The sequence below is a fragment of the Marinobacter sp. E2 genome, assembly GCF_055755345.1.
Genome location: NZ_CM146911.1, coordinates 3,436,255 through 3,548,908, shown reverse-complemented (window position 1 = coordinate 3,548,908; position 112,654 = coordinate 3,436,255). Strand labels below are relative to the sequence as shown.

103 protein-coding genes and 1 pseudogene (2 of these 104 running past the window's edge) are annotated in these 112,654 nt (G+C 61.6%); 57 read left to right on the top strand and 47 right to left on the bottom strand.

Annotated elements, in window-relative coordinates:
* Positions 1–52, top strand: partial view of a tRNA-queuosine alpha-mannosyltransferase domain-containing protein gene (locus tag AC0J1C_RS16235; protein ID WP_473044813.1) — the end only. Its footprint begins 1,076 nt before the window's first position; only the last 52 of its 1,128 coding nucleotides appear in the window; its start codon lies off the left edge, out of view; its stop codon occupies positions 50–52.
* Between the two features lie 4 nt (positions 53–56).
* Here the strand turns inward: AC0J1C_RS16235 and AC0J1C_RS16230 are convergent, their stop codons facing one another.
* A complete protein-coding gene (locus AC0J1C_RS16230; RefSeq protein WP_375183020.1) occupies positions 57–461 on the bottom strand; it encodes an acyl-CoA thioesterase in 405 nt (134 codons plus the stop codon).
* Positions 462–654: 193 nt separating this feature from the next.
* Here AC0J1C_RS16230 and AC0J1C_RS16225 point away from each other — a divergent pair, with 193 nt between their 5' ends.
* From AC0J1C_RS16225 to phoU, 5 genes are all read left to right on the top strand, one after another.
* Positions 655–1,707: a substrate-binding domain-containing protein gene (locus tag AC0J1C_RS16225; RefSeq protein WP_473044811.1), complete on the top strand. Its 1,053-nt coding sequence runs from the start codon at positions 655–657 to the stop codon at positions 1,705–1,707.
* A 138-nt stretch (positions 1,708–1,845) separates the two neighbouring features.
* Positions 1,846–3,234 (top strand): phosphate ABC transporter permease subunit PstC, encoded by a 1,389-nt coding sequence (gene pstC, locus AC0J1C_RS16220; protein WP_473044810.1) that lies wholly within the window; start codon positions 1,846–1,848, stop codon positions 3,232–3,234.
* Positions 3,227–4,501, top strand: a complete 1,275-nt coding sequence (pstA, locus tag AC0J1C_RS16215) for a phosphate ABC transporter permease PstA (RefSeq protein WP_473044809.1) — start codon at positions 3,227–3,229, stop codon at positions 4,499–4,501. The genes pstC and pstA overlap by 8 nt, the downstream gene beginning before the upstream one ends.
* An 11-nt stretch (positions 4,502–4,512) precedes the next feature.
* Entirely contained in the window at positions 4,513–5,400 is an 888-nt protein-coding gene (pstB, locus tag AC0J1C_RS16210) for a phosphate ABC transporter ATP-binding protein PstB (RefSeq protein ID WP_473044808.1), read from the top strand.
* 33 nt (positions 5,401–5,433) lie between these two features.
* The gene (phoU, locus tag AC0J1C_RS16205; RefSeq protein WP_473044807.1) at positions 5,434–6,156 is read left to right on the top strand and encodes a phosphate signaling complex protein PhoU; all 723 of its coding nucleotides are present in this window, start codon (positions 5,434–5,436) and stop codon (positions 6,154–6,156) included.
* Between the two features lie 338 nt (positions 6,157–6,494).
* On the opposite strand, the gene AC0J1C_RS16200 is transcribed toward phoU, so the two are convergent.
* The 5 genes from AC0J1C_RS16200 to mnmH all read right to left on the bottom strand — a co-directional run bounded on the left by AC0J1C_RS16200 (position 6,495) and on the right by mnmH (position 11,069).
* Positions 6,495–6,860 carry a histidine triad nucleotide-binding protein gene (locus AC0J1C_RS16200; RefSeq protein ID WP_091988532.1) on the bottom strand — a complete coding sequence of 122 codons (366 nt, stop codon included), beginning with the start codon at positions 6,858–6,860 and terminating at the stop codon, positions 6,495–6,497.
* 33 nt (positions 6,861–6,893) lie between these two features.
* On the bottom strand, positions 6,894–8,189 hold the full coding sequence (locus tag AC0J1C_RS16195) for an FAD-dependent monooxygenase (protein ID WP_473044805.1): 1,296 nt from the start codon (positions 8,187–8,189) through the stop codon (positions 6,894–6,896).
* An 82-nt stretch (positions 8,190–8,271) separates the two neighbouring features.
* Positions 8,272–8,829, bottom strand: coding sequence for an aminoacyl-tRNA deacylase (locus AC0J1C_RS16190; RefSeq protein WP_375193869.1), 558 nt, complete (start codon positions 8,827–8,829; stop codon positions 8,272–8,274).
* Positions 8,830–8,990: 161 nt separating this feature from the next.
* Positions 8,991–9,824, bottom strand: coding sequence for a mechanosensitive ion channel family protein (locus tag AC0J1C_RS16185; protein WP_375193870.1), 834 nt, complete (start codon positions 9,822–9,824; stop codon positions 8,991–8,993).
* A 141-nt stretch (positions 9,825–9,965) separates the two neighbouring features.
* A complete protein-coding gene (gene mnmH, locus AC0J1C_RS16180) occupies positions 9,966–11,069 on the bottom strand; it encodes a tRNA 2-selenouridine(34) synthase MnmH (protein ID WP_473044804.1) in 1,104 nt (367 codons plus the stop codon).
* Positions 11,070–11,188: 119 nt separating this feature from the next.
* Between mnmH and AC0J1C_RS16175 the strand changes: the two genes are divergently transcribed.
* On the top strand, positions 11,189–11,842 hold the full coding sequence (locus AC0J1C_RS16175; RefSeq protein WP_473044803.1) for a class I SAM-dependent methyltransferase: 654 nt from the start codon (positions 11,189–11,191) through the stop codon (positions 11,840–11,842).
* Between the two features lie 426 nt (positions 11,843–12,268).
* On the opposite strand, the gene AC0J1C_RS16170 is transcribed toward AC0J1C_RS16175, so the two are convergent.
* Positions 12,269–12,700, bottom strand: a complete 432-nt coding sequence (locus AC0J1C_RS16170; RefSeq protein ID WP_473044802.1) for a VanZ family protein — start codon at positions 12,698–12,700, stop codon at positions 12,269–12,271.
* A gap of 98 nt (positions 12,701–12,798) precedes the next feature.
* On the opposite strand from AC0J1C_RS16170, the gene cysZ reads away from it, so the two are divergent.
* The 7 genes from cysZ to AC0J1C_RS16135 all read left to right on the top strand — a co-directional run bounded on the left by cysZ (position 12,799) and on the right by AC0J1C_RS16135 (position 22,019).
* Entirely contained in the window at positions 12,799–13,548 is a 750-nt protein-coding gene (gene cysZ, locus AC0J1C_RS16165; protein WP_375193877.1) for a sulfate transporter CysZ, read from the top strand.
* A gap of 22 nt (positions 13,549–13,570) precedes the next feature.
* The gene (gene rapA / locus AC0J1C_RS16160; protein ID WP_473044801.1) at positions 13,571–16,432 is read left to right on the top strand and encodes an RNA polymerase-associated protein RapA; all 2,862 of its coding nucleotides are present in this window, start codon (positions 13,571–13,573) and stop codon (positions 16,430–16,432) included.
* A 128-nt stretch (positions 16,433–16,560) separates the two neighbouring features.
* Entirely contained in the window at positions 16,561–19,011 is a 2,451-nt protein-coding gene (locus AC0J1C_RS16155; protein WP_473044800.1) for an acyl-CoA dehydrogenase, read from the top strand.
* A gap of 16 nt (positions 19,012–19,027) precedes the next feature.
* Positions 19,028–19,408, top strand: coding sequence for a fluoride efflux transporter CrcB (crcB, locus tag AC0J1C_RS16150; protein WP_375193876.1), 381 nt, complete (start codon positions 19,028–19,030; stop codon positions 19,406–19,408).
* A gap of 240 nt (positions 19,409–19,648) precedes the next feature.
* A complete protein-coding gene (locus tag AC0J1C_RS16145; RefSeq protein WP_008172950.1) occupies positions 19,649–19,855 on the top strand; it encodes a cold-shock protein in 207 nt (68 codons plus the stop codon).
* Positions 19,856–19,956: 101 nt separating this feature from the next.
* Positions 19,957–21,206, top strand: a protein-coding gene (locus AC0J1C_RS16140; protein WP_473044084.1) for an IS3 family transposase whose coding sequence is annotated in 2 segments (ribosomal slippage) — positions 19,957–20,311 and positions 20,311–21,206 — 1,251 coding nt in all. Because the reading frame shifts where the segments join, the coding sequence is not laid out codon by codon here.
* Positions 21,207–21,323: 117 nt separating this feature from the next.
* On the top strand, positions 21,324–22,019 hold the full coding sequence (locus AC0J1C_RS16135) for a lysophospholipid acyltransferase family protein (protein ID WP_375194092.1): 696 nt from the start codon (positions 21,324–21,326) through the stop codon (positions 22,017–22,019).
* An 11-nt stretch (positions 22,020–22,030) separates the two neighbouring features.
* On the opposite strand, the gene AC0J1C_RS16130 is transcribed toward AC0J1C_RS16135, so the two are convergent.
* On the bottom strand, positions 22,031–22,834 hold the full coding sequence (locus tag AC0J1C_RS16130; RefSeq protein WP_473044799.1) for a dienelactone hydrolase family protein: 804 nt from the start codon (positions 22,832–22,834) through the stop codon (positions 22,031–22,033).
* A gap of 168 nt (positions 22,835–23,002) precedes the next feature.
* Here AC0J1C_RS16130 and ald point away from each other — a divergent pair, with 168 nt between their 5' ends.
* From ald to AC0J1C_RS16110, 4 genes and pseudogenes are all read left to right on the top strand, one after another.
* Positions 23,003–24,121, top strand: a complete 1,119-nt coding sequence (gene ald, locus AC0J1C_RS16125) for an alanine dehydrogenase (protein WP_473044798.1) — start codon at positions 23,003–23,005, stop codon at positions 24,119–24,121.
* Between the two features lie 22 nt (positions 24,122–24,143).
* Positions 24,144–24,716, top strand: a complete 573-nt coding sequence (locus AC0J1C_RS16120; protein WP_473044797.1) for a glutathione S-transferase family protein — start codon at positions 24,144–24,146, stop codon at positions 24,714–24,716.
* A gap of 175 nt (positions 24,717–24,891) precedes the next feature.
* Entirely contained in the window at positions 24,892–25,503 is a 612-nt protein-coding gene (locus AC0J1C_RS16115) for a Yip1 family protein (RefSeq protein ID WP_473044796.1), read from the top strand.
* Positions 25,504–25,672: 169 nt separating this feature from the next.
* A pseudogene (locus AC0J1C_RS16110) lies at positions 25,673–28,397 on the top strand (cation-translocating P-type ATPase).
* On the opposite strand, the gene AC0J1C_RS16105 reads toward AC0J1C_RS16110, so the two are convergent.
* On the bottom strand, positions 28,378–30,795 hold the full coding sequence (locus AC0J1C_RS16105; protein WP_473044795.1) for a phosphoketolase family protein: 2,418 nt from the start codon (positions 30,793–30,795) through the stop codon (positions 28,378–28,380). The pseudogene AC0J1C_RS16110 and the gene AC0J1C_RS16105 overlap by 20 nt on opposite strands.
* 183 nt (positions 30,796–30,978) lie before the next feature.
* Between AC0J1C_RS16105 and ilvD the strand changes: the two genes are divergently transcribed.
* The 3 genes from ilvD (at position 30,979) to AC0J1C_RS16090 (ending at position 34,216) form a co-directional block, all read left to right on the top strand.
* Positions 30,979–32,667, top strand: a complete 1,689-nt coding sequence (gene ilvD, locus AC0J1C_RS16100; RefSeq protein ID WP_375193306.1) for a dihydroxy-acid dehydratase — start codon at positions 30,979–30,981, stop codon at positions 32,665–32,667.
* Between the two features lie 97 nt (positions 32,668–32,764).
* The gene (gene pbpG / locus AC0J1C_RS16095; protein ID WP_473044794.1) at positions 32,765–33,718 is read left to right on the top strand and encodes a D-alanyl-D-alanine endopeptidase; all 954 of its coding nucleotides are present in this window, start codon (positions 32,765–32,767) and stop codon (positions 33,716–33,718) included.
* An 18-nt stretch (positions 33,719–33,736) separates the two neighbouring features.
* The gene (locus tag AC0J1C_RS16090; RefSeq protein ID WP_473044793.1) at positions 33,737–34,216 is read left to right on the top strand and encodes an asparaginase domain-containing protein; all 480 of its coding nucleotides are present in this window, start codon (positions 33,737–33,739) and stop codon (positions 34,214–34,216) included.
* A 2-nt stretch (positions 34,217–34,218) separates the two neighbouring features.
* Here the strand turns inward: AC0J1C_RS16090 and AC0J1C_RS16085 are convergent, their stop codons facing one another.
* From AC0J1C_RS16085 to AC0J1C_RS16075, 3 genes are all read right to left on the bottom strand, one after another.
* A complete protein-coding gene (locus AC0J1C_RS16085; protein WP_473046573.1) occupies positions 34,219–34,911 on the bottom strand; it encodes a pseudouridine synthase in 693 nt (230 codons plus the stop codon).
* 5 nt (positions 34,912–34,916) lie between these two features.
* A complete protein-coding gene (locus AC0J1C_RS16080) occupies positions 34,917–35,945 on the bottom strand; it encodes a metal-dependent hydrolase (RefSeq protein ID WP_473044792.1) in 1,029 nt (342 codons plus the stop codon).
* A 63-nt stretch (positions 35,946–36,008) separates the two neighbouring features.
* Positions 36,009–37,259: a lytic murein transglycosylase gene (locus AC0J1C_RS16075; RefSeq protein ID WP_473044791.1), complete on the bottom strand. Its 1,251-nt coding sequence runs from the start codon at positions 37,257–37,259 to the stop codon at positions 36,009–36,011.
* Between the two features lie 226 nt (positions 37,260–37,485).
* On the opposite strand from AC0J1C_RS16075, the gene AC0J1C_RS16070 reads away from it, so the two are divergent.
* Positions 37,486–38,361, top strand: a complete 876-nt coding sequence (locus AC0J1C_RS16070; protein WP_473044790.1) for a response regulator — start codon at positions 37,486–37,488, stop codon at positions 38,359–38,361.
* Here AC0J1C_RS16070 and phoR read toward each other — a convergent pair.
* The 5 genes from phoR to AC0J1C_RS16045 all read right to left on the bottom strand — a co-directional run bounded on the left by phoR (position 38,358) and on the right by AC0J1C_RS16045 (position 42,563).
* Positions 38,358–39,677: a phosphate regulon sensor histidine kinase PhoR gene (gene phoR / locus AC0J1C_RS16065; protein WP_473044789.1), complete on the bottom strand. Its 1,320-nt coding sequence runs from the start codon at positions 39,675–39,677 to the stop codon at positions 38,358–38,360. The genes AC0J1C_RS16070 and phoR overlap by 4 nt on opposite strands.
* Positions 39,678–39,734: 57 nt before the next feature.
* Complete coding sequence (gene phoB, locus AC0J1C_RS16060) at positions 39,735–40,427, bottom strand: phosphate regulon transcriptional regulator PhoB (protein WP_091988446.1); 693 nt, start codon at positions 40,425–40,427, stop codon at positions 39,735–39,737.
* Positions 40,428–40,503: 76 nt separating this feature from the next.
* Positions 40,504–41,391 carry a 4-hydroxybenzoate octaprenyltransferase gene (gene ubiA / locus AC0J1C_RS16055; protein ID WP_473044788.1) on the bottom strand — a complete coding sequence of 296 codons (888 nt, stop codon included), beginning with the start codon at positions 41,389–41,391 and terminating at the stop codon, positions 40,504–40,506.
* 70 nt (positions 41,392–41,461) lie between these two features.
* A complete protein-coding gene (locus AC0J1C_RS16050; RefSeq protein ID WP_473044787.1) occupies positions 41,462–42,025 on the bottom strand; it encodes a chorismate--pyruvate lyase family protein in 564 nt (187 codons plus the stop codon).
* Entirely contained in the window at positions 42,006–42,563 is a 558-nt protein-coding gene (locus AC0J1C_RS16045) for a hypoxanthine-guanine phosphoribosyltransferase (protein ID WP_091988438.1), read from the bottom strand. Before AC0J1C_RS16045 ends, AC0J1C_RS16050 begins: the two co-directional genes overlap by 20 nt.
* Before the next feature lie 264 nt (positions 42,564–42,827).
* Here AC0J1C_RS16045 and AC0J1C_RS16040 point away from each other — a divergent pair, with 264 nt between their 5' ends.
* The 3 genes from AC0J1C_RS16040 (at position 42,828) to tesB (ending at position 45,176) form a co-directional block, all read left to right on the top strand.
* Positions 42,828–42,995: a rubredoxin gene (locus AC0J1C_RS16040; RefSeq protein WP_008173532.1), complete on the top strand. Its 168-nt coding sequence runs from the start codon at positions 42,828–42,830 to the stop codon at positions 42,993–42,995.
* A gap of 32 nt (positions 42,996–43,027) precedes the next feature.
* On the top strand, positions 43,028–44,182 hold the full coding sequence (locus AC0J1C_RS16035) for an NAD(P)/FAD-dependent oxidoreductase (RefSeq protein WP_473044786.1): 1,155 nt from the start codon (positions 43,028–43,030) through the stop codon (positions 44,180–44,182).
* Positions 44,183–44,309: 127 nt separating this feature from the next.
* A complete protein-coding gene (tesB, locus tag AC0J1C_RS16030) occupies positions 44,310–45,176 on the top strand; it encodes an acyl-CoA thioesterase II (protein WP_473044785.1) in 867 nt (288 codons plus the stop codon).
* 16 nt (positions 45,177–45,192) lie between these two features.
* Here tesB and AC0J1C_RS16025 read toward each other — a convergent pair whose 3' ends face one another.
* The 3 genes from AC0J1C_RS16025 to AC0J1C_RS16015 all read right to left on the bottom strand — a co-directional run bounded on the left by AC0J1C_RS16025 (position 45,193) and on the right by AC0J1C_RS16015 (position 49,492).
* On the bottom strand, positions 45,193–47,748 hold the full coding sequence (locus AC0J1C_RS16025; protein ID WP_473044784.1) for an EAL domain-containing protein: 2,556 nt from the start codon (positions 47,746–47,748) through the stop codon (positions 45,193–45,195).
* A gap of 114 nt (positions 47,749–47,862) precedes the next feature.
* On the bottom strand, positions 47,863–48,309 hold the full coding sequence (locus tag AC0J1C_RS16020; protein ID WP_375193293.1) for a flavodoxin: 447 nt from the start codon (positions 48,307–48,309) through the stop codon (positions 47,863–47,865).
* Positions 48,310–48,391: 82 nt separating this feature from the next.
* A complete protein-coding gene (locus AC0J1C_RS16015) occupies positions 48,392–49,492 on the bottom strand; it encodes a GGDEF domain-containing protein (RefSeq protein ID WP_473044783.1) in 1,101 nt (366 codons plus the stop codon).
* A gap of 222 nt (positions 49,493–49,714) precedes the next feature.
* Between AC0J1C_RS16015 and AC0J1C_RS16010 the strand changes: the two genes are divergently transcribed.
* Both AC0J1C_RS16010 and AC0J1C_RS16005 read left to right on the top strand, forming a co-directional pair.
* Entirely contained in the window at positions 49,715–51,274 is a 1,560-nt protein-coding gene (locus tag AC0J1C_RS16010) for an inorganic phosphate transporter (protein ID WP_473044782.1), read from the top strand.
* An 87-nt stretch (positions 51,275–51,361) separates the two neighbouring features.
* Positions 51,362–51,628: a hypothetical protein gene (locus tag AC0J1C_RS16005; protein ID WP_091988419.1), complete on the top strand. Its 267-nt coding sequence runs from the start codon at positions 51,362–51,364 to the stop codon at positions 51,626–51,628.
* A 249-nt stretch (positions 51,629–51,877) separates the two neighbouring features.
* On the opposite strand, the gene panP is transcribed toward AC0J1C_RS16005, so the two are convergent.
* The 4 genes from panP to AC0J1C_RS15985 form a co-directional block, all read right to left on the bottom strand.
* Entirely contained in the window at positions 51,878–53,554 is a 1,677-nt protein-coding gene (panP, locus tag AC0J1C_RS16000) for a pyridoxal-dependent aspartate 1-decarboxylase PanP (protein ID WP_473044780.1), read from the bottom strand.
* Positions 53,555–53,752: 198 nt separating this feature from the next.
* Positions 53,753–54,097 carry a DUF503 domain-containing protein gene (locus AC0J1C_RS15995; protein WP_091988413.1) on the bottom strand — a complete coding sequence of 115 codons (345 nt, stop codon included), beginning with the start codon at positions 54,095–54,097 and terminating at the stop codon, positions 53,753–53,755.
* Positions 54,098–54,249: 152 nt separating this feature from the next.
* Positions 54,250–55,950 (bottom strand): isovaleryl-CoA dehydrogenase, encoded by a 1,701-nt coding sequence (locus AC0J1C_RS15990; RefSeq protein WP_473044778.1) that lies wholly within the window; start codon positions 55,948–55,950, stop codon positions 54,250–54,252.
* 2 nt (positions 55,951–55,952) lie between these two features.
* A complete protein-coding gene (locus AC0J1C_RS15985; RefSeq protein WP_473044777.1) occupies positions 55,953–56,585 on the bottom strand; it encodes a TetR/AcrR family transcriptional regulator in 633 nt (210 codons plus the stop codon).
* Between the two features lie 271 nt (positions 56,586–56,856).
* Here AC0J1C_RS15985 and AC0J1C_RS15980 point away from each other — a divergent pair, with 271 nt between their 5' ends.
* From AC0J1C_RS15980 to AC0J1C_RS15960, 5 genes are all read left to right on the top strand, one after another.
* Positions 56,857–57,078, top strand: a complete 222-nt coding sequence (locus AC0J1C_RS15980; RefSeq protein ID WP_091988402.1) for a hypothetical protein — start codon at positions 56,857–56,859, stop codon at positions 57,076–57,078.
* A gap of 161 nt (positions 57,079–57,239) precedes the next feature.
* Positions 57,240–58,271, top strand: coding sequence for a lipase secretion chaperone (locus tag AC0J1C_RS15975; protein ID WP_473046572.1), 1,032 nt, complete (start codon positions 57,240–57,242; stop codon positions 58,269–58,271).
* A gap of 141 nt (positions 58,272–58,412) precedes the next feature.
* The gene (gene hemB, locus AC0J1C_RS15970) at positions 58,413–59,432 is read left to right on the top strand and encodes a porphobilinogen synthase (RefSeq protein ID WP_473044776.1); all 1,020 of its coding nucleotides are present in this window, start codon (positions 58,413–58,415) and stop codon (positions 59,430–59,432) included.
* Between the two features lie 50 nt (positions 59,433–59,482).
* Entirely contained in the window at positions 59,483–61,624 is a 2,142-nt protein-coding gene (gene ppk1 / locus AC0J1C_RS15965) for a polyphosphate kinase 1 (protein WP_473044775.1), read from the top strand.
* Positions 61,625–61,650: 26 nt separating this feature from the next.
* Positions 61,651–62,940, top strand: coding sequence for a DUF945 family protein (locus AC0J1C_RS15960; protein WP_473044774.1), 1,290 nt, complete (start codon positions 61,651–61,653; stop codon positions 62,938–62,940).
* A gap of 52 nt (positions 62,941–62,992) precedes the next feature.
* Here the strand turns inward: AC0J1C_RS15960 and coaD are convergent, their stop codons facing one another.
* The 4 genes from coaD to AC0J1C_RS15940 all read right to left on the bottom strand — a co-directional run bounded on the left by coaD (position 62,993) and on the right by AC0J1C_RS15940 (position 67,475).
* Complete coding sequence (gene coaD, locus AC0J1C_RS15955) at positions 62,993–63,475, bottom strand: pantetheine-phosphate adenylyltransferase (protein WP_473044773.1); 483 nt, start codon at positions 63,473–63,475, stop codon at positions 62,993–62,995.
* Between the two features lie 250 nt (positions 63,476–63,725).
* A complete protein-coding gene (locus AC0J1C_RS15950) occupies positions 63,726–65,321 on the bottom strand; it encodes a GMC family oxidoreductase N-terminal domain-containing protein (protein ID WP_473044772.1) in 1,596 nt (531 codons plus the stop codon).
* Between the two features lie 27 nt (positions 65,322–65,348).
* Positions 65,349–65,987, bottom strand: a complete 639-nt coding sequence (locus AC0J1C_RS15945; RefSeq protein WP_473044770.1) for a hypothetical protein — start codon at positions 65,985–65,987, stop codon at positions 65,349–65,351.
* 42 nt (positions 65,988–66,029) lie between these two features.
* A complete protein-coding gene (locus AC0J1C_RS15940; RefSeq protein ID WP_473044769.1) occupies positions 66,030–67,475 on the bottom strand; it encodes a coniferyl aldehyde dehydrogenase in 1,446 nt (481 codons plus the stop codon).
* Between the two features lie 200 nt (positions 67,476–67,675).
* Between AC0J1C_RS15940 and AC0J1C_RS15935 the strand changes: the two genes are divergently transcribed.
* From AC0J1C_RS15935 to gntR, 6 genes are all read left to right on the top strand, one after another.
* A complete protein-coding gene (locus tag AC0J1C_RS15935) occupies positions 67,676–68,347 on the top strand; it encodes a TetR/AcrR family transcriptional regulator (RefSeq protein WP_473044768.1) in 672 nt (223 codons plus the stop codon).
* A gap of 302 nt (positions 68,348–68,649) precedes the next feature.
* The gene (locus AC0J1C_RS15930) at positions 68,650–69,660 is read left to right on the top strand and encodes a TRAP transporter substrate-binding protein (RefSeq protein ID WP_473044767.1); all 1,011 of its coding nucleotides are present in this window, start codon (positions 68,650–68,652) and stop codon (positions 69,658–69,660) included.
* A gap of 61 nt (positions 69,661–69,721) precedes the next feature.
* Positions 69,722–70,324 (top strand): TRAP transporter small permease subunit, encoded by a 603-nt coding sequence (locus AC0J1C_RS15925; protein ID WP_473044766.1) that lies wholly within the window; start codon positions 69,722–69,724, stop codon positions 70,322–70,324.
* Entirely contained in the window at positions 70,317–71,633 is a 1,317-nt protein-coding gene (locus AC0J1C_RS15920; RefSeq protein WP_473044764.1) for a TRAP transporter large permease, read from the top strand. Before AC0J1C_RS15925 ends, AC0J1C_RS15920 begins: the two co-directional genes overlap by 8 nt.
* Position 71,634: 1 nt before the next feature.
* Entirely contained in the window at positions 71,635–72,165 is a 531-nt protein-coding gene (locus AC0J1C_RS15915) for a gluconokinase (RefSeq protein ID WP_473044763.1), read from the top strand.
* Between the two features lie 43 nt (positions 72,166–72,208).
* The gene (gene gntR / locus AC0J1C_RS15910; RefSeq protein WP_473044761.1) at positions 72,209–73,207 is read left to right on the top strand and encodes a gluconate operon transcriptional repressor GntR; all 999 of its coding nucleotides are present in this window, start codon (positions 72,209–72,211) and stop codon (positions 73,205–73,207) included.
* Positions 73,208–73,211: 4 nt separating this feature from the next.
* Here the strand turns inward: gntR and yihA are convergent, their stop codons facing one another.
* The gene (yihA, locus tag AC0J1C_RS15905) at positions 73,212–73,835 is read right to left on the bottom strand and encodes a ribosome biogenesis GTP-binding protein YihA/YsxC (protein ID WP_473044760.1); all 624 of its coding nucleotides are present in this window, start codon (positions 73,833–73,835) and stop codon (positions 73,212–73,214) included.
* Positions 73,836–74,013: 178 nt separating this feature from the next.
* Here yihA and AC0J1C_RS15900 point away from each other — a divergent pair, with 178 nt between their 5' ends.
* From AC0J1C_RS15900 to AC0J1C_RS15885, 4 genes are all read left to right on the top strand, one after another.
* Complete coding sequence (locus tag AC0J1C_RS15900; RefSeq protein WP_473044759.1) at positions 74,014–74,622, top strand: c-type cytochrome; 609 nt, start codon at positions 74,014–74,016, stop codon at positions 74,620–74,622.
* Between the two features lie 143 nt (positions 74,623–74,765).
* Positions 74,766–75,401, top strand: a complete 636-nt coding sequence (locus tag AC0J1C_RS15895) for a thiol:disulfide interchange protein DsbA/DsbL (RefSeq protein WP_473044758.1) — start codon at positions 74,766–74,768, stop codon at positions 75,399–75,401.
* Between the two features lie 57 nt (positions 75,402–75,458).
* Positions 75,459–76,319, top strand: coding sequence for an endonuclease/exonuclease/phosphatase family protein (locus AC0J1C_RS15890; protein WP_473044757.1), 861 nt, complete (start codon positions 75,459–75,461; stop codon positions 76,317–76,319).
* A gap of 314 nt (positions 76,320–76,633) precedes the next feature.
* Positions 76,634–77,719, top strand: a complete 1,086-nt coding sequence (locus AC0J1C_RS15885) for a porin (protein ID WP_473044756.1) — start codon at positions 76,634–76,636, stop codon at positions 77,717–77,719.
* A 153-nt stretch (positions 77,720–77,872) separates the two neighbouring features.
* Here the strand turns inward: AC0J1C_RS15885 and rpmG are convergent, their stop codons facing one another.
* The 3 genes from rpmG to radC form a co-directional block, all read right to left on the bottom strand.
* Complete coding sequence (rpmG, locus tag AC0J1C_RS15880; protein ID WP_008173465.1) at positions 77,873–78,028, bottom strand: 50S ribosomal protein L33; 156 nt, start codon at positions 78,026–78,028, stop codon at positions 77,873–77,875.
* Positions 78,029–78,039: 11 nt separating this feature from the next.
* A complete protein-coding gene (gene rpmB, locus AC0J1C_RS15875) occupies positions 78,040–78,276 on the bottom strand; it encodes a 50S ribosomal protein L28 (RefSeq protein ID WP_091988362.1) in 237 nt (78 codons plus the stop codon).
* A 238-nt stretch (positions 78,277–78,514) separates the two neighbouring features.
* On the bottom strand, positions 78,515–79,189 hold the full coding sequence (gene radC / locus AC0J1C_RS15870; protein WP_473044755.1) for a RadC family protein: 675 nt from the start codon (positions 79,187–79,189) through the stop codon (positions 78,515–78,517).
* Positions 79,190–79,359: 170 nt separating this feature from the next.
* Between radC and coaBC the strand changes: the two genes are divergently transcribed.
* From coaBC to argA, 7 genes are all read left to right on the top strand, one after another.
* Positions 79,360–80,556 (top strand): bifunctional phosphopantothenoylcysteine decarboxylase/phosphopantothenate--cysteine ligase CoaBC, encoded by a 1,197-nt coding sequence (gene coaBC / locus AC0J1C_RS15865; RefSeq protein ID WP_473044754.1) that lies wholly within the window; start codon positions 79,360–79,362, stop codon positions 80,554–80,556.
* A 35-nt stretch (positions 80,557–80,591) separates the two neighbouring features.
* Complete coding sequence (gene dut / locus AC0J1C_RS15860) at positions 80,592–81,053, top strand: dUTP diphosphatase (protein ID WP_473044753.1); 462 nt, start codon at positions 80,592–80,594, stop codon at positions 81,051–81,053.
* Between the two features lie 95 nt (positions 81,054–81,148).
* Positions 81,149–83,788: a phosphomannomutase/phosphoglucomutase gene (locus AC0J1C_RS15855; RefSeq protein ID WP_473044751.1), complete on the top strand. Its 2,640-nt coding sequence runs from the start codon at positions 81,149–81,151 to the stop codon at positions 83,786–83,788.
* 55 nt (positions 83,789–83,843) lie between these two features.
* Positions 83,844–84,740: an acetylglutamate kinase gene (argB, locus tag AC0J1C_RS15850; RefSeq protein WP_091988346.1), complete on the top strand. Its 897-nt coding sequence runs from the start codon at positions 83,844–83,846 to the stop codon at positions 84,738–84,740.
* Positions 84,741–84,762: 22 nt separating this feature from the next.
* Positions 84,763–86,013, top strand: coding sequence for an acetylornithine deacetylase (locus AC0J1C_RS15845; RefSeq protein ID WP_473044750.1), 1,251 nt, complete (start codon positions 84,763–84,765; stop codon positions 86,011–86,013).
* Between the two features lie 26 nt (positions 86,014–86,039).
* Complete coding sequence (argE, locus tag AC0J1C_RS15840) at positions 86,040–87,209, top strand: acetylornithine deacetylase (protein WP_473044749.1); 1,170 nt, start codon at positions 86,040–86,042, stop codon at positions 87,207–87,209.
* Positions 87,210–87,412: 203 nt separating this feature from the next.
* Entirely contained in the window at positions 87,413–88,720 is a 1,308-nt protein-coding gene (argA, locus tag AC0J1C_RS15835) for an amino-acid N-acetyltransferase (RefSeq protein WP_091988338.1), read from the top strand.
* On the opposite strand, the gene AC0J1C_RS15830 is transcribed toward argA, so the two are convergent.
* Positions 88,694–89,764: an aminopeptidase gene (locus tag AC0J1C_RS15830; RefSeq protein WP_473044747.1), complete on the bottom strand. Its 1,071-nt coding sequence runs from the start codon at positions 89,762–89,764 to the stop codon at positions 88,694–88,696. The genes argA and AC0J1C_RS15830 overlap by 27 nt on opposite strands.
* A gap of 187 nt (positions 89,765–89,951) precedes the next feature.
* Between AC0J1C_RS15830 and AC0J1C_RS15825 the strand changes: the two genes are divergently transcribed.
* Both AC0J1C_RS15825 and AC0J1C_RS15820 read left to right on the top strand, forming a co-directional pair.
* Positions 89,952–93,710, top strand: a complete 3,759-nt coding sequence (locus AC0J1C_RS15825) for a DUF1631 family protein (RefSeq protein ID WP_473044745.1) — start codon at positions 89,952–89,954, stop codon at positions 93,708–93,710.
* An 18-nt stretch (positions 93,711–93,728) separates the two neighbouring features.
* Positions 93,729–94,595, top strand: coding sequence for a phosphoribulokinase (locus tag AC0J1C_RS15820; RefSeq protein WP_374964529.1), 867 nt, complete (start codon positions 93,729–93,731; stop codon positions 94,593–94,595).
* Between the two features lie 14 nt (positions 94,596–94,609).
* Here the strand turns inward: AC0J1C_RS15820 and AC0J1C_RS15815 are convergent, their stop codons facing one another.
* The 3 genes from AC0J1C_RS15815 to AC0J1C_RS15805 form a co-directional block, all read right to left on the bottom strand.
* Positions 94,610–95,455 (bottom strand): pirin family protein, encoded by an 846-nt coding sequence (locus tag AC0J1C_RS15815; protein WP_473044743.1) that lies wholly within the window; start codon positions 95,453–95,455, stop codon positions 94,610–94,612.
* Between the two features lie 137 nt (positions 95,456–95,592).
* Positions 95,593–96,387: an adenosylmethionine decarboxylase gene (gene speD, locus AC0J1C_RS15810; protein WP_091988321.1), complete on the bottom strand. Its 795-nt coding sequence runs from the start codon at positions 96,385–96,387 to the stop codon at positions 95,593–95,595.
* Between the two features lie 240 nt (positions 96,388–96,627).
* Complete coding sequence (locus AC0J1C_RS15805; RefSeq protein WP_374964531.1) at positions 96,628–97,071, bottom strand: OsmC family protein; 444 nt, start codon at positions 97,069–97,071, stop codon at positions 96,628–96,630.
* Positions 97,072–97,343: 272 nt separating this feature from the next.
* On the opposite strand from AC0J1C_RS15805, the gene crp reads away from it, so the two are divergent.
* Positions 97,344–97,985, top strand: coding sequence for a cAMP-activated global transcriptional regulator CRP (gene crp, locus AC0J1C_RS15800; RefSeq protein ID WP_007153756.1), 642 nt, complete (start codon positions 97,344–97,346; stop codon positions 97,983–97,985).
* A 68-nt stretch (positions 97,986–98,053) separates the two neighbouring features.
* On the opposite strand, the gene AC0J1C_RS15795 is transcribed toward crp, so the two are convergent.
* From AC0J1C_RS15795 to AC0J1C_RS15765, 7 genes are all read right to left on the bottom strand, one after another.
* Positions 98,054–98,935 carry an alpha/beta fold hydrolase gene (locus AC0J1C_RS15795; RefSeq protein WP_473044741.1) on the bottom strand — a complete coding sequence of 294 codons (882 nt, stop codon included), beginning with the start codon at positions 98,933–98,935 and terminating at the stop codon, positions 98,054–98,056.
* Positions 98,936–99,031: 96 nt separating this feature from the next.
* Positions 99,032–100,114 carry a molybdenum ABC transporter ATP-binding protein gene (gene modC, locus AC0J1C_RS15790; protein WP_473044739.1) on the bottom strand — a complete coding sequence of 361 codons (1,083 nt, stop codon included), beginning with the start codon at positions 100,112–100,114 and terminating at the stop codon, positions 99,032–99,034.
* Complete coding sequence (modB, locus tag AC0J1C_RS15785) at positions 100,111–100,791, bottom strand: molybdate ABC transporter permease subunit (RefSeq protein ID WP_473044737.1); 681 nt, start codon at positions 100,789–100,791, stop codon at positions 100,111–100,113. The genes modC and modB overlap by 4 nt, the downstream gene beginning before the upstream one ends.
* A complete protein-coding gene (modA, locus tag AC0J1C_RS15780; protein ID WP_473044736.1) occupies positions 100,791–101,609 on the bottom strand; it encodes a molybdate ABC transporter substrate-binding protein in 819 nt (272 codons plus the stop codon). Before modA ends, modB begins: the two co-directional genes overlap by 1 nt.
* A 16-nt stretch (positions 101,610–101,625) precedes the next feature.
* The gene (locus AC0J1C_RS15775) at positions 101,626–102,558 is read right to left on the bottom strand and encodes a lysophospholipase (RefSeq protein ID WP_473044734.1); all 933 of its coding nucleotides are present in this window, start codon (positions 102,556–102,558) and stop codon (positions 101,626–101,628) included.
* A complete protein-coding gene (locus tag AC0J1C_RS15770; RefSeq protein ID WP_473044732.1) occupies positions 102,521–103,507 on the bottom strand; it encodes a sterol desaturase family protein in 987 nt (328 codons plus the stop codon). The genes AC0J1C_RS15775 and AC0J1C_RS15770 overlap by 38 nt, the downstream gene beginning before the upstream one ends.
* A gap of 106 nt (positions 103,508–103,613) precedes the next feature.
* A complete protein-coding gene (locus AC0J1C_RS15765; RefSeq protein WP_473044731.1) occupies positions 103,614–104,369 on the bottom strand; it encodes a glutathione S-transferase family protein in 756 nt (251 codons plus the stop codon).
* Between the two features lie 136 nt (positions 104,370–104,505).
* Here AC0J1C_RS15765 and AC0J1C_RS15760 point away from each other — a divergent pair, with 136 nt between their 5' ends.
* Positions 104,506–105,495, top strand: coding sequence for an META domain-containing protein (locus AC0J1C_RS15760; protein ID WP_473044730.1), 990 nt, complete (start codon positions 104,506–104,508; stop codon positions 105,493–105,495).
* Here the strand turns inward: AC0J1C_RS15760 and AC0J1C_RS15755 are convergent.
* The 4 genes from AC0J1C_RS15755 to AC0J1C_RS15740 all read right to left on the bottom strand — a co-directional run bounded on the left by AC0J1C_RS15755 (position 105,471) and on the right by AC0J1C_RS15740 (position 109,602).
* Entirely contained in the window at positions 105,471–106,352 is an 882-nt protein-coding gene (locus tag AC0J1C_RS15755) for a substrate-binding periplasmic protein (RefSeq protein WP_473044728.1), read from the bottom strand. The genes AC0J1C_RS15760 and AC0J1C_RS15755 overlap by 25 nt on opposite strands.
* Positions 106,353–106,431: 79 nt before the next feature.
* Positions 106,432–107,493 (bottom strand): quaternary amine ABC transporter ATP-binding protein, encoded by a 1,062-nt coding sequence (locus AC0J1C_RS15750; protein ID WP_473044727.1) that lies wholly within the window; start codon positions 107,491–107,493, stop codon positions 106,432–106,434.
* 11 nt (positions 107,494–107,504) lie between these two features.
* Complete coding sequence (locus AC0J1C_RS15745) at positions 107,505–108,539, bottom strand: ABC transporter permease (protein WP_473044726.1); 1,035 nt, start codon at positions 108,537–108,539, stop codon at positions 107,505–107,507.
* Positions 108,540–108,633: 94 nt separating this feature from the next.
* Positions 108,634–109,602: an ABC transporter substrate-binding protein gene (locus AC0J1C_RS15740; protein WP_473044725.1), complete on the bottom strand. Its 969-nt coding sequence runs from the start codon at positions 109,600–109,602 to the stop codon at positions 108,634–108,636.
* Between the two features lie 344 nt (positions 109,603–109,946).
* Here AC0J1C_RS15740 and AC0J1C_RS15735 point away from each other — a divergent pair, with 344 nt between their 5' ends.
* The 4 genes from AC0J1C_RS15735 to AC0J1C_RS15720 all read left to right on the top strand — a co-directional run.
* Positions 109,947–111,047, top strand: coding sequence for a M14 family zinc carboxypeptidase (locus tag AC0J1C_RS15735; RefSeq protein ID WP_473044723.1), 1,101 nt, complete (start codon positions 109,947–109,949; stop codon positions 111,045–111,047).
* A 36-nt stretch (positions 111,048–111,083) separates the two neighbouring features.
* Positions 111,084–111,818, top strand: a complete 735-nt coding sequence (locus AC0J1C_RS15730; protein WP_473044722.1) for an alpha/beta fold hydrolase — start codon at positions 111,084–111,086, stop codon at positions 111,816–111,818.
* 90 nt (positions 111,819–111,908) lie between these two features.
* Positions 111,909–112,526: a glutathione S-transferase family protein gene (locus AC0J1C_RS15725; RefSeq protein WP_473044721.1), complete on the top strand. Its 618-nt coding sequence runs from the start codon at positions 111,909–111,911 to the stop codon at positions 112,524–112,526.
* Between the two features lie 35 nt (positions 112,527–112,561).
* A protein-coding gene (locus AC0J1C_RS15720; protein ID WP_473044720.1) for a DUF4202 domain-containing protein crosses the window boundary here: on the top strand, positions 112,562–112,654 show its 5' portion. It continues 525 nt past the right edge of the window; 93 of the gene's 618 nt are visible here — the first part of the coding sequence; it begins with the start codon at positions 112,562–112,564; its stop codon lies beyond the right edge, outside the window.

Sequence of the window (112,654 nt, the reverse complement as noted above, 5' to 3'; positions counted from 1 at the left end):
GGATTACCGGTCGTTATTCGATCAGATGATCGCCGGGCAGACGCCCGGCTGACGGATCAGAGTCCCTGGTCTGGCACTTCCCGGATACGACCGTGCTCATCAATGGCGACGTAGACAAACAGGCCCTCGGTGACCTTCCGGGGAGTCCTGGCGGTGCGGTCCAGGGTCCAGACCTCCACGTTGATTTTCATGGAGCTGCGGCCGATGTCTACCAGCTCGCAATAGCAGCCCACCTGGGAGCCGACCCGCAGCGGCGACAGGAACTCCATCCTGTCCATAGCCACGGTGGCGTTGCGGCCCTGGGAGATACGACCGGCCACGGTATTGGCGGCCAGATCCATCTGCTTGACCAGCCAGCCTGCGAACACATCGCCATTGGCGTTGGTATCTGCGGGAAGGGGAATGACCTGGAGCGTCAATTCGCCCCTGGGAGTGGGTTTGTCATCGTCGAATGCTGTCATCGTACTGCCTCAGCGCATGCCTGGAATTGTTGTTCCCCGCATGGTAACTGCCTTGCGCGCCGCTGCAAGCAAATTTCAGTATTCCCAACTATATTTCAGAAGCTGTAACAGAGTTGTCACAGAGTGCCATTAGTCTGCACCTATCGGTAAAAGACATCCGACACAACGTCCAAACCAATAATGGAGACTCGACGTGATGAAACTGAACAAAGCACTCGCGACCGTTGCGCTGGCCGGCTCGGTGGCCGTCCTGTCCGCACCGGCCATAGCCCGTGACACCATCAGCATCGTGGGTTCTTCCACGGTTTATCCGTTCGCCACAGTGGTTGCCGAGCGTTTTGGCGCCAACTCGGATTTCCCGACTCCCAAGCTCGAATCCACCGGTTCCGGCGGCGGTCTGAAACTGTTCTGCCAGGGCGTGGGGCTTCAGCACCCGGACATCACCAACGCCTCCCGTCGCATGAAGCCCTCCGAGTTTGATCTGTGCCAGGGCAACGGCGTGAAGAACATCACCGAGTTCCGCATCGGTTCCGACGGTATCGTGATCGCCAGTTCCAAGGAGGCCAAAAACCTCGAAATCACCCTGGAACAGCTGTTCCTGGCCCTGGGCAAGGAAGTGCCCAACCCCAAGAACGAGAATGAGTTGGTTGCCAACCCGTACAAGAAGTGGAGTGACATTGACTCCAGTCTGCCGAACAAGCCGATTCGTGTGATGGGTCCGCCCCCGACATCCGGTACCCGTGACTCCTTCAACGAGCTGGCCCTGCAGGGTGGCTGCGAGGATCTGCCGGCGGTTGCCAACATGAGCGAAGACGACATGGAAGCGGTCTGCCAGAGCATCCGTGAAGACGGCGCCTTTATCGAAGCCGGCGAGAACGACAACCTGATCGTGCAGAAGCTGATCGGCGACACCGACATGTACGGTGTGTTCGGCTACAGCTTCCTGGAAGAGAACGCCGACCGTCTTCAGGCCGCCACCCTGAACGGAGTGGTTCCGACCGCCGAGGCCATTGCTGCCGACGAGTACCCGGTGGCCCGTTCCCTGTTCTTCTATGTAAAGAAGGCGCACGTTGGTGTTGTTCCGGGCATTGCCGAGTATGTGGCTGAATTTACCAGCCCCGGCGCCATGGGCCCCAACGGCTACCTGAAGAGCGTGGGCCTGATTGTGCCCCCGCGCGATGCCCTGATGCAGCTTCAGGACAAGGCTGAAAACATGCCGAACCTGGCGAAAGACGAGCTGATGTAAGCCCGGCTTTCACGCCAGACGAGCAAAAGGGTGCGGCTCTTCGGGGCCGCACCCTTTCGCACGTCAGGGTTCCGGGTGCGAACCGGTACCCGACCCTTTACACTTGAGACCTGCTAAACGTGCCAAACAGGAACTTTCATGCAACCGGCTAACCTCATGCTATTGGTCATCGTCTGTATCGCGGTGGCCTATGGTCTTGGATATGCCCGCTCCCGCTCCCTGGCCATGCCCATGGGCGGTATCCGGCATCTCAAATCGCTGCCGTTCTACTACGGTGCCCGCGCCGCGCTCTGGTGCGGTATTCCCGCGCTGATTGTGCTGGCCCTCTGGGCCGCGTTTCAGGGCAAAGTTATCCAGCTGCTGGTGATTGGTTCATTGCCGCCGGAGGTGGTGCCGGAGGGCGAAGGGCAGGCCAGTCTTCTACTCAGCCAGATCAGCAACGTGGCCAGCGGCGCGCTGCCGCCGGGGTTTGTCGAGGCGCCGGTGGCGGAGGCGGCAGAACGACTGAAATCACTGCGCGCCCAGAGCCGGCTTTACATGACGGTGCTGGTGGTTGCGGTGGCGGTACTGGCGGGTTTCCTGGGCTGGTTGCGTATTCGTCCGACGCTGAACGCCCGCAGCCAGGTGGAAACGACGTTGAAGTGGATCTTCTTCGCCTGTGCGGCGTTGGCCATTCTCACCACCGTCGGCATTGTCTTCTCGGTAGCCTTTGAAACTATCCGGTTCTTCCAGAAGATCTCGTTCTTCGAGTTTTTCTTCGGCACCCAATGGAGCCCCCAGACCGCGCTACGGGCCGACCAGGTGGCGGCCGAGGGCGCCTTTGGCATGGTGCCCCTGTTCACCGGCACCCTGTTGATCTCCGCCATTGCCATGGTGGTGGCGGTTCCTGTGGGTCTGCTCTCGGCCATTTACCTTTCGGAATACGCGAACAAGCGGGTCCGGGGAATTTTCAAGCCGCTGCTGGAAATGCTCGCGGGCATTCCGACCGTGGTCTACGGCTTTTTCGCCGCGCTCACCGTGGCGCCCTTCATCAGTGATTTTGCCGCATCCCTGGGGATTGACGCCTCGTCCCAGAGCGCCCTGGCGGCCGGCGGTGTGATGGGCATCATGATCATTCCCTTTGTTTCGTCACTGTCGGATGACGTGATCAACGCCGTGCCACAGAACCTCCGGGACGGCTCACTCGCGCTGGGCGCCACCCAGTCCGAAACTATGAAAAAGGTGATCTTCCCGGCGGCATTGCCCGGCATTATGGGGGGAGTTCTGCTGGCGGTTTCCCGCGCCATTGGCGAAACCATGATCGTGGTCATGGCCGCGGGCCTTGCCGCCAACCTGACGGCCAACCCGCTGGAGTCAGTCACCACGGTGACCGTGCAGATCGTCACCCTGCTCACCGGTGACCAGGAATTCGACAGCGCCAAAACCCTGGCGGCCTTCGCCCTGGGCGCCATGCTGTTTGTGGCGACGCTGCTGCTCAACGTCATTGCTCTGAAAATTGTCCGCAAATATCGGGAACAGTATGACTGATCAACGTACCCAGGCGGAGATCGTCCGCCAGTCGCTCAAGCGTCGCTACCGCAAGGAGCGCCGTTTTCGCGCCTACGGCATGGCAGCCATCGCCATTGCCCTGGGCGCCCTCGTGATCCTGTTTGCTGACATCATCGGCAAGGGTCACAGTGCCTTCGTGAAAACCACCATTACCCTGGACGTGAACATCGACGGCGAGGCCATGTACCTGGACGATGCCTCGGATGCGCGTCAGATGAAAATGGCGGATTTCGTGGAGCCCCTGGTGCGGGCCTTGATGCAGGAGATCCCCGACGCCGGCCCGTCTGATCGGGACGAAGTGCGCGATCTGATCAACCCCTATGCGGGCAATCAGTTGCGGGAGGCACTCAAGAACAACCCGGATCTGCTCAACACCACGCAGACCATGACGTTTCTCGCCCATACCGACGTGGATGTCTACGTCAAACACGCCGGCGACGAGGCCTACTCCATCAAACTCAATGAACAGCAGGAGGCCTGGGTGGACAGGTTGTACGAGCGGGGCGTCATTGATACCTCGTTCAACGACGTGTTTTTTAAAGGTGGCGACTCCCGTGACCCTTCAAGGGCGGGCATTCTCGGGGCCATTGTCGGCTCTCTGCTGACCATGGTTGTGACGTTGGCGCTGTCGTTCCCCATCGGCGTGGCTGCGGCGATCTACCTGGAGGAGTTTGCCCCCCAGAACAAGCTGACTGACTTTATCGAGGTCAACATCAACAACCTGGCAGCGGTACCGTCGATCATTTTCGGCCTTCTGGGTCTGGCGGTGTTCATCAACCTGTTCGGCATGCCGCGCTCGGTTCCCGTTGTTGGCGGCCTGGTGCTCACCCTGATGACACTGCCCACCATCATCATCTCGAGCCGCGCCGCCATCAAGAGCGTGCCGCCCTCCATCCGGGAAGCGGCCGAGGGCATTGGTGCCTCAAAGATGCAGGTGGTGCTGCACCACGTACTGCCTCTGGCCATGCCGGGCATGCTGACCGGCTCCATCATCGGCATGGCCCAGGCCCTGGGCGAGACCGCGCCGCTGCTGCTGATCGGCATGGTGGCCTTCATTGTGGATGTGCCCGAGGGCTTCTTCGATTCGGCTACCGTGCTGCCGGTGCAGGTGTTCCTGTGGGCGGGCAGCCCGGAACTGGCCTTTATTGAACGTGCGTCAGCGGCCATCATGGTGCTGCTGACCTTCCTGATTGGTATGAATGCATTGGCCATCTGGCTGCGCAAGCGACTCGAGCGCCGGTGGTAAGGAGGAATTTGATGAATACGCTGAATACAACCGTGACCAGCGAGGCGGAACAGCCAGAAGAGGCTAACATTCCGGTTCAGGAAGAGCGGCCCGCGGAGACCACGATCGCGGAAGGCAAAACCGTAGGCCACCCGTTCTCCGACGATCCCAAGTTCAAGCTCCGCAATGTCGAGGTGTTCTATGGCCAGGATCGCGCCATCAAGAACATCAGCCTGGACATCGGTCGGAACGAAGTGATTGCCTTCATCGGACCCTCCGGCTGCGGCAAGTCCACCTTCCTGCGTTGTCTGAACCGCATGAACGACAGTATCGATATCTGCCGGGTCAAAGGTTCCCTGCAACTGGACGACCACGACATCTACGACCCCAAGCGTGATGTGGTGGAGCTCCGTGCCCGGGTGGGTATGGTGTTCCAGAAGCCGAACCCGTTCCCGAAATCGATCTACGACAACGTCGCCTACGGCCCCCGTATTCACGGCCTGGCGAACCGCAAGTCGGATCTGGACGACATCGTCGAGAACAGCCTGCGCAAAGCCGGCTTGTGGGACGAGGTCAAGGACCGCCTGGATGCCACGGCTACCGGCATGTCTGGCGGCCAGCAGCAGCGCCTGTGCATTGCCCGCGCCATTGCGGTGAGCCCGGAAGTGGTGCTGATGGACGAGCCATGCTCTGCCCTCGACCCGATTGCCACGGCGAAGATTGAAGAGCTGATTGCGGAGCTGTCCGAGAGCTACACCATTGTGATCGTGACCCACTCCATGCAGCAGGCGGCCCGGGTTTCCCACCGCACAGCCTATTTCCATCTGGGCCATCTGGTGGAAGTGAACGAGACCAACAAGGTGTTCACCTCGCCGGAACATCAACTGACAGAGTCCTACATTACCGGCCGTTTCGGCTGATTCCGGACCCGAGGAATTTTGGAGAAGAACAGTATGCCAACGAAGAAGGACGACGTTTACGGAGATCACATCTCCCACAAGTTCAATGATGAACTCATGGCGCTCAAGACCGAGTTCCTGAAAATGGGCGGCATGGTGGAAGCTCAGGTTGAGAACGCGATTCAGGCCCTGGTTGACGGTGATGGCCACATGGCCGATGAAATCCGCGCCAACGACAAGAAAGTCGACCGGATGGAGATCGAGATCGATGAGGAGGCCACGCTGATCATCGCCCGCCGCCAGCCGACTGCGCGGGATCTGCGGTTGGTCATTTCGGTGATCAAGATGGTGGCCGACCTGGAGCGGGTCGGTGACGAGGCCAAGAAAATCGCCAAGCTGGCCATTAAACTGCAGGAAGAAGGCCAGGCCCCCCGAGGCTACGTGGAGGTTCGCCACATTGGCACCCACGTGCTCAGCATGCTCCACGATGCCCTCGATTCCTTCGCCCGCCTGGATTCCGAGCAGGCGTTGCGGATCATGAAGGAAGACAAGCGCGTTGACGAGGAGTATCAGGCAGCGGCTCGTACGCTGCTGACGTTCATGATGGAAGACACCCGCAACATTTCACGGTGCATGTCGGTGATGTGGGTACTGCGCGCCCTGGAGCGCGTGGGCGATCACGCCTGCAACATCGCTGAGAACGTGATCTTCATGGTCAAAGGCGAGGACGTTCGGCACACGCCGGTGGAGGAAGCCGAGAAAGTCGTCGGCCGCTGATTTTTTGCTTCGGCGGAAGCAAGCGGGCCGGTAGTGCTGTTTGGGACACGCTCAAGGCATCCATGCGCGCTTAGCTTTCGCCATCCATGGCGAAAGATAGTCCCAAACAGCACTACCGGCCCACTCGCCCAGAGCTGGGTGCTGCTTCTCAGTCAGTCTTGGTTGTTCATAGCAGTTAATGAGCTCGCCTAACTCCTACGTTCGCCTGGCCGGCGTGTGGTGGGGCTTTCCGGGACTGTCTTTCGCCATGGATGGCGAAAGTCAAGCGACCAGGGACGGCTCGAGCGGGTCCCGGAAAGCCCCACCACATGGCGGTCCTCCTCCCAGGCCAAAAACAGTCAGGCCTGCTTCATCTTATCGGTATAAGGCGGCCATCCCAGCGGCTTGCCGGCCAGTACATGCAGGTGGATGTGGAAGACCGTCTGGCCCGAATTTTCGCCGCAGTTCATCACCACTCGATAGCCGTCGTCGGCAAATCCCTGCTCTTTGGCAATTTTTGCCGCCACCACATACAGGTGCCCGACCAGTTCGCGGTCATCTTCGGTGATGTCGTTGATGGTGGCGATGGGCTTCTTGGGGATGACCAGGAAATGCACCGGCGCCTGAGGGTTGATGTCGCTGAACGCCAGGCTGAGGTCGTCCTCGTAGAGGATGTCGGCGGGGATTTCCCGGTTGATGATCTTGGTGAAAATCGTCTCTGACATACGGGCTCCTTGGTGTTTGTTCGGGTTGTCGGGTTACAACTGGCCCAGGCCGGGTAACCGGGCGGCGAGCTGTCGCACAACGGCTGGCAGTTCGTCGTCGATGCCCATGGCGTACCGTGCTACCCGGTTGCGGGCGAAGGGCAGGGCGCGGGCAGCGCCCAGGCCCAGGTTTCTCAGCAGGTGCACGGGCGGTATCCGGTTACTGAACAGATGGTAAAACAGGTCCATGGTCATCATCATCCGGCGGTTGGCAGGTCGGCGCTGCTGTTCGTAGCGGGCCAGCCAGCGTTCGGAGGAAAGGTCGTCGCCGGCCCGTTTGGCTTCACGCAGTAGCATCTGCAGGCACTGGGCGTCCTGGAAGCCCAGGTTGACCCCCTGGCCGGCCAGGGGGTTGATGGTGTGCGCGGCATCGCCGGCCAGAACCACGCGGCCCGCGAAATAGTGTTTGGCATGCTGGCGGGCAATGGGGAAGGAGGCTTTCCGGTCGATATGCGTGAGCGGTGGCAAGTCAGCCGGGAAACCGGACTGGATCTCCGCCATCAGCTCGGCGTCGTCCAGTGATTTCAGGCGGGCCAGTTCATCCGGTGCGTCGTACCAGACCAGCGAGGCCCAGCTTTCGCCCGGGTGGTTGTCGCCGGCGGTGTGCAGGGGCAGGAAGGCTCTGGGCCCGCTGGGGAGGAAGCCCTGCCAGGTGATGTCTTCCACCGGCCCCTGATAGCGCACCGAAATCACCATGGCCTGCTGGCTGTACTGGTTGCGGGTGGTGCCGATGCCCGCCAGTTCCCGGACCCTGGAACGGGCGCCGTCGGCACCGATAATCAGGGCGGCAGTCAGCGTCTGGCCGTCGTCCAGGGTGACCGTCGCCGAGTGCTCGTCCTGCTGCAGCGACGCCACGCCCTGGCCATGGATGAGCGTAACCGAGGGCTGCGCCTCGGCACTCTGCCACAGCGCCTGCTGGGTAATGGCGTTTTCGACAATGTGGCCCAGATGCGGCGCGCCAAGCTCGCTGGCATCGAACGCCACTTCAGCCAGGCGACCGGGAATCAGGGTCTGCAGGGGATGACGGGTTTCGTCCCAGACCGCCAGCCGTCGATAGGGGGTGGCGCGCATCTGTCGAATGGCTTGCCAGGCGCCGAGGCTATCCAGGTAACGCTCACTGCCAGCACTCAGGGCCGAGACCCGAATGTCCGGGCGTTCGTCTGGATTGAACAAGGGGGGCGGTGCGCGGTCCACCACGGCCACACTGAATCCGGCCTGGCCAAGACCGGTGGCCAGGGCAGCGCCTACCATACCGGCGCCGACCACCACGATATCAAAGGCTTGAGTCATATCGGTTTCCTGTCTGATGCGCCCAGTTTACGCGATGACGGCGGCCAGACAAGAGACCGGTTTCAAGCCGGTACAGCCAGGCTCAGTAACCGGCTGCGCCGGACACCCGCTCCTTGGCCACCTGTTCCGGCTGCCGGCGCCCCTTGGCCAGCCAGGCGGGCTTCTGGGCTCCGGGTTTGGTGAAACCCTGGTTAAGTACCATGGGCTGCACAAGCGACAGGAAGTCGCTGGTTTTCATATGCACGGATTCGGTGTGACTGCCGGCGGCAAAGGCCAGCTCCGGTTGTTCCGTCAGGACTTCGGCGCAGTAGACCGTCATGCCGAAGAGATTGCCGAACGGGGGCATGGCCCCGACTTCGCAGTCCGGGAAACGATCCTGGAATTCCTGTTCATCGGCCAGATCAACGAAATCGGTGTCGAGTATCCGCGATAGTCTGTCCCAGCGGATGCGCCAGGTGGCGGGCATCACCAGCATGGCCATCTTGCCATCCAGCTCTATGATCACGGTTTTCACCACGCGGTCGCCGGCGATCTTCACATGGTGAGCCAGTTCCTGGGCAGTGAACGCGGGGGGATGGGACAGGCACATATACTCCACGCCTGCTTCGTCGAGGAATTCCTTCAACTGCTGTACCGGCATAGTGACAACCTCCTACCAGCAATGACAGCGTTCCGGAGCCTGTGATGGTTCAGGTGCCTGGCCCCGATGGGCTGGTGGGGCGCGATGGCCCCACCATTACTGCTCAGCTTAGTTGAGGTTACGCAGTTTGCGAGTAACCGGATGTATCAATGAGAAACCGATCACTCGTGCTTGTAGAGATGCACGTCCCGCTGCGGGAACGGAATGGTGATGTCTTCCTTGTCGAAGGCTTTCTTCACGCGCTCGTGCATGTCCCAGTAGACCGGCCAGAGATCGTCGGTCTTGGTCCACGGGCGCACGATGATGTTCACCGAGTTGTCACCCAGTGAGCCCACCGAAATTCTCGGCGCCGGCTCCGGCAGAACCCGCTCGTCTTCATCCAGCAGCTGTTTGATCACGGCCCGTGCCTTGTCGATGTCGTCGCTGTAGGAAATGCCGAAGGTCATGTCGCAACGACGGGTGTCGTAGAAGCTGACATTCACCAGCGTGGCATTGGACAGGCTGCCGTTGGGGATGACGATACGGCGGTTGTCGAAGGTGTCGACGATGGTATACAGAATGCTGATTTCGCGAACAGCGCCCAGGTAGCCCTGGGCTTCAATGGTGTCGCCCACCTTGAACGGCTTGAAGATCAGGATGAGCACCCCGCCTGCGAAATTACCCAGGCTGCCCTGCAGCGCCAGGCCAACGGCCAGGCCGGCGGCACCGATGATGGCCACGAACGAGGTGGTGGCAATGCCAACCATGGAGGCCACGGAAATCAACAGCAGGATCTTGAGAATGGCGCCGATCAGGCCGCACAGGAACTTGTTAAGCGTCGGATCCTTCTTGCCGAGCTTGTTGTCCAGCACGCCCACGAAGCGGTTGATCAGCCACAGACCAACGACCAGCGTGACAACCGCCAACACCACCTTCGGGGCGTAGGTCATCACCAGGGCCATGGCCTGGTTCATGAGTTCCGAGGCACTGCCATCAGCGCCGAAAAGGTTTTCCATGGAGGACTCCTTGTTCATTGGTGTTTTTCATAAGTGTTCGAGAAACCGACAAAATCCTGCAGCCAGCTGATTTGCCATCCACTTGTTATAGCAGACGAGTATGTACTTTGTCTGGCGCAGGCCCTTTTTATGCCCGGGAGTCTACGTGCCCGAGTGAGCGTTGGCCCAGTCGGTAAGGGCCCGGGGGCCTCCGCGGACAAGAATCCGGCCTTCCTTCTGGCTCAGCTGGTAGTCGTACATGGGGTCGTAATAATCCCGCAGAAGGGCCTCAATCCAGGCGTTGTGACCCTGCACCTGGCCATCCAGCTGCTGTTGCTCGAGGGCCTGTTCCATCAGCGCCCGGAGCTCCCGGTGACGTTCCCCACCCAGACGTTTGCGAATCCGGTCCAGGGCACTGAGCAGGTAATCCCGGAAATTGAGCCAGCCGGCCTCCGGGCCGTCGCGTTCGGTGTAATCCGCGAGCATGCCTTCCACATAGTCTTCACGGATGATAGCCACGCGCTCGTCCATGGGTTGTTCCAGGATCATCAGGGGGGAGGCGGCCATACGCGCCCTCAGCGATTCGGGCAGGGCACAGCGGCCTACCAGGCGGCTTTCGTCTTCCAGGTAGATGGGGCCGCCCACGAGGTGGTGGGCCTTGAGCATCGCGACTGCCAACCGGTTCTCGAAGTCGATCTGCGAGGGCTGTGGCGTCACCTGCCGTCCGAAACTGGATCCGCGGTGATTGGCCAGGCCTTCCAGGTCCACCGGGTTGGGGAGTTGTCTGAGAACCCGGGTCTTGCCGGTGCCGGTGCGGCCGCTGACGATCCGGAAATTGCCGGATTCGATCCGGGCCTCAAGGCTGTCAATCAGGAAGCGGCGCAGGGCCTTGTAGCCGCCCTTGACCAGCGGGTAATTGATGCCGGCGTCCCGGATCCATTGCTGGGTCAGCCGCGACCTCAAGCCGCCGCGGAAACAGAACAGGTAACCGTCGGGGTGCTGAGCGACAAACCGTTTCCAGGCTTCGATGCGCTGGGCCTTGATGTCACCGGAAACCAGCTGGTGCCCCAGCTCGATGGCTTTGTCCTGGCCCTTTTCCTTGTAGCAGATGCCGACCCGATGGCGTTCTTCGTCGTTCATCAGCGGCGCGTTGGTGGCGCTGGGAAAGCTGCCGCGGGAATACTCCACCGGTGCCCGAACGTCCAGCAGGGGGGTGTCGTTCAGGAACAGGGCGAGGTAGTCGTCGGTGTCGGGTCTGCTTGCCATGTCAGGGTCTGGATGGTTATCAATTGAAGGCGGGCAGTATAGCGAAAACCGGCCAATTCTGCTCACACCCGGCGGGGTGGGCTACAATACCCGGCTTTCCGGAACCGGGAGTGGAAAACATGTGGACACAGCGCCTGAATCACCATCTGCGTCAGACCCTCACGCGTGGTCGTGTGGCGGTCTCCCACCCGGCCGGCTGCCCGCAGATTGCCCTGTACCTGTTTGACCCCGGAGTGCTCGAGGGACCGCTATCCCACGAGGAAGCCCAGGCGGTGGTGGCGGAGCCCGCGTACTGGTCCTTTTGCTGGGCCAGTGGCCAGGTATTGGCGCAGTGGATCCTGGATAACCCGCACTGGGTGGCGGGCAAGCGGGTACTGGATTTCGGCTCGGGGTCCGGTGTTGGGGCTGTTGCCTCGGCCCTGGCCGGGGCCCGTCAGGCGATTGCCTGCGACACCGACCCGGCTGCCCTGGACGCCGCCCGGGCGAACGCGGAACTCAATGGTGTTGAGATCGGCCTGTGTGACGATTGGGATAACCGACCCGCCGGGCTGGATGTCGTGACCGCTGCCGATGTGTTGTACGATCCGGAGAACCGGCCCCTGCTGGGTGTGTTTCGTGAATCGGCGGGACGGGTTCTTCTGGCGGATTCCCGAATGAAGGTGCTTGGTGACGACGGCTACCACAAGCAGGCAACCATCGAGGCCCGGACCTGGCCGGACTTGCATGAATTCGAGGAGTTTAATCGGGTGCGGATCTACCTGGCCGGCGAGTGAACCCGGGGGTATTGAAAAAAATAAAGGGCAACGTGTAGTTGCCCTTTCGGAACAGGTCGGCGCCTCCTTGCGCATTGGGCAACAGCCGTGTTGCCAGATCCCTATGCCACTCCCTGGTGCCAGCCTCCGAGCCGGCAATCCGAATAGTTATCCCTTAAGCGAGGCGTCCCTGTGTCCTTGCCTCTCCCTGCACTCCGTGCCGGGGAGCATCCAATGCGGCGTCCTTTTCCCTGTCATCCCTGACGTAAACACTATAACAATCGGCTTTTGACAATCGTGTGAACTGTGCACCCTTGCTCGCACCTTGCTCAGCCCTGAAATCCAATAAAATATGGTTATCAACAGGTTAGGTTTTCTTTTAGGGGCATCGGTTCTGCGCGCGTACGCGATAACACTGTGGGATCGCACACGCTTGTAGGAAATGTCTCACAAAGATTCGGGCGATCGTCTCAAGTCCGAGGCTTTGGTGCTGCGAACGCCGGGCCAGGGCAGCAGGCCGATGACGATACCCGCGCCGTCTGCTGCCAGATCGGCCAGGGAGAAATCCCGGTACGGCAGGGTCGCCTGGACCAGTTCGATGGCCAGGCCAAAGAACAGAAGACCCGGCACGAACCAGCGGGCACCCAGTTCGGGCCAGGCCAGGCGCGTCAGAATGGTGAGCTCGGCAAACGCGATCAGGTGGTTGATTTTGTCGCTGGGTGCCGACGGCACCGGGTACGGGTTGGCGGTGGTGGCGAGGAACGCAATGGCGACCAGCGAGAGTACCAGGGCGCCACGCCAGAGTGGCCGGCAGTTCAGTACCCGGTTCAGCGTGGATCGAAGTCGGTGTCGGTCTGCTTGCGGACGGTTTACTGCCATGTCTGGGAAGTCCTGGGTGCGCGCGGGCTGTGGGAACGGTATCAACATGATATGCTTTGCGGCCCGTCAATGTCATGGAAGCGGAGGTCCTGCCGGCGATGCTCAAGGGTAACTTTTTTCGTGGATTGGGCTACCTGGGTGAAGGTTTCCGACTGATCCGGCAGCCGGGTCTTCGGTTGTTCGTGATCATACCGCTGGTCATCAACATTCTGCTCTTCGGTCTTCTGTTCGTGTTCCTTGGTGAGCTTTTCGCTGGCCTGATTGCCGCTGCCATGGCCTGGCTGCCGGACTGGGCCTGGTTGCAGTCGCTGGACTGGCTGTTCTGGATTCTGTACGGGGCGGTGATCGTGCTGATGCTGGCCTACGGCTTCGTGATTGTTGCCAATCTGATTGGCTCACCCTTTTACGGGTATCTCGCCGAGCTGACCGAGAAACATCTGACCGGCCAGGAAGTCAGTACCGATGAAAGCTGGGCGGCTATTATCAAGGACATCCCCCGGGCCCTCTGGCGGGAAGTACAGAAGATTCTTTATTACCTGCCCCGCGCCATCGGATTGCTGATCATCGGCCTGATTCCTGTGGTCAACCTGGTGGCCGCCGTGCTGTGGTTCCTGTTTAACAGCTGGATGATGGCGTTGCAGTACGTGGATTACCCGGCGGACAACCACAAGGTCAGCTTCCCGGCCCTGCGCCGTCTGCTGGGTGATACCCGGTTGTCAGCCTTCGGCTTCGGCCTGCCAGTGGCGCTGGCCGCCATGGTCCCGGTACTGAACCTGTTTGTGGTGCCGGCCGCTGTGTGCGGCGCTACGGCTTACTGGGTGCGTGAGAACGGCGCTACACGAACTTGATTGCTGTCTTTCTGGAGGTTTCTTGGATACATCGGAATTTGTGATCGGCCAGCGCTGGGTCAGTCACAGCGATACCGCACTTGGCCTGGGCATTGTGACCGACATCTCCGGTCGTCGCGTCACCCTCGGCTTTCCTGCCGCCGATGAAGAGCGCACCTACGCCATTGATAATGCGCCTCTGTCCCGCATCATCTACCAGATAGGTGAGCAGATCGAAACCTTTGACGGCACCCGGTATATCGTGCGAGCGGTGGAAGATCGCGGCGGGGTGCTGATCTATCACGGCGACAACGGAGGCGACCTGCAGGAGATCTCCGAGGTGAAGCTGGCCGGATCGGTCAACTTCTCGGCGCCGCACCAGCGCCTGTTTGCCGGCCAGTTCGATCGCAATGGCGCTTTTCGCCTACGATACGCCACCCTTCAGCACATGGACCGCCTGCGGGCGTCGCCTGCCCAGGGACTCATTGGCGCGCGAACCCAGCATCTGGCCCACCAGATCTACATCGCCCACGAAGTGGCCCGCCGGCATGCCCCTCGGGTGCTGCTTGCCGACGAAGTGGGCCTGGGCAAGACCATCGAGGCCGGCCTGATCCTGCACTATCAGTTGCAGACCGGACTGGCCAAGCGGGCCCTGATCGTGGTGCCGGACTCGCTGACGCACCAGTGGCTGGTGGAAATGCTTCGGCGTTTCAACCTGCGCTTTTCCATTGTCGATCAGAGTCGTTACGACGCCCTCAAGGAGGACGAAGACGATGTCGATGCCCTGGTGAACCATGTGTTCGGCGATTCGCTCTCGGTCAACCCGTTCGAAAGTGAGCAACTGGTGTTGTGCAGCCTGGATTTCCTGGTGAACAGTGAGCAGGCCCGTGACGATGTTCTGCAGGCGGACTGGGATCTGAGCATTGTTGACGAGGCCCACCATCTGGTCTGGAGCCCGGAACAGCCGAGTCTGGAATATCAGGTGGTCGAGCAGTTGTCTGCGAGGAGTCGCGGTCTGCTGTTGCTGACCGCGACGCCTGAACAGGTGGGCGTGGCCAGCCACTTTGCCCGGCTGCGTCTTCTGGATCCCGCACGGTTCCACGATCTGGAGGCTTTCCGGGAGCAGGAGCAGCACTACGAACTGATCAATCAGGTGGTCCGCCGTCTCCAGGATCCAGGCAGTGACATTGGCGAGGACGACCGTGAACGCTTGCGCCAGTGGCTGGGTGATGAGCTGGATCAGCTGCTGGCGGGCAACAATCCGCGCCAGTCGGTGATCGATGCGTTGCTGGATCGTCACGGTACAGGCCGTGTGCTGTTCCGCAATACCCGGGCGGCGGTCCAGGGCTTCCCAGAGCGTGTCCCTGAGCCTGTTTCCCTGCCATGCCCGTCCATGTACGAGTCTCGGGCCTGGGGTGTGGCCGGGCTGGCGCCGGAGCAACAGGTGCCGGAGGAACAGTGGCTGGCGGAGGATCCCCGGGTGGCCTGGCTGGAGAAAACCCTGGTAAGCCTGCGGCCTGCGAAAGTGGTTGTGATCTGCGCCCGGGCAGAGACGGCCATGGCCCTCGAACACTACCTGCAGCTGCGCGCCGGTATTCGCAGTGCCGCGTTCCATGAACACCTGAGCCTACTGGAGCGGGACCGGGCTGCCGCGTATTTTGCCGACAGTGAACAGGGCGCCCAGGCGCTGATCTGCTCCGAGATTGGCAGCGAGGGCCGCAACTTCCAGTTTGCCCATCATCTGGTGCTGTTCGACCTTCCCGCCAACCCGGACCTGCTGGAGCAGCGCATCGGTCGACTGGACCGCATAGGCCAGACCGAACGCATCCGCATTCATATACCTTATCTGGCGGGAACCAGCCAGGAAGTCCAGTTCCGCTGGTTCCACGAGGGGCTCAGTGCCTTCGCCGAAAGCTGCGCGGTGGGCGTGACTGTTCAGGAAACGGTGCAGGATCTGTGGCAGCAGGCAATTGACGGCGACCAGGAAGCCGTTGCCGGGCTGGTGGAGGCATCGGCCTCGGAAACCGCCCGGCTCAAAACCCTGTTGCAGAACGGCCGCGACGCCCTGATCGAGCTCAATTCCTGTCGACCAGAGGTGGCCGGAACGCTGATTGAGGCTATTGAAGCCGAAGAGGCCGAGGCCCCGGTGAGGGATTATATGATGCAGGCTTTTGACATTCTCGGAGTGGATGTGGAAGACCATGCCGAACACTCCGACATTCTGCGCCCGGGTGAGCAGTACCAGGCCGGCCATGTGGCCGAGCTGCCCGAGGATGGCATCACCGTTACCTGGAGCCGACAGAATGCGCTTGAGCGCGAGGATCTGGCCTTCATGAGCTGGGAGCATCCGATGGTGACCGGGGTGATGGACTCGGTCACCAGCTCGGGTCTGGGCAAGGCGGCGCTCGCCAGCCTGTCGGTCAAGGCGCTGCCACCGGGCACCCTGCTGATGGAAGCGCTGTTCACCGTACACTGCCCGGCACCCGAGGCGCTCCAGCTGACCCGTTACCTGCCGGTATCGCCCCTCCGGCTACTGGTGGATGTCAACGGCAAGGAGCTCTCGGCGGCGCTGCCTCACGAGCGACTCAACGAACTCTGTGCCAATATACGTCGGCGCACGGCCCAGGCCATCGTGCCGCAGATCCGGCCCCAGGTAGAGACCATGGTGGATCATGTGGAGCGCCTGTCCGGGCCCCATCTGGAGCCTCTGAAAGCGCAAGCGCTGGAACAGCTGTCGGCTCGTTTCGAGCCCGAGATCCGTCGCCTCGAGGCGCTCAGGAAGATCAACCCGACGGTGCGTGAGGAAGAAATCCAGTATTTCCGGGATCAGTTCGATTCGGCCCGCGAGGCGATTGGTCACGCCACCCTGGCACTGGAGGGTATTCGGGTAATTGTGACCCAGTAGTCATGGCTCAACAGTCGTAACCTGCTGACTCCCGGGCAGTTGCTGGCCAGTCATAATCTGATGCGGTACTGTGGGCGTACCTACTTTAGTCTAAGAGCTTCACTAACCATGGATGACAGAGAGAACCTATGATGACTTTCATTCTGTTTGTCGCGGCGCTGGCCGGCCTGTTGATCGTGATGCGGCGCGAGGCTGGTGCCAAATCGGCCATTGGCGTTCTGCTGGTTACCGGCCTCCTGTCCCTGTTCTTCGCCTCAGGATGGCTGGCGCTGATACTGCTTGCCGGCGCAGCGGTAACCGCCGCCGCTGGCCTGCCTGGCTTTCGCCAGAGCTGGCTTACTCCGCGTATTTTTGCCACCTTCAAGAAGGTGGCGCCCCGGGTATCCGATACCGAGAAGGTGGCGCTGGAAGCCGGCACCGTGGGCTGGGACGGTGAACTGTTCACCGGCCGTCCGGACTGGCACAACCTGCTGATCAACCGGCATACCGGGTTGACCGAGGAAGAGCAGGCATTTGTTGACAACCAGTGCGCCCAGGCCATTGCCATGTGCAACGCCTGGGACGTGGCGGTGGAGCGTGCCGACCTGCCCAAGGAGCTCTGGGATTTCCTGAAGAAGGAAAAGTTCTTCGGCATGATCATCCCGAAGGAATACGGGGGCCTGGAATTCTCCGCCAAGGCCCAGACGGCGGTGTTGCAGAAGCTGGCAGCCAACGAATCGCTGATGGTGTCGGTAGGCGTGCCCAACTCCCTCGGCCCGGGCGAGCTGCTGGTCAAGTACGGTACCGAGGAACAGAAGAACCATTACCTGCCACGCCTGGCCGATGGCCGTGAAATTCCGTGTTTCGGGCTGACGGGCCCGAGGGCGGGGTCAGACGCCACATCGCTGCCGGATACCGGGATCGTGTGCAAACAGAAAGTCGGTGGCAAGGAAGTCGTCGGTATCCGCCTGAACTTCGAGAAGCGCTGGATTACCCTGGCGCCCATCGCCACGGTGGTGGGGCTGGCTTTCCGGATGTTCGATCCGGACGGCCTGCTCGGCGATACCAAGGATTACGGCATTACCTGCGCCCTGATTCCTCGTGACACCAAGGGCATGGAAATCGGTCGCCGCCACTGTCCCATTGGCAGTCCGTTCCTGAACGGGCCGATCAAGGGCAAGGACGTGTTCATTCCACTGGATTACATTATCGGTGGCGTGGATATGGCCGGCCAGGGCTGGCGCATGCTGGTTGAATGCCTGTCGGTGGGGCGTTGCATCACCCTGCCATCCGGCGCCGCGGGCGCCGCGGCCTATTCCGTTGGCACCGCCGGTGGCTTCACCCGCATTCGCCGCCAGTTCAATACCCCGGTGGCGGATATGGAAGGGGTGCAGGAACCCCTGGCCCGGATTGCGGCCAAGACCTACATTGCCCAGTCGGCGGTGAATCACACCGCCAACATGATCGACAAGGGCGAGAAGCCGTCAGTGCCCTCGGCAATCCTCAAGTATCACCTGACCGAGTTCCAGCGCGGTGTCCTCACTGACGCCATGGATGTGCACGGTGGCAAGACCGTGACCCTGGGGCCGCGCAACTACCTGGGCATTGGTTACAGTGGTGCTGCGGTCTCGATCACCGTGGAAGGCGCGAACATCATGACCCGCAGCCTGATGATCTTCGGCCAGGGCGCTATCCGCTGCCATCCCTATGTGCTGAAGGAACTGGCGGCGAAGGACAACGACGATATCGATGCCTTCGACGACGCTTTCTTCGGTCACGCCGGCCTGATCTTTGGGAATGCAGCCCGTGCCTTTACCCAGGCCCTGGGTCTTGGCCGTGCTGACGTGCCCTTCGACAGTGCCAGCCGGAAGTATGCCCAGGCGGTGTCGCGCTTCAGCGCGGCCTTCGGGCTGTGTTCAGACGCGGCCATGACCACTCTGGGCAGCGAACTGAAAATGCGCGAGCTGATCTCGGCACGTCTTGGCGACATGCTGTCCAACCTGTACTTGGCCTCCATGGTGCTCAAGAACTGGCACGAGACCCAGCCGGTGGAAGGTGAAAAGGAGGCGATGGAGTACAGTCTGGAGCTGCTGCTCTACCGCACCGAGAATGCTCTGGATGAATTCCTGCAGAACCTGCCCAACCGCGCCGTCGCTCTGGTGCTGCGGGCGGTAACCATGCCGCTGGGACGTCGCTGGGACAGCCCGCACGACGATCTGGCGCGCAAACTGGCCCGGGCCATCTCCACGGATACGCCGATTCGTAGCAAGCTGCTCGCCAGCGTCTGGACCACCAACGGCGAAGGCCCTGAGGATAACCCGGTGGCCACCTACAACAGCCTGCTCAAGGATTACGACAAGGCCGAGCAGCTGTACCGCAAGGCAACCAAGGCCTACGCCAAGGGCGAGCTGCCGATGACCGCACTGCATCCGGAAGAGCGCTTTGAAGCGGCGCTTGAGGCCGGCATCTTTACCAAGGAGGAGGCGGATTTCATGCGCCGGTATGAGGTTCAGGTGCTGGAGATGCTTACGGTCGACGACTTCGAGTTCAATGCCTTCGCGCAGAACAAGAAGTCAGTGATCAACCACAATCCGGCCTGATCGGAGGCTGATCGGGATGTGGTGGTCGGTATTCGCGGTCAGTGTTGGCGCTGTCATTGGCGCCAACCTCCGCTGGGCCCTGGGGTTGTGGCTGAACACCACCTACCACGCGGTGCCTTATGGCACCCTGGTGGCCAACCTCAGTGGTGGCTGGCTGATCGGTCTGCTGATCGGTTATTTCAGTCATGGCACCACGCTGGCCCCGGAATGGCGGCTGTTTGCCATCACCGGGCTGTGTGGTGCCCTGACCACCTTCTCGACCTTCTCCCTGGAAATGTTCGCGGCCATCCAGGAAGGCAAATGGGCCATGGCCCTGACCGGCATTCTCGCCCACGTGATCGGTTCCATCCTGATGACGGCACTGGGTCTGTACACCTTTACGTTGCTGAAGGGATGATGGGTACCTCTACCTACATGAATTATTGAAAAATACCCTTGGCAAGCCTCGGATTCAGGAGTAGAGTGCAAGGCGTAGGAAAGAATCAGTAAAGCATTTCATGAATAAGACGTACCTCCGTAGTTAGTAGTGACCGTCCTGTTTTTGATTCCGCGATTTCTGTTTTTCCGCAAAACGCCGACCCGGCACCATGGAGGTGCATGGCGGCAGATAATATGATTGATTTCAGGAAGTTTACGTATGTCTACTACTACCGGTACTGTTAAGTTCTTCAACGAAGCGAAAGGCTTTGGCTTTATCACTCGTGAAGGCGGCCCGGACGTTTTCGTTCACTACAGCGCTATTCAGGGCAGCGGTTTCAAGACTCTGGCTGAAGGCCAGCAGGTCGAGTTCACCGTTACCCAGGGCCAGAAAGGTCCTCAGGCGGAGAACGTTGTTGCCCTTTAATCCCTGAGGGATTCGGCAACATCCGCAAAAAGGCAGCTTCGGCTGCCTTTTTTTGTGGCCGTGACCCGTCCTGAAATACGTTGTCATCTGGAGATGCAGAGATGGACAACGTCACTCCCACCCGCAAGAAGCGCACGCAGCGTGATTACAACCTGGGCTTTAAATTAGCGGTTGTTGATCAGGTCGAAAAAGGCGAGCTCACCTATAAACAGGCCCAAAGGACCTACGGCATTCAAGGGCGCAGCACGGTTCTCACTTGGCTGCGCAAGCATGGTAGATTGGACTGGTCCCTGCCGAGGAACTCGCCCATGAACCGATCCCAGGAAACGCCCGAGCAGAAGATCAAGCGACTTGAAAAAGAGCTAGAAGATGAGCGTCTTCGCAATCTCCTGCTCAATGAGATGGTCGATATTATGGATCGGGAATACGGAGCCGGTCTGCGAAAAAAGTATTTATCCAAGGAGCGCGTACGCTGCAAGCAAAAGGCAAAGTAAGCCTGAGCAAAAGCTGCTCGCTCTTTGGAGTAACACGCCAGGCGGTTTATCAGCGTCTTCAGCGGCGGAGAAGGCGCCAAAGTGAGCTGGAGCCGGTTAAAGCGCTTGTGCAGCAGATTCGAAAACGATTGCCGCGACTGGGAACACGCAAGCTGTATTATCTGTTGCGCGAAGAATTTCAGGCCCTTGGCATCAAGCTGGGTCGAGATGGTTTGTTTGATTACCTGCGTCAGCACCAGTTACTGGTTCATCCGAAGAAAAACTATACGAAAACAACCGACAGCCGCCATTGGATGAGGAAGCATCCCAACCTGTTTGCAGGATGTGAGCTGCATCGTCCCGAGCAGGTCTTCGTGAGCGATATCACCTACGTCGAAACAGATGAGGGGGTGCATTATCTATCCCTGGTTACGGATGCCTTCTCACGCAAGATCATGGGCCATAACCTCAGTCACGAGATGAAAGCTTCCGATACCGTGGCCGCGCTGAACCAGGCCGTCCGTCATCGTATGACCGACCAACCCCTGATACATCATTCGGATCGAGGCATCCAATACTGCTCTTCTCTGTACCAAGGAGTGCTGCGGAAACATCAGATTCGGCCATCCATGACCGATGGGTATGATTGCTACCAGAATGCTCTTGCTGAGCGGATCAACGGCATCCTCAAGCAGGAGTTCCTGATCAATCGATGTCGAACCTTTGCCGAGTTGGGCGTACTGATCAAGGAGTCTGTTGATGCCTATAATACCTACAGGCCACACCTCAGCCTCGGCATGAAAACGCCACAAGAGGTACATGAAAAAGCCAGCACCCGAGGGGAGCTGGCTTCAACAAAAACCGTCAACGTATATTAGGACGGGTCACCGGCTATTGTCGGCCCCGTTGGCAGACTTTGTGATTCTGCCGCTGCCGTGTAAGCTTTTCACCCTGTCGCTCGTTTAATCAGAAGTCGAGATCTTCAGGAAACGTTCATGCTCCGAGTGTTCAAAGCCGCCTGGATTCTGTCCTGGGCAAGTCTGCTTACCCTGATTCTGTTCCTGCCAATCGTGGTTGCCGCTCTGGTAGGCCGGCGGGGAGATGCCGCGTTCCGGGGTACCCAGATCTTCGCCTGGGTGATCCTCAAGGTCTGCGGAATCCGCCTGCGGGTGCGGGGCAGGGAAAACATCGAGCCCGGCCAACGTTACGTCATCCTGAGCAACCACGCCTCCTACTTCGACCCTCCTGCCCTGGTGCTGGCCCTGGGGCTGCAGTATCGATGGGTAATCAAGAAGGAGCTGCGCAAGGTGCCGCTGTTTGGCCTGGCACTGGAAACTTCCCGCAATCTGTTCATCGACCGGTCCAAAGGCGGGGATGCCCTGGAGAGCATCAAGCGCGGCGTGGCGCAGTTACCCGACGGCACCAGCATACTGATCTTCCCCGAGGGCACCCGATCGTGGGACGGAAAGCTGCTGCCGTTTAAGAAGGGTGGTTTCGTGATTGCCGCCGATGGCCAGTTGCCCATTCTGCCGGTAACCATCCGCGGCTCGCACCAGCGCCTGCCCAAAGGGCATGCGGCGTTCTCCCCGGGCGAGATTGAGGTGGTTATTCATCCGCCGATGGCCACCGGCACCCTGGCCATCGACGATCTCATGACTGACGTACGCAACAGTATTGCCTCGTCGCTCTGAGCCCCCTGGACTTATTGCGCGAAGATATCCTCATAGAAACGCATGGTGCCCTCCCATGAGCGGGTAGCGGCCTCTTCGTTGTATCCCACGGGCATGCCGAACTCCTCGGCAAACTTGTCCGCCCCGGGGTTCGTGAACGAATGGAGTACGCCGGGGAAGGTCACCAGGGTAAGGTCTACCCGGGCATCCTGCATTTCCTTGACCAGACCGGCCACCTGGTCGGACGGTACCATTTTGTCGGCGCCGCCGGTGTAGACCTGAACCCGCGCCTTGACGGTTCCCGGCTCGGCGGTCAACGGACTGCCCAGGGCGCCATGGAAACTCACCACGCCGTCCAGGTCTACGCCCAGCCTTGCCATGTTCAGCACCACGGCGCCGCCAAAACAGTAACCCTGGGCGGCAATCCGTGACCCATCGACGGTTTCGTGATTCTGAAGAATCTCTTTGGCCTTGAGGAATCGGGCCTTGACCTGCTCAATGTCTTTGGTGGCTTCCTGCATGAACTTCTGGGCCGTGTCAGGGTGGTCTGCCAGCTTGCCCGAGCCATACATGTCGAGGGCAAACGCCGTGTAGCCGGCGGCAGCCAGTCGCTCTGCCTGCTCCCGCGCAAACTCGTTGTGCCCCCACCACTCGTGAACGACCAGCACGCCGGGGCGCTTGTTCTCGCTATCGTCATCCCAGGCCATGTAGCCGGTGAAGGTGGTGTCGCCAATGCTGTACTCAATCGTTTTGGTCTGCATATCCGCCAGTGCCTGTGTACCTGCCAGAGAGAGTGAAAGGGTAGTGGCGGCGACCGCCAGTGTCAGTTTTGTCATGGTGAATCCTGCTCCTTTTGGTAGAGGTTTTCAGTCCGGTTATCTACGCCCGGAACCGGTAAACCGATGCAATCAGTTGCCCGCTCAGTATAGGCCGGTTTGTCTACACTGAAGCAGAAGCATTCAGTTTCATCCGTCAAACTCACTCTTGGACAGTGGAGGTTGCGCATGAAAATTGGCGTACCCAGGGAAATCAAGAACCGTGAATACCGGGTCGGAATGACGCCGGCAGCGGTCCAGGAACTGACCGGCCATGGCCATGACGTCCTGGTGCAAAGTGGTGCCGGCAACGCCATCGGTTTCTCCGACGAGGACTACCGGCAGGCCGGCGCCAGTGTCGTGGACGATGCGACCGAGGTGTTCCGGGCGTCAGAGCTCATCGTCAAGGTGAAGGAGCCCCAGGCCGAAGAGCGGGCACTGCTGACGCCCGAGCATACCCTGTTTACCTACCTGCACCTGGCCCCGGACAAGGCCCAGACGGACGACCTGGTCAACTCCGGCGCCACCTGCATTGCCTACGAAACGGTCACCGACCGGGCCGGTCGACTGCCCCTGCTGGCGCCCATGTCGGAAGTGGCCGGGCGCATGTCAATCCAGGCAGGCGCCCACTGCCTGGAAAAGGCCCTCGGTGGTCGCGGCGTACTGCTCGGCGGTGTACCCGGGGTCAGTCCCGCCCGGGTGGCGGTGGTTGGCGGCGGTGTGGTGGGGCAGAACGCCATCGCCATGGCCGTTGGCCTCGGCGCTCAGGTAACGGTACTGGATCGCAATCTCGACGTATTACGCGCCCTCGACCAACACTACGGCAACCGTATAACCACGCTGTTCTCCACCGCCCAGACCCTCGACGAAACCGTCACCGCAGCCGATCTCGTGATTGGCAGCGTGCTGATTCCAGGTGCCTCTGCCCCCAAGCTGATTACCCGGGACATGGTGCGCCGGATGCCGGAGGGCAGTGTGATTGTGGACGTGGCCATCGACCAGGGGGGATGTGCGGAAACCTCCCGGGCAACCACGCACGACGATCCGGTGTATCTTGTCGACGGTGTGGTACATTACTGCGTGGCCAACATGCCCGGCGCGGTGGCGCGAACCTCAACACTGGCTTTGAACAATGCCACCTTGCCGTTCGTAATAGCATTGGCTAACAAAGGGCCGGATCGGGCAATGAAGGAGGACCCCCATCTGCGGACGGGGTTGAACGTCACCGCAGGCAAGGTCACGTACAGGGAAGTGGCAGAAGCCACCGGGCATCCTTATACAAACCCTGAATCCCTGCTGGGATCCTGAGCGACAAGCACTCGGAGACACCATGAAACTGATTGGATCCACCACTTCCCCCTACGTTCGGCGCATTCGCATCCTGCTGGACGAGGAGCCCTACGAGTTCGTGAACCTCAACATCTACGGCGAGGGCCGGGATGAGCTGAGGCGGAACAATCCGACCCTCAAGATTCCCGTCCTCGAGGACGGCGGTCAGGAGCTCTTCGACTCCCGGATCATTGCCCGTTACATCAGTGCCAAGCAGGGCCGGGATCCGCTGACCTGGGACCAGGAAAACCAGTTGACCATGATCGATGGCGCCAACGATTCCGCGGTCACGCTGCTCCTGTCAGAAAAGTCCGGTATCGATACCAGTCAGGATCTGATGTTCTACAACCTGCAACGGGAACGGATCATGACCACCCTGCGCACGCTGGCGGCGATGGTGGAGGATGGTCAGTTTGAGGAGTGGAACTACCCGGCGATCTGCCTGTATGCCCTTGTGGACTGGCTCGACTTCCGGGATCTGGTGGACTTCAGCGAGGTGGCCAGCCTGCTGGCGTTCCGCGACAGCCATCGTGAGTACCCGTGGGTGGCCGAGACCGACCCTCGCAAGGCCTGAAACCCGGTGGCCGGCGCTCGCCGGCCACTTGCCTTCTTTCTCTCGCTTTTTTCCGTGCAAGCTCTTTCCCATTCCGGTTTCTTGACTATAGTTAAGTCAAGGAACGGTTGCTGATCCGCCAGTTTCCGGATCCCGTAGTTCAAAATACCAACAACAGAGAAGAAGGGGGTTGTCCATGCTCCTGTCACATGCGTTCGGTCTCTTCACCCATCCTGATGAAGAGTGGGCTTCCATACGAAAAGAACATGAAACACCGCGCCGGGTTTACGTGGCCTACGTATTGATCCTGGCGGCCATCGCGCCTGTCTGCGCCTATATCTCCACAGCTTATTTTGGCTGGACGGTGGGCAATGAACGGCTGATCAAGCTGACGGAAATCAGTGCAATGCAACTCAGTGTGCTCACCTATCTGGCGATGCTGGTAGGGGTCTTTGCGCTTGGTTACGCAATCAACTGGATGGCCAGAACCTATGGCGCCAAGGAGGAGCATGTACCCTCCAACGGCATCGCCCTGGCGGCCTATTCCTGCACCCCGCTGTTCCTGGCAGGCTTTGCTTTGCTGTATCCGGTGCCCTGGTTCAATGCCATTGTGTTCCTGGTGGCTGCCTGCTACGGCGCCTGGCTGATGTACGACGGTCTGCCGATTGTCATGGGCATCGAGAAAGAGCGGGCGGTCATGTACGCGGGCGCACTTCTGACCGTTGCCCTGCTGATCCTGGTGTCCACACGGGTGGGGTCGGTCATCCTGTGGAACTTCGGTGTGGGTCCGGTGTTTGTCAGCGGCTAGCACCGCAGTCCAGAAAAGTACGAAGCAGAAGGGGAGCGTCTTGCTCCCCTTTTTTGTGGCCGAATGGTGGGCCCGGCAAACCGTTGTGATTGGCTTGACCCAGGGCAATCCGGAATCGCAGATGTCCGGGTCTAATGGACGGACGAAGAGCCTCAGGGAGTGAATAATCATGCCGAGACCGGACACAGATTCCGCAACGGCCCGAGTGTCGGAGCAGGCCTGGCATGCACTGGCGGCGGATGAGGCGCGAAATCAGCTGCAGGCTCCGGCGCCACTGTCCGCCACCGAAGCCGGCGAGCGGCTGCGCCGTCATGGCGCCAATGCCTTGCCCGAGGCCCGTGTCCGTGGGCCCTGGTTGAGGCTGGTGCAACAACTGAGAAACTTTCTGATCTACGTGCTGGCAACGGCGGCGGTCATTACCGCGAGCCTTGGCCACTGGGTGGATGCCAGCGTGATTCTGGCGGTGGTGGTCATCCAGACGTTCGTGGGCTTCATCCAGGAAGGCCGGGCCGAGCAGGCACTGTCTGCCATACGGCATATGCTGGCACCCAAGGCCCGTGTGCTCAGGGCCGATGGCCAGCACATGGTGGATGCCGCAACGCTTGTGCCCGGGGATACCGTTTTGCTGGAGCCCGGCGACCGGGTGCCTGCGGACCTTCGGCTCGAAAAAGCCCACCAACTGAAAATCAATGAAGCCATTCTGACGGGTGAGTCCCAGGCCGCTGACAAGACAACCGTAGTCGTGAATTCCGACGCCGTGCTGGGTGACCAGAGCAACATGGCTTTCTCCGGCACCATGGTGGCCACCGGGACTGGCAGGGGCGTGGTGGTCCGCACCGGGCAGGACACGGAGATCGGACGCATCTCGGCGCTGCTTGCCCATACCCTGAGCCTGAGAACTCCGCTGCTTGAACAGATGGATGGTTTCGCACGGCGGCTGTCGGCGATCGTGATCCTGGCCGGGATTGCCATATTCTTTGGTGGTCTTCTGTTCAGCGGTCTGCCTTTCCGGGAATTGTTCATGGCGGTGGTGGGGCTGACCGTCGCGGCCATTCCCGAGGGCCTGCCGGCCATTCTCACCATTACCCTGGCCATTGGCGTGCGCGAGATGGCCCGGCGTAACGCGGTCGTTCGACGCATGCCGGTCATCGAGACCCTGGGCGCGGTGTCCGTGATCTGCTCAGACAAAACCGGCACTCTGACCCGCAACGAAATGATGGTGACTCGTACCGTGGTTGTCGGGGGGGGCACTGGAGGTGACCGGCGAAGGCTATGGCTTTGATGGTGCCGTTACCGATGCCAGGGGCGCCCCGGCCCGGTCGCCGGGCCTCGACGAGCTGGCCCGGGCGGCAGCGCTCTGCAACGATGCCCAGGTTGTCCAGGATTCGTTTGGTGTCCGGGTCAGCGGCGATCCCATGGAAGCCGCCCTGCTGGTGTTCGCCCGCAAGGTGGGTTTTGATGTTGACGACAGTGCCCGGGACTGGCCCCGCCGCGACGAGATTCCCTTCGACACCGAAAACCGCTTCATGGCCACCCTCAACCACGACCATCACGGGCACAGCGTGATCTATCTGAAGGGCGCGCCGGAGCGGGTGTTGGAGATGTGCTCCGGGCAGGTGATTGATTCGGGTGTCGTGGCTGAGCTGGACCAACCGTTCTGGCACGCTGCGATCACCGACATGGCGTCGGAAGGCTTCCGGGTATTGGCTCTCGCCCGCAAACCGGTCGCCCGTGGTGTGGCCGATCTGGCGGTTGAGGATCTGGCGCAGGGGGCGGAACTGCTGGGCCTGGTGGGCCTGCTCGATCCGCCCCGGCAGGAGGCCATCCAGGCCATTGCCGAATGCCGGGCGGCGGGCATCGAGGTGAAAATGATCACCGGTGATCATGCGCTCACAGCCGGTGCCATTGCCCGAAAGCTGGGCCTGGCGAATACCCGTGAAGTGCTGACCGGCAGCGACCTGGATCGTCTGGATGCCAGTCAACTCCGGGAACGGGTGGCTGAGGTGGATGTGTTTGCCCGTACCAGTCCCGAGCACAAGCTCCGGCTGGTTGAGGCGCTCCAGACCAGGGGCGCTGTGGTTGCCATGACCGGAGACGGCGTAAACGATGCGCCCGCCCTGAAACGGGCCGAAGTGGGCATTGCCATGGGCGTGAAAGGTTCAGAAGCCGCCCGGGAGGCGGCCTCGGTGGTGCTTCTGGATGACAACTTCGCCAGCATTGCCGCCGCGGTGCGGGAGGGCAGAACCGTCTACGCCAACCTCAAGAAAGGCATTGCCTTCATGCTGCCGATCAACGGCGGGGAATCGATCAGCCTGATTACCGCCTTGTTGTTGGGGCTGACATTACCGATTTCGGCCCTGCAGATTCTCTGGGTGAATATGGTCAGCTCGGTGGTGTTGGCGATGACCCTGGCTTTTGAGCCCACCGAGCCTGATGTTATGCAACGTCCGCCGCGGGCCAGGAACGAATCACTCATGCGGGGCTTTGTGCTCTGGCGGGTGGCCCTGGTATCCCTGCTCTTCCTGGCGGGCATATTCGCGGCCTGGTACTGGGCCATCCATCATTATGGAAATGACCAGACCGCCAGGACGCTGGCGGTCAACACACTGGTTGCGATGGAAGTGTTCTACCTGTTTGCGGTGCGCTATCTGGACAGCGCCTCCCTGACCCTGCGCGGTGTGCTGGGCACGCCTGTGGTGCTGTTGGCGGTCGGCGCCGTCCTCGTTCTGCAGCTGATGTTCACTTACCTGCCATGGTTCAACCAGACCTTCGACACGGTTCCGCTGAGTCTCGGCATGCTCGGGTTTGCTGGCGCTACCGGCGTGCTGCTGTTGCTTGTTCTGGAGGCTGAGACGGCCTTGCGCAGGCGCCTGTTCAGCCCCCTCCGCGGGTGATCACCGAAGGGTCGCCCCGGCCTTCCACCGCCGCCAGTTCAGCGGTGGACAGCCACTCGCCGGGCGGACGGTCCATGACCTCGGCACAGGCTGCCAGGGCGTGGGCCCAGGAGCATCGGTTGGCGAACAGCATGCCAGCCTCGTTCAGTGTGCCACCGCGATTGACGTAGCCGAGCACCCGCGATCTCGACGGTTTCGGAAACAGCCCGTGCAGATGGCCCCGGAACACCTCCGGGCGCATGTGGGTGAGGGCCACCCGCCGGTGTATCCGGCCTGGCAGCAGCCGCTCCCGTTCGAATTCCGCCAGACACACGCCGGCCTCCATGGCATCCCGGGGTTGCCGGAAGCGAGCCGGCTCCTGAATGTATACCAGCCTGAAGGGTGTGCCTTTTTCGCGCAGGCGGTTGCAGGCCTGTATTGCTTCGGATAGCTGATAGGCACCGTTGGCGATCAGTAGCAGCGGCTCGCCGTCGCCGGTGTCCTCGTCTACCACCAGAGCGCCATGCCGGGCCAGCAGATCGGCCTCCTCGCGGTTGAACACGCAGGGCCGGTCCCGTTTCGGGATCACCATGCAGCTTATCCGGCCCCGCTCTGTAAACACCGAGGGCAGTACCGCGAGGGTGCTGTTGTAGTCGGCCGGGAAGAGTACGCGGGAGACGTCGCTCATTTCCCCCAGCAGGCTCTCGCAGAAGGTTGTGTCCTGATGGGATTGTTCGTTCTTGCCGTTCTCCCAGGCGTGGGAGGTGGCCACCACTGGAAAGCCCAGCCAGCGCGCCGGTCGACCGGCTTCCTTCTGGTGACGGGCAAAAATCAGTTCCTGGCGGATGGCGCCGAGCATCTTCACACAGAAAGCCTCATAGCTGGCCACCAGGTTGAGGCCGGCCTTGTTGGCCAGGCATGCGGAGACCACCGCTTCCTCGTTCAGGGCGGTGATGATCTTGCCATGCACCGATTCCTGATCGCTCTCGGGATCGTTGACCCGATGCTTCAGGGCGGTCAGCACACCTCCGAGCCGGTTGCTCGCCAGCTCGTCCGGATTGCCAACCCGCGCCCGCAAGGCCGGGTTGGCCGCCACCAGGGCCCGGAAAAAGTCATCAACCGCCTGCATGGGCGATCTGAGGTCGGCGGTGGCTCGAAGCCGGGGCAGAACCGGCTCCGGCGGGTTGCGGATGGCCAGGGCATGATCCCGCTCGAGTGGACGGTCCTGGGCCTGGTGCTGATTCAGCGCGGCCACGCACCGGTGCAGTTGGTCTGGCGGTACCCACAGCTGGCCTGCGTGCTGGTTGAACAGCTCCCGGGCCCTTGCATCCATCCGCGGGTTGCCCGGCAGGGGCAGGTTATGGGCCGGGTTGCTGCCGGCCCCGTAGAAGCCGAAGCCCTTGACCGTTTCGGCAATACCGAAGGGAACCCGCACCGGATACCTGCTCTCGCCCTTGAGTGCCGAGTCGCCGTTGGCGGCCAGGGCCTGCTCCATTTCGAACAGGGCGCAGACAAAGGCCGCCGGATCCCTACCGTCGAACCGGCACGGCAAAAACCCCCGATGGGACAGGTGGGTTTCGAATCCTTCCAGGCCCTCGCGGGTGCCAAGTTCGGTACGCTGCTCGATCCGGCGGCCATTGGCAATCATGACCGGCAGCACCGCGCCGCAGTCCTCGGCCCGCCACCAGCGTGGCACCCAGTCGCTGCCCCGCTGCTCTTCGGCGGCGCCGTCCGAGAGGAACGCCACCAGAGACTCACCGGGCAGGGGCATGTGTGCATACTGCAGTTCGGCAAAGCCGAGATAGCCGCCCTCCAGGATGCCGCCGGCGGTGTGGGCATTCACGTGGCTGCCCAGGGGCGCATCCATGGTGCCGTCGGGCCTCTGCCGGTAACTGTAGAAATCGGCCACAAGCGCTGACAGCCCCTCCGGCCCCCGATACCGGTCCGCCTGTTCCGGGTGCAGGTTGCCGGTCAGTACGTTCAGTGCCTCGACAGCGGCGACGCAGTGGCCCTGCCCCATCAGCCAGCTGCGGGTGCGGCCGGTCAGATTGTTCAGCGACAGGTAAGCGGCGTAGGCCGGCACCATGTTCAGGGCGCCGCCGGTATGGCCTTCCGGGTTGGTCTTGAAGTCCTGGGGTGTTAGCGGTTGTCCGGACATGTCCACGCGTCGGGCGTAAGTCATGTGCACTACCAGCCACAGGCCGGCACTGGTCAGGCGGTCCAGGTCGGCGAGCCGGGCAAAAACGGTGGCGGTGTCTGGCTGGTGGCCGGCCGCCACCAGTCGCTCGGCGAGGAGACGCACCTGATGCCGGGTGGCATCGCTGTGCTGGATGACGCCATAGCCGTCACTCCAGTGCCGGTACTCCGAGCATTCCGGCGCCCGGGGATCTTCCGGTGCCGATTCGGTGGGTGAGGACATGAGTGCCTCCGTGGCGTCAGTGTATGAATGAATTCTAGGACGGCCCCGACGCAGCGCCATTGATGCAGGTCATATGGACATAAAACTGTGCAGGCCCGTGGCGAGAGGCGTCAATGCCCGTTGCTGAGGGTGCCGGTTTCTGAGAGGCTAAAGCGATAACACGCTGACAGAGGAGAGAGCCCCGTGACGCAGGACCAGAACCAGGACAAGCGCCGCAAATACTCCGCACCGGTGGTGGACGGCATCGGCAAATCGGCCAGTCGGGCCATGCTCCGGGCGGTCGGGTTCACTGACGAGGATTTCAGGAAGCCGCAGGTCGGTATTGCGTCAACGTGGAGCAACCTTACCCCCTGCAACATGCACATCAACCAGCTGGCGGAGGAATCCGCTGCCGGTGCCGACGAGGCCGGGGGCAAATCGCTGATCTTCAACACCATTACCATATCCGATGGCATCGCCAATGGCACCGAGGGGATGAAGTACTCGCTGGTGTCCAGGGAGGTGATCGCTGATTCCATCGAGACGGTTGCCGGTTGCGAGGGTTTTGACGGGTTGGTGGCCATTGGCGGCTGCGACAAGAACATGCCCGGGTGCATGATGGGACTGGCACGCCTGAACCGACCGTCGGTGTTTGTCTATGGCGGCACCATCCAGCCCGGCGAAAACCACACCGACATTATTTCGGTGTTTGAAGCGGTGGGCGCCCACGCCCGGGGCGATCTGGATCTGATCGAGGTGAAACAGATCGAGGAGACCGCCATTCCGGGGCCCGGCTCCTGTGGCGGTATGTACACGGCCAACACCATGGCCTCCGCCATTGAAGCCATGGGCATGAGCCTGCCGGGCAGCTCGGCCCAGAATGCCGTTTCCGACACCAAGGCTGCGGACTGTCGGGGTGCCGGGGCAGCGGTGCTTAATCTGCTGGAGAAGGACATCAAGCCCAGCGACATCATGACCCGCAAGGCGTTCGAGAATGCCATTACCGTGGTGATTGCCCTGGGTGGCTCCACCAACGCCGTGCTGCACCTCCTGGCCATGGCCAGTACCGTGGGCGTGGAGCTTGAGCTGGAAGACTTTGTCGAGATTGGCAAGCGGGTACCGGTGCTGGCCGACCTGCGACCCAGTGGCCATTACATGATGTCCGAGCTGGTCGCCATTGGCGGCATCCAGCCGCTGATGAAAATGCTGCTGGACCGTGGTCTGCTGCACGGTGACTGCCTGACCGTTACCGGCCAGACCCTGGCGGAGAATCTGGCGGACGTGGCGCCCTACCCGGAAGGGCAGGACATCATTCATGCCTTCGATAACCCCATCAAGGCCGACAGTCACCTGCGCATTCTGTTCGGCAATCTTGCGCCCACGGGCGCCGTGGCCAAGATCACCGGCAAGGAAGGCACCCATTTCACGGGCCGCGCCCGGGTGTTTCATTCCGAGGAGGAAGCCCAGGAACGGATCCTCGATGGCACCGTGGTGGCCGGAGATGTGCTGGTGATCCGCTACGAGGGCCCGAAAGGCGGTCCGGGCATGCGTGAAATGCTCAGCCCCACCTCGGCTATCATGGGCAAGGGGCTCGGCAGTGACGTGGCGCTGATCACCGATGGCCGTTTCTCCGGGGGCAGCCACGGCTTCGTCGTGGGCCATGTGACGCCCGAAGCCGCCGAAGGCGGGCCGATCGCCCTGGTCGAGAATGGTGACACCATCACCATCGACGCGGTCAATAACCGTATCGAACTGGACATTTCCGAGCAAGAAATGGAACGCCGCCGGAAGGCCTGGCAGGCCCCCGCTCCGAGGTTTACCCGGGGTGTGCTGGCGAAGTATGCCCGTACCGTCAGTTCAGCCTCGAAGGGCGCCATTACCGATCTGCCATGAAGGTCGCCGGCCTGGAAAACGCTGTTACAATGCCGCATGAATGGGCAGCGCTTGCTGCCTGCACCAACAAGTCAACAAGAAGATGCTGGGGCGTTTGATGATGCAGAACCGGAGTTGGGTGGTGTTGTGGGTGTGCCTGCTGGGGCTGCTGCCCTGGGGGACTCAGGCCCACCAACAGAGCTCGTCCTCAGCTGCTGCAACCACCAGCGAGGCCACAGGTCCCAATCTGGCATCGGTGAACGCCGCGGTTGCCGTGGTCGGGCAGGAAGAGCTGATGTACGGCAAGAACGCCCATCGCTCGGTGCCCATTGCTTCCATCACCAAGTTGATGACCGCCCTGGTGGTGCTCGAATCCGGGGAGCCCCTGGATGCCTGGCTGACCTTTCACGAGCGCCACACCCCCGCCGCTGCCAACGCCTACAGCCGGATCCGCATTGATTCGCAGATGCGCAGGGCGGATGTGCTGCGTATTGCCCTGATGTCGTCGGAGAACTTCGCCGCCTACACCCTGGCCCGCAGCCATCCCGGTGGTTTCGATGCCTTCATCGAGGCAATGAATAGCAAGGCGGCAGATCTGGGTATGACCGGTACCCGGTTTGTGGATCCCACCGGCCTTTCGGCCGACAACGTATCCACTGCCGCCGATCTGGTGCGGCTGGTGAATGCTGCGGCCAGCCATCCCGAGATCCGGGAATACTCCACCACCGGCTATTTCCGGGGCCAGTTCCGCAATCCCCGTTACAGCCTGTCCTTTGGTAACACCAACGCCCTGGTGCACCGGGACAGCTGGGGTGTCGCCCTGAGCAAGACCGGCTACCTGTCCGAGGCGGGGCGATGCCTGGTGATGGTTTCCCGCATGGACGGCAAGGACGTGGTTACCGTGTTGCTGGATTCCCTGGGCACCCGTTCGCCCATGGGCGATGCCGGCCGCATCAAACGCTGGCTGGATACCGGTGCGCCGGGCTCGGTAGCCGCTGCTGCCCGCCGCTATGAACAGAAAAAGAACGCGGCCTACGCCGATTCCGGCCAGCAGTCAGCCAGCGTGAACTGAGCGCAGAGGAACCCAGCCATGATCCAGATCTTTACCACCGGCGGCACCATCGACAAGGTGTATTTTGACGCCAACAGCCAGTTCGAGGTGGGCCACAGCCTGCTGCCTGAATTGCTCTCCGAGTCCAACATTCACGAGGGCTACCGGCTGAACGAACTGCTGCGCAAGGACAGCCTGGAGATGGACGATGCTGACCGTGGGCAGGTGCTTGAGGCGGTGCAGTCGTGTGATTGTGATCGGGTCGTGATTACCCACGGCACCGATACCATGGCCGATACTGCGGCGGTCCTGTCGTCCCTCAAGGATAAAACCATCGTATTGACGGGCGCCATGCAGCCGGCCCGGATGCGGCGAACCGATGCGGTGTTCAACATCGGTTTTGCCTGGGCTGCGGTACAGCTGCTGCCCGCGGGCGTCTACATTGCGATGAACGGCGAGGTATTCGAAGCCGGTTCGGTGCGCAAGAACCTCCAGGCCCAGCGTTTCGAACGTACCTGAGCTCAGCCCAGGCTCGCCTTCTCCCTGTCGGTCAGTGGCCGGTAATCGCCGGGCTTGAGCGCCGGATCCAGCCGTACCGGACCAATCTGCATCCGGTGCAAGGCCTCCACATGATGGCCCACGGCAGCGATCATGCGTTTGACCTGATGGTATCGACCCTCGGAAATGGTCAGCTCGATCATCGTATCCCCAGTCACCCGAACCCGGGCCGGCCGGGTTGGTTTCGGATCGTCCCTCAGGTGGACACCTGCCTCCAGTTGCCGAACCGCCTCGTCGGTAAGCGGTGCATCCAGCGTGACCTGATAGATTTTTGGACACTCCGTACGAGGAGACGTCACCCTGTGGGACCACTGACCATCAGTGGTCAGCAACAGCAACCCGGTCGTATCGGCATCCAGGCGTCCGGCTATGTGCAGATCGCGCGCCAGATCCGATGGCAGCAGATCCAGGGCCGTAGGGTGGTCACTGTCGGTGGTGGCGCTGACCACGCCGGCGGGCTTGTACATCATCAGGTAGCGCTCACCGGGTAGTTGCAACGCCCGGCCCTCGAGGGCGATCCGGGCCTGCGGGGACAGTTTCTGGTTGGCCGAGACACCGCTTTTGCCGTCCACTGTCACCCGTCCCTGACCGATTGCCCGCTTGGCGTCCTTGCGTGAGAGTCCGGCGCTTTGGGCGACGAACTGATCCAGTCGCATGGCCATTAACAGTGTGTCCCGGGCGCCGGCGCGCTCAGGCTTGCCAGGCAGAGCACGGGCGTCTCGCCCGTGGTTCGTGCCCACAGCAGGGCCAGCGCATCGGTGTTCATCGGTGGTCTGGGCATGCGGGTGCTTGCCACCGGTTCTATCTGGCCCTGCTTCTCCCTGGCCAGGACAAAGGTAAATGGATGCGCCCCGGGCAGGCCCAGCCGGATATCGGTGGCCAGGATCTGTTTGTCCGACTGATGATAAGCAAGAAACCCCCGGGTGAACCATTCCAGGCGCTGGGCCTGGGGCAGGTGCGCCACCGATTCCGCCAGCTCCAGCCGGCGCGGGAACCGCTCGAGGTTCAGAGGGCCATTGCCGTCCAGGAATCCGGTAACGATTTCTATGCGCTGGTCGCCTTCAATCGCGGTGGCGCGCCACAGCAGCGTGGTAAACGGCATCGGTTGAACCAGCAGGGCAGGCGCCTTCATGCCGGCTTCGGCCAGGGCCGGCTGTACCCGCTGGCTGATGATCTGTTGTGCCGCCAGGCTCCAGCCCAGGTACAGGGTCGACAGGGCCAGGCCTGTGAACAGTGCGGTTTTTGCCGGTGGCCGTGCCAGGAAGGCGATACACCCTGCCAGCAGCGGCAGCGTGTACAGCGGATCAATAATGAAGATGCTGCTGACCGCGATGGGCCGGCCGAACGGCCAGAACAGCTGGGTGCCATAGGTGGTCAGCGAATCCAGCAGAGGATGGGTGATCAGGATCAGGCCGGTCAGCGCCAGCCAGCGATTGAAGCTCAGCTGCGGTTTCCAGCGCCAGAGCAGCCAGGCCAGCAGTACGGCCAGGGGTGCCAGTATGAACAGCGAGTGGCTGAAGCCCCGATGCTGGGTAAAGTTGGCCACGGCGTTGCCGTAGTCGATGACCACGTCCAGATCGGGCAGGGTGCCCAGTACCGCACCGGTCAGCAGCACTGACCGGCCCAGGGTCTTGCCGGCAACCGCACCGGCCAGGGAGGCGCCGAGGGCTGCCTGGGTAACTGAATCCATAGTAGTTGGTTCCCGCCTTACACCAAGTCGCCTGGAGTCATAGGTTGCCCTTGCGGGATCGGATCACTGGCCGGCATTCACGCCCAGTTCAGCGAGCACGGTTTCGCCTGGATAGCCGTCCGCAACCAGCCCGTTGGCGGACTGGAACTGGCGGATGGCAGCCCGGGTAGCCGGCCCCATAATGCCGTCCGGTTCGCCAGCGTCGAAGCCTCGTTTCTGCAATGCCTCCTGGAGCTGGAGAATGTTGTTACGGGATAGTGCCGGCGCATCCTCCGGGGGCGGGTTCTGGAGCTTGCCGGCGCCGGCGATGCGGTCGGCCAGGTGCCCGACGGCGATGGCATAGAACTCCGAGCGGTTCCAGCCCATGATCACCCGGAAGTTATGGTAGGCCAGGAACGCCGGACCTTCGTGGCCCGCCGGCACCACCAGGGAAGCCTCAATGGGCTCCTGCGGCAGCGCGCGGCCAAAGGCGTCGGTGATGCCCATTTCCCGCCACTGCGCCAGCGGCAGGCGACGACCGTCCGCCAGGGCGTAGTTGAAGTTCTTCGGCAGCAGCACCTCTCGGCCCCAGCGGTAATCGCCGTCCCAGTTCATGGATTCGAGAAAACGACCCGCAGACATCATGGCGTCGGGCAGGCTGTTCCACAGGTCCCGTCGACCATCGCCATCGGCGTCTACTGCGTGCTGCAGGAACACCGTGGGCATGAACTGCACGTGGCCCATGGCGCCGGCCCAGGAACCTTCCATCTTGTCCGCAGGTATGGCGCCCTCGTCGATAATGCGCAGCGCCGCAATCAGTTGCTGGGTGAAGAAATTGCTGCGTCGTGGGTCGCAGGCGAGGGTGGTCAGCGAGCTGGGCACCGGCATTTTGCCAAAATAGCTGCCGAAGTTGGTTTCCAGCCCCCAGAACGACACCAGGTAGGGCGCTGGCACCCCCGTTTCCCGGGTCACCCGGTCCAGCAGCTCCTGGTGTTCCTGCAGTAGCTCCCGCCCCCTGGTAACGCGGGCCTCGTTCACCCGCCGGTTCAGGTAGTCGGCAAAGGTGGTGGTGAACTCCGGCTGTCGACGGTCCAGCTCGATCACCCGCTCGAGGTGTTCGGCGCTTGCCATGACGGTGCTGGCGGTTTCACGGCTGACACCGGCGGCAACCGCCTGTTCTTCAAGCCGCGCTTTGCATTCGGCAAAGCCGTCGGGCGCCGGTGACGGGTTTTCCCGGGCCAGGGCTGGCATGGACAGCAGGGACAGAAAACCGGAAATCAGAAGGCCGCGATAAGCGCCACGGATGCGCAGAATCCTTGCAGGTGTGGTCAGCACACAGTACCTCGATCAGGGCAGTGGTGTAGTCAAAACTCCAGGCTCCATGGTAGCGCGTTTTTCCCCGGGGGAAACACCGCTTCGGGCCAGTGGGAGTGACAATTCTTTAACGCTGCGGTTCCCGGAAGCGGCTTTGTGGTCTTTTTGTAGCCGGGAGGTTTCCGGGAACCGGCTTTGTTCTATAGTTGTCCTTGAATCTCGGAAGGCTGAGTGGAAGGTCGGATTTATGGCAATGCTGAAAGCGCTGGTGGTTGACGATGCCAGCTTCGTGCGGGATCTGGTCAAGCGAACGGTGCGTCAGCGCTTCCCGGTGATTGAAACCACCGATGCCCAGAACGGGCGCCGGGCCCAGTCGCTGATGTCGCGCACCGCCTTTGATCTGGTGCTGTGTGACTGGGAAATGCCGGAAATGTCCGGTCTCGAACTGCTCCAGTGGATGCGCCAGCAGCCCCAGTATCAAAAGGTGCCGTTCATCATGATCACCAGTCGGGGCGACAAGGATCATGTGATTGAGGCCGTCAAGGAAGGCGTTTCGGAATACCTCGGCAAGCCATTCAGCCCGGACGGCCTGAGCAAGAAGATCATCAAGGTTATGGGGCGCAGCCTGAAAGACGCCATGGACCGTAGTGGCAAGTCCATGGCCAGCCCGGCGGACGCCTTCATGGAGTCAGCCTCGCTGCTGACACGCAAGCCGGAGGCGGCAGCGGAAGCGCCGGAGCGGGCCGATTCGCCAAAAGCGCCCTCATCGCCATCGGCCGGTGGCAACCGCGCGGCCGCCCCCCGGGGCAGCATGAGTCTTGCCTCGGTGCGGTTTGCCGAGAGCACCCTCAAGTCCGTGGTCAAGGACATCAATCTGACCGAGGTACGGGTGATCGCCAAACGGGACCAGATGTTTCCCGGAATCCTGGATCAGGCAGTGGTGGACATCGAGATCGGGGAAAACCAGATGGCACGGCTTAACGGCTACGTGCATCAGCTCCAGGCAGTGGACAAGCGCCAGGATACGGATTTTGTCAGTGTCACCATCCGCTTTGTGGACGAGGATCCGAAGAAACTGGAGGATCTGTCCCGGTTCATCGCCCGTTTCCGGTCCGGACGTTAATGGTCAGCGTGCTCTGGTAACCGTTCCACCAGCCGTTCCCGTGGGAAGTGACAGATAAACTCGCTGCCCTCGCCGATTCGGCTGCGGATTTCCAGATTGCCATCGTGGTTGAGCAGCACGTGCTTGACGATCGCCAGGCCCAGGCCGGTGCCGCCGGTGTCCTTGTGCCGGCTGGGGTCGGCCCGGTAGAAACGCTCGGTCAGCCGGGGAATGTGCACCGGATCTATGCCGATGCCGGTGTCCTTCACCGACAGATGGGCACCGTCGCGGTCGGTACTCCAGCGCACGGTGATCCGGCCTCCCGCCGGCGTGTATTTCACCGCGTTGAAGATCAGGTTGGAGAAAGCGCTGCGCAGCTGGCTCTCGTCTCCCTTGAGCAGACGCCTGTCGCCAATATCCACGGAAATATCATGTTTCCTGTCGCCACTCAGGGCCCGGGCATCGTGGCCAATCTGGGCCAGTAGCTGCTCGACATCGGTGAGCGTGTCGTTCACCGTCTGTTCACCGGTTTCAATTCTCGAGAGCAGGATGAGGTCAGTGATCAGGGCCTCCATCCGTGACGATTGCGCAGCCATGGTATGAATGGCCCGCCGCCACTTGGGCGGAAGCTCGTCGGCACTGTCCACCAGGGTTTCCAGATAGCCGCTGATTACTGTCAGCGGCGTTCGCATCTCGTGGGAGACATTGCCCACGAAATCCCGTCGCATCTGTTCCAGCTGGTAGAGGCGGGTTACGTCCTTGGCCACGATCAGGCGGTCGTCATCGCCGAACAGGCTGATCTGGATCTGCAGATGGATATGGAGCTTGGCCGGGGAGTGGATCTCCAGTGGCTCCCGGTAGTCCCGGGAGTCGAAGTAGGTCTTGAATGCCGGCGTGCGGATCAGGTTGTGTATGTACTGACCGCGGTCAGTCCTGCGTCGGAAGCCCAGCAGGTATTCCGCGGAGCCGTTCCACCACTCCATGGCGCCCCGGGAGTCGGTCATGATCACGCCATCGCGCATGGCGTTGGTGGACTCCTGGACCCTGTTGATCTGGGCCCGCAGGCGATCCTGGGTGCGCAGGTGGTTCTGGTGCAGCTTGTGGAGGTTGTCGAAGATATCGCCCCACAGGCCGACACTCTGGGGAGCTTCATCGGTGGCGCTGGGGTTGCCCAGCCACTGATAAAGGCGCCGGGCCTGACGCAGGGTCCACCACAGGTAGACGATCAGCCCGAAGGTGAGACCATAGAGAGGCTCACCGAAGAAAAGCCCTACCAGCAAAGAGCCGAGCAGGCCACCGATGATAAGGCGCAGGTACCGTGACCAGTTGTGCTGCATCCACTACTGCCTTGTGTCGATTCCGGGGCTGATCGCTGCCTAGCTGGCCGGAGTTGCTTACGCGGCTTTGGTCGAGAACCGGTAGCCGGTTCCCCGAACGGTCTGGATCAGGTGGTCGTATTCGTCGCCCAGGGCCTTGCGCAGCCGTCGGATATGGACGTCCACGGTGCGTTCCTCTACATAGACGTTGCCGCCCCAGACCTGGTCCAGCAATTGGGACCGAGTATATACCCGTTCCTGGTGTGTCATGAAGAATTGCAGCAGCCGGTATTCCGTTGGCCCCATGGTAAGCGCGCCGTCACGCGTCGTAACCCGATGGCCAACCGGATCCAGGGTCAGGCCCTCCACCTCGATCGGGGTGTCGACCCCCGGCGGAGTGGCCCGGCGCAGGACCGCTTTCAGTCGGGCCACCAGTTCCCGGGGGCTGAACGGCTTGGTGATGTAGTCATCGGCGCCCACCTCCAGGCCCTGGATCTTGTTGTCTTCCTCCACCTTGGCGGTGAGCATGATGATGGGGATATCGGCAGTGGCTTCCTCTTTTTTCAGGCGTCGGGCCAGTTCCACGCCGCTGGTGCCGGGGAGCATCCAGTCCAGAAGCACCAGATCGGGGTTCTTGTCGACAATCAGGGCATGGGCTTCCCGGGCATCCGCTGCCTCCAGATAGTCATAATCCGCCATTTCGAGGGCCACAGCGATCATCTCGCGGATCGGCGCCTCGTCATCGACGATCAGGACGGTTTTTCCGTTCATGGGCGTTAACCTGTGTCAGACCTTGGTTTGTTGCTGCCCCATTACAGCGCTCAAGTGTTACAAGTATATGACAGGTTCAGCCCGGCATCAGATCAATAACCAGCCCCACGAAAACCGCGAAACCGGCCCAGTTGTTATTGAGAAACGCCTTGAAGCAGCCCTCACGCTCGCGTTCCCGGGCCAGATACTGGTGGTAGACAAACAGGCTGGCCATGCCAACCACGCCCAGGTAATAGAAACTGCCGAGCTCGGCCTGCTGGCCCACCATCACCAGGATCACAACGACCATGGCCTGTAGAACGCCGATGATGACCCGGTCGGCGTCGCCGAACAGGATTGCGGTGGACTTGATGCCCACCTTCAGGTCGTCGTCGCGATCAACCATGGCGTACAGGGTGTCGTAGGCCACCGTCCACAGCACGTTGGCAGTGAACAGCAGCCAGGTCAGTTGGCTCAGTTCCCCGGCTTCGGCAGCCCAGGCCATGGGAATGGCCCAGGAGAAGGCAGCCCCGAGGAACAGCTGGGGCAGGTGGGTGTAGCGCTTCATGAACGGGTAGATGAACGCCAGCAGGGCGCCACCGAAGGAGAGGTACAGCGTGAGCCGGTTGGTGAACAGCACCACCATCAGAAACGACACCAGGCAGAGGCCGGCGAACAGCGCCACCGCTTCCCAGGGCTTGACCCGGCCGGCCGTCAGTGGGCGGTCCTTGGTGCGTTTGACGTGCCGGTCCCAGTCCCGGTCGGCAAAATCGTTGATGGCGCAGCCGGCGGCCCGCATGAAGAACACCCCGAGGGTGAATACCAGCAGGTTTCCCAGGCCAGGGCTGCCGTCACTGGCCAGCCAGAGCGCCCAGTAAGTGGGCCAGAGCAGCAGCAGAGTTCCGATCGGTCGGTCAATCCGCAGCAGGCTGGCATAGTCGGCCAGCCGGCGTTGGAGAGGTTCTGGCACAGCATCGGGCAACATGGCACGGGTCCTGTCTGGTAGTCGGCAAATGGAGTCGGTGCGGGGATTATAGCCAGTGGCCAGTGGCCGGTTAAAGCGCGGCGGGGCCAAGCAGGGCCGGCAACAGGTATTCGCCGACCAGCAGTGCGCTGTTGTGTCCGGTGAACAGGGAACGGCGGGCGAGTCGGGGCTGGCTGGGGCTTTCCGGCTGGCAGAGCCCGGTTTCCAGGGGGCCCCGCTGCCAGTGGGGGCTGCTGAACAGATAGGCTCCGAGGGGCCGGTTGCCGAGATGCAGGAGACGGCGGCCTTCGCCTTCCAGGCAGTCCAGGGGAATCACGGTGCGCGCGAGCACCCAGGGCTCGCCGTCGCCGCACAGGGTCACCTCCCGGATCCAGGCGTACTGGCGGTGCGGGATGGTGAGCCGTAGGGCCTCTTCACGGGTGGGGGTGGCGAACCCCTCCTGGCGCACTTCAACGTGGAACGATTGCGCGCACCGTTTCTGGAGGGCCTTCGTAAACGAGCCTTCAACCTGCAGCCAGTGCCGGGCCGGGCCGTGTACGGCCGGCTCCCGGAGGCCCGCGGCCGTCAGCGAACGATACCAGTCCGTAGGCGGGATGTTGGGGCGGTGATTGATGTCAGAGTCCCTTGACCGCATAGATGCCGGGAGCGTTGCGCCAGTATCCCTTGTAGTCCATGCCGAAGCCGAACAGGAACCGGTCTTCCACCTCCAGGCCCGTGAAGTCCGCCTTCAGGTTGGGCCGGGCCTTGCGGTCGTGCTGTTTGTCGACCAGCACGGCTGTGAGGACCTCGCGGGCGCCATGGGCACGGCAGTAATCGGCTATGGCGCAGAGCGTGGTGCCTTCGTCCAGAATGTCGTCGACAATGAGCACGGTGCGGCCGTTCATGTCGGCTTCCGGCTGTAGCTTCCACTCCAGGATGCCGCCGGTGGTTTCCTGCCGGTAGCGGGTGGCATGCAGGTACTCTGCCTGAACCGGAAACCGCAGCCGGGTCAGCAGTTGCCCGGTCAGGATCAGCCCGCCGTTCATCACGCAAAACAACAGAGGATTGCTGTCGCTCAGGCGTTGGGTAATATCGTCGGCCAGGGTGGCAATGGCGGCGTGCACCTGTTCTTCAGTGACCAGGCAGTCCGCTTCGGCCATTACCTGGTTCATTTCGGCGACGGTATCGGTCATATCGGTCGGTCCTGTCGTAAAACCGGCGATTATACCGAAGAGGGGCGTCGGAAGGGAGGGGCGAGGTTGTCCCGGGCGTCTGTATTTGTGGCTATTGGCAGAAAAACCCGGGGCCGGCCGTCGGCACTGGCATTGGTCAATGTCGGACCGATGGGTATGATGGCCCGAATTGAATGCTGTTCGTATCTGTTCGCGGGACAAACGACTTGCGTGCAATATTGTCGGACAATTAATATTGCCCCGATTCACAATGGGAGAGATGGTATGAAAAAGTGGCAGTGCGTTGTATGCGGCCTGATTTATGACGAAGCCGAAGGTTGGCCCGAGGATGGCATTGAGCCAGGCACCAAATGGGAAGATGTGCCCGAGGACTGGGTGTGCCCGGACTGCGGCGTTGGCAAGGAAGACTTCGAGATGATTGAAATCGGCTGAGACCGGCCTGGAACCTCAACAGGAGTATGTGAATGACTGATCAGGCCCCGATCGTGATCGTTGGTACCGGTCTTTCCGGCTATTCATTGGCGCGTGAGATTCGCAAGCTCGACAAGGAGGTGCCGGTGCTGATGCTGACCGCCGATGATGGCGTCAGCTATTCCAAGCCGATGCTGTCCACCGGCTTTACCAAGGGCAAGGACGCCGAAGGCCTGGCCCAGGGAAGCACCGAGGCCATGGCCGAACAGCTCAACCTGGAAATCCGCACCTTTGCCACGGTTACCGGTATCGATACCGGCGCCCACGAGCTTCATTTGGGTGATGAGTGCGTGCGCTACAGCAAGCTGATACTGGCGTGGGGTGCGGATGTGATTCGCCTCGATCTGGCCGGGGATGGCCAGGAGCATGTGTTCTCGATCAACGATCTGATGGACTATCGTGCCTTCCGCAAGGCCCTGGGCCAGGGACGGCGCATCGCCATCATGGGCGCCGGCCTGATTGGCTGTGAGTTTGCCAATGATCTGCGCAATGGCGACTACGAGGTGGAGGTGATTGCCCCCTCTGAGGTGGTGATGCCGGGCCTGTTGCCGGAGGTGGCAGCGAACGCCGTCCAGCAGGAGCTGGAAGCGCTGGGTGTCCGGTTCCATCTGGGTACGGTGGTGGACCGGATCGACCGCAAGGGCGACGGCGTCAGTCTCACGCTTGCCAACGGCGAGGTGATCGAGGCCGACCTGGTGTTGTCCGCCGTGGGCCTGCGCCCCCGCACCGAACTGGCGAACGCCGCTGGCCTGGCCACGGAGCGGGGCATTGTGGTGAATCGGGCGCTGGAGACATCGGCGCCGGATGTCTATGCCCTCGGGGACTGCGCCGAGGTGGATGGCCATGTGCTGCTGTATGTGCTGCCGTTGATGGCGTGCGCCCGGGCGCTGGCGAAAACCCTCACCGGCGAGCGCACCGAAGTCAGCTACGGCACCATGCCGGTGATGATCAAGACGCCCTGTTGTCCGACCGCGGTATGTCCGCCGCCTTCCGGGGCCGAGGGCGACTGGGAGGTGGAGCAGGACGGCACCCACGTAAAGGCCTTGTTCAAGGCGCCGGACGGCGCCACCCTGGGGTTTGCCGTCACTGGCCGCTTTGCGGTCGAGAAGCAGACCCTGTCCCGGGAAGTCCCGCCCATCCACAGCTGACCTGACCCCTGATGCCCGCCGGTGGCAGGGGCCGCTGGCGGGCGCCCGATTTGATGTTTGCGATTGCCAATTTGCCGCGCTTGCGGTAGAAACTCTGTCGTGTGCTAACTAAATCACAGGAGCAGGCATGCTTGAAGTAACCAAGAAGCTGGTGGAATTGCTGGACCTGGTGCCCATCGGCGACGACCACTTCCAGGGTGACAGCGAGGATCTGGGCTTTCCCAATGTCTTTGGCGGGCAGGTGCTCGGCCAGGCGTTGATGGCTGCCAGCCGCACCGTGCAGGGTCGCCTGTGCCATTCCCTGCATGCTTATTTCCTGCGCCCGGGCAACCACAGCATGCCCATCGACTACGAGGTCCAGCGGGTTCGTGACGGCGGCAGTTTTTCCGTGCGTCGGGTGATTGCCCGACAGGATGGCAAGGAGATTCTGACCGGGTCCATGTCGTTTCAGGTTGAAGAGGCCGGCTTCGAACATCAGCTAAGCATGCCCTCGGCACCGGCCCCGGACACCCTGCGTTCCGAGGAGGAGTGGGGGCGTATCCTGTCGGACACCCTGGGTGACAAGGTGCCCGAGCGCATGCGCGCCAACCTGAAGCGGGAGCGGCCGATCGAGATTCGCCCGGTGGATCCGGTTAACCCGCTGAAGCCGGAAAAACGTCCGCCCCACAAGCAGAGCTGGTTCCGGGCCCAGGGCCCTCTGCCGGACGACCCGGTGCTGCACCGGTGCCTGTTGACCTACGCCTCCGACTTCCAGTTTCTGGGCACGTCACTGAACCCCCACGGCGTCACCTTCATGAGCAAGAATCTCCAGGTCGCCAGCCTGGACCATGCGATCTGGTTTCACCGGGATTTCCGGATGGACGAGTGGCTGCTGTACGACAAGGACAGCCCGAGCGCTTCCGGAGGCCGGGGCTTCAACCGGGGTAACTTCTTCAATCAGGATGGCGTGCTGGTGGCCTCGACCACGCAGGAAGCGCTGATTCGCCAGCGCTGATTGCCGTCGGGTCTGACTACCCGAGCTTGCGCTGGACCTGCAGGTCGCTGTTGGCCAGCCACTCCAGCAGCTCATCAAAGGGCAGCGGCGGGGTCAGCAGGTAACCCTGGATCATGTCGCAGCCCATGTCCCTCAGCAGATCGGCGGTTTCCTGGTCTTCCACACCCTCCGCCACCACGTGGTAGCCGAGGCTCTGGCACATGTCGATGGTGGTCTGCACAATCACGCGGTCCTCGGCCTCGGTGGCGAGGTCGGTCACCAGTGACCGGTCGATCTTTACCTCGCTGGCCGGCAGCTGCTTGATGTAGGACAGTGACGAGTAGCCCGAGCCGAAATCATCGATGGACACCGGAATGCCGGTCGTGTTCAGCGAATTGAGCGCTTTCAGCGAGTTTTCCGGGTCCTGCATCATGGAGGTTTCGGTCACTTCGAAGATGATGCTTCCCCGGTGGCTGTAGTGGCTGTTCATGAGCCGCTGGACAAAAATGGGGAAGTCCGGCTCCCGCAGGTTATTCGGGGAAATGTTGATCGATATGTTCAGCGGCCAGCCATGCTCCAGCAACCGGGAACGCAGTGCCAGGGACTGCTCCAGCACCCAGCGCGTCAACGGCTTGATCAGCCCCGTCTGCTCGGCCAGCTGGATAATCTCATCGGGCCGGATCGGCGTGGCCCGCCCCGGCCAGCGGATCAGAACTTCCACGCCCACAATCCGATTGGTTTTCAGGCTCTGTTTGGGCTGCATGAACAGGGCCAGTTCGTCGTTGCTGAGGGCGTGCCGGAGCTCTGACACCAGGGTCAGTCGGTCGGCGCTGTAGGAATCCCGGGTGGGCTTGTAATAGGCGATGCCCCGCTCTCTGGCGGCCTCGGATCCCTCGGCGATCACTGCACGCCGGATCAGGGTGTTGGCGTCCGTGCCGTGCTCCGGGAAGATGGCAACCCCCAGCCTGGGGTCCAGGGGGATCTGCATACCCAGGTAATCAATCGGGTAGCGAATGCCTTCGAGGCACTTGAGGATGGCCCTCGGGGCAGCGCTGGTGATGTCCGCATCCACGATGAACGCAAAGGTCTGCGGGTCCAGGGAGGCCATGAAGAAATTACGGGCATCGCTCTGCTCCACCGGCAGCGCGCCGGGCAGTTCCCGGGCCACGGCGTTGTAGTGCTTGCTGGCCAGTTCCAGGATGCGGTCGCTGTTGCGGTGGCCCAGGGTCTTGGTGACCGACTGCAGGTTATTGAGGTGGATGATGGCAATGGCGTAGCGCCGTTCCGGGCTGCGCATCATCAGGTCGTTCAGCATCATTTCGTAGCTGCTGCGATTGGGCAGCCCGGTCAGCGGATTGTGCAGGGCATGATCCATCAGTTTCAGCTCCGCCGAGCGCCTGGCCGCCATGGCATTGAGCTCGGCCTCCCTGGCTTCGACCTTGTCCTGGCGCTCCTGGTAGAGGCGCGCGGCCAGGGCGAGAGTGAGCAGTATGGCCTCCAGCGCCGAACCGATCTGCATGCCGTAGCTGGTAATGAAGTTGTTGGGTAACAGCCCGTATTTGTTGGCTGCGGTAATGGCACTGCCAAGGGTCAGAGCGGCCCAGGCAATCGTGTAGTAGCCGGCCTGGGGATTGCCCTTCCACCACTGCAGCGGTCCCAGCACCGTTAAAAGCAGGGTGCTGGGAATCGCCAGGGCGACGGTCAGGCGGCTGCCGGTACTGTAGTCCAGGAAAAACGTCATCAGTGCCACGGACGCGTTCAGTGTGATGGCAAGCATCACCAACCGGTTGAGCAGTGGCCCGGTCCGGGGCAGTTTGAGGAACGACCGGGAGAACAGCAGGGTGAAGAGTACCGCCAGGGGCACCGACAGCAGCATGATCTGGTTCTGCAGGGCGGGACTGGTGGGCCACAGGAACTGAAAGGCGGTGCCGTTGAGGCTGCTCACCAGCACCAGGTAGCCCAGGGTGGACAGCACGTAGAGCAGGTACACCGGCTCCCTCAGGGCGGAAAAGATGAACAGATTGAAGAAGATCACTGTGATCAGGATGCCGTAGTACACCGCATGCATCTGGTCTTCGGCATTGGTGTGCTCGAAGAACGCCTGGTCGTTCCAGAGCCGCACTGGAATCTGCATGGCGCCCCGGGTATCGACCCTGAGCAGGATCTGGTAGTCGCTGGCGATGCTCTGCTCGAAGGGAAACAGGAAGTGCCGATGGCGGATGGGCCGCTCGGCAAAGGGCTGGAAATCACCGGTTTCGACACGTTTGGCAACCCGGCCGTTTTCTATCAGGAAGAATGAAATGTGGTCGAGCTGGGAGTAACGGACTTCCAGCAGGTTGATGGTTGCCGGCTGGCTGACTGGAAAACGCAGCCAGATGGTGTCGTTGATGTAGCCGAAGTTCGGGCTTGAATCTGCGAGTGACTGCCAGTGGTCGGACGACAGCGCTTCGTCGACGGTAAGGTTGGTATCCGGGGCAATGCGCAGGTACTCGATGGGCGGTACGTAAGAGGTTTCCGCCCCTTGGACGGGGACAGCCAGAACCACCAGCAGCGAGAGCGCTGTGAAAAACCGGAGCCAGTTGTTGGGTGCCACGTTAAACCGTTTTGTTGTCGTTGTTGACCCGAGTATGGCGTGTCGCCGTTAACGGCTCAAGTCATCCAGGGGCCAACACTGGTAACTTTTCCCGGCAGATCCGTGTAAAGCGGTTCACACCTGTTCGAGCCAGGCCCTGACCCAGGGCAGAGCCTCGGTTTCCGGCTCCAGCGTCTCCAGGGCGTCGATGCGCAGGGTCTCCCCGACCTTTCGGGCGGCGGTTTCGTAGAGGGCCTCTTCCATCAGGTCGCCGGCGCCGCAGAAGGTGTCCCCATAGGAGCTGTCGCCGAGCACGATTACACCGAAGGGCCGCCCGGGCTGTTGCGGCAGCTGTTCACGCAGGGCGAGGTAGAAGGGCAGCAGGTTGGCGGGGAGCTCGCCCTGGCCGGTGGTGGACGTGCACACCAGAAGCGCATCCCCGTTGCTGGTGATGTCCTCCAGTTCCGGGTTTTCCAGAACCGTTACCTTGTGTCCCTCGGGTTCCAGCGATTTCTTGATTGCCCTGGCGGTCAGGAGTGCGCCACCGTAGACGCTTCCCACCAGTATCCGGATCTGTGCCATGGGTCTCCCGCAATCTGAGAAAATGTCGTTGATGCCCGGATGCCGGGCCCGGAGGTGATCATAGCGATCAGGGCGGGCGCCCTCAAGGCGAGGGGGAAGCCCCCTCTTCTTCCTGCGTGCGCACCCGGGGCGCTATCCGGTTCCGGCCGGCTTCCTTGGCAGCATAGAGGTTCAGATCGGCCTGTTTGAGAAGATCATCGAGTGAGCCGGCTTTGGCGATGGAGCAGACACCGGCGCTGATGGTCACCGGCAGCGCCTGTTCCCCGAACCGGAAGGGGTGTCGGGCCACTTCCGAGCGTAACCTTTCGGCCAGGGTCAAGGCCTGCAGCAAGGACGTGTCGGGCAGCAGTATCAGGAACTCCTCACCACCCCAGCGACCGGCCACATCGGTCTGGCGGATCACGGTCTGCATCAGCGCTGAAAACTCGCGAAGCACCTGGTCGCCTGCGTCATGTCCGTACCGATCGTTGATTTTCTTGAACAGGTCAAGATCGATCAGGGCAATGGAAAAGTGATGGCCGGACCGCTGATAGCGGGAGAACTCTCCAGCCAGGCGGTTGTGCATATCCCGACGGTTGGCCAGGCCGGTCAGTTCGTCGGTACGGGCTGCCCGTTCGTGGGTTTCAGCGAGGGTCAGAAGTTCATGGCGGGCCTTCAGGCGGCTGGCCTCCAGAACGAAGCAGAAAATCGACTCGAAGGTCAGGGTAGAGAAGAACCGGATCTTGAAGTCGGTGCTGTACTCGGCCGTCACCAGGGGCAGGCCGGGAAACTGGAAGGCCACCACCGCGACCAGATAACAGAACAGCAGGACAGCCGTGCCGGTCTTCAGGTCGGTCAGGTAGAACAGCAGCGGTGGAAACACATAGAACCACAGCGGACCGGTATTGCTTTCGCCCCCGGATGCGATCAGATAGGCGAACAGCAGCCCCACCACCACGATGAGTCCGGCCTTCTGTCGAGCCTGATTGCCGGTACGGGCGAAATGCGCCATGTTCAGCGCAATGAGCCCAATGAACGACCAGAGCACCCACGCATGGGTGGTGTGACTGGCGAACCAGGCCTTGGCGCCAATGCCTGCGAGCATGGCTATGGCACTGGCCGAGAGCCAGGTCAGTAGACGCGATACCTGCGCGTCTTCCCGTTCGCTCGCCGAGAGCGGGCCTGGGGTCGTGAATTTGGGCATGGTGGCCTTCGGTGTTGTTGTCGTTGTTGGCGCAGCTGGGAGTGGCTGGAGACACGTTAGAGAATTTTTGCGGTGCCGTCTGTGATTTGTTTACCCTGTTTCAAACATGGCCATTTTATTTCAATTTCGTGTCAAAAATTTTATAGTTTGCGCGCGGCAGAGGCTGCGATCCACAAGTCACAGATCATCGACAATCCACCGACACACGAGACCTCATCTGCTATGGCCCGTTCGAGCGGACTCCTGGATACCCTTCTTACCAGCCCTGCCACGGAACGATACAGGGTCGGCATCAGCCTGCTTTTCCTGCTGGGAATCTGGCTGACTGTCGGAGCATTCAGCCAGGGAATGCCCAACGCCATGCTGCTGATGGCGGCAGCGGTCATTGGCGGTTACATGGCCATCAACATCGGGGCCAATGACGTAGCCAACAACGTCGGACCGGCCGTAGGCTCGGGCGCATTGTCGCTGGGTGCTGCGGTGATCCTGGCGGCAATCTTCGAAGCCGGCGGCGCCCTGATCGCCGGTGGCGACGTGGTTTCCACCATCAAGGGCGGCATCATTGATCCCTCCAGCCTCGGTGACAGTCGGGCGTTCGTCTGGCTGATGACGGCTGCCCTCCTTGCCGGTGCCCTCTGGCTGAACCTGGCCACCTGGATGGGCGCGCCAGTTTCCACTACGCACTCCATCGTGGGTGGTGTGCTGGGCGCTGGCATTGCGGCCGGAGGCTGGGGAATCGCCGACTGGGCGGTGATGGGCAAGATTGCTGCCAGCTGGGTGATCTCCCCGGTGCTCGGCGGTGCCCTGGCGGCCCTGTTCCTGTATCTGATCAAAAAATCGGTGCTGTACCGTAAGGACGTGATACCGGCGGCCCGTACCTTTGTGCCCTGGCTGGTGGCTATCATGGCCTGGGCCTTTGGTACCTACCTGATGGTGAAGGGTGTAAAAAAGGTAGTGAAGGTCGATTTCATGGAAGCCACCCTGATTGGTCTTGCCGCTGCTGCCCTGGTTTTCTTCGCCATGCGCACCCTGGTGGGCCGCAAGGCCGCCACCATGGAAAACAGCTCTGCGGGTGTGAACAGCCTGTTCACCTGGCCCCTCATTTTTGCCGCGGCGCTGCTCAGCTTCGCTCACGGTGCCAACGACGTGGCCAACGCCATTGGTCCGCTGGCGGCAATCAATGACGCACTGGCGGCGGATTCGGTGGTTACGTCCGCAAGCATCCCGCTCTGGGTCATGATGGTGGGTGCCCTGGGTCTGGCGGTGGGGCTAATGTTGTTCGGCCCGCGCCTGATCAAGACCGTGGGCAGTGAGATCACCGAGCTCGACAAAACCCGGGCGTTCTGTATTGCCCTGTCGGCGGCCCTGACCGTAATTCTCGCATCTCAGCTGGGCCTGCCGGTGAGTTCCACTCACATTGCCATCGGTGGCGTGTTCGGCGTCGGTTTCCTGCGGGAGTACCTGAAGTCCAATTACGCGACCCAGCTGCACAAGATCATGGAACACCACGATCCTGCCGAGCAGGAACGTCTGAAGCCGTTCCTCGATGATTTCCGCAATGCCTCTGTCGAGCAGATGGAGAAGCTGCTCAAACAGGCCAAAAAGAAAAAGCAGGTGCCCCTGGCAAAATCCGAGCGCAAGCGTCTGAAAAAGATTTACCGGGAGGAGATGGTCAAGCGGTCGCACCTGGTACGCATCGCAGCTGCCTGGATCATTACCGTGCCGGCCTCTGCCATCATGGCCGCGATCCTGTTCTACACGCTGCGCGGCATGATGATCTGACCGGGCTGGTTGTATAAACCGAGTTTGGTCATACTATTCTTCAGGGGGTGATTCACCCCTTGAGCCTATTTGTCCGTGGAGCGAAGTATGAGTTCTTCTGTAGAGAGTCGTCAGGCCAAGATGATTGACGAGCTGAGGACCTTCATCAAGAAGGTGCTGAGCGATCCGACCATTGCCGTAAAATCCATGGAGATCGCCCGCAAGCATCGCGGACAGCCGAACGCCGAGGAGTTGATTGCCCGGGAGATCAGTGCCAGCACCAATATCCGGATTCCCGAGAACTGGAGCGAGGCAGACAAGATGTTCCTGGAGATCATCCACGACGTGCTGGATGATGAAGAGGCGCTTTACTGATTGGGTCCCGAACTCGGAGCGATTGGGCCAGAGCCCTTCCCAAAACCGTGCGGAGCCAGGGATGGCGGAGCCGAGCGTACAGGGAGGTATTCACAGCGTGTTTTGGGAAGGGCTCTAGCCCAATTGCGGTCTGGGAAAGAAACGCCACCCATGGCTCCGCACAGTTTTTGAAACGTCCCCCACCCGGCTCACCCTGGCGACGAGTTATCCGCGAGAACGAGCCGACCAGGCTTATAGGATCTTGCCTGATCAGGCTTGCCTGACGTTCGGCTCCCGCTGCTTCAGAACGGCATCCGCCATCTGATGCAGGATGCTCATCTCATCTTCGATACCCTCATCCCGTGACAGCTCTCTCTGCTCCGCCAAGATGTCCGCCAGGATGTCTTTGGTGGTCAGCGGGTTGGCCAGGACCACCCGGAACACGATGCACGGGAAGTTGAAGTAACGGGCCGGCTCCAGGCGGGTCCGGGACACGAACGCCTTGCCCCGTTCCCGCTGAGTTTTCTGGATGAACTTGGTGATGCGGTTCAGGCAGGTGTTGAGCTTTTCTGCCTGCAACGGGTCCGCCACCGCCAGCGCCTGCTGAACGTCTTCCGGGCAGTAACGGTAGGTGAGGATATTCAGTTCCGGCTTGGTCACCAGTTCGAAATCCGCCTCGGCGTCGATCATCTCGGCGAAAGTTTTCGCTTTCTCGATACCCTGGTCGATCAGGATCTCGTAGCCCTCCCGGGCGAGGATTTTCAGACCCGAGTGGATCAACATGGACATGCCGGGGCGGGAGCCTTCGAGGGTGGTGCTGCCCAGGTCCCGTGAGCCCTTACGGATGATGTACTGGGCGTGGTGTTCCACGGCGCTGGCCAGGCTCGGGTCGCGGAACACCACCAGGCCAACGCCCATGGGCACGTACAGCTGTTTGTGGGCGTCGAAGGTGACCGAATCCGCTTTTTCGATGCCGCGCAGCAGGTGTTTATAGGTGCGGGAGAACAGGGTGGGCCCGCCCCAGGCGGCGTCCACATGGAAGTGGGCGCCGAATTCCCGGGCAATATCGGCCATGGCGTCCAGCGGGTCGACGTTGCCGGTTTCGGTGGTGCCGGCCACGCCGCAGATGGCCATGACCTTGATTTTCTGGCGCTGAAGCTCGAGGCACTTGTCGCGCAGGGCATCGGTCTGGATGCGGTTGTCCTCGTCGGTATCCACTGGCACCAGGGCTTCGCGGCCGAGGCCGAGCACGTCCGCTGCCTTGCGCAGTGAGTAATGGCCACGGCGTGAGACAACAATGGCGGCGCCTTCGTAACCGTAGTATTTCAGCGCCCGGAACAGGCCTTCCTGGTGCAGGCCGCGGAAGCTGCCCTCGGCTGGGAAGGCCCGGTTGCGGGCGACCCACAGGGCAGTGAGGTTGGCCACGGTGCCGCCGGAGCACATGGCGCCCAGGGAATAGCGGGGGTCGTGCATCCACTTGCGGTAAAACGCCCCGTCTTCCTGGTACACAAGGCGATGGATCATACCCAGCACCTGGCGCTCCATGGGCGTAAACGCCTTGGAGGTTTCGGTCTTCACCAGGTTCTGGTTGAGGGCAATCATGATCTTCGACAGCGGCAGCATGAAGTAGGGCAGCGCCGAGGTCATGTGTCCGATGAAGGCGGGTGAGGCGGTATGAACGGAGTTGGCCACCAGCTTGTCGAGCAGGAATTGGGCCTGCTCGGAGACAAACACGGGCTTTTCGGGAATGTTGTAGTCGGAAAAGTCTTTTTCAACGTCCGACAGATCCCGTTCCACCGCAACAATGTGTTCCTGCAGGAAGCCTGCAAGGTTGCGGGAGATGTTCTGGTCGATCCGGCTCAACGTGGATTCCGGCGCCTCGGGCACCGTAAACACGCGATACATCGCCTCTACCGAGGCCTGGGCCGACTTTTTCTTTCCGGTCATAGGCGCCACACACGTTCAGTGGTCATCCGAAGGGCCGGTTCCGGATGCCCTGCGGATACGGCCGGTACGGGTGTCCGGCATTGGTTTCTGGTCGCCTGCCATGGGCAGGCGCACTGGCATCCCTGAGGGGGCGTAGTATACGGCGTGGCGACAGGTTACGCCACACGGCCCACCCCGGCTGGCGAGGCGCGGTATCGCTCAGAGAATTTCCCGATGTATGTCCAGTATGGCAGCATCCACCCGTTCTGCGATGGCTTTTTCAACTTGGTCGAGGCGCTGGGTGATCTGCTGTGAGGAGGTGCCGAGGGCGGCGATGGTCCAGGTTGCGCAGTCCAGGGCCTCCTGATCGGCGGTTTCCGCCACTGCCAGGTCGGGTTCTTTGCCCCAGACGGCCTTGAGGGCGGTGAAGACCTTGCGTTTGGCTTTCAGGTCGTCGCAGCCGTAGAGCTGGAAGTGCAGGGTGAGTACGCCCACGTGGGGGGTGATCACGGGCTGCTGGGGCGCTTGGCCTTCTTTGAGAAGTTTTCTGAGTGCTTCAGACATAGGTTTGGGCGAAGGAACCGACGAGGGCGCCCGCTCCAAAACACGCTGTGAATACGTCCATGTACGCTCTGCTCCGCCATCCATGGCTCCGCAAGGTTTTGGAGCGGGCGCCCCCGCCGGTTCCCTGATCTCTCTGTGGAATTCAGTTGACTCTAGCCTACTACAGGCGTTGCCCGTTTGATAATGGCCGCCGGGTTGGTGCCTGAGGGCAGATTGCCGAAGTTCATGCCGCCATTGGACTGCAGGCGGGAAGCGCAGAAGGCGTCGGCCACGGCGGCATCGGAATGGCGCAGCAGTAGCGAGGCCTGCAGGGCCAGGGCCATGCGGTCGACCAGGTTGCGGGCCCGGTACTGGAAATCGCTGATGTCGGCGAAGTCGTGCTGCAGCTGGGCCAGGAACTGGTCGAAGCGACGGTCGGCGCCCTTCGCTTCAGCGGCTTCGGCGAAGAAGGCATCGAGGGTGTCCGGTTCTTTTTGCAGGGCGCGCAGGGTATCCAGGCACTGGACGTTGCCGCTGCCCTCCCAGATGGCGTTCACCGGCGATTCCCGGAACAGTCGGGGCATGATGCAGTCTTCCATCACGCCGCTGCCGCCAATGCACTCCATGGCCTCATAGGCGTGGTTCGGGGTGCGCTTGCAGATCCAGTATTTGCCCACCGGTGTGGCCAGGCGCGCCAGCAGGCGTTCGTGTTCTTTGTCCTGGTTGTCCAGGGCGCGGGCAATGCGCAGGGTGTAGGCCAGCGCCGCTTCGCTTTCCAGGGCCAGGTCGGCCAGCACGTTCTGCATCAGGGGCTGCTCGCTCAGGCGTGCGCCGAAGGCGCTGCGGTGGCGGCAGTGGTGGCTGGCCTGGGCCACGGCCTGGCGCATGCCGGCGGAGCTGCCGATCATGCAGTCGAATCGGGTCATGGCCACCATTTCGATGATGGTGGGCACGCCGCGGCCTTCCTCGCCCACCATCCATGCCAGAGCACCGCGCAGCTCCGCCTCGCTGGAGGCGTTGGCGACATTGCCCATCTTGTTCTTCAGGCGCTGGATCTGCCAGGGGTTCTTGCTGCCGTCCGGACGCCAGCGGGGCATCAGGAAACAGGACAGGCCGCCCGGCGCCTGGGCCAGTACCAGGAAGGCGTCGCACATGGGCGCGGAGACAAACCACTTGTGGCCCACCAGCTCATAGGCCTGGCCCGGGCCCTGGGCGCCCACCGGGTAGGCTCGGGTGCTGTTGGCACGTACGTCGCTGCCGCCCTGTTTCTCGGTCATCGCCATGCCGATGGTCACCGAGCTTTTCTGGCTGTCCGGAAGGTTGCGAGGGTCGTAGCTGTTGGCCAGGATCCGGGCTTCCCAGTCGGCTGCCAGTTCGGGCTGCTTGCGGATGGACGGGATGGCGGCAAAGGTCATGGTCACCGGGCAGCAATGGGCCGCCTCTACCTGGGAGTGCATGTAGTACTTGGCTGCGCGGGCAACGTGGGCGCCCTGGCCTGGATGGGTCCAGGGACTGCTGTGCAGTCCGTTTTCCATGGCGATTCGCATCAGCTCGTGATACGCAGGGTGAAAGTCCACCTCGTCGATCCGGTGCCCGAACCGGTCGTGAGTGTTGAAGACCGGCTTGTTGGCGTTGGCGCGGAAGCCCAGTTCGATGGTCTGTGCGGCACCGGCAAGGTCACCGAACGCTTTCAGGTCTGCGGTGGCGCTACCGGCGCCTTCCCGCAGGGTGCCCTCCTGCAGCGCAATGTCCTGCTCGAACAGATTGTAATTCTCCAGCGCCGGCGGCTGGTTGAGCACTTCGTGTGTAGTGGCCAGGTAGCGATCTTCGTTCTCGCCAGCTGTTGTTGCTGTTCGGGGTTGATGCGCGTTCATGGCTACCTCCTGGTGCCAGTCAACCCCTGCATGCAAAAGCGGATGATGGAATTGACCAGCAGGTCATTGTTGTCGTCTTTCGGGCTCGCCGACTGATGGGCCTGTGTCGGTGACAGCGGGCCAACCAGGCTTTCTGCAATGGCGCCCACCAGGCAGGTACTGCTCTGGCGTGCGTCCTGATCCGGGAAGCAGCCTTCGTCGATGCCCTCCCGGATCGCTGTCTCGAACAGGTTGGCGTAGGCCTTGCGGTAGGCCAGTCGCTCCTCTTCCACTTTTGGATCCACCGGTTCGGCAATCAGCGACCAGGCCATCATCGGGCCCTTGAGTGCGCGCTCGGCAAATTGCCGCAGGGCGCGCTCCAGTCGCTCGCTCGCGTTGCCAGTGGTGGCGAGCGCCTCGGCTACCTTGTCCACCTCCCGCTGGGTGGCGAGCCGGAAAATCTCGGCAAACAGGTCTTCTCTGGACTCGAAATGCCGGTAAATGGTTCCGGTGGCGACGCCGGCGAGGCCTGCAATCCGGGTAATCCGTGCGCTCCGGAAACCGCCCTCCGCAACGCATTGGTAGGTACAGTCCACAATCCGCTTGCGCGCCTGTGCCTTGCGCTGGCGCATTTTCTCGGTTTCGCGATAGGCCATGCCGGCTCCTATAAGTAGTGAATCATTATTCATTCTTTGTGTCAATTCGATCAGGCTCTGACGATTATAGAATTCGCTGAGCAAATTCAAATGTTTATTGTTTGTTACAAAAATTTACAAAAAAGACATTGCCATTAAATAGCGTCGGCAGAAAAAGCGGATTATAAAGACGCCAAGATGTGGTCGCCGATGGCGTCCCGTCGATACGGAGTGGGCTTCCCCGCGGGGGTGCAGCACTCGGCCCTCTGTTTTCGTTGATGGAGAAAAGACCATGAGTGAATTCGACGAAAGCAACCTGGAGCAGTCCGGAAGCTGGACCAGCGACAACGACGACAACCATTCCATAGCCGGTCGCGCCCGGGTGCGCGCCCAGCTGCAGGCCGATATTGAGGCATTCCTGAGCCAGGGCGGCAAAATCCAGGAAGTGGATACCTCTTTTCGTTCTGATACGCCGCGCAAAGTGGAAGTGGGATTTAACAACCGCTCCCTCTGAGTGCTCGCAGGACCGACCGGGGCCCGGTGCCCCGGTCTGTTTTTGATGCCGGTCTCGGTATCGTTTGCCCCCTTGTCTTATCCTCCTGCATTATTTCCTCTGCCTTGCCACCAAAACCGCAAGGTGCAACCCATTCCTGGCTCGGGAATCGAAAAGTGGCCATGAAAACCCTGCCCCGGCTGACCGTCGGCCTGCTGGTGATCAGTGCGGGTGTTGTACTGTTCGGCCTGCTTCTGACGCCCGAAGACACGGCGCCAGAACAGTTTACCGGAAACTCTGGGCCACTGGTCGAGGCGCCGGCGCCACCGGCGGTGTCGCCGGGCAGTCCCAAGAAACCGTCCGCCCTGATCAGTGACAGTGTGGCTCCCGAGGTGCCCGAGACCCTGCCTGCGTCCCTCCGGGGCACCGCTGTGCCTGATGGCTGGGCGCGAACAGATCGCCTGGGCAATCTCATCCCGACCGCCGAGCTGAGGGCGTTGTTCGAGTACTTCCTGTCGGCGCTGGGCGAGGAGACGCTGCCACAGCTGGTGGCGCGCATTGAGTCGGCACTCGGCACCCTGGCAGAGCCGGCGCGTTCACAGGCCCGCTCGGTTCTGGGCGCCTATCTCGATTACAAGCTGGCGGTCTCGGAGCTTGAGCAGGCCTATGGCAGCGCCGCTGCCAATGACATCGGGGAAATGCAGCGCCGGATGGCCGAGGTTCACGGGTTACGCCGGACCTGGCTGGATGCGGATACTGTCGACGCCTTTTTCGCCGATGAGGAAGCCAACGATCGGTTCCAGCTGGAGCTCCGACGGATCGCGACCAACGACACCCTCTCGGCCGCTGAGCGGCGTGAGGCGCAGCGCGAGGCTGAACGTCTGTTGCCTGAGCCGCTGCGCGAGGCCCGTGAGCAGACCCGGCGTTTCTCCGACTACGAGCAGGCTCGACAGGCACTGGCTGATGATCCAAAGGCGCTGCAGGCCTGGCGCGAACAGGCCTTTGGTGCGGAGGCTGCCGACCGGCTTGCCCGGGTAGAGCAGGAGCAGAGAGCCTGGGACAGTCGCTGGCAGGCATACGCTACAGAGCGAGATCGTATACTCGCGTCGGGGCTGGCCGAACCGGAACTGGCGGAAGCGCTTGATCGTCTGCGTGGGCGCCATTTCAACGAAACGGAACAGGTCCGGGCCGAGGCTCTGGATTCCATCCGGTAATAATCCGGTCATGATCACCGGTTAACCTGATCCGGGAGTCTGCAACCGGCCCCCGTGGCCGTGTATGATGGGGGCTCGGGCGTCACTGCGGCGCCGCCACTTTCTATCAGAGTTTCTGTTCAGCCATTCAGGAGGTTGTTCGTGCCGAATCCGATACCCCGAGCGTTCCCGGCGACCCGTCTGCGCCGTAACCGGGCCAGTGAGTTTTCCCGGCGGCTGGTGCGCGAGAACCAGCTTACGGCGGATAATCTCATCTACCCGGTTTTCGTGCTGGAAGGGGAAAACCAGCGAGAGCCGGTGCCGTCCATGCCGGGGGTAGAGCGGTTGAGTATTGATCTCCTGGTGGAGCAGGCTGCCGAGCTGGTGGCCCTTGGCATTCCGGCGGTTGCCCTGTTCCCGGTGGTACCGGCGGAGCAGAAGAATCTCTCCGGTTCCGGTGCCTGGGATTCCGACGGGCTGGCCCAGCGGGCGGTGCGCGCCTTGAAGCAGCAGTTCCCGGAGTTGGGGGTGATTACCGACGTGGCCCTCGATCCGTTCACCACCCACGGCCAGGACGGCATCATTGACAACGACGGCTACGTGCTCAATGACGTTACCGTCGAGGCCCTGGTCAATCAGGCCCTGTCGCACGCGGATGCCGGGGCCGACGTGGTGGCGCCGTCGGACATGATGGACGGTCGGGTAGCCGCCATCCGGGAGGCGCTGGAAAGTGCCGGCCATGTGAACACCCGCATTCTGGCCTATTCTGCCAAGTATGCCTCCGCCTACTATGGGCCCTTCCGCGATGCCGTGGGCTCCGCCGCCAACCTGGGCAAGGGCAACAAGGCCACTTACCAGATGGATCCGGCCAACGGCGATGAGGCTTTGCACGAGGTGGCCATGGATCTGGCGGAGGGCGCCGACATGGTGATGATCAAGCCGGGCATGCCGTACCTGGACATCGTGCGCCGGGTGAAGACCGAACTGCAGGTGCCGACCTTTGTGTATCAGGTCAGCGGCGAATACGCCATGCACATGGCGGCTGCCCAGAACGGATGGCTGGACGGTGATGCGGTGATGATGGAAAGCCTGATGGCCATGCGCCGGGCCGGTGCCGACGGTATCCTGACCTACTTTGCCGTGCGTGCGGCCCGTCTGCTGCGGGATCGTCGGGGCAAGTAGCGAAATGTATGTATCGCCACTGAAGGCGATCTGACTGGAATCGAGCAATCATGACGACGGAAACGGCGAAGCAACAGGTGGCAACTGAGGAGCGCAGTGTTCCGGCACCGGTAGACGTGCCCCCGGTGGGCGAAGAGATCAATCTCGACGCCCCGGAAAACTACTTCAACCGGGAGCTGAGCCAGCTCCAGTTCAATTACCGGGTGCTCAAGCAGGCCCTGGATACCACCCATCCGCTGATCAATCGCCTGATCTACTGCTGCATTTTCAGCAGCAATATGGACGAGTTCTTTGAGATCCGGGTCGCCGGCCTGCGCCAGCAGATGAAGTATGGTCGGGAAACGGTCGGTGCCGACGGCATGATGCCGGAGCAGGCGCTGTCGGAAATCAGCCGGGTGGCCCACGAATACATCCGCGAACAGTACGACATCCTCAACAATGTGCTGATTCCGGAAATGGAACAGCAGAATATCCACTTCGTGAGGCGCCGCGAATGGACGCCGGCACAGGCCGAGTGGGTACGGACCTATTTCGAGGAGGAAATCCTGCCGGTGGTCAGTCCTATCGGACTGGACCCGTCGCACCCGTTCCCGCGCCTGGTCAACAAGAGCCTGAACTTTATCGTCGAGCTGGATGGCAAGGATGCCTTCGGCCGGGAAACCGGCATGGCCATCGTGCCGGCACCGCGCTCGCTGCCCCGCCTGGTAAGACTGCCGGATGACGTGTGCAGCGGCGGCGATAACCTGGTGTTCCTGTCCTCCATGATCCACGCCCATGCGGACGAGCTTTTCCCGGGCATGGAAGTGAAGGGCTGTTACCAGTTCCGCCTGACCCGCAACGCCGACCTCGAGCTTGAGGATGACCTGGAAGATCTGGCCTCGGCCCTGCGTGGCGAGCTGCTCAGCCGGCGTTTCGGTGACGGTGTGCGTCTGGAGGTCGCCGACAACTGCCCCGAGGAACTGGTGCATTTCCTGTTAAAGGAATTCGGTCTGACCGAGCGCGATCTGTATCAGGTCCACGGCCCGGTGAACCTGACGCGCCTGATGGCCGTAGGCAGCCTGGTGGACCGGCCGGATCTGACCTATTCGGGTTTCTCCCCCTCCATACCAAAGCAGATTCGCAGCAAGGAGTCGATGTTCGACGCCATTCGCAAACAGCCCATCCTGCTGCTGCATCCCTTCGAGAACTTTAGTCCGGTGGTGGATCTGTTGCGCCAGGCGGCGAAGGATCCCCAGGTGCTGGCCATTCGTCAGACCCTGTACCGTACCGGCGCCGATTCCGAGATCGTCGAAGCCCTGGCTGACGCCGCGCGCCGGGGCAAGGAAGTAACGGCGGTCATTGAGCTGCGGGCCCGCTTCAGTGAGGCCGAGAACCTGGAGCTGGCCAGCCGCCTGCAGGAGGCGGGGGTGATTGTCGTGTACGGCGTGGTTGGCTACAAAACCCACGCCAAGATGATCCTGATCGTCCGCCGGGAGGAAGGCCGGCTTCGCCGCTACGTGCATCTGGGGACCGGCAACTACCACGCCGGCAATGCCCGTCTGTACACCGACTACAGTTTCATGACCTGTGACGAGTCCATCGGTGATGACGTCAACAAGCTGTTCCAGCAGCTGACCGGCATGGGCAAGGCCCTGAAGATCAAGAAGCTGTTCCACTCGCCGTTTACCCTGCATTCGCGCCTGCTCAGCCTGATTGAGCGTGAAGCAGGTCTTGGCGAAAAAGGCCGTATCATCCTCAAGTTCAATGCGCTGACGGAATTGCAACTGATCAAGGCCCTGTACAAGGCGTCCCAGGCGGGGGTGAAAATCGATCTGATTGTCCGGGGCATCTGTTGCCTTCGCCCGGAAGTGCCGGGACTGTCCGAGAACATTCGGGTTCGGTCCATCATTGGCCGGTTCCTGGAGCATACCCGGGTCTATTACTTCGGCAATAACGGGCGGCCGGATATCTACTGCACCAGCGCCGATGGCATGGAGCGAAACCTTCTGAGCCGTGTCGAGACCGCGTTCCCGATTGACGACGCCGACCTGGCGGCCAGGGTACGTGAGGACCTGGACACCTATCTGGCCGATAACTGCCAGTCCTGGATGCTGCAGCCCGACGGCAGCTACCTCCAGAACCAGCCAGCCGAGGGCGAGGAGCGTATGGCCTCGCAGCTGGTCCTGCTTGAACGATTGACCAGCAAGCCCTGACCTCAATCCCCAACGGAGAACTCAGTTTGAATGCCAAATGGATGATTGCCGGCGCGGGTGCGCTGGTGCTGGCCGGAGCTTTGCCCTGGGGGGTGGGATATCTCACCCAGCAGCAGTGGCAGCAGGCAACGAAAGAAGTAAACAGCAACCAGCCTTTTGTCCGGCTGGAAACGGGGGATTACCAGCGGGGAATCCTGAGTTCCGACGTTACTGGCACTGTCAGTGTGATCAATCCGGATACCGGTGAGTCGCGACGTTTCGACTTCCAGGCCGACGTTACCCATGGCGTGACGGGCAGCCTGATGGATTTCGAGCCACTGGGTGGCTGGTCTCCGAGCGGCGAGGAGTGGTTTCCTGATCAGGAACCGCAGCTGACGCTGGAAACCCGGCTCTGGGGTACCGCAGTGTTGGAGTTCGAGGCGCCGAGCATGGAGATGGTGGACGCCGACACCGGCGAGTCGCTGTCAACCAGCGGCGGCCTGGTTCGGGTGGAGATCCGCGACGCCGGTTCAAGTGCTGATGCCCTGCTGGTCTGGCCCGCGCTTGCACTCACGGGGCCGGACATCAATCTGCGGCTGGCCGATCTCCGGGTAGAGCAGACAATGAACCACCTCACCGGCGAGGTATGGACCGGTTCGGGTGAAATGGCCGTCAACTCCCTGAGCCTCAATGCGGCCCAGGAGCCGCCCGTGACGCTTGATCGCATTTCGGTTCGCAGCCGCACCGAGGCAGGTGATTCGGGTCAGCGTCTGGATTCGCAGGTGGCGTTCGAGGTGGAGGGTGTCTCCCTGGCCGATGACACCTACGGTCCGCAACGCCTGGTGTTTGCCCTGGAAGACCTCGAAGTCGAGGCCTGGAATGCCCTGATGACGGGGTTTACTGAGCTGCAGAGCGCGGCATTGGCCTCCTCCGGGGCCGGACCAGAGGCGTTCGAGCAGCAGATGGGTGCCATGCAGCAGGTGAATGAGGCGGTCCGTGACCTGGCGGCCGCCGGCTTCAGCCTCGGGTTTCCCGAGTTGCTGGTGACCACGCCGGAGGGGCAGGTAACCGGCAGCGCAGAGATTCGGCACCCGGAGCTTACCGCCGACGAAAAAGCCGAGATGCTGATGGTGATGCAGCGTCTGACCGGCGATCTGAACCTGAGCCTGCCTCTGGCCCTGGTGGAGAAGTATCCGGAGATCCAGCTACAGCTGGCCCCTCTCATCAAGCAGGGGCTGCTGGTGCAGCAGGGCGATCGTCTGGTCATGAACGCCGCCCTTCAGGATCTTGTGCTGGATGTGAATGGCGAGGAGATTCCCCTGCCGCCGCTGCTTTAGCAGCACGCATCCTTCATCGAACAGAAAGCCCCGGATCCGGGGCTTTTTCTTTTCAGGCCTTTTCGAATTTCTGCTTGAGGGCTGCGGCGACCGCCGGATCCACGAATTCCGAGACGTCTCCACCGAGGGAGGCGATCTCGCGGATGAGGGTGGAGGAGATGTAGGACAAGTGGTTGGCCGGGGTCAGGAACAGGCTCTCGACTTCCGGGGCCAGGCGGCGGTTCATGTCGGCCAGCTGGAATTCGTACTCGAAGTCGGAGACGGCGCGCAGGCCCCGGAGGATCACGGTAGCACCCTGTTCCCGGACAAAATCCGCCAGCAGGTTACTGAAGCCGGTCACGCTGACGTTGGGGATGTGCGCGGTGGCCTGGCGGACCAGTTCGCAGCGCTCTTCCAGGTTCAGCAGTGGCTGTTTCTTGGGGTTGTAGGCGACGGCGACGACGATGTGCTCGAACATGCGACCGGCCCGTTCTATGAGGTCGGTGTGGCCGTTGGTGATGGGGTCGAAGGTGCCCGGGTAGATGACTTTCGGCATGCACAGCTCCTTATAAATCAGGAACACAGGATAGCAGGATCAGGGGGTGTGCTGTAGTCCGGGGTCCCGGCGAATGCTGTCAGAGTTCGGTGCCCTGCATCGGGGCCGGCTGCTCTGCCGGGAACCGCTACAAGCACATCCCTGTGCGCTTGTCTCAGTCCATCCATGGCCTTCGACATTCCCGGCAGAGCAGCCGGCCCCGACGCGAGCGAACTTTTGGAGTGGCCGCCCCGAGGCTACCTCGCGTCCCTTAAGCCCTGCTCAATCTTTGCGCCAACCTGGTGCTGTTTCTCGCTGCCAGTGCATACACAGACAATTGCGGGTTGGCGCCGATGCTGGTGGGGAAGATCGAGGCGTCGTGGATGCTGAGATTGCCGACGTGGTGGTGTTCGCCGAAGCTGTTGACCACCGAGCTTGCCGGGTCGCTGCCCATGCCACAGCCGCCCATCTGGTGGGCAGTGAACAGGCGCACCCGGTGGGGTTCCATGGGGAGTTGGTCGATGGCGGTTTTGGCTTCCGCCCAGCTGCTATACCAGTCGGAATCCAGATGCATCAGGCGGACTTTTTCGGCGCCCGCGGCGAACTGGATTTCGGCCATGGTATGGAAAGCCTGGCGCAGGCCGGTCCAGAGGTAGTCGGTGATCGGGTAGTCCAGCACCGGGCTGCCGTCGTCCCGCAGGGAGACGGTACCGCCGGGGCTGTCGGGGTGGAAGCCGTCCCGGAGCAGGGCGATGACCGACTGCATGTGGGGCAGGCCGGCCATGTTGCTGAGCTGGGCCTCGCCGTGGCCGGGAATGACACCGCTGGACATGCCCGGATGCAGTGGCGGTACCTCGAGCTTGTAGCCGACCGGTCCGTCAACGCCGTTGCGGAAGTTGAATTCGTCCGAATAGATCGACTGTGGCGCGCCGTAATAGGGCTCAACCTTTTGTGGCATCTGGGCAACGGTGGCGTTGACCGGATGGATGAACGAGCGCTTGCCAACACGACCGTGCGGGTCCGGAAGATCCGAACGCAACAACAGGCCCGGGCTGCCAATGGCGCTGGCGGCTACCACAAAATGCCGGGCTTTCAGGTTCACCCGGATTCCGGTCGGCGTAACGCCGTCGGTGGCGAAGGCCGAGGCTTCCAGGTGATCAATCCGGTCCTGCTTCATCACCAGCCGGTCAGCCCGCAGGCTGTGGAACAGTCGCGCGTTGTTGTCCAGGGCGCCCGGGATGGTGGTCAGCAATGCGCCCTGTTTGGCATTGGTCGGGCAGCCGACGCCGCAGTAGCCCAGGTTCCAGCAGCCCTTGACGTTGCGCGGGATGATTTTCCAGCTGTAGCCGAGCTTCTCGCAGCCCTGGCGCAGGATGTCGTTGTTGACGTTCGGGTCCACTTGCCATGGCGCCATGTTGTGGCGCTCTTCACGCCCTGCGAACCAGGGCGCCAGGGCCGCCGGGCGCAGGTCGTCCAGGCCAAAATGGTCGGCCCAGTAGTTCAGGGTAGGGTCTGGCGTGCGGAAGCTGCTGGTCCAGTTCACCGTGGTGGATCCGCCCACGCACCGGCCCTGCAGGATGGCAATGGCGCCGTCGGCAGTGACCCGGCTCATGCCTTCCTGGTACAGGCTGGCATAAGCCGATTGCTCGTCCATCTTGAAGTCTTTCTGGTAATACAGCCGGCCTTCCTCCACCAGGATTACCGACAACCCGCTGCGGGCAAGGATCTCGGCGGTGGTGCCGCCGCCGGCACCGGTGCCAATAACCACCAAGTCCGCTTCTGCGGTCAGGTTTTCCGTGAGTTGGGCGCCGTCGGTGACATTCCAGCCTGATGCCAGGCCCTGGGCAATACGATCGGTTAAAGACATGCTTGGCTCCGTCAGATCAGCTGGCGATCAGGCGTTTTTAAATTGGGGCAGGGCGTTCACGGCATACCGGGGAGGGCCGGGGTAGCCCGACAGGTGCCAGAAATCGGGATAGCCATAGAAGGCGACATTGGTGATCTTGGTCAGCGCAATGTAGCCGTTGTTGAACAGCCCGATGCCGCTGGTGCGCCAGCGTTCGAGGAAGGCATCCGCTTCCGCCGTGGTCACATTGGGCCAGCTCGACCACACCCGGGCAACTGTCACCCGGGTGGGCGCAAAGTTGAGCAGATCGAACAGCCGGCGCAGTTCTTTCTGGTTGGCGGGGCCGAACTTGTGAATACCGGCATCAATCCGTTCGATGGTTCCGGCAATGGCCCGTTTCCGAGCCTGCGGCTGCTCCGGCAGGCCGGGCCCGACCATGGCCGGCAGCAGGGCCTCGAACAGTACAATGTCGTCCCGGGTCAGGAACTGGAATTCGTAACTGGCGTCCATCCGGGTACCCACGGCATCGAGCCGCCCGGCTGGCTGCGTGGCACATCCGCCAAGGCCGGCGGTCACACTGACGGTGCCGAGGAACAGGGCACCGCCAATGCCTGTTTTCAGGAAGCTGCGGCGGTCGAGATCGGTCGCATTAGACCGATCCGCTGACGTGAAGGTCGAACTCTTCATGGGGGGCTTAGGCTCTTTATTGTTTTATGGAAGGCCTGAGTATCAGCGAATAAACAGCTTATAAACCATCTTGTGCGCCGCCGTGCCGTGGGGCGCATAGACAAACTTGCCGCTGTTGAACTTCTGCTTGGTGAAAATAGCCCGGTGATGGGAGAAGGTGAGGAACCCTTCCTTGCCATGGTAATGGCCCATACCCGAATCGCCGATGCCGCCGAACGGCAGGTCATCCTGGGCTACGTGCATCAGGGAGTCGTTGATGCACATGCCGCCGGAGTGGGTCTGATCCACAACCTGCTGCTGCTGGTCCTTGTCGTAGCCGAAGAAATACAGGGCCAGGGGCCGCGGACGGTCATTGATGTAGTGGATGGCCTCATCCAGATTACCGTAACTCACCACCGGCAGGATCGGCCCGAAGATCTCATCCTGCATCAGCTTCATGTCCGGCGTGGTTTTCAGTACCAGCGTCAGCGGAATCTTCCGGGTTCCGTCGTTCAGGTTCTCCCGTGCGGGATTGATTTCCAGCAGCTCGGCACCCTTCGCCTTGGCGTCGTCCAGGTAGCCCTTCAGGCGGTCGTACTGGCGCTCGTTGATGATGGCGGTGTAGTCGTCGTTATCCCGGAGGCTTGGATACATCTCGGAGAATTGCTTGCGGAACTCATCAACGAAGGCTTGCACGCGATCTGCCGGACACAGCACGTAATCCGGTGCCACGCAGGTCTGGCCGGCATTGAAGGCCTTGCCGAAAGCGAGGCGCTGGGCGGCGTCCTCCATCGGCACGTCCGGCGACACGATGGCCGGCGACTTGCCACCCAGCTCCAGAGTGACCGGCGTCAGATTTTCCGACGCGGCACGCATGACCAGCTTGCCCACCGAGGTAGAGCCGGTGAACAGGAGATGGTCGAACGGGCGAGAGGAGAAATCCGCGGCCACATCGGCCTCACCGGTGATCACCGACACCAGATCCTCGGCGAAGCTGCTCTCGATCAACTCCTTGAACAGGGCCGAGGTGTGCGGTGTGAATTCCGACATTTTGATCATGGTGCGGTTGCCGGCGGCCAGAGACGCTACCAGCGGGCCCACGGCCAGATACAGCGGATAGTTCCAGGGCACAATCACGCCCACCACACCCTTGGGCTGGTAGTGCACCTTGTTGCTGGCCGGCTGGAACAGAACGGAGACGTGCCGCTTTGACGGCTTCATCCAGCCGGACAGGTTCTTCAGGGTGTAATTGATGCCCTGGATGGAAGGCATTACCTCGGCAATCAGGGACTCGTCCCGGGACCGACAGCTGAAATCCCGGTCGATGGCGTCGAGCAGGCGGTCCTGGTTGTTCAGCAGCACCCGCTTGAGCCGCTTCAGGTTTTCCAGCCGCTCGGTCAAAGAGGGCATGGGGTTGTTGCGAAACGCTTTCTTCTGGTCGTCGAACACCCGGTGGGTGTGCTGAATCTGTTTCTTGCTCTCGGTGAGCTGGACAACGGTGGCTCCCATGATGCTCTCTCCTGCTCCTGTTGCTCCTGTCGGCATCGGCTCCGGGTGAGCCGACCGAACCGGGGGTGGCCCGGCTGGCGAAAAAGTGCGCAATTTGCGTATGACGGTATTATTAGAGTATATACTCTAGTGAGTCAAGCAACGCCGGGTGGCGAATCAGGCCATCTGTGAACGACACAACAACACGTGCCGAAACCTCTATGAAAACCAGAGACAAGATACTCCTGGCCAGCCTCGATCTCTTCAACGACCGGGGCGAACGCAATGTCACCACGAACCATATTGCGGCGCACCTGGCGATTTCGCCGGGGAACCTCTATTACCACTTCCGCAACAAGTCCGACATCATCTACGAGATCTTTCTCGAGTATGAAAAGCTGGTGGATTTTTATCTGGATATTCCGGAAGACCGGGCCATGACCCTGGATGACATGACCTTCTACCTGGAATCGGTGTTTGACGGCCTGTGGAGCTACCGTTTCTTCCACCGGGATCTTGAGTACCTGCTCGACAGCGACCAGCGGCTGCGCGAAGACTACCGTGAATTTACCAATCGCTGCCTGGCGGCCATCAGCCGGATTTTCGAGAAGCTGGCCGAAGCCGGCATCATCGAGCCCCAGGAGGAAGATCTGCGCTCGGCCATGTCCCTGAACGTTTGGCTGGTGATCACCAACTGGATGGCGTTCCTGAAAACCGCCCATGCTGCGGAAGAGCCGGCCAGCCTGTCATTGACCGAGCTCAAGCAGGGCATCTACCAGGTATTGACCCTCGAGCTGCCCTACCTGACGCCGGCCTACCGTTCTCAGGTCCTGGCACTGAGGGAGAAATACCGGCCGTCGTTGCCCGAGGCCGGATTGATAACATGTACGTGAAAACCGAAATAACGGTCAAAAAATGAACATTTCCGGAACTTTTGAGGACTGGGCGACTCAAAGAAGTGACGTTGGGAATTCGGACATTCCTTGCGTCTCCTGAGTGAGTTCTCAGGTTTTAGCACGTCGCAAACCCTGACGTTTCACCGGTCTGTCCTATGGCAGGCCGGTTTTTTTTGAGCCGGGTTATCCCGCGCCTCTCTCCGTAATCTCCCCGGGCTTGTAAGTGGTTTGCGAATTCGATAGTCTGCAGATGTTACCGGTAACATACGCCGGCAAAACAACAATCAGGAGATCCGACCATGTTTCTGACCCGAGTTGCCGCAGGCCTGCTGTCTGCGACCTTCGCAGTGAGTGCCGTTGCGGCCGATTACACCTTCAAGTTCCAGTCATCCGACCCCTCCGGCGTCAAGAATTTTCAGATCCAGCAGGAATGGGCTGACCGCGTCGAAGAAATGACCGGTGGTCGCGTAGCTATCGACCTGTTGCCCGTGGGTAGCGTTGTCAGCCATACCGAAACTCTCGGCGCCATGAACATGGGTGTTCTGGACGGCCATGTTTCCGTGACAGGTTACTTTTCCGGTAAGGATCCCGCCTTCGGTCTGATTGGCAATACCGTTGGGGCGTGGTCAAGCCCGGATCAACTGATCGATTACATCAACTATGGCGGTGGCTATGAGCTGATGAACGAGCTTTACGCCCCTTATGGCGTGAAGTTTGTGGGTGGTGGCGGCACCGGGCTGGAGTCCTTCGTGTCGAAGAAGCCGCTGAATGGCGTCGATGACTTGCAGGGCCTGAAGATGCGCGCCCCGGAAGGCCTTGTGCAGTCGGTGTTTGCCGCCGCTGGCGCCGCACCGGTGAACCTGCCGGGCTCGGAAGTGTACACGGCCCTCAGCAAAGGGGTGATTGATGCCGCGGACTACACGGTGTTCTCCACCAACCACGAGGCTGGCCTGCATGAAATTGCGCCACACCCGGTCTACCCCGGTTTCCATTCGCTGCCGCTGATCGAGATTGCCATGAACCTGGAGGAGTGGGAGAAGCTTCCGGAGGATATCCAGGCCATCATGACGGTGTCAGCCCGTGACTTTGCCCAGGATATCAGCACCCGGCTGGCCATGGCCGACAAGAAAGCGGTCAAGAAGGCCCGGGCCAATCCCGACATCACGGTACATGACTGGTCGGCTGAGGAGCGTCGGAAATTCCGCACTATTGCCCGGGACCAGTGGAAGAAGTACGCCGAACAGTCCCCCAACGCCGAGAAAGTCTACAAGTCGGTAACCAGCTACCTGGAATCCCAGGGCCTGCTCTGACAACCGAGTCACGCCATCAGGCGCCGGCCAGTTACTGTCTGACCGGCGCTCGGAGTAGCCTATGTCTTCTGCACAAAGTACGGCCCAACCGGAGCCGGGTCCGGACCGTCAGGATCTGCTGCCCGAATCCGACGAGGATGTCGGATTCACCGGCCTGGACCGGGCCATTGTCTGGCTCGGCAAGAAACTGAGCCTGGTGTTTGCATTGATCGTGGTGGTTTCCTTTTACGAGATCGTACGGAGATACGTTTTCGATTCGCCAACACTCTGGGTTCATGAAACCGTTACCTTCGCCGGAGCCACCTTGTTCGTCCTGGGCGGGCTTTACGCCCTGGCCACGGATCGCCACGTGCGAATCGTGCTGGTCTATGACGCTGTGTCACCCAAGACCCAGCGCTGGTTGCGGGTGTTTCACCACCTGTGTGGCCTGGCCTTCTGCGCGATGATGCTCTACGCCAGCTGGTTCATGGCCAAAGGTGCCGTGCGGGCGCCCTGGGGTGGCTGGCGGCTGGAGACCTCGGGTTCCGCCTGGAATCCGCCATTCCCGGCGTTTCTCAAGGTAATCATTCTGGTGGCCATCATTATCATGATGGTCCAGTTCGTGTTGCACCTGATCAGGGACCTGCGACGCCCGGTTCAAGGGGGGGAGACCGACCATGTTTGAACTGGCCGCCCTGGGCATCGGTTACGGCAGCCTGATCATGCTGCTGTTGCTGATCGTGTTGCTGCTGACCGGAATGCAACTCGCGTTCGCCACCGGCCTGGTGGCGCTGATCTTCGCGTTGGGCTGGTTTGGCCCGGATGCCTTGCCAATTGTCAGCAGTAGGCTGTACAGCTTCATCGGCAACTATGTGTTCCTGGCCGTCCCGATGTTCGTGCTCATGGCGTCGCTGCTGGATCACTCGGGGATTGCCAGGGATCTGTTCGACGCCATGGCCCGCGTTGGCCGCAAGCTCCATGGCGGTGTTGCCCTGCAGACTCTGGTGGTGGCGGTGATTCTGGCGTCCATGTCAGGGGTCATTGGTGGCGAGACGGTGTTGCTGGGTATTCTGGCACTGCCCCAGATGCTGCGCCTGGGGTACGATCGCCGGCTGGCTATCGGGACCACCTGTGCCGGTGGTGCCCTGGGCACGATGCTGCCACCGAGTATTGTTCTGATTATCTATGGCCTGACTGCCAACGTCTCCATCGGCGACCTGTTCAAGGGCGCATTTCTACCGGCACTGATTCTGGCGCTTCTCTACATGGGGTATGTTCTGGTCCGGGTCTGGTTGAAACCGGAACTGGCACCCATTCCCGCTGACAGTGATGAACCAGAGCGTCCCGCGCCCAACTTCTTCAAAGCCCTGTTGTTTCCGATTCTGTCGGTGGTTGTGGTTCTTGGCAGTATCTACGGAGGCATCGCGTCTGTGACCGAAGCCTCGGCGCTGGGGGTTCTGGGCATCGCGATCAGTACCTGGATTCGCGGGGAGCTGTCGCTGCCGATGGTGCAGAAGGCCACCATCAGTACCCTGCGGGTATGTGGGATGATCATCTGGATCGGTATTGGTGCCACCGCCCTGGTGGGCGTGTACAACCTGATGGGCGGCATCGAGTTTGTCCGCGAGCTGGTCTTCACCGTCAGCGGCGGTGACGGACTGGCGACGATCCTGTTCATGATGCTGATCCTGTTGATACTGGGTATGTTCCTGGATTGGGTCGGCGTGGCGTTGCTGACCATGCCGATCTTCGTACCCATTGTGGTGGAGCTTGGTTACAGCCCGATCTGGTTCGGCGTGGTGTTCTGCATGAACATGCAGGTGTCCTTCCTGTCACCTCCGTTCGGGCCGGCGGCTTTCTATCTGAAAACCGTGACGCCCAAAGACATTTCCCTGGGTGAGATTTTCCGGTCGCTGTTGCCGTTCATTGCGCTTCAGATTGTCGCGCTCGGTCTGCTGATCGCGTTTCCTCAGCTGGCGTTATGGTGGCAATGACATGACTGCGCTGAGGATTGTTGTGATGGGTGTGTCCGGGTGCGGAAAAAGTCTCATCGGCGGGCGTCTGGCAGATGAACTTGAGGTCCCCTTCTTTGATGCCGATGATTTCCACAGCCCGGCCAATGTCGCAAAGATGGCCAGTGGCAGGCCACTAACCGACGCTGATCGCAGCGGTTGGCTGAGCGATCTTGCCGGGCTGATCCGAAGGCAGGACTCTGGGCTCGTGCTCGCCTGTTCGGCGCTAAAGCGGGATTATCGGGACCGACTGCGATCTGGTAACGCCGAAGTGCGCTTCGTCTACCTTCGTGGAGATATAGACACCATCTGGTCCCGACACGCCAGCCGCACAGACCATTACTTCAATGGTCGCGCGATGCTCGAGAGTCAGTTTGAGACCCTCGAGGAACCAGAGCCTGAATCTGAGCCCGATGTGCTTGTGGTAGACGTTCGAGAACCGCCTGAGCGCATCGTTGACTTGTGCCTGCGCTCGCTGGGATCCGGCGCCGGCGTTGGTGGAGCCGAACGGTGATGGCTCGCGTATCATGGGGGCCCAGTCGTTTCAGGAAAATCGAATGGTGAAGAAAAGACGCCCCACTTTGCAGGACATTGCCGATCGGGTTGGCGCTACCAAGATGACCGTGAGCCGGTGTCTCCGCGGCGGCGACAACGTTTCCGAACGAATGCGGGAGCGCATTTTTGCAGAGGCCGAAGCCCTGGGCTACATTCCGAACCGCGCGCCGGACCTGCTGTCAAAGTCCACCAGCCACGCTATCGGCGTGCTCCTGCCTTCACTGACCAACCAGGTCTTCGCGGATGTGATCAAGGGCATTGAGTCGATTACCGAGCCCGCCGGGTATCACCTGATGCTGGCGCACTACGGGTACAGCTCGGAGATTGAGGAGCGGAGTCTGGCCTCACTGCTCTCGTACAACGTGGACGGCGTGATCCTGTCCGAGAGCCACCATACTGACCGCACCCTCAGAATGCTGGGTACGGCGGGGGTGCCCACCGTGGAGATCATGGATACCCATACTCAGCCCTTCGAGCAGGCCGTCGGTTTCGACAATGTGCAGGCCGCCTATGACATGGTCCGGGCCATGCTCGATCGGGGGCGCCGTCGTGTGGTCTATCTGGCCGTGCGGCTTGATGCCCGGACGCTGCAGCGCCAGGAAGGCTACAACCGGGCCATGGAAGAACGGGGGCTGACGCCGGTGACCCTGCGCAGCGAGCAACGCTCCTCATTCAGTGTCGGTGCAACCCTTCTTGAACAAATACTGAGTGAGGCGCCAGACACCGACGCCATCTTTTGTACCAACGACGACGTGGCCATCGGTGCCTTTTTCGAATGCCAGCGTCAGGGGATCGCGGTGCCCGAGCGGATGGCCATTGCCGGCTTTCATGGCCATGATGTGGGCCAGGTGATGGTGCCCAGGCTGGCCAGCGTGGTAACCCCCCGGGAGGACGTGGGTCGCAGGGCCGCAGAAACCCTGCTGGCCCGAATTTCCGGCGCGGGCCCTGAGCCCCGGGTGATCGACCTGGGTTACCGGATCGAGCCCGGCGGGACGCTCTGAGCGGTCAGTCGCTCTCCAGCCAGGCGGTGAGGGCGTCCCGACATTCGTCCACACCCCGTTTTGAGGTGGCCGAAAACATGATCAGATGCTCGACGCACTGGAACGACTGCAGCTTCTTGCCAATGGTCAGCATGCTGGTTTTCGCCTGTCCGAATTTCAGCTTGTCGGCCTTGGTGGCGAGAATCATCAGCGGCAGGTTGTTATGTTCGCACCATTCCACCATCATTTGGTCGAAATCCGTGAGCGGGTGGCGAATGTCCATCACCAGAACCAGGCCGCGCAGGCAGCGCCGATCGTTCAGATAGTGACCCAGATGTTCCTGCCAGTCGTCTTTCATGTCCCGGGAGACCTTGGCGTAGCCATAGCCGGGCAGGTCCACCAGCCGGCATTGTTCCCGGTTGAGAGAGAAAAAGTTGATCAGCCGGGTCCGGCCCGGCGTTTTGCTGGTACGGGCCAGCTTGCCGTTGGCGGTGATGGCGTTCAGCGCGCTGGATTTGCCGGCATTGGAGCGGCCGGCGAACGCTACTTCGGCACCGATGTCCGGCGGACATTCGTCCAGGCGGGAGGCGCTGATCAGGAACCGGGCGCTGTTGAAGGAGAGGCTTTTGGAGGTCAGTTCGGGGTCCACAGCGGTTGGCTTTCCTTTGGATTTCAGTTATCAGGGATTAATGTATAATGCTACACCAATTCCGGGCGGAGCGCTGAGCGCGACCGCTGTCAGCCCCGGTCTTGAGCCTGCCTGGTCAGCGCCTGCCGGTTGTACGACGAAGAATACCTTTTAAAAAGATGAGAGAAGCGGAGCGAGCATGAAAAAACTGATCGCAGGAGTTGTTCTCGGTTTGGGCCTGACGGCGATGGCCCACGGGGCAGGAGATCCTCAGGCAGGCGAGCAGAACGCGGCGGTGTGTGCCGGGTGTCATGGTCAGGGTGGCCAGAAGCCGGTGATGGGTGTGTACCCCAAGCTCTCTGAGCTGGGTGAGCGTTACCTGTACAACCAGCTGACCCTGATCAAGAGCCAGGAACGCATGATTCCTGAAATGACCGGCCTTCTGGATAACATGTCGGACCAGGATCTGCAGGACCTGGCGGCCTACTTTGACAGCCAGGAGATGATTGTCAGCCAGGCCGATCCTGATCTGGTGGATGCAGGCGCTCAACTGTACCGTGGCGGCAACCTGGCCACCGGCGTGCCAGCCTGTGCCGGCTGCCATAACCCTCAGGGTAAGGGCAACGAGCCCGCCGGTTACCCGCATCTGGGCGGCCAGAATGCCGAGTATGTTTCCAAACAGCTGAAGGCCTATCGCGATGGTACCCGCGACTCAGGGCTCAACGCTTCCATCATGATGGATGTGGCGGCCAAGCTGACCGATGCTGAGATTGAGGCTGTTTCAAGCTACATTTCCGGTCTCAACTGAGCCGGCGGCTCCAGCCTGAAAACCCCGCGTCACGCGGGGTTTTTTTATGCCCTTTCAACTCTGTAACCGCCGGCGTGTGGAACTTTTCAGCCCCGGTAGGTCATAATCCCCCGACGAGATATTCAGATGAGCGGAGATTTTTCATGATTCGATTCTTCAGACTGGCCCTGCTGGCGTTGCTGACCGTGGGTGTTTCCGCGCTGGCCAATGCCGCCGAGTGGCAGGAAGGCACCCACTACAACCGGCTGGACAATCCGGTGCGCACCAGTAGCGACTCCGGAGTCGAGGTGGCCGAGATCTTCTGGTACGGCTGTCCGCACTGTTATAACTTCAAGCCACTGGTGGAGAACTGGGAAGCCAACGCGCCAGAGTACGTCAACTTCGTGAAAATTCCAGCCGCTCTGGGGCGCAGCTGGGAACCCCACGCCTACGCATTTTATGCCCTGGAAGCCATGGGTCAGCGGGAGAAGGTCCACGATGCGCTGTTTGAGGCCCTGGCCGGAGAGCGCCGTCCGCTGAACACCCCGGAGGCGCTGGCGGACTTTGTGGCCCAGCACGGCGTGGACCGGGAAGAGTTTCTGAAGAATTACAAGAGCTTTGGCGTGAACGCCAGGGTCCAGAAGGCGCAGTCAAAGATTCGGGGCGCGCGCGTGACCGGAACTCCGACTATGCTGGTTAATGGCAAGTACACCGTGACTGCATCCATGGCCGGCAGCCATGAGGCGGTTCTGGACGTGGTGGACTATCTTGTTGCCAAGGAGCGTGGAGAGGTCCAATAACCGTCGTCTCTCTGGACGCCGGGAAATCTGGGTGGCCGGCCGGTTGAGACTGCCCCTATGTACAAGCGTATCCGACAACAGCTGAACGGCATTCTGAAAACGGATGGCGCCCCGAGGGGCGCCTGCTCCGGCACGGAGCATGTGCCGGAATTCGAGCCGCATCGGCACATCCGCCTGCTGACCTTCAATATCCAGGTGGGCATCAATACTTCGTCCTACCGGCACTACCTGACCCGAAGCTGGCAGCACATCCTGCCTCACCGCAATCGCATCGAGAATCTCGACCGCATCGCCTCGCTGCTTCGGGGGTACGACGTGGTGGCCCTGCAGGAGTGCGACGGGGGCAGCCTGCGCAGCGGCTACATCAATCAGGTTCAGTACCTCGCCGAGGCCGCCGGCATTCCGTACTGGTACCAGCAGCTGAACCGCAATCTCGGGCAGATCGCCCAGCACAGCAACGGCCTGCTGAGCCGGTATCGGCCACTTGATGTCACCGAACACAAGCTGCCCGGCCTGATACCCGGCCGTGGTGCCATCATCGCCCGCTACGGCACCGAGCATGACCCGCTGGTGCTGGTTCTGATGCACCTGTCCCTGAGCAAGGCGGCTCAGCAGCGTCAGCTGGGTTATATCCGAGAGCTGATTGCCGATTACCAGCACGTGGTGCTGATGGGTGATATGAACGCCCACGCCGAGCAGCTTCTCACCCAGACCCCTCTGAAGGAAACCGACCTGGTTCCTCTTCCAGACACTGCCCACAGCTTTCCGAGCTGGCGCCCGGAGAAGGCCCTGGACCACATTTTGGTGAGCCCGTCGCTGGAGATCCGGCGCTCGGAGGTGGTCAGCTATCCAGTCTCTGATCACCTGCCCATTGCCATGGACGTGGCCCTGCCGGAAGGCTACCTGGAAAAGTTCTGAGCATCTCCGGAAAACCTGGCTCGCAAACCCCGACAGAATGGGTGGAAATTCACCCCTGAATTTCGCGACTTTGGGTGGAATAACACCCATTGAAGTGACCCCTGGTGGGCTGCGAATGGCGGTGCTGACAATCTAACCAACTGAAAAATCGAAAGATCGGCCAATGCTTTCCCCGCCTGCTGGACTTGGCGCAAACCTTGCCATGTTTCTTTCGGCGCCGGCCTGTTTTAGCCCTGTCCGGCCCTGAACAACGATAAGCGGTGCAGGCACTTCCGGCCTGTCGTCCAACAAAAAATAAATCGGGAAGCAATTCTGTGAATAAACAAAACAAACTTCGTTCTGCAATTGTCGCAATTGCCTGCGGTGTTACCTCCACAGGCGTCCTGGCCCAGGCATCGGTGAACAACGTGACCGTGGACCCCTATGGTCAGATCAACCTTGGTGTGATGGTGACGGACTCAGCCGCCGGTACCAAGACCTATACCGCCGATAACGACAACAGCGCCAGCCGCGCCGGTGTCCGGATCAGCGGTGACGTGGCCGATACCGGCCTATCCGTGGGCGCCCATGTTGAGCTGGAGTACCAGGTTAACGCCTCGAATGCGGTTTCCGAGGACGTTCGCACTGTATCCGGCGAGTTCAATGAGCGTCACCTGAACATTTACCTGGCCGGTGCTTTCGGCAAGGTGTCGGTGGGCCAGGGCGATGGCGCTGCCAACGGTAACATCGAGCAGGATCTCTCCGGCACAGCTGTGATTTCTTACGCCAACCCGGCCCTGATCGGTGGCGGCCTGAGCTTCGTCGATGAGTCGACGGCTGACGCCGTACAGTTCAGCAGCGCCATGAGCAACCAGGATTTTGAAAGCCGCTACACCCGCGTTCGCTATGATCTGCCGAGCGTTGGTCCGATCAAGCTGGCCGTCAGTCAGGGCACCAAGAGCGGAGACGACGACGTGACCGAACTGGGTGCACGTTTCAGTGGCGAGCTCGGTGGAAAGGTGATCGCGGCTCTGGGGTATTCCAGCAAAGACGTGGGCGGCGTTGCTGACAAGCTCGATATCATCGGTGGATCGGTATCCTGGTTGCACGACAGCGGTGTTAACGTCACCGGCGCATACTCGACCGCCAGCGACGATAACCCCGCCAATCCGGATTCGGATTTCTACCTCGTGAAGCTGGGCTACAAGACCGGCAACCATGCCATGGACATCCACCTGATGGAAGCCTCTGACCGGGTAGCCGAGGGTGACTCGGCGCAAACCGTCGGTGTGGGCTATGTCTACACGCCGGTGAAGTACTTCAGCGCCTACGCTGGCTACAACGCCAACTCACTGGACCGTGATGCCGGCGATTACGAGAACGTGGACACCCTGTTTTTGGGTGCCCTGCTGAAGTTCTGAGTTGTTGTTCCACACGTTTGACCCGAAAAAACCCGGCTTTATGCCGGGTTTTTTTCTGGCAGTTTTTTTCAGGTAACTTTTCTTCGGGTAACTTTTCTCCGGGTAATAAAAAACCCGACACAAGGCCGGGTTTTTGTCAGGTCGCCGGATCAATTATTTGATCTTGGCTTCCTTGTACGCAACGTGCTTGCGGACAACCGGATCGTACTTTTTGATCTCGATTTTTTCCGGAGTGTTACGCTTGTTCTTCTTGGTCGTGTAGAAGTGACCAGTACCTGCTGATGAAACCAGCTTGATTTTCTCGCGCATGATGCGGCTCCTTAGAATTTCTCGCCGCGGGCACGAAGATCGGCCAGCACAGCGTCAATGCCTTTTTTGTCGATGATGCGCATGCCCTTGGTGGAAACGCGCAGCTTCACGAAGCGCTTCTCGGACTCAACCCAGAAACGATGGTTCTGCAGATTCGGCAGAAAACGACGACGAGTGTGGTTCATCGCGTGGGAAACGTTGTTACCGGACAGCGGGCGCTTACCGGTAACCTGACAAACTCTGGACATACTTGCCTCCGACCTGAGCAATGGTCTTAATAATACGAATTCGTTTTTAATGCGTCTCTGGTTGCTCGGGTGCCATTCAGCCCCCGTTCGCGCCTCTAAACTGAACGCTGCTCGCCAGACGCCGCCAGAAAGGGACGCTTTTATACCAGAACTCGACCCCCAACGCAAAAAATTGTTGGGAATTTGGCCAGTTTTCCGGTACCCGTGTACACGGTCCGCACCTCATGCCGCCCGGGCGTTACATCAAACCCCGTTCAGCCAGGGATATTACCTCACCGTGCCCCACAACCATATGGTCAAGAACCCTGATATCCACCAGCCCCAGGGCTTCCTTCAGACGGCGGGTCAGTGAGATGTCCGCCTGACTGGGTTCGGCGACGCCCGACGGGTGGTTGTGGGCGAAGATCACGGCGGCGGCGTTATCCTCCAGCGCCTGTCGAACCACTTCACGAGGATACACCGCAGCTCCGTCAATGGTGCCCCGGAACAGTTCCCGGTACTGGATGACCCGGTGCCGGTTATCCAGGAAAAGGCCGGCAAACACTTCGTGGGGGTAGGTGCCCAGCCGGCTGGTGAGAAAACGCCGGGTATCCTCTGGAGACCGCAGCGGATCGCCCTGGCGCAGGGGCTCGTCCATGACCCTGCGGGCCATTTCCATGGCGGCCTGAACCTGGGCGTACTTGGCGGTGCCCAGGCCTCGCACCTCGCAGAATTGCCGGCGGGAGGCGGTGAGCAGCCCTCGCAGCCCGGAAAATTCGTCGATCAGATGACGCGCCAGGGCCATTACCGGCGTGCCCGTGGTTCCGGTGCGCAGGAAAATGGCCAGAAGCTCCGCATCGGAGAGGGTCTGGGCACCGTGGGTGAGCAGGCGTTCCCTCGGACGTTCGTCCGTGGGCCAGTCGGATAGAGGCATATCGGCTTCCTTGCGTTGTCAGGTGTGAACCGGGGCATCCTGCTCCGGGTATGGCGTCGTTTACCGAAAAACGGACAATCTGTTGGTCTGTGCCGGGCTAACCGGGCTGTTGTGCCGGCCAGAGCATGCTATCTTATAAGCCTTTATTTTCATATGGAATCGGAGCCTTCATGGCCGCCAGAAAGATCCTCCTGGGAGTGACGGGTGGCATTGCCGCCTACAAGAGTGCCGACCTGGTTCGTCAGTTGAAAAAGGCGGGCCATGAGGTTCGCGTGGTGTTGACCCGGGGCGCGGAAGCGTTTGTGACCCCGTTGACGTTCCAGGCGCTCAGTGGCGAACCGGTGCGAACCTCACTGCTGGATCCGGAAGCCGAGGCCGGCATGGGGCACATCGAGTTGGCCAAGTGGGCCGATCTGGTGGTCATCGCCCCGGCGTCTGCCGATTTTATCGCCCGGCTGGCCCAGGGCATGGCCGATGACCTGCTGACCACCGTCTGCTGTGCCACCGAAGCCCCGATTGCCGTCGCCCCCGCCATGAACCAGGCCATGTGGCGCAATGGCCGCACCCAGAGAAACCTCCGGCTGCTGGAGCAGGATCCCCAGATCGAACTCTGGGGGCCGGACCAGGGTGATCAGGCCTGCGGCGATACTGGGCCTGGTCGTATGCTTGAGCCCGTGGCACTTGCCCAACGGGTACAGGAGCAGGGCGCTTCGGTCGACGGTGCGGCCCTGTTTGGCAAAACCGTGGTGATTACCGCCGGCCCCACCCGGGAGCCGATTGATCCGGTGCGCTACATCAGCAATCACAGCTCGGGGAAGATGGGCTATGCACTGGCCGCCGCTGCCCGGCAGGCTGGAGCGAGAGTTGTCCTGATCAGCGGTCCGGTCACTCTGGCGCCCCCGGCGGGTGTAGAGGTGCGTCAGGTAATGACAGCCGAAGACATGCTTCGTGAGGCCTCGGGCGCGGTGGATGAGGGCTGCGACCTGTTCATCGCGACGGCGGCCGTGGCCGACTACCGCCCGGAAACCTGTGCCGGCGACAAGATCAAGAAATCCAGTGAAGCCATGTCGCTGCCCCTGGTGCGCAATCCGGATACCCTGGCCACCATTGCCGGTCGTGAAGATGCGCCTTTTACCGTCGGGTTTGCCGCCGAAACCAGCGACGTGGCCCGTTATGCCACCGACAAGCTGCAACGTAAAAAACTGAACATGATTGTCGCCAACGATGTCTCCGCGCCCGGCCTGGGCTTCAACAGCGAGAACAACGCGGTGACCGTGTTCTGGCCCGGCGGCCAGGAATCGATCGGGCCGGATACCAAAACACGCATTGCCCGGCGGTTGATCGCAATGATCGCCGAGCGTCTTTAACAGGTCTCTCAGCAGCCATTGCAACAGGATGTCCCATGATCAGGAAAAATCTGCAGGTACGAATTCTCGATGACCGCATCGGCAACCAGATTCCGTTTCCGGAGTATGCAACGGAAGGCTCCGCCGGTCTTGATCTGCGCGCCTGCCTGAAAGAACCGGTGACCCTGGCCCCGGGTGACACCCAGCTGATCCCCACCGGCTTGTCCATTCACATCGCCGATCCGTCGCTGGCGGCCATGATCCTGCCGCGAAGTGGCCTGGGCCACAAGCACGGGATTGTGCTGGGTAACCTGGTGGGGTTGATTGATTCCGACTACCAGGGCGAACTGATGGTGTCCTGCTGGAACCGCGGCCAGACCGCGTTCACCCTGAACGTGGGCGAGCGTCTGGCACAGCTGGTGCTGGTGCCCGTGGTGCAGGCCGACTTCGAGGTGGTCTCGGAATTCGATGCCAGTGCCCGCGGTGACGGTGGCTTCGGCTCCACCGGCACGGCGTGATTGACTGGCCGGCCACGCAGAACAGGGGGCCGGCGTCTATACTTTGCGGATAACTGTTTGTCCAGGACGAAAAAATTACAACTGCAGGATGGACTATGAAGCTGGGTAAGAAGAAGACGGCCGAGGCGTCGGTGAGCGGGAAACCGGACAAGACGACGGGCAAGATAGGCAAAGCCAAGCCAGCCGGCCCAAAGCTCAAGCGGCTCAATTCGGTGGCGGTAAACCAGTCGCTGGTGGTTCTTCTGGCCGGCGTGCTTGCGATTGCGCTGCTGCAATTTATGGTGGTGCAGCCTTCGGCCCGGGATCGACTCGAATCTCTCCGGACGCTGGAGGTGGACGCCGCCGCCCTTCGTCTGAACCAGTACTTTGAACAGTTGCAGCAGAGCGTCGGCGGGCTCGCCAGCCAGCCCCATGTAAGGGCGGCGCTAACGACCACCGGCAACCTTGATGCCACCGAGCGCCAGCTGCTCAGTGCCTTGCCGGGTATTGAGGCGGTTCACCTGTTCCCCTATCGGGAGGTCCCGAGGACCGCCGGCGGAGAGGGCCTTCTGGGCTTTTCCGGGCTGGAGTTGGCGCGCCGGGCCGAGACCGGGCAACCGCTTTATCCAGACGCCTTCCCGCGGGATAACCGGTGGTTTGTACAGATGGCCGCGCCGGTGCGCAATCCCAACAGCAACGCGGTTATTGGCAGCCTGCTGGTGATTTTCGATACCGCCCGCATCCAGCCGCTGCTGCAAGTGGTCAACCAGCCCCTCGGTGGCCAGCTCGCGCTGGTGCAGACCGTCTCCGGCACTTCGCGCACCGTGATCAGCAGTGGCAGTGGCTCGGGCCCGGCAGCATCCCGCCCCCTGACCAACCCCGACTGGACCGTAACCTACACCCCGGCCAAAAGCCCGCAGCCACCGGTTGATATTGTTCTGCTGGCCCTGCTGGTTGGCGTTCCCGCCCTGTTGGCTGCGATTGTGGTCTGGGTCCTGCTCGGTGGCGCCCAGAAGGGCCTCCGCCAGGACATGAGCGTTCTCATTCAGTGGGCCCACAAGGTGTTCAGTGGCGAGCGGGTCAAGTTGCCGGCGTTCCGCTGGGATATGGCGGCGTCAACCGGTGAGGTGCTGTTCCGCTTGTCCCAGGTGGTCGATAAGCGCGTGGCCAAGGCCGGAGAATCGGCCAGGCCCAAGGGCGGTGCAGCGAAGCCCAGGCCCGGTGGCACCGAGGGCGCAGACGAGCCGCTGTTCCAGGACAAGGATATGCTGGACATTGATATGCTTGACGGAGACGAGGACGTACTCGGTTTTGGTAGCGGCGAGGATACCGTCTTCGGCTCCGAGGACACGCCCGAGGTTGAGGATGTAGCATTACCAGAAGTGGCGCTGTCTCGCGATATCTTCCGGGCCTACGACATCCGCGGAATTGTCGGCGATAGCCTGACCGCCGAGGGAGTACAGGTCATTGGCCGGGCCATCGGTTCCGAGGCCAGGGAGCGAGGGGTTGACCGGCTCTGTATCGGCTATGACGGCCGGCATTCCAGTCCTGAGCTTGCCAACGCACTGGCCCGGGGTGTCATGTCGACGGGCTGCGATGTGATCCATGTTGGGGCGGTGCCCACCCCGGTTCTGTACTTTGCCACCCACGAGCTTGGTACGGGTTCCGGAGTTATGGTCACCGGCAGTCACAACCCGGCCAACTACAACGGCCTGAAAATCATGCTCGGCGGCGAAACGCTCTCCGGCGAAGCCATCGAGAAACTCTACCAGCGCACACAGACCGGTGATTTCGCCAGCGGCCAGGGCAGCCAGAGCAATGAAGACGTGCGCAGGGCTTACCTCGACCGGATTGTGGGCGATATCGCGGTTGCCGCGCCCCTGAAAGTGGTGGTTGATGCCGGCAACGGTATCGCGGGCGAGCTGGGCCCCATGCTGATCGAGGAACTGGGTTGCGAGGTGATCCCCCTGTACTGCGACGTTGATGGCGATTTTCCCAACCATCATCCGGACCCGGGCAAGCCAGCGAACCTGGCGGACCTGATTGAGCGGGTGCGCTCGGAAAAGGCGGATATCGGCCTCGCGTTTGATGGCGACGGAGACCGCCTGGGTGTGGTGACCAATTCCGGCAAGATCATCTGGGCTGATCGTCTGATGATGCTGTTCGCCCGGGACGTGGTGTCCCGCAATCCCGGCGCCGACGTCCTGTACGACGTGAAGTGCAGCCGGCGCCTGGCGGGTGTGATCTCCGAGGCCGGTGGCCGTCCGATCATGTGGAAAACCGGCCACTCCCTGATGAAGGCCAAGATGAAGGAAACCGGGGCGCTACTGGCCGGTGAGATGAGTGGCCATATCTTCTTCGGGGAGCGCTGGTACGGCTTTGACGACGGCCTGTATTCTGCTGCTCGCCTGCTGGAAATTCTCGGTATCGAGGACCGTCACAGTGATGATGTCTTCGAGGATTTCCCGGAGGACATCAGCACGCCCGAACTCAACGTTGACGTGACGGAAAGCTCGAAGTTCGACATTGTTGCGCGCCTGGCGGAGACCGGCGAATTCGGCGATGGCAACATCAGCACCATCGACGGCATCCGGGTCGACTATGCCGATGGCTGGGGCCTGTGTCGGGCCTCGAACACCACCCCGGTGCTGGTCCTCCGGTTTGAAGCGGAGACCGAGGCGGCTCTGGAGCGCATCAAGACAGTTTTCCGGGAACAGCTGCAGAAGGTGGCACCGGACGTGGTCACGGATTTCTGACTCCGGGGTGAAAACCCCGGGTAACCCATTCAATCAGGATTGCGAAGGCAGGAACATGGCACTGGATCGTGAAACCGCAATGCAGGTGGCCTCGGTATTAAGCCGGGGTCTGCCCTACATACAGAGATTCACCGGCAAGACCGTGGTCATCAAGTACGGCGGTAACGCCATGGAAAACGAGGATCTCAAGAGCAGCTTCGCTCGCGACGTCGTGCTGATGAAACTGGTGGGCATCAACCCGATCGTTGTGCACGGCGGCGGGCCGCAAATTGGCGAGCTGCTGGAACGGCTCAATATCCAGTCCCGTTTCGTCAATGGCATGCGGGTGACCGATGCCGAAACCATGGATGTGGTGGAGATGGTTCTTGGCGGCCAGGTGAACAAGGAGATCGTCTCTCTGATCAACGCCCACGGTGGCACCGCGGTTGGCCTGACCGGTAAGGACGCCAACCTGATCCGGGCCCGCAAGCTTGAGGTAGTGAACCGCTCACCGGAGCTGGAGCGTCCGGAGATAATCGATATCGGTCATGTGGGCGAAGTGGCGAGCGTGAATGTCGATGTGATCGACATGCTCACCCGCAGCAATGTGATCCCGGTGATTGCGCCGATTGGCGTGGGCCCGGACGGGGCCTCATACAACATCAACGCCGATCTGGTTGCCGGAAAGGTGGCCGAAGCCATGAAGGCGGAGAAACTGATTCTGCTGACCAACGTCTCGGGCCTGAAGAGCAAGGAAGACAAGGTGCTGACGGGGCTCACCGCCAAGCAGGTCAACGACCTGATCGAGGATGGCACCATCCACGGCGGCATGTTGCCCAAGATCCGTTGTGCCCTGAGCGCGGTGGAGAACGGCGTTCGCACGTCGCACATCATTGACGGCCGGGTTGCCCATGCCTGCCTGCTGGAAATCTTTACCGATGAAGGCGTGGGCACGCTGATTTCCCGCAACTGAAGGCCCGATAAGGAGCACCCGGATGAAGCGCCTGTTCGCGACGCTGGTGATTGTGGTGGTGGTCGGCCTGGTCGCTTTCAAGGCCGGCGTCTGGTGGCTGGCGGATCAGCGCCTGGCGGAGCTCAGAAAAGGCCTGGAGGCATCCGGTGTGTTGCATCGGGGCAGTATCAGCTCCGGGGTTGATGGACGCCTGGTCCTGAACGACGCGAGTTGGCAGGATTTCGAGCTGACCCAGCCCCTCGACATCCAAAAGGTGGAGTTCGATGCGAGCTCCCCGGTCAGCCTGCTTTCAGCCCTGATCGACCCTACCCGCCTGCCCGGGAGCTGGACGCTGAGCCTGGAGGGGCTGGAACTGGACCTGGAGCCGACCATGCTCCGCAACTGGGTCACCGCTGAAGGCCCCAACAGCGACGGCGAGCCGCCGCTGTTCATGCTGTCCTGCGCGCCTGATCCTCGCCAGCAACTGGGCAGTGGCGACCTTATCCGGATGGGCGTCACCCGTCTTACCGGTGAAGCCTTTATTCGCCAGAGCCCGGAAGGACTTCAGGCCGAACTCAATACCCTCAGCACCGGCAGTCTTGAGCTGAACTGGCCCGGCTCCCGGGTGCAGGTTACCGATACCCTGCCTGCCATCGACGATGCCGGCGAGCCGATGCGCCTGACCGTGCGGGATGCCGGATTGATGCGCCGCATCGCTGCCTACTGTGCCCGGGAGGTGGGTGTGTCTGCCACCGAGTGGGCCGCGCGAGCGGTGCAGGCCCTGGAGGGCGGTCTGGCGGCCCGTGGCCTGGCGCCGAGCGACCAGTTGAAGGCGCTTTACCGGCAATGGTTGCTGGAAGGGGGTGAGCTTATCCTCTCGATCCGGCCGGAGGCGGCGCTGCTGGGCATCCCGGTGCGTACCGACGAGGTAGGCCAGGCCGGTAACAGCTGGCCAGTCCGCTACAATGGTTCTGAGGTGCCGGATGTCTATCTCAATGAGGTGGCGCCGGCCGCGGAAGTGCTCCCGGAGACCGCCGTGGAGCCAGTGGTACAGCCCGAAAACCCGGATGTGGAAGCCTGGTATCCGGAACCCCTCGACACCGCCGGCCAGTGGGTTGGGCGCAAGGTCCGGGTCACGCTCTCCAATGACAACAGTGTGGAAGGTCGACTGGTCAGTGTCGGAGAGCGGGAGCTGGAAGTCGCCCGGGTGATTGCCGGCGGCGAGGTGGCCTATCCCATGCTGATCCGTGCCATCACCAACTTTGAAGTATGGCGGCGTGGCCGTGCACAATGATTCCAATGGGAATCTGAGAGGAAACTATGTCGCAGTCCGATAACTCATCTGCCACGGTGCCGGGCATCCGTGACATGCTTGCCCGGCTGATTTCGCTGCCGTCCATCAGCAGCGCCTCCGCCGAATGGGACCACAGCAACGAGCCGGTTGTCCGAACCCTGGCCGAGTGGCTTGAGGCCCTGGGTTTTGCCGTGGAGATCCTGGAAGTGCCCGGCATGCCCGGCAAGTTCAACCTGATTGCGACCCTGGGCAGCGGCCCGGGTGGGCTGGTGCTGTCTGGCCACACCGATACGGTGCCGTTTGACGACAAACGCTGGCAGAGCGACCCCTTCACCCTGACCGAGCGGGACAACCGCTGGTATGGTCTGGGCACCTGCGACATGAAAGGCTTCTTCCCCCTGGCCATCGAAGCGGCGAGGGCGTTCGTGGATCAGCCCCTGAAGCAGCCTTTGATCATCCTTGCCACTGCCGACGAAGAGAGCTCCATGAACGGCGCCCGGGCGCTGGCCGAGGCCGGCAAACCCAGGGCGCGCTATGCGGTCATTGGCGAGCCCACCAGTCTGAAGCCAGTGCGCATGCACAAGGGCATAATGATGGAGCGGCTGAAGTTCGAGGGCCAGTCCGGGCACTCCTCGAACCCGGCGCTGGGCCGCAACGCGATGGAAGGCATGCACGAAGCCATGACTGAACTGCTGGCCCTTCGCGCAAGCTGGCAGGAAAAGTACCAGAATGCCAACTTCGAGGTGCAGGTACCAACCCTGAACCTCGGCTGCATTCACGGTGGCGACAACCCGAACCGCATCTGCGCCCAGTGCGAGCTGCACTTTGATCTGCGGCCACTGCCGGGCATGAACATGGAAACCCTGCGTCAGGCGATCCTGAGCAAGGTGCAGCCAGTGGCCGAGCGCCGGGAGCTGTCGCTGGAATTCGAACCGCTGTTCGATGGTGTGCCGCCGTTCGAGACCCCGGCCGACGCCGCCCTGGTCAAGGCCTGTGAACAGCTGACGGGCCACACGGCCCACGCGGTGGCCTTTGCCACGGAAGCCCCCTGGCTGCAGCAACTGGGTCTGGAGACGCTGGTTATGGGCCCCGGCTCCATCGACCAGGCCCACCAGCCCGACGAATTTATAGAGCTGTCGCAGCTGGATCCGACGGTGAAGGTATTGAGGGGACTCATCGAGAAATTCTGTCTTTAATACTGGCGCCGGCAACGCGAAAGTCTGCGGAGAGTCCTGGCGGGGAGGTTTGCCAAAACCGTGGAGCGCCAGGGATGGCGCGACCGAGCCCTACAGGGACGTATTTACGGGCGTGTTTTGGCAAACCTCCCCGCCAGGACTCGGCGAACTCCCGATGATAGATGCCCGGCTGTTAGCGGATAACGAATAACCAGGAGAAAGGTTTGAAATCAAACGACTGGCTGCATGGATTTCGCCACTCATCCCCCTACATCAACGCCCACCGCGGCCGTACGGTGGTGCTGACCATTCCGGGGGATGCCATTGAGCATGGCAATTTCATCAACATCATTCATGACATTGCCCTGCTCAGCAGCCTCGGTGTGCGACTGGTGGTGGCCTTCGGGGCGCGCCCGCAGATCCAGGCGCGGCTGGACAGCGCCGGCGCCGAATCGTCGTTTGCCCGGGGCCTGCGCATCACCCCGGAAGATCAGCTGGGCATGGTAATGGAAGCCATCGGCGGCCTGCGCGCCTACCTGGAGAGCCAGCTGTCCATGGGGCTGGTGAACTCGCCCATGCACAACGCGCGCATCCGCGTGAGCAGCGGAAACTACGTGGCGGCCAAGCCCGTAGGTGTACTCGACGGCAAGGACTTCGGTTACACCGGCAAGGTGCGTCGGGTGGACGTGGCCGGCATCGAGAAGCTGCTGGAGCAGGGCCATATTGTGCTGTTGCCACCCATGGGCTATTCCCCCACGGGGGATGCCTTCAATCTCTCTTACGAGGATGTGGGTAGCCAGGTTGCTGCGTCGCTGCAGGCGGAAAAGCTTATTGTGTTCATTGATGATCCGGGCCTGCTGGAGGAAGACGGCTCGCTGATCCGGGAGCTGTCGGCACGTCAGGCATCCGAGCGTCTGGCTTCCGGGGCGGTGACCGGACACGACGCCGCGCTGCTGCGCGCTGCCTGCGACGCCTGCGTGAAAGGGGTACGTCGGGCCCACATCATCAGTTACGTGGACGACGGCGCCCTGCTGGAGGAACTGTTCACCCGGGATGGTTCCGGCACCCTGGTCAGCGGCGACAATTACGAGCAGATCCGTCAGGCGCGGGTAGAGGATATTGGCGGTATCCTGGAGCTGATCCAGCCCCTGGAGGAACAGGGCATTCTGGTGCGGCGGTCCAGGGAAATGCTGGAAACCGAAATCGACCGGTTTGTGGTGGCCGAGCGGGACGGCACCATCGTGGGTTGTGCCGCGCTGTACAGTTACCCGGAGGAAGGTGCTGGCGAGCTGTCGTGCTTCGCGGTGGATCCTTCGTATCGCCGGGCCGGGCGCGGCGACGAGATCCTGGCCATGGTCGAGAAGCTGGCCCGGGGGCACGGGCTGCAAAAGCTGTTTGTGCTTACCACCCAGACCGAACACTGGTTCCGCGAGCGCGGTTTCCAGGGCTCCACCGTGCAGTCCCTGCCGGGCCCGAAACTGGCCTCCTACAACACCCAGCGCAATTCAAAGGTGTTCGTCAAACCGCTCTGACAGGGCGGAGAGTTGCTGTGCCCGCAGTTCGGCGGGTTGCTCGGAGAGGCGTTTTACCTCTTTGTAGAACTCCGGAAAACGGTAGTCGCTCTCCCTGAGCAGCTGGCGGAACGCCGGCAGGTGCTGGTTGTACTGGCGGAACAGTGCCAGGTGGGCGTTGTTCAGGGCCAGCGGCGGCGTGCCGAAGGGGCCAGGCTCCCGCCATCCAGCCACCATCTCCTGGTAGCGTTGTTCAAGGTCTTCGAAGACCTCCGCCTTGCGGGTTCTGAGGGCTTCTTCGGGCAGGGAGCCCCGGCGCGCGTACAGGCTTTCCAGTTGCTCGGTGGTGTGGTCCACCAGGGCCAGGGTCTGGTTGCGCCGGCGGATCCGGTCCAGGGCCCGCTCGAACTGCTCGGGCTCTCCCTGTTCCTGCAGCCAGAGCCGGAGACCTTCCAGCTCGACAGCGGTCGCGAAACTTTCGTTGAAGGCAGTATCGTCGCCAATGTATACCACCCGATGGGCCAGTTCGTGGAACATCAGGGCTACCATGCGCGCCTCCGGTAGCCGGGTAAAGCCGGAGTGCAGGGGATCGTCAAACCAGCCCAGGGTCGAGTAGGCGGTCACGCCGCCGATAAAGGTATCGAAGCCCCGGGCCTGGAACCGCGCCTGCTCTGCTCTGGCGTCGTTCAGGTCAAAGTAGCCCCTGTAAGCCTGGCAACCGAGCACCGGGTAACACCACTGGTGCGGCTCCAGCGAGAATTCCGGCGTGGCCACCACATTGACCACGACCCAGGGCCGGTCCAGTTCCACGTAGTCGGTGAAGGCGTCGCCGACCGGCAGTGCCAGGTGCCTGGCGGCAAACGCGCGGGCGGACTGGGCAGTGGCCAGCTGCTGGCGCAGGTCGTCGGGTGTATCCCGATTCCGGATGAGCGCCTGCACCGGTTCGCCCCCCATCATGAGAGACAGATGACCGGTGACGGCCTGGCTGTAGTAGCCGAAGGTCGTACACCCGCTAAGCATTGTTACCAGTAGCAAAAGTAGATAGATCTGACTAAGCTGTTTCATGGGTCAGGATGTTATCGAGGGTTGTTTTGCCCGAGGGGGCCGGACCGCTATAGTAATGCCATGGATCAGAGCGTAACGCCATGGCTTGGATAGTAGCAGGTGGCATCCACCACAGTGTCAGGGACGTAAGTCGGTAGCGGGCAGCAGACCCAAAGACCCGTCCGGCTTTGCGAGATATCAGGTATACATGGACCCTAGAGAACGTCGTAGCAGCCCCCGTCAACCCATCAAGCTCGCCGCGCAGATTGATCTGGGAACCGGCGAGTCATGGCCGTGCCAGATTGCCGATTTCTGCGCCGAGGGCCTGTTTGTCCGTTATTCCACGGAGACATCACGCAAACTCGACCGGGTTTTCGCCACCGAAACGCCGTCGGAGCTGATCATCCGCTTCCGCGGCCTGGACGGCGCCCGTCGCCATGAGCTGCACGTGGGCGTGGTACGGCGCATTGACGGTGCCATGGGAGTTCATTTCAGCCGGCCCAACCCGCAGGCCGTCGATGCCATGCTACAGCTGTGCGGCGGTTCCCGAACACAGGATCGCTCCTCCCTGCGAGCGCCGAGCGATCGAATCCAGTTTGTCCTGCACCAGTCGGCCAAGGCGGTCACCCAGTATATCGAACCGTTGATGGACGCCTGCTTCGTGAAAATGGTCGAGGCGCTCAAACTGGCGGCCCAGAAGGCAGCCAATGATCAGCAGGCCAACGAATACATGGATGCGTCTGGCCAGATCCAGGCCCGCCAGCGGGTCATCTGGCACCAGATGTCGAAGAGCCTCGAGTCACCCCTGAAACCGACACCCAAGGGCTTTCCCGGCTCGGAACTGTCGGTGGTGGACAAAGGCGAGTTCGAGGACTGGCTGACCATTCGGGTGATGGTCACCAAGGCCGATACCCTCTATCGCGGCGACCTGCTCCAGCTCAAGCTCCGGCTCGATAAACTCGGCATTGCCAATGCCACCGGCCATCACAATCCGCTGGGGCCATCGCTGGTCTGTGAAGCCTTCCATCATGGCCTGAACCAGCTCAAGGCGCCCAGGGAGGTCGAGAAAGTCTGCCTGAAGGTGTTCGAGCAGACCGTGCTTCAGCAGCTGGGGCCGCTTTACAAGGAACTGAATGACATTCTGATCCGTCACGGCGTGCTGCCGGACCTGGATCTGAGCAAATACCTCAGCGAACAGTCTGGCACCAAATCCGAGCCAGTTGAGCCGCCGAAGAAGAAACCGGACGCCTCGCTGAAAACTCCGGTCGCCGAGACTTCGGCAGGCAGCGAAGCGACTGCCAAGGCAGCCGCTCCCCGCCGCAAGCCCAGCCGCCTGGGCAGCGAGTTCCAGGGTTACGCGCAGGCGGCCCAGACCGCGTTTGCCACCGTTCGTAACCTGCTCACCACGCTGAGTGCCAGTCGGGTGGCCCGGGGCGATCCGGAGCCATTGCCGTTTGCACCCAATGCCCGGCCCCTGTCATCGGGCGAGCTGCAACGGGAACTCCAACAGCTGCAGGTCGAAGTGCCGGAGGCCGGTGAAGCGGTGGCACCCCTCAGGGAGCGAGTGGTGGAGAAGGTTCGTGAGAGTGGCGACACCCGTCTTGACGAGGAGCAGCAGGGCACCCTGGATGTGGTGGACCGGTTTTTCCGCTCCGTGGTGGAGAGCCCCAAGCTCAGTGAATACGCCCAGCAGCGGATGCGCCAACTGGAAGTGCCCGTGCTCAAGGTGGTCATGCGCGATCCGGGCTTTTTTGACGATCAGGACAGCCCGGTAAGGGGCGTGATGAACCGGCTGGCGCAGCTGGGGGTCAAGGGTGGTCGGATCAACCCGGTGGTGCAACGCCGGGTTGACGAACTGATCCAGCGGATCACTACGGATTTCGAACAGGACACCGGGGTCTTCGAGCAGACGGTTCAGGAGCTGGATACCCTGATCGACCGCCAGAACCTGGTGTACCGTCGCAATGTGGAACGGGTAACCGCCGCCGCCGAGGGTGCCCAGAAAGTGGCGGAATCCAAGAAAGCGGTTGCCGAGGTGCTGGACCAGCGCCTGGGTGGTCGCAAGGTGCCCCGGGCCATCGTGAGTCTGCTCGATGGCGGCTGGCGCGACCTGCTGTCGCTGACCTGGATTCGTCAGGGGCCGGACAGCCAGCTCTGGCAGGACTACCTGTCGGTGATTGATTCCCTGCTGGCGTTCGCGGACGACCCCAACAGCTCGATCAACCTCCCGGAACTGCTGCGGGTGATCCAGGACGGCCTGGCGTCCATTTCCAGTAACCATATGCCGTCGTCGCAGATCCGGGATGAACTCAAGCAGTTCCTGGTGCGTGGACCGGACCAGTCGCCGGAACTGGTGGAAGTACCTTCGGCGCGCCCGGAAAAGCCCGGCACCGTTCAGCTTTCGGAGCGGGAACAGCGCAGCTTGCAGCGCTGGATCAACCGGGCCCAGCAGCTGCGCACCGGCGACTGGCTGCGGGATCAGGAAAAGCCGGACGAGCCGCAATACATTCGTCTGGTGTGGATTGCCCGGGGCTTCAGCCGCTTTGTGTTCGTCAACCACCAGGGTATGCGGGTGGTAGAGCTGGAACTGGAGGCCCTGGCCCGGCAAATGCGCAAGGGCATCATCGTGCCGGACAACCAGTACGAGCGACCGCTGGTGGACGAGAGCATCGACCGGATGGTGCGCAAGGTATACGACCAGCTGTCCTGGGCGTCCACCCACGACGAGCTGACCGGCCTGCTCGGGCGTCGTGAGTTCGAGCGCATGCTGGACCAGCAGCTGGCCCGTCAGGAGGATGAACGCTCGCTGGTGCGCCTGGACCTGCGTCGGTTCCGGTTGCTCAACGACACGGCCGGTTACCAGGCTGGCGATGAGACCCTCAAGCGGGTGGCGGACATTCTGCGGGAACACGTGGGGGATGGCATGCCCGTGGCCAGGCTGGCTGGCAACGAGTTTGCCATGCTGGTGCCCTCTGAAAATGCAGTCACCGCGGCAGAGAGGCTGGTGAAGGCGATCGAACAGGCCGAATTCAGTTTCGAGGGCCGCACTTACCGGCTGTCGGCCAGTGTCGGGGTGGTACCAACCCTGCCGGCCCTGGTGAGTGCGGAACGGTGGCTTAGGGCCTCTGAGCAGGCGCTAGGCGCAGCCCGGCAAAAGGGCCATGGTAAGGTGTCGGAATACACCCTGGATGCCGGCGACCAGGCGCGCCAGGAGCAGATTGCCGCCAAGGTGGCGAGCCTGAGCAACCTCAACGAAGAGCGCATGCTGCTGAGATGCCAGAAAATCATCCCTTTGCACCCGGGTGCCGGTATGGCTGCCCAGTACGAGGTGCTGATCAGCATGTACGATGACGAAGGTACGCTGATCACCGGTCGGGACTTCGTTCGGATGGCCGAACGCTACGACCGGATGCAGGCGGTGGACCGCTGGGTGGTCGGCCATATGCTGGACTGGCTTCGGGAACAGGCGCCGGATCCACGCCACTTCGGCGGCGTGTGCATCAACCTGTCGGGCTACTCCATGAATGATCAGTCGCTGCTGGAATTCATCTATGAAAAGCTCAGCGAGAAAGACGCTCCCATCGAGCGGCTGTGGTTCGAGCTGACAGAGGCCTCCGCCATCACCGATGTGCAGTCGGTGGCGGACTTCATCCTGGAAATGAAAGAGCTCGGCTGCCGGTTCTGCCTGGGCAACTTCGGCAGCGGCCCCAGCTCCTTCGAGTTCATGCGCTCGCTGCCGGTGGACCTGATCAAGATTGACAGCGCCTTCACCGGCCAGGTGGCCAGCAGCGAGACCGACCGCGCCATGGTCAGGTCCATGGTGGACATGGCCCACTACATGAACCGGGAAGTGATCGCCTCCCAGGTGGAATCCCGGGATGTGCTGGATATGCTTCGCCAGCTCGGCGTGGACTACGCCCAGGGCTTCGTGGTCGAGAAACCCCGACTGCTCGACAGTCTCACCTGAATCCGGCACTCTGCCCCTATGTCAAAACGTCACCCCATCATTGCGGTCACCGGCTCCTCCGGTGCCGGTACCACGACCACGGGCCAGATCTTCAGCCGGCTTTTTGCCAGCGAGGGGATCCGGGCAGCGGTGGTCAGTGGCGACAGCTTTCACCGCTACAACCGCGAGCAGATGGCCCGGCTGGCGGCCAAGGGCCAGTTCGGGGAGCGCAACCACTTCGCCCTGGCGGCCAACCACATCGACAAGCTTGAAGCCCTGTTTTACGACTACGGCCACACCGGTAACGGCCGCTATCGCCAGTATGTGCACGACGAGGATCGGGACCTGGTTGCCGCTGGCCACAAACCCGGAACCTTCACCCCCTGGGGCCCGCTGCCACCGGAAACCGATATGCTGTTCTACGAGGGCCTGCACGGGGGTGTGGTGAGCGACACCTACAACATCGCCCAGTATGTGGACCTGCTGATCGGGGTGGTGCCCATCGTCAACCTTGAGTGGATCCAGAAGATTCACCGGGACACCCACAAACGGGGCTACAGCCAGGAAGCCGTGGTGGAGACCATCATCAACCGTATGGACGACTACGTGCACGACATCGTGCCCCAGTTCTCCCATACCCACATCAACTTCCAGCGTATTCCGCTCGTGGACACGTCCAACCCGTTTGTCGTCCGCGACGTGCCCACCGAAGACGAAAGCATGATCGTGATCCGGTTCCGGGATACCTCGGAAGTCTCCTTCTCGTACCTTCTGCAGGTGATTCCCGGCAGCACCCTCTCTCGCCATGACACCCTGGTGATCCCGGGCACAAAAATGCCGCTGGCCATGGACCTGATTGTCAGGCCCATGGTGCAGCGGCTGATGGCCAGAAAGCCCTTCGCCTGAGCGCCGGAGGCGGCTCAGGCAGTCAGGCGACCGTCCCGGTAATCCCTGAGTGTCTGCTCGATTTCCTCGCGGGTGTTCATCACGAATGGCCCGTACTGCACCACCGGTTCGCCAATGGGCTTGCCAGCGATCAGCAGCAGCCGTGCGCCCTCCGCTCCAGCCGACAACGTGATCTCGTCGCCCTCGCCGAGGACAGACGCCGCGCTGCGTTTCAGGGCCGATTCGCCCAGCTGGGCGGTCCCCTCGTAAAGATACAGCATGCCGTTGTGGGTACCGGGGATCGGCAGCGTCACGGTGCCCTCAGGCTCCAGATGAATGTCCGCATACAGTGGCTGGGTGCTGCGCCCGGGCATGGCGCCAAGGTGCGTTTCCCCGCCAACGTGCAGCGTACCGGCGATCAGCTTCACGGTCCCGCCAGAGAATGCGATGGCCGGGATTTCCTCGGGCTGGATGTCCCGGTAACCCGCTTCCACCATCTTTTCGGCCGCTGGCAGATTCAGCCAGAGCTGGAACCCGCGCATCACGCCCTCCTCCTGTTGGGGCATCTCGGAATGGATGATGCCGCGACCGGCGGTCATCCACTGCACGCCGCCATTGCGCAGGTCACCGCGGTTGCCGAGATGGTCCTCATGCAGCATGTGGCCCTCGATCATGTAGGTGACAGTCTCGAAGCCGCGATGGGGGTGCGAAGGAAAGCCGGCGATGTAATCGGCCGCCTCCGCCGAGCCGAATTCGTCGAGCATCAGGAACGGGTCCAGGCGGATGCTCTGGTGCTGGCCGATGGAACGCTTGATGCGTACGCCAGCGCCATCGGAGGTTTCCAGGGCCGGGATTGTCTGTTTCAGGGAACGCTGGGTCATGATGTCCTCCTCTCGTTAGCCAATAACACTATTAGAACGGGACAGGAGGCGAGAATAAAACGCAGAAATCTGGCGGGTGGGATCAAAAAAACTGAAGGATCTGTGGTGGCCGATCCGGGCCACCACCCGATCACCGGTTATTCCACGTTGCGGGAATAGAAGATTTCAAGCATTTCCCGACGCAGGCGGTCCTCGATGGACTGGGCTTCCTTCGGGTCGAGATCGCTGGCATTGACGCCAAAGACGTAGTTATCCAGGTTGAAGTTCTTCAGCATCATTTTGGTGTGGAACAGGTTTTCCTGGTACACGTTCACGTCGATCATCTGATAGGCGTTCTGGGTATCCTCGGTCAGATAGTTCTGGATCGAGTTGATGTCATGATCGATGTAATGCTTGGTACCGTCGACATCGCGAGTGAAACCGCGCACCCGGTAATCCACGGTCACCACGTCCGAGTCGAAGCTGTGGATCAGGTAGTTCAGCACCTTCAGCGGCGAGATAAGGCCACAGGTGGAGACATCGATGTCGGCCCGGAAGGTGCTCACGCCGTCGTGGGGGTGACTTTCCGGGTAGGTGTGCACGGTCACGTGGCTCTTGTCGAGATGCGCGACAATGGTATCGGGTAGCGGGCCGGGGGATTCCTCGTTGTCTGGCTCCTCTCCGCTGGTCAGTTCGTGCTCGGCAATCAGCATGGTAACCGAGGCGCCGTGGGGCTCGTAGTCCTGGCGGGCAATGTTCAGGACGTTGGCGCCAATGATCTTGACCACGTCGGTCAGGATCTGGGTCAGACGCTCGGCGTTGTACATCTCGTCGATGTAATCAATGTAGGCCAGGCGCTGCTCTTCGGTCTGCGCATAACAGATGTCGTAGATGTTAAAGCTCAGGGATTTGGTCAGATTGTTGAAACCATGCAGCTGGAGTTTTGATTCCATGCTCAGCCCCTCCCGATCGTGGAGATGAATGTCTTCAGGACGCTGTCTGTTGTGTCCTGCCGAGGCCGCCACCGACTACTGACCGGGTTGTTCACCTTTTGCGCAGACCGGCGGAGAGGGTGCGTATTATGCACACCGCAGGTGATGTTGAATAGTATTCGCAGGGACATTTTAGCATCCGTGATTTCCGTTGCACTCCGGGCGTGGCGGCCGCCCCGGAGCACGGCTTTGGGCCTCGCCTCAGGCACCAGCTTCGGATGCTGCGCCGGCCTCATGAACCTCGTAGCTGTGGCTGATCTCCACGCCCGCTTTTTCCAGCATGATCGACGCGGAGCAGTATTTTTCGGCCGACAGGCTCACCGCGCGCTTCACCAGGCTCTCCTTGAGATTGTGGCCGGTAACCACGAAGTGCAGGTGAATCCTGGTGAAAACCGCCGGCACCGCATCGGCCCGCTCGGCCTCCAGCTCCGCGTGACATGCGGTCACTTCCTGGCGGCTTTTCTTGAGAATGCTCATCACGTCGAATGAGGAGCAGCCACCCAGCCCCATCAGAAGCATTTCCATGGGGCGCGGGCCCAGGTTTTCACCGCCGTGATCCGGCGGGCCGTCCAGTTGCACGCTGTGGCCACTGCCGCTGGTGGTTCTGAAACTGGCGTTGCCGGTCCAGTCGACGGTTGCTTTCATGGGGTTCTCTCCCTGGTGGTTGCGCGGGTCGGTTGTGGCGCCGGCCCGGATAACGACGATATGAGCCGGGATGCTAGCACAACCGGCGCCGGTGGGCAGCCGGGCAGGTTGCCCCCGGATACATGTTGTATACTCTTTCCGGTTGCCCGGAACAGGCCTTCTTGTTATAAGTTGCGCAGTTTTGCAAGAAAAATGACCAAACCCGCAGGGAAAGCCGGGTGAATAAAAAAACACTGGGACCCGCCAGCATCTGAGGAGGCACGACTCGCATTATGGCCACTATCGTCAAGCCGGTTGAGCAGAAAACCAAGCATCTCGACTATTTCCTTTCGCAGTGCCATCGCCGCCGTTATCCAGCCAAGAGCACCATTATCTACGCCGGTGACAAGAGCGATTCCCTGTTCTACATCGTCAAGGGTTCGGTGACCGTCATCATCGAAGACGACGACGGCCGCGAAATGATCATGGCCTACCTCAACGCCGGCGATTTCTTCGGTGAAATGGGGCTGTTCGACAACATGGACTCCCGGAGCGCCTGGGTAAAGGCCAAAACCGAGTGCGAAGTGGCGGAAATCAGCTACACCAAGTTCCGGGAAATCGCCCAGCAGGACCCCCGGGTGCTCTATTTCATCGGCGAGCAGATGGCGTCCCGTCTGCGCCAGACCACCCGCAAGGTTGGCGACCTGGCGTTTCTGGACGTGACTGGCCGCGTTGCCCGTACCCTGCTGGACCTGTGCAAGGAGCCGGATGCCATGACGCACCCGGACGGCATGCAGATCAAAATCACCCGCCAGGAAATTGGCCGCATAGTGGGTTGTTCCCGGGAGATGGTGGGCCGGGTCCTGAAGACTCTGGAAGATCAGGGGCTGGTGCGCGTCAAGGGCAAGACCATGGTGGTGTACGGCACCCGCTAGCAGGAGCTGTATTTGAATCACCGGAGAAAGGCCGCTACAGACAGCGGCCTTTTTTGTGGGCCGGGCGTTCAGGCCTGGCTCGTGATAAATGACCGGACCGCGCCGGATATCGCCTCAGGCTGAGTCAACAGGGCCCAGTGGGGCGCATCAAGTTCCCGGACCGTCAGTTTGCCGGCCCAACGCTCCAGGTGCTCGTTCAGATGGGGACCAACATAGGCATCACGGGTTGGCACCAGCACCTGCACGGGGCATCTTGCCACCCTTGGGCGCGGCCGCAGCAACCTGGGCAGGAAATTGGCCCGGTACAGTTTCACGCCATAGGCCCCGTCTGCCTTCTGCGCGTCGCTGAAACGGGCATCGGGAACCTCTTCCCGGGTCCGGAGGTAGTCTGGCCAGTAGCGGTCGAGGCCGGCGTTCCAGATGGCCTCTGGCAGCAGTGGAATCTGGAACAGGAATACATACCAGGAACTGGCGAACTGCCGCAGGACCTTGCCGAGCCCCTCCGACCCGGGTGTCGCCAGCTGGCTCCGGATCCAGAAACCGACGTGGTCCAGGCAGGGACCGGAGATGGACGTGTAGGATCGGATGCGGTCCTGCAGCGGGCCTCCGGTGACCGACTCCCAGCTCTGGATCGAGCCCCAGTCGTGGGCCACCAGGTGCAACTCCCGGCCGGGGATCAGTGTGTCCACCACCGCCTGCAGATCGCCAGCCAGTGCGGCCAATCGATAGTCCCGGGTGCGCCGGGGCTTGTCGGATCGGCCGGCACCGCGGACATCGTAGCGGATCACCAGGTAGTCCCGGCTCAGGGCGGAGGCTACCTGATCCCAGACCTGATGATTGTCCGGGTAACCGTGCACCAGCACCAGTGGCGTGGCCTCCGGATGGCCCTCCGCGACGGCGTGGATGACAAGGTCTCCGCTGGTAATCCAGTGTGTTCTCTGTTCCTTCACGATGTGGGCCTGCGTGGCTGCCGATGACAGACCCAGAGTAACCACGAGGCTGGACCGACCCTATGGCAGAGCGGGCCAACTGCCATGCCGCCGGTGTCAGTCGGCCAGGGCCACTGATTTGATCTGCATCCACACCGGTCGACCCGGCGCCAGTGCCAGCTGGTCCACGGCGCGGGTGGTCAGGCGGGCCAGCACGGGAGTTGGCCCCGCGAGCAGCCGCACGATGCTGATGCCGGGGGTAACGTCCGGCTCGATCCGGTCGATCGTTGCCGGAATCAGGTTCTGGATACTCTGGTCGGCGTGCCGCTCGAGCGCCAGGCTGATGTCCCTGGCCAACAGCCGGACCCGCACCTGGTCACCCGGCTGCATCCCGTTGTCCCGGCCCAGCCAGAGAGACCCACCCTTGAAATCGACGCGGGCCAGGTGCCAGTGATCATCCAGTTCGGCGATGGTCCCCTCCAGCAATACGCCGGCGTCATCGTCGAGGCGAAACGGGTTGTCCAGCCGGGACAGGGTTTCCCGCATGGGGCCTTTGGCCACCACCTTTCCGTCCTCAAGCACCACCAGGTGGTCTGCGAGGCGGGCCACCTCGGCCGTTGAGTGAGACACATACACGATGGGAATGGCGAGGGCGTCCCTGAGCCGCTCCAGATAAGGCAGGATTTCCTGTTTGCTCGTCTTGTCGAGGGCCGACAGGGGTTCGTCCATCAGCAGCAGCCTGGGACTGGTGAGCAGGGCGCGGGCAATGGCCACCCGCTGGCGCTCGCCGCCGGACAGGCCGGCCGGCATGCGGGTCAGATGGGTTTCAAGGCCCAGCCAGCTCACGGCGTCGTCAAAGCTGATTTGGCGTTCCGCTGCCGGGATGCGCCGATATCCGAATTCCAGGTTCTTGCGCACGTTCAGGTGGGGAAACAGGTGGGTTTCCTGAAAGACATAGGCCAGTGGACGTTTATGGACCGGAAGGAACGTTCGCGGCGTTTGCCAAGGTTCGCCCAGCACGGTCATGGTGCCGTCGGCACTGTGCAGGCCGGCCATGCAGCGCAAAAGCGTGGTCTTGCCACAGCCCGAGTGGCCGAACAGGGCGGTAATACCGGTGCCGGGAAGGGTCAGGTCAACGTTCAGGGTAAAGCCCGGAAAAGCGCAGCGGAAGCGGGCGCAGATGGTGTCGCTTCCGCTCATCGCAGGGCTCCCGAGCGGGCCTTGCCGTTCAGCGCATAGAGGGTGACCAGCACCACAAAGGAGAAGACTACCATGCCTGCGGACAGCCAGTGGGCCTCAAGGTATTCCAGGGACTCCACGTGATCGTAGATGGCAACTGACAGCACCTTGGTTTCGCCGGGTATGTTGCCGCCGATCATCAGGATCACGCCAAACTCACCGATGGTGTGCGCGAACGTCAGCACGGCGGCGGTCAGGAAACCGTTTCGGGCCAGGGGCACGGCAACGAACAGAAACCGGTCCCAGGGGGCTGCACGCAGGGTGGCGGCCACTTCCAGAAACCGGTCGCCTACCGATTCGAAGGCGTTCTGAAGTGGCTGCACGGTAAATGGCAGGGAGTAGATCACGGAGGCCACCACCAGACCCTCGAACGTAAACGGTAACAGGCCGATGCCGAGCGCCTGGGTCAACTGGCCCACCCAGCCTTCGGGGCCCATCACCAGCAGCAGATAAAAACCAAGCACGGTGGGTGGCAACACCAGGGGCAGGGCGACGATGGCCGCGATGGGCTGGCGCAGCCAGTGCTCGGTGCGGGCCAGCCACCAGGCGATGGGCGTGCCCACAAGCAACAGGAGCAGGGTAGTAGTGGTGGCCAGCTTGAGGGTCAGCCAGACCGGGTCCCAATAGGTTTCAAGCATCACTCAGCCGTTGTCTGTCCGGTGTCGTAGCCATAGTCGCGAATAATGGCCATGGCCGTTTCTGACTGCAGGAACGCCATCCATGACCGGGCTGCGTCATTATCGGCGCCGCGGGCCAGCAGGATCGCCTGCTGGTCGATGGGCTGATAAAGACGTTGCGGGATCTGCCACAGCGTGCCCCGCTCTGATGGCGCCAGTGCCGCCTCCCAGGCGATGACCTGGGACATTGCAACGAAGCCCGCCTGGGCGTTGCGGCTGACCACAAACTGGAACGCCTGGGCGATGGAGTCTCCGCGCACGAGCCTGGTCTGCAGCGGCTGCCAGAGGCCAAGATGTTCCAGAACCTGGCGGGCAGCCAGCCCGTAGGGAGCGGTCTTGGGGTTGGCCATGGCCAGCCGCGCAAAAGACTGTTCTTCAAGATAGGCCTCGCCACGGCTGAACGCATCTGCTGTGGGGCTCCAGAGTGCGAGCCTGCCGCGGGCGTAGGTAAACCGGCTGCCCGGTACTCCGGCGCCGGCCTGTTCGATCAGCTCTGGTCGCCGGGCGTCGGCCGCCATGAAAACGTCGAACGGTGCCCCGTTGCGAATCTGTGCGTAAAGCTTGCCGGTGGAACCGAAACTGGCCGAGACCCTGTGGCCGGTGTAGGCCTCGAAGCGCTTGATCAGATCCCGGGTGGTGTCGGTAAAGTTGGCGGCCACGCCAAGACTGACTTCATCCGCAATGGCCAGCGTACCCGCCGCCCAGAGCAGCACCGTCATCGTGAACGTCGTCCATGGCCCGGGGCGGAACAGGCGTTGGGCGTCTCGGGGCTCTGGCATGGCGCAGGACTTACTGTTAGGCGGCTGACTGACCGGCTTGATTTTCCCTGTACAGACACAGGGAATGCAAGTACTGCCAGACTTCGTCGCGGTTGATTTCGTTGAGCATCTCATGGCGCCCGCCCTCAAACAACCGCAGGGTCACGTTCTCGATGCCTGCCTCGCGAATGGCCTGGAAATGACGGCGGACGCCCCGCCCCATTTCCCCGACCGGGTCTGCCGTGCCGGAGAAGAGGTGCACGGGCAGGTTCTTCCGCCAGAGCGAGGGGCGAATGCCGAGCATGCCTCCGATGAAATCCTGCCAGAGCCCCACCGTACAGGTGAAGCCGCAGAGCGGATCGGCAATGTAGCGGTCAACCTGTTCCGGATCGCGGCTCAGCCAGTCCGCCGGAGTCCGGTTCGGGCGGAACTGGTGGTTGAACTGGTCGAAGGTCAGCCGTGCCACCAGTCGGCTGCGGTGGCCTTTGCCCCGCACCAGCCGGATCAGGCGAACCAGCGCCCCGGACGCCAGCAGCTGGCGGCGATCAATCCGGTTGGTGGCGCTCAGGATCAGGCTGTCCAGGGTATCACCGTGCTGCTGCGCGTAGCTCTGTGCGATGAACGAGCCCATGCTGTGCCCCAACAGGTGCAGCGGCAACCCGGGGAAACGGGCCTGAGCGTACTGGATGACCTGATGCAGGTCAGAGATCACCCGGAGCCAGCCCCGGGTGTCGGCGTAATGGCCAAGGGCTGTCGCCGGACAACCGGTGCCGTGGCCGCGATGATGGTAGGTGATGACCGCAAGGCCCCGGTCCGCGAGCCAGCGGGCCAGGGGCGCGTAGCGGTCACCGTGTTCGGCCATGCCATGGCTGATCACCAGAACGCCGGCAGGGTTGGCGGGTGTCGTCAGGCTGCCAGTGATGGTGTGCTGGTCAGGGGTGTCCAGACTCAGTGGGTGTGTGTCGGTCATATCCGCCCGGTTCCTTGTTGTTGTCGTCCTTTGCCGGGCGCTGCCACTCCGGCGGTTTCCAAAGATGGGTAAGGCGAGACCATAATCCGCCCGGCCGGGCCATGTCGCGGAACAGGTCCACGTATTCGTGGGTCCAGAGCACAATCAGGTTGGTGGAGTCGACGGGGCGGGTGATGCCGTACACCGGCGGTTCCTGCGCTTTTTCGTCCACGAAGGTGCCGAACAGCCGGTCCCAGATGATGAGCGTACCGCCGTAGTTGCGGTCGATGTAGCCAGGGTTCCGGCCATGGTGCACGCGGTGGTGGCTGGGAGTGTTGAAGATCGCCTCGACCCAGGCCGGCAGCTTGCCCACCAGCGTGGTGTGGATGAAGAACTGGTACACCAGTGAGCAGGCATAGGCGACACCGATCCACACGGGATTAAAGCCAATCAGGGCCATGGGCAGGTAGAACACCCACATGCCGTTGAAAATGTTGGTGGCGTTCTGGCGCATGGCGGTGGAGAAGTTCATGCGCCCGGAGGAGTGGTGAACCACGTGTGCCGCCCAGAACCAGCGCACCCGGTGGCTCGCCCGATGCATCCAGTAGAAGCAGAAATCCACACCCAGAAAGGTGAGGAAGGCGGTGAGTGCGTTCAGTTCCAGGTCCAGCAGACGGTAGTGGTAACACAGGGCGTATACGGGAAACGCAATGATCCCCGCGAACAGCAGTTCGGTGATCTGATAGCCGGCGCCCAGGGCAAAATTCCGCACCGCTTCGCGGGCATCCATCAGGCGGGGGTTGTGGCGTATCCGCAGGTATTCCCAGAGGGTCACGGCAATGAACAGGGGGGTGGCAATCACGAAGATCAGTTGCCGCTCGTCCAGCGCCAGCCAGGGCGCGGCCCACTGCCATAGGGACAGCAGGCCACTGTCTTCTAGCACTGCCAGCATCATGTCGGTCAGGGCCATGGAATACCGCCGGGATCAGGGAATGGTATTGGTATTCTGGCACGGAACCGTCGCCGGGGAATGTCGGTTCCCGCCAGTTCCGTTGACCATTTCCGACAGGCCCGGCTCAGGGGCTGGCATCGCCTCCGCGGTGGTCCCGGTAGACAGCCTCCAGGGCGGCCAGCTGCGGTTTCCACTGGTCCAGCCAGGCCTGGATGTCCTTGGGAATACGCTTGGCTTTGGGCCAGGGCACCGGGTATTGGGCTGGCTGGAACATGGGCGCAAACAGCGCGGCGGCGGTCAGGTCTGCGCGGGAGAAGCGATCACCCACCAGGAACGACCTGGAGCCATAGATCTGCTCAAGCTCGGTCAGCAGTCCCTCCATGGTCAGCCGGGATTGCTCCGCAGTTTTTTCATTGATTTTCATCCAATTGCGCATCACCTCGTCTACCCGGCTGAAGGCCAGGCTGAGCAGAATGCGATTGTAAAAAGGCGTGCCCGCCGCCAGCATCGGCACCACCACCTTGGGGCGTTTCAGGAAATGGTGGTAGGAGTAGCAGCGAATCGCCGGCCCGGCTTCCTCATCCAGCCGGCGTTCCCAGGCCAGGGCCTGCTCGCGCTCGACAGGATCGTCCGGGGTCAATGGATGCTCGGGAAAGGTTTCATCCAGGTAGTCCAGTATGCGGGCGGAACCCTGGACAACCTGGCCGTCGTGATCAATCACCGGCACTGACGACTCACGTCCGGTCAGCCGGCGAATTGTCTTGATGTGCTGGCCCGGCAACAGATTGACTGTCTCATGGTTGATGCCCTTGTAATCCAGGGCCCAGCGAACCTTTTCGCAGTAGTGGGAAATGGCAAATTGGTAGAGTTTCAGCGCCATGGCAGCCTCCTGATGGTTTGGGCTAGCATACTGCCGACGCCGCCGGATAAGAAGCTCGGGATGTCATGGCATTGGCCTGTGCTGGCCGTGCCCTTTAAACTGTGGTCCGAACATCATGCGAACAAGGGAACTGACCATGCATTCACGACGAGTTCTGACGCTGTCCGTCGTTACCTGTGCCGGGTGGCTGGCCTCCGCCTGCTCGACGCTGCCGGGAGGCAATACCGAAAGCACACCCGAAACCTTCTTCGGAACCTACCATTGCGGCCAGCTGGAGATCCAGGTGGCTGGCACCGAGGGCAGCGATCTGCTCGGAATCAATTACCTCGACCGCCGCCTGCTACTTAAACCCGCGGTAAGCGCCTCCGGGGCACTGTATGTGGCGCCTGGAGATGACAACACCCGGTTCTGGAGCAAAGGCCAGCGGGCGACCCTGACCATCGGCGGGCGGTCCTACCCGGAATGCCTGAAGCCCGGCGATATCGAGATGCCCTTTGAAGCCCGGGGCAACGAGCCATTCTGGCACGCCACCATTGAAGACGGGGAACTGCTGCTGACCCGCCCCTTCGAAGAGCGGGGCACCCGCCGGCTGCCCGTGACCCTGGATACCGCTAACCGGCACGGTCAAACCTACACAGCGACCGTTGATGAACTGGACGTTAGCCTGACCATCGCACGGCAGCTCTGCCAGGACAGCATGTCCGGCGCCCAGTATCCGGCCCAGGTTCGCCTGACCGTGGATGGCGAGCCCTACAGCGGCTGCGGTGGCGACCGTCAGCGCCTGTTCCGGGGAGCCGTCTGGATTGTTGAGGACATCGGCGACACCGGTATCATTGACCGCTCGCGAGTCACCATCGAGTTTCTCGACAACAACCGCATCGCCGGCCGGGCGTCCTGCAACCGCTACACCGGCAGTTATGCGCTCAGGGGCGAGGGCATTGAAGTGGGACCGGTAGCGGCCACACGCATGGCCTGTGCGCCAGCCCTGATGACCCAGGAACAGAGGTTCCTCGATATTCTTCAGGCGGCTACGGACATCCGCATCGGGCAACAGGGGGAGTTGCTGCTGACTTCCGCCGGGGGAAAGGTTATCCGCGCATTTCAATCCGACCAGGACAGCCCGTAGCGGCCGAGGATCTGTTCGGCCCGGCCAGAGGCCTGCAGGGCCCGAGTGCCCTCGGACAGCAGGGTGGCCAGCCGCAGGGACTCATCGCGGGCTGGTGAGAAGGCGACATACAGAGGCGATTGGTGGAGCACGGCGGCCAATCTGAGCGTCCGGGTATCGCCGCCCTGTGCCAGTTCCCAGGCCATGACAAAGCGGTCCTCGGGGAATACATCGGAGCGTCGCTTGTACAGCAATTCGATGGCCCGCCCCAGGGGGGCCGGCCCGGACAGGATCCAGACCCGCTCGGGATCGTCCTGGTTGCGGGTAATGTAGGCATCCAGTTCCGGCGAGTAGGCATAGCCGTTGATGGCAAGCAGGATGACGCCGGCCAGGGATTCGACGCCGGCGTATTGCCAGTCGCTGTCCGGATGGGTGTAGAGGGCGATGGTGGTATGGCCGATGGCTTCCTCCGGAAACACGAAATCCGGGGCATCCGCCGGCAGTGCGCCCACCACGGCGTCCATATGGCCTTCCCGGGCCAGCTGCAGGGCCCGCGCCCAGCTCATGTTGACGTATTCCACTTCGATGCCCGCCCGGGCAAACGCTTCCCGGGTAATGTCGATCATGTAGCCCTCATGATCGGTACCGGCCTCGCAGTTGTGCGGGCACCAGGGGTCGGCGGCAATGGTGATGGTCCGGGGTGACCGTGGCGCCGGTTCTGGCTCAGGTTCTGGCTCAGGTTCTGATTCCGGTCCTGACTCCGGTTCTAACCCCGTGGCGGTCTCGGCCGCCACTTCCATGACCGGAACGGGGGGATCCTCAGGCTCCGAGCAGGCAGCCAGGAACAGGGCCAAGCAGCAGAACAGGATTCTTGCCACGATCTTCGTTCCAGCAGGGAAGGGATACTTCTCCTGTAAGCATAGTTCGTGGCGCGTCTTTTGTAACGGTCGCCTGGCTTCAGGCGGCGTTTTTGTCCCGATCGGCAGACGCTGCGGTGGGCACCAGGGCCCGCGCCAGATCCTTCATGTGCAGTGTGCCTACCTGTTCGCCCTCCCGCATTACCCGGAAACACAGGGTCATGTCACCCTCAGACACCTTGAGCACGGTTTCGAGGTTGTCCTGCTCGGTGACATCGCCGGCGTAGTTGTTGTCGCCGGCCTGACCGGATTTGCTCATGATCGAGCGCACCCGGAGTACCCGGGCCCGGTTGATATCGCTGATGAAGTCGACAATGTAGGGATCGTTCGGCTCCAGCAGTATGTGCTGCGGGTCGCCCTGCTGCACCACCTCGCCGTCCTTCAGGATCACCAGATGATCGGCAAGCTTAAGCGCTTCGTCGAGATCGTGGGTGATGAACACGATGGTCTTATGCAGCTCACCCTGCAGTTCCAGGAGCAGATCCTGCATGTCGGAGCGGATCAGCGGGTCCAGTGCCGAGAAGGCCTCGTCCATCAGCATGATCGGGGCGTCGGAGACCAGCGCCCGGGCAATGCCCACCCGCTGCTGCATGCCGCCGGAGAGCTGGTGTGGGTACTGGTGTTCGTTGCCCTCCAGGCCCACCCGGGCCAGCCACTTGCGGGCATCCGCCTCGAAATCCGAGGTGGTGTAGCCGCGAATGTCCTTGGCCATGCCGGCGTTTTCCAGCACGGTTTTGTGAGGCAACAGGGCGAACTTCTGGAACACCATCGACATGCGTTCACGGCGAAGGCGGCGCAGCTGTTCCTCCGAATAGCTCATGACATCCTCGCCATCCACCCGGATCTCGCCCGCCGTGGGGTCAATCAGGCGGTTTAGGTGGCGGATCAGTGTGGACTTGCCTGAGCCGGAGAGACCCATGATCACGGTGATCTCGCCATCGTGCATATCCACGTTGATGTCCCGCAGGCCAAGCACGTGTTTCTGCTGCTCCAGCAGTTCTGCCTTGCCCATGCCTTTGCGCACGTATTCCAGGGCGACATCGGGCGTGGGGCCGAAGATCTTGTAGAGGTTCCGGATCGAAATCTTGATGTCTTTTGCCATGACCTGGCTCCTCACTGCTTCTGGGAAACGTTGATTCGGGCAAGCGATGCCTTGGTCACCCGGTCAAGGATAACGGCCAGGATGACAATGCCGAGACCGGATACCAGGCCCACGCCCAGCTCCAGATTTCGGATGCCCCGGAGTACCAGCACCCCGAGACCGGGCGCAGACACGAGCGAGGCAATCACCACCATGGCCAGGCTCATCATGATGGTCTGGTTGACCCCGGCCATGATGTTGGGCAGCGCCAGGGGTATCTGCACCTTGTACAGCTTCTGGCGCGGGGTCATGCCAAAGGCGTCGGCGGCCTCGATCACATCCTTGTCCACCAGGCGGATGCCCAGGTTGGTCAGCCGGATCACCGGCACGATGGCGTACAGGATGATGGCGATGCCGTAGAGCTTCGATTCGGTGACGCTGAACAGGAAAATCAGCGGTATCAGGTACACGAAAGGCGGCAGGGTCTGCAGCATGTCGAGTATGGGTACGATCATACGCTGCAGGGCATTGCTTCGTGCCATGGCAATGCCAATGGGCACCCCCATCAACACGCACAGGAAGGCGCATACAAAAATGATCGCCAGCGTCTGCATGGCGTAGTCGTAGTGGTCGATGAACGCCAGCAGCATGACACTGCCGCCGACAAACGCCACCAGCTTCCAGGATTTGGTGACCAGAAATACGATGCCCAGCAGAACCGGAATAACAATCCACCAGGGCGTGTTCAGCATGGCGTACAGGGCACCGTCCAGGAACCAGCTGAGAGGCTGGGTCAGCGGGTCCAGCACCAGGCTGAGGCTGTCCTTGATGGCCAGGAAACCCTGCTCCAGCCCCTTGGTCAGTTCCCTGGACTGCGGAAACGCGGCGCAGGATTCGTTCAATGCATCCATCGACGGGAACGGCAGTTCCCAGATGGACGGGTCTTCGGCTTCCTTGCCCTTGGTTTTAGCCAGCAGATCGGCCATCGACATGGGGCCGTCACTCTTGCCTTCGGAGCACCAGTCCTCAAGGCCGAGGGCGGAAAACAGAGGGTCGTAGGTTGCCATGGGCGTTCAGTCTCTCCTGCGCGCGTCTGAATTCAGTGTGATTGTGCGGAGGGTTGCCCGGGCCAAGTGGCAGTGGCCCGGGCGGGGCAGGTGATCAGTTATTCAGAACGCTTGCCAGACGCTCCCGTGCGGAGTCGTTCAGCCAGCTTGACCACTCATCGCGGTTATTGGTGAGGAAGTAGACCGCGGCTTCCTCGCCAGAGGCGTTGTTTTCATCCATCCAGGCCAGGATCGAGCTCATGGTGGAGGTCTGGAAGGTCAGCTTGCTGAGCATCTCGGCCACTTCCGGCTCGCGCTCCTTGAAGTCAGTGGTGACAGAAGTCAGCACGGTGGCAGCCGGGAAGTCAGACACACCGGGATTGTCCACGTCGGGCGTCTGGTTCTTCTGGTGCACCTTGGGCTTGATTTCGCCAAGATCGACGCGGGTCATGTCGTACTTGCCCAGTGGCACGGTCGGGCCCCAGTAGTAGCCGAACCAGGGCTCCTCGTTCTGTACTGCAGACGCCATGGAGGATGCCAGGGTCTCGCCGGAGCCATGGTTGAACACTTCAATGCCGGACTCTTCCAGGTCCAGGGCACGAACCAGGTTATCGCTGACCACCCGGCAGCCCCAGCCGTCCGGGCAGTTGTTGAAGCGCCCGCCAACGAGCTCGGGGTTGGCCATGACGCCCTCGATGGTCTTGAGCTCGGGGTGTTTCTCGGCCAGGTAGGTCGGAATCCACCAGCCTTCAACACCGCCCGGATCGAGGACCTTGCCCAGACGCTCGACCTTGCCCTGTTCTTCGAGTCGCAGGTAGGCCTCGCCGGCGGAGTTCAGCCAAAGCTCGGTGACGATGTCCGGTTCGCCGTTCTCGGCGACCGAGGTCACCGCCGGCACGGTATCGGAGGGCACGATGGTGACATCGCAGCCATAGCCCTGCTCCATGATGAAGGTGGCAACGTTGGTGACCACCGTATTGGACGCCCAGCCCATTTCGGTGATAGACACCTCGCCGCAGTCAGCCTGGGCGACGGCGGGAATGGATAGAGCGCAAAGCATTGCAGCAGACGTGAGCTTTCGCATGGTCACTTCTCCTTTTTCAGGGTTTGTGCTTCTTCGAGAATGGTTCTGGTGGTTGCACCGTGCCGGGGGCCGGTGCCAGGTTACACACCGTTGCCGGTGTGACTTCCAGTACGGGGGAGCCGCAGTCCATAAGGACCGGGATAACAGCAGTTTTCAGCGTGCTGTCGAGGTCAGGCAAAACAGAGGTCTCGGTTATTGCTTACTCTTTAGGATAACGATCCTCAGCTCAGTTACAAGGGTGTAACGAAAATCCGTCCGGTTTGTGGACAGATTGGCTGCGGGCATCGTCAACAATCTGTAGCAATTGACCGCTACCCTGAGGTGTTCCTGTACCGGAGATGCCGATGACCGAATTGCGTGACCTCACACCCCACACCGCGATTGCCCGTGAACAGGCTGGCCGGGATGGTCGCCAGAGGCGGCTCTTGCGCACCTTCCTGCCGGAGCTGGTGAGCCTGGAAAGGCTGCTGGCGGAAGCACCGGCTCTGGTGACCACCGATCTGGTTGAGCGAGTGGCGCTCAAGGAGCTGTCGCTGCCGATCTACCGGGCCGATATCGGGTCAACCCGGCCGGATGCACCGGTGGTGCTGGTGGTTGGCGGAGTGCACGGGCTTGAGCGTATCGGTAGCCAGGTGGTGATGGCCTGGCTGCGGTCGCTGCTGGCGCGGGTGACCTGGGATCAGCACCTGGCACAGCTGCTGCAAACCGTTCGGATTACCCTGCTGCCGATTCTCAACCCCGGCGGCATGTACCTGAACCAGCGCAGCAACCCCAACGGGGTGGACCTGATGCGTAATGCGCCCATTACCGCCCAGGACCGCAGCGCTTTCCTGCTTGGTGGACAGCGCCTGTCGCCCCGGCTGCCCTGGTACACGGGCGACCCGGAGCAGGGTATGGAAACCGAAAACCGGGCCCTGGAAACGGTGATCCGCGAACTGCTGCCCGGTCGTCCGTTCAGTGTCGCCCTCGATTGCCACTCGGGCTTCGGCTGGCAGGACCAGATCTGGTTTCCTTACGCCTATCGCCGTCGACCCATGCGCCGGATCGCCTCGGTGATGGCGCTGAAACTGATCTGGGAACAGGCCTACCCGAATCACAATTACCGGTTCGAACCCCAGTCGCGCCACTACCTGACCCACGGGGACCTCTGGGATTATTTCTACAAGCAGGTAAACCGGGAGAGCGCCGGTGTGTTCCTGCCGCTGACCCTTGAGATGGGATCCTGGCGCTGGATCCGGAAACGACCCCGGCAACTGCTGCGTCTGGATGGTCTGTTCAATCCGCTGGTGCCGCACCGGCACCAGCGGGTGCTGCGCAGCCACCTTACCTGGATGGATTTCCTGGTGAATGCGGCGGCCAGCCACGAGAACTGGTTGCCGGCTCACGAGGAGGAGTCCATGCTGAGGGCAGCGGCCATCATGCACTGGTACCGGGACACCCAATAAGCCCATGGTGGCGTGGCAACCCGACAGGACGAACCTATGCACTGGATTCTGTTGCGCGGATTGACGCGGGAGCAGGCCCATTGGGGGGACTTCCCCGCTCGCCTTCAGGATGTGTTTCCGGGGCACCAGTTTCATGCGGTGGACCTGCCCGGTACCGGTGTCCACTTCCGTGAGGACAGTCCGGATACCATTGCCGGGATCCGCCAGCGCGTGATCCGGCAGGTCGACCATATTCCCCGGCCCTTCAGCCTGCTGGCACTCTCCATGGGGGGAATGGTCGCCCTGGACTGGGCCCAGCAGGCGACCGAGGGTGAGATCCAGCATCTGGTACTGATCAATACCAGTTCCGGCTTCAGCCCCCCCTGGCAGCGCATGCGCCCCGGTGCCTGGCCCCGGATTCTCCGGCTGCTGGCCCGTCGGGAACTGTTTGACCGTGAGCGGGATATCCTCCGGCTCACCTCCAACCGCGACGTGCCGCTGGAACTGGCGAAACGTTGGTACAGTACCCAGCGCCAGCGACCGGTCAGTGCCCGGAACGCATTGAACCAGCTCGCTGCGGCCGCCCGTTTCTGCCCTGCTGAAAAACGCCCGCTTCCGGAGGCCCTGCTGCTGGCCAGTCGGGGTGACCGGATTGCGCACTGGCGCTGCAGTGCTGCCCTGGAACAGCGCTGGCAGTGGACCCTCAAATTGCACCCCGATGCTGGCCATGACCTGCCGCTGGACGACCCTGAATGGGTTATCAGCCGCATGCATCAGTGGCTCTCCCGGTAATCCCGGTTGCTTGACGCAACCGTTCTTTCCGGTCAGTCTTCTGTCCTTGAACCGCCAACGCTGCTTACTAAAGGAACGGAGCCGATAACAATGAAAATCTTCGAAACCAGAACCGCCCCCAACCCCCGTCGAGTCCGTATGTTCATGGCCGAGAAAGGCCTGCTGGACAAGGTCGAGTTCATTGAGATCGACCTGCAGAAGGGCGAGAACCTGACCCCTGAATACGCTGCCCGCAACCCGATGAAGAAAGTCCCGGTGATGGAGCTGGACGACGGCACCTGCATCGCCGAAACCATGGCGATCTGCCGCTACTTCGAAGAAAGCTACCCGGATACACCCAGCCTGTTGGGGGACACCCCGCTGGAAAAGGCGCAGCTGGAGCAGTGGCTGCGCTGGATCGAGTACTACTTCTTCATGCCAACCGGCATGTGCTTCCAGCACACCACCGGCTACTTCAAGGACCGCATGAACCCTATCAAGGAATGGGGCGAGGAGTGCGGCAAGAACGTCGAGAAGTTCATGCATTTCCTCAACAAGCAACTGGAAGGTAAGGAATACATCTGCTGCGACCGATTCACGGCCGCCGATATCAACGCTTTCACCACTGTGGCCTTTGCCCGGGTGGTGGGTATCCGCATCCAGCCCGAGCAGACCAATCTGCAGGCCTGGTATGACCGAATCAAGGAACGTCCCTCGGCACAGGCCTGACCCCGGCCGGTTCCGGAACCAGAAGAGAGATCACAATGACTACCACGGATTCAAGACTTGAGTGTGCGCTCGCCGCGATCGACACGGCAAACAGGGCCGATCCCAACCTGGAGTCATTCGGCGGAGAG

What these genes read in the sequence shown, in the direction of transcription:
- mnmH (WP_473044804.1), bottom strand. Translation starts at nt 11,069, where the DNA reads ATGGCAAGCAGACCCGACACCGACGACTACCTCGCCCTGTTCCTGAAC.
- gntR (WP_473044761.1), top strand. Translation starts at nt 72,209, where the DNA reads ATGGTGAAGAAAAGACGCCCCACTTTGCAGGACATTGCCGATCGGGTT.
- AC0J1C_RS15725 (WP_473044721.1), top strand. Translation starts at nt 111,909, where the DNA reads ATGAAAATCTTCGAAACCAGAACCGCCCCCAACCCCCGTCGAGTCCGT.
- cysZ (WP_375193877.1), top strand. Translation starts at nt 12,799, where the DNA reads ATGCTCAAGGGTAACTTTTTTCGTGGATTGGGCTACCTGGGTGAAGGT.
- rpmB (WP_091988362.1), bottom strand. Translation starts at nt 78,276, where the DNA reads ATGTCCAGAGTTTGTCAGGTTACCGGTAAGCGCCCGCTGTCCGGTAAC.
- AC0J1C_RS15990 (WP_473044778.1), bottom strand. Translation starts at nt 55,950, where the DNA reads ATGAACGCGCATCAACCCCGAACAGCAACAACAGCTGGCGAGAACGAA.
- AC0J1C_RS16085 (WP_473046573.1), bottom strand. Translation starts at nt 34,911, where the DNA reads ATGCGACTGGATCAGTTCGTCGCCCAAAGCGCCGGACTCTCACGCAAG.
- AC0J1C_RS15825 (WP_473044745.1), top strand. Translation starts at nt 89,952, where the DNA reads ATGGACCCTAGAGAACGTCGTAGCAGCCCCCGTCAACCCATCAAGCTC.
- AC0J1C_RS16010 (WP_473044782.1), top strand. Translation starts at nt 49,715, where the DNA reads ATGGCCCGTTCGAGCGGACTCCTGGATACCCTTCTTACCAGCCCTGCC.
- modB (WP_473044737.1), bottom strand. Translation starts at nt 100,791, where the DNA reads ATGCTTGAAACCTATTGGGACCCGGTCTGGCTGACCCTCAAGCTGGCC.
- ubiA (WP_473044788.1), bottom strand. Translation starts at nt 41,391, where the DNA reads ATGTTGCCCGATGCTGTGCCAGAACCTCTCCAACGCCGGCTGGCCGAC.
- modA (WP_473044736.1), bottom strand. Translation starts at nt 101,609, where the DNA reads ATGCCAGAGCCCCGAGACGCCCAACGCCTGTTCCGCCCCGGGCCATGG.
- pstB (WP_473044808.1), top strand. Translation starts at nt 4,513, where the DNA reads ATGAATACGCTGAATACAACCGTGACCAGCGAGGCGGAACAGCCAGAA.
- AC0J1C_RS16195 (WP_473044805.1), bottom strand. Translation starts at nt 8,189, where the DNA reads ATGACTCAAGCCTTTGATATCGTGGTGGTCGGCGCCGGTATGGTAGGC.
- AC0J1C_RS16120 (WP_473044797.1), top strand. Translation starts at nt 24,144, where the DNA reads ATGAAACTGATTGGATCCACCACTTCCCCCTACGTTCGGCGCATTCGC.
- AC0J1C_RS15855 (WP_473044751.1), top strand. Translation starts at nt 81,149, where the DNA reads ATGAAGCTGGGTAAGAAGAAGACGGCCGAGGCGTCGGTGAGCGGGAAA.
- AC0J1C_RS16015 (WP_473044783.1), bottom strand. Translation starts at nt 49,492, where the DNA reads ATGCCCAAATTCACGACCCCAGGCCCGCTCTCGGCGAGCGAACGGGAA.
- AC0J1C_RS16155 (WP_473044800.1), top strand. Translation starts at nt 16,561, where the DNA reads ATGATGACTTTCATTCTGTTTGTCGCGGCGCTGGCCGGCCTGTTGATC.
- AC0J1C_RS16135 (WP_375194092.1), top strand. Translation starts at nt 21,324, where the DNA reads ATGCTCCGAGTGTTCAAAGCCGCCTGGATTCTGTCCTGGGCAAGTCTG.
- AC0J1C_RS15765 (WP_473044731.1), bottom strand. Translation starts at nt 104,369, where the DNA reads ATGGCGCTGAAACTCTACCAATTTGCCATTTCCCACTACTGCGAAAAG.
- pstA (WP_473044809.1), top strand. Translation starts at nt 3,227, where the DNA reads ATGACTGATCAACGTACCCAGGCGGAGATCGTCCGCCAGTCGCTCAAG.
- dut (WP_473044753.1), top strand. Translation starts at nt 80,592, where the DNA reads ATGATCAGGAAAAATCTGCAGGTACGAATTCTCGATGACCGCATCGGC.
- AC0J1C_RS15945 (WP_473044770.1), bottom strand. Translation starts at nt 65,987, where the DNA reads ATGAAGAGTTCGACCTTCACGTCAGCGGATCGGTCTAATGCGACCGAT.
- AC0J1C_RS15760 (WP_473044730.1), top strand. Translation starts at nt 104,506, where the DNA reads ATGCATTCACGACGAGTTCTGACGCTGTCCGTCGTTACCTGTGCCGGG.
- AC0J1C_RS15830 (WP_473044747.1), bottom strand. Translation starts at nt 89,764, where the DNA reads ATGAAACAGCTTAGTCAGATCTATCTACTTTTGCTACTGGTAACAATG.
- AC0J1C_RS16175 (WP_473044803.1), top strand. Translation starts at nt 11,189, where the DNA reads ATGTGGACACAGCGCCTGAATCACCATCTGCGTCAGACCCTCACGCGT.
- AC0J1C_RS16090 (WP_473044793.1), top strand. Translation starts at nt 33,737, where the DNA reads ATGATCCAGATCTTTACCACCGGCGGCACCATCGACAAGGTGTATTTT.
- phoB (WP_091988446.1), bottom strand. Translation starts at nt 40,427, where the DNA reads ATGAACGGAAAAACCGTCCTGATCGTCGATGACGAGGCGCCGATCCGC.
- speD (WP_091988321.1), bottom strand. Translation starts at nt 96,387, where the DNA reads ATGGAATCAAAACTCCAGCTGCATGGTTTCAACAATCTGACCAAATCC.
- AC0J1C_RS15985 (WP_473044777.1), bottom strand. Translation starts at nt 56,585, where the DNA reads ATGGCCTATCGCGAAACCGAGAAAATGCGCCAGCGCAAGGCACAGGCG.
- phoR (WP_473044789.1), bottom strand. Translation starts at nt 39,677, where the DNA reads ATGCAGCACAACTGGTCACGGTACCTGCGCCTTATCATCGGTGGCCTG.
- AC0J1C_RS16005 (WP_091988419.1), top strand. Translation starts at nt 51,362, where the DNA reads ATGAGTTCTTCTGTAGAGAGTCGTCAGGCCAAGATGATTGACGAGCTG.
- AC0J1C_RS16230 (WP_375183020.1), bottom strand. Translation starts at nt 461, where the DNA reads ATGACAGCATTCGACGATGACAAACCCACTCCCAGGGGCGAATTGACG.
- crp (WP_007153756.1), top strand. Translation starts at nt 97,344, where the DNA reads ATGGCCACTATCGTCAAGCCGGTTGAGCAGAAAACCAAGCATCTCGAC.
- AC0J1C_RS16035 (WP_473044786.1), top strand. Translation starts at nt 43,028, where the DNA reads ATGACTGATCAGGCCCCGATCGTGATCGTTGGTACCGGTCTTTCCGGC.
- AC0J1C_RS16190 (WP_375193869.1), bottom strand. Translation starts at nt 8,829, where the DNA reads ATGCCGGTACAGCAGTTGAAGGAATTCCTCGACGAAGCAGGCGTGGAG.
- modC (WP_473044739.1), bottom strand. Translation starts at nt 100,114, where the DNA reads ATGAGCGGAAGCGACACCATCTGCGCCCGCTTCCGCTGCGCTTTTCCG.
- AC0J1C_RS15980 (WP_091988402.1), top strand. Translation starts at nt 56,857, where the DNA reads ATGAGTGAATTCGACGAAAGCAACCTGGAGCAGTCCGGAAGCTGGACC.
- AC0J1C_RS15775 (WP_473044734.1), bottom strand. Translation starts at nt 102,558, where the DNA reads ATGACCGACACACACCCACTGAGTCTGGACACCCCTGACCAGCACACC.
- phoU (WP_473044807.1), top strand. Translation starts at nt 5,434, where the DNA reads ATGCCAACGAAGAAGGACGACGTTTACGGAGATCACATCTCCCACAAG.
- AC0J1C_RS15935 (WP_473044768.1), top strand. Translation starts at nt 67,676, where the DNA reads ATGAAAACCAGAGACAAGATACTCCTGGCCAGCCTCGATCTCTTCAAC.
- AC0J1C_RS16185 (WP_375193870.1), bottom strand. Translation starts at nt 9,824, where the DNA reads ATGGAAAACCTTTTCGGCGCTGATGGCAGTGCCTCGGAACTCATGAAC.
- AC0J1C_RS16050 (WP_473044787.1), bottom strand. Translation starts at nt 42,025, where the DNA reads ATGCGGTCAAGGGACTCTGACATCAATCACCGCCCCAACATCCCGCCT.
- radC (WP_473044755.1), bottom strand. Translation starts at nt 79,189, where the DNA reads ATGCCTCTATCCGACTGGCCCACGGACGAACGTCCGAGGGAACGCCTG.
- argE (WP_473044749.1), top strand. Translation starts at nt 86,040, where the DNA reads ATGTCGCAGTCCGATAACTCATCTGCCACGGTGCCGGGCATCCGTGAC.
- AC0J1C_RS16105 (WP_473044795.1), bottom strand. Translation starts at nt 30,795, where the DNA reads ATGTCCTCACCCACCGAATCGGCACCGGAAGATCCCCGGGCGCCGGAA.
- AC0J1C_RS15740 (WP_473044725.1), bottom strand. Translation starts at nt 109,602, where the DNA reads ATGCGAAAGCTCACGTCTGCTGCAATGCTTTGCGCTCTATCCATTCCC.
- AC0J1C_RS15975 (WP_473046572.1), top strand. Translation starts at nt 57,240, where the DNA reads ATGAAAACCCTGCCCCGGCTGACCGTCGGCCTGCTGGTGATCAGTGCG.
- AC0J1C_RS16020 (WP_375193293.1), bottom strand. Translation starts at nt 48,309, where the DNA reads ATGGCACAGATCCGGATACTGGTGGGAAGCGTCTACGGTGGCGCACTC.
- AC0J1C_RS15920 (WP_473044764.1), top strand. Translation starts at nt 70,317, where the DNA reads ATGTTTGAACTGGCCGCCCTGGGCATCGGTTACGGCAGCCTGATCATG.
- tesB (WP_473044785.1), top strand. Translation starts at nt 44,310, where the DNA reads ATGCTTGAAGTAACCAAGAAGCTGGTGGAATTGCTGGACCTGGTGCCC.
- AC0J1C_RS15805 (WP_374964531.1), bottom strand. Translation starts at nt 97,071, where the DNA reads ATGAAAGCAACCGTCGACTGGACCGGCAACGCCAGTTTCAGAACCACC.
- AC0J1C_RS15750 (WP_473044727.1), bottom strand. Translation starts at nt 107,493, where the DNA reads ATGGCAAAAGACATCAAGATTTCGATCCGGAACCTCTACAAGATCTTC.
- AC0J1C_RS16145 (WP_008172950.1), top strand. Translation starts at nt 19,649, where the DNA reads ATGTCTACTACTACCGGTACTGTTAAGTTCTTCAACGAAGCGAAAGGC.
- ppk1 (WP_473044775.1), top strand. Translation starts at nt 59,483, where the DNA reads ATGACGACGGAAACGGCGAAGCAACAGGTGGCAACTGAGGAGCGCAGT.
- argB (WP_091988346.1), top strand. Translation starts at nt 83,844, where the DNA reads ATGGCACTGGATCGTGAAACCGCAATGCAGGTGGCCTCGGTATTAAGC.
- AC0J1C_RS16130 (WP_473044799.1), bottom strand. Translation starts at nt 22,834, where the DNA reads ATGACAAAACTGACACTGGCGGTCGCCGCCACTACCCTTTCACTCTCT.
- ald (WP_473044798.1), top strand. Translation starts at nt 23,003, where the DNA reads ATGAAAATTGGCGTACCCAGGGAAATCAAGAACCGTGAATACCGGGTC.
- AC0J1C_RS16040 (WP_008173532.1), top strand. Translation starts at nt 42,828, where the DNA reads ATGAAAAAGTGGCAGTGCGTTGTATGCGGCCTGATTTATGACGAAGCC.
- pbpG (WP_473044794.1), top strand. Translation starts at nt 32,765, where the DNA reads ATGATGCAGAACCGGAGTTGGGTGGTGTTGTGGGTGTGCCTGCTGGGG.
- AC0J1C_RS16045 (WP_091988438.1), bottom strand. Translation starts at nt 42,563, where the DNA reads ATGACCGATACCGTCGCCGAAATGAACCAGGTAATGGCCGAAGCGGAC.
- AC0J1C_RS15815 (WP_473044743.1), bottom strand. Translation starts at nt 95,455, where the DNA reads ATGACCCAGCGTTCCCTGAAACAGACAATCCCGGCCCTGGAAACCTCC.
- AC0J1C_RS15745 (WP_473044726.1), bottom strand. Translation starts at nt 108,539, where the DNA reads ATGGCAACCTACGACCCTCTGTTTTCCGCCCTCGGCCTTGAGGACTGG.
- rpmG (WP_008173465.1), bottom strand. Translation starts at nt 78,028, where the DNA reads ATGCGCGAGAAAATCAAGCTGGTTTCATCAGCAGGTACTGGTCACTTC.
- AC0J1C_RS15930 (WP_473044767.1), top strand. Translation starts at nt 68,650, where the DNA reads ATGTTTCTGACCCGAGTTGCCGCAGGCCTGCTGTCTGCGACCTTCGCA.
- AC0J1C_RS15915 (WP_473044763.1), top strand. Translation starts at nt 71,635, where the DNA reads ATGACTGCGCTGAGGATTGTTGTGATGGGTGTGTCCGGGTGCGGAAAA.
- AC0J1C_RS15730 (WP_473044722.1), top strand. Translation starts at nt 111,084, where the DNA reads ATGCACTGGATTCTGTTGCGCGGATTGACGCGGGAGCAGGCCCATTGG.
- coaD (WP_473044773.1), bottom strand. Translation starts at nt 63,475, where the DNA reads ATGCCGAAAGTCATCTACCCGGGCACCTTCGACCCCATCACCAACGGC.
- AC0J1C_RS15770 (WP_473044732.1), bottom strand. Translation starts at nt 103,507, where the DNA reads ATGGCCCTGACCGACATGATGCTGGCAGTGCTAGAAGACAGTGGCCTG.
- AC0J1C_RS15735 (WP_473044723.1), top strand. Translation starts at nt 109,947, where the DNA reads ATGACCGAATTGCGTGACCTCACACCCCACACCGCGATTGCCCGTGAA.
- AC0J1C_RS16200 (WP_091988532.1), bottom strand. Translation starts at nt 6,860, where the DNA reads ATGTCAGAGACGATTTTCACCAAGATCATCAACCGGGAAATCCCCGCC.
- pstC (WP_473044810.1), top strand. Translation starts at nt 1,846, where the DNA reads ATGCAACCGGCTAACCTCATGCTATTGGTCATCGTCTGTATCGCGGTG.
- AC0J1C_RS16080 (WP_473044792.1), bottom strand. Translation starts at nt 35,945, where the DNA reads ATGGATTCAGTTACCCAGGCAGCCCTCGGCGCCTCCCTGGCCGGTGCG.
- AC0J1C_RS15940 (WP_473044769.1), bottom strand. Translation starts at nt 67,475, where the DNA reads ATGGGAGCCACCGTTGTCCAGCTCACCGAGAGCAAGAAACAGATTCAG.
- AC0J1C_RS15820 (WP_374964529.1), top strand. Translation starts at nt 93,729, where the DNA reads ATGTCAAAACGTCACCCCATCATTGCGGTCACCGGCTCCTCCGGTGCC.
- AC0J1C_RS15895 (WP_473044758.1), top strand. Translation starts at nt 74,766, where the DNA reads ATGATTCGATTCTTCAGACTGGCCCTGCTGGCGTTGCTGACCGTGGGT.
- AC0J1C_RS15950 (WP_473044772.1), bottom strand. Translation starts at nt 65,321, where the DNA reads ATGTCTTTAACCGATCGTATTGCCCAGGGCCTGGCATCAGGCTGGAAT.
- crcB (WP_375193876.1), top strand. Translation starts at nt 19,028, where the DNA reads ATGTGGTGGTCGGTATTCGCGGTCAGTGTTGGCGCTGTCATTGGCGCC.
- coaBC (WP_473044754.1), top strand. Translation starts at nt 79,360, where the DNA reads ATGGCCGCCAGAAAGATCCTCCTGGGAGTGACGGGTGGCATTGCCGCC.
- AC0J1C_RS16170 (WP_473044802.1), bottom strand. Translation starts at nt 12,700, where the DNA reads ATGGCAGTAAACCGTCCGCAAGCAGACCGACACCGACTTCGATCCACG.
- AC0J1C_RS15900 (WP_473044759.1), top strand. Translation starts at nt 74,014, where the DNA reads ATGAAAAAACTGATCGCAGGAGTTGTTCTCGGTTTGGGCCTGACGGCG.
- AC0J1C_RS16070 (WP_473044790.1), top strand. Translation starts at nt 37,486, where the DNA reads ATGGCAATGCTGAAAGCGCTGGTGGTTGACGATGCCAGCTTCGTGCGG.
- panP (WP_473044780.1), bottom strand. Translation starts at nt 53,554, where the DNA reads ATGACCGGAAAGAAAAAGTCGGCCCAGGCCTCGGTAGAGGCGATGTAT.
- AC0J1C_RS16115 (WP_473044796.1), top strand. Translation starts at nt 24,892, where the DNA reads ATGCTCCTGTCACATGCGTTCGGTCTCTTCACCCATCCTGATGAAGAG.
- AC0J1C_RS15890 (WP_473044757.1), top strand. Translation starts at nt 75,459, where the DNA reads ATGTACAAGCGTATCCGACAACAGCTGAACGGCATTCTGAAAACGGAT.
- AC0J1C_RS15925 (WP_473044766.1), top strand. Translation starts at nt 69,722, where the DNA reads ATGTCTTCTGCACAAAGTACGGCCCAACCGGAGCCGGGTCCGGACCGT.
- AC0J1C_RS15995 (WP_091988413.1), bottom strand. Translation starts at nt 54,097, where the DNA reads ATGTCTGAAGCACTCAGAAAACTTCTCAAAGAAGGCCAAGCGCCCCAG.
- AC0J1C_RS15845 (WP_473044750.1), top strand. Translation starts at nt 84,763, where the DNA reads ATGAAGCGCCTGTTCGCGACGCTGGTGATTGTGGTGGTGGTCGGCCTG.